73 protein-coding genes and 3 pseudogenes (1 of these 76 only partly in view) are annotated in these 81,145 nt (G+C 70.1%); 45 read left to right on the forward strand and 31 right to left on the reverse strand.

Annotation, left to right across the window (positions count from 1 at the left end; translation table 11 throughout):
• On the reverse strand, positions 1-1,080 hold the 5' portion of the coding sequence (locus DP939_RS35480; RefSeq protein WP_113985215.1) for a trypsin-like serine peptidase. 408 nt of this gene lie to the left of the window's left edge; 1,080 of the gene's 1,488 nt are visible here — the first part of the coding sequence; the start codon lies at positions 1,078-1,080; its stop codon lies off the left edge, out of view.
• Between the two features lie 320 nt (positions 1,081-1,400).
• On the opposite strand from DP939_RS35480, the gene DP939_RS35485 reads away from it, so the two are divergent.
• The 3 genes from DP939_RS35485 (at position 1,401) to DP939_RS35495 (ending at position 3,380) form a co-directional block, all read left to right on the forward strand.
• Entirely contained in the window at positions 1,401-1,898 is a 498-nt protein-coding gene (locus DP939_RS35485; RefSeq protein WP_113985216.1) for an SSI family serine proteinase inhibitor, read from the forward strand.
• Between the two features lie 70 nt (positions 1,899-1,968).
• Positions 1,969-3,012, forward strand: a complete 1,044-nt coding sequence (locus DP939_RS35490) for a DUF2293 domain-containing protein (protein ID WP_113985217.1) — start codon at positions 1,969-1,971, stop codon at positions 3,010-3,012.
• Positions 3,009-3,380 carry a VOC family protein gene (locus DP939_RS35495; protein WP_113985218.1) on the forward strand — a complete coding sequence of 124 codons (372 nt, stop codon included), beginning with the start codon at positions 3,009-3,011 and terminating at the stop codon, positions 3,378-3,380. Before DP939_RS35490 ends, DP939_RS35495 begins: the two co-directional genes overlap by 4 nt.
• Before the next feature lie 630 nt (positions 3,381-4,010).
• On the opposite strand, the gene DP939_RS45635 is transcribed toward DP939_RS35495, so the two are convergent.
• From DP939_RS45635 to DP939_RS49165, 3 genes and pseudogenes are all read right to left on the reverse strand, one after another.
• On the reverse strand, positions 4,011-4,628 hold the full coding sequence (locus DP939_RS45635) for an SMI1/KNR4 family protein (RefSeq protein ID WP_147268254.1): 618 nt from the start codon (positions 4,626-4,628) through the stop codon (positions 4,011-4,013).
• A 5-nt stretch (positions 4,629-4,633) separates the two neighbouring features.
• On the reverse strand, positions 4,634-7,456 hold the full coding sequence (locus DP939_RS46450) for an RHS repeat-associated core domain-containing protein (protein ID WP_158578884.1): 2,823 nt from the start codon (positions 7,454-7,456) through the stop codon (positions 4,634-4,636).
• 29 nt (positions 7,457-7,485) lie between these two features.
• A pseudogene (locus DP939_RS49165) lies at positions 7,486-7,709 on the reverse strand (hypothetical protein); the annotation flags it as partial.
• Between the two features lie 118 nt (positions 7,710-7,827).
• Here DP939_RS49165 and DP939_RS49445 point away from each other — a divergent pair.
• Positions 7,828-8,007, forward strand: coding sequence for a VOC family protein (locus DP939_RS49445; protein ID WP_199565637.1), 180 nt, complete (start codon positions 7,828-7,830; stop codon positions 8,005-8,007).
• Positions 8,008-8,029: 22 nt separating this feature from the next.
• Here DP939_RS49445 and DP939_RS35535 read toward each other — a convergent pair whose 3' ends face one another.
• Positions 8,030-8,434, reverse strand: a complete 405-nt coding sequence (locus DP939_RS35535) for a hypothetical protein (RefSeq protein ID WP_147268255.1) — start codon at positions 8,432-8,434, stop codon at positions 8,030-8,032.
• Positions 8,435-9,430: 996 nt separating this feature from the next.
• Here DP939_RS35535 and DP939_RS35545 point away from each other — a divergent pair.
• The 5 genes from DP939_RS35545 to DP939_RS35570 all read left to right on the forward strand — a co-directional run bounded on the left by DP939_RS35545 (position 9,431) and on the right by DP939_RS35570 (position 13,741).
• Positions 9,431-9,832 carry a hypothetical protein gene (locus DP939_RS35545; RefSeq protein ID WP_147268256.1) on the forward strand — a complete coding sequence of 134 codons (402 nt, stop codon included), beginning with the start codon at positions 9,431-9,433 and terminating at the stop codon, positions 9,830-9,832.
• 131 nt (positions 9,833-9,963) lie between these two features.
• Complete coding sequence (locus DP939_RS35550; RefSeq protein WP_113985224.1) at positions 9,964-10,785, forward strand: phosphotransferase family protein; 822 nt, start codon at positions 9,964-9,966, stop codon at positions 10,783-10,785.
• Between the two features lie 1,286 nt (positions 10,786-12,071).
• Positions 12,072-12,368, forward strand: coding sequence for a ribbon-helix-helix protein, CopG family (locus DP939_RS35560; protein ID WP_147268257.1), 297 nt, complete (start codon positions 12,072-12,074; stop codon positions 12,366-12,368).
• The gene (locus DP939_RS35565; protein WP_113985226.1) at positions 12,355-12,783 is read left to right on the forward strand and encodes a type II toxin-antitoxin system VapC family toxin; all 429 of its coding nucleotides are present in this window, start codon (positions 12,355-12,357) and stop codon (positions 12,781-12,783) included. The genes DP939_RS35560 and DP939_RS35565 overlap by 14 nt, the downstream gene beginning before the upstream one ends.
• A 64-nt stretch (positions 12,784-12,847) precedes the next feature.
• Positions 12,848-13,741, forward strand: coding sequence for a hypothetical protein (locus DP939_RS35570; protein WP_113985227.1), 894 nt, complete (start codon positions 12,848-12,850; stop codon positions 13,739-13,741).
• Positions 13,742-14,108: 367 nt separating this feature from the next.
• On the opposite strand, the gene DP939_RS35575 is transcribed toward DP939_RS35570, so the two are convergent.
• Positions 14,109-14,489 (reverse strand): hypothetical protein, encoded by a 381-nt coding sequence (locus DP939_RS35575; protein WP_113985228.1) that lies wholly within the window; start codon positions 14,487-14,489, stop codon positions 14,109-14,111.
• A gap of 672 nt (positions 14,490-15,161) precedes the next feature.
• Between DP939_RS35575 and DP939_RS35580 the strand changes: the two genes are divergently transcribed.
• Positions 15,162-16,118, forward strand: a complete 957-nt coding sequence (locus tag DP939_RS35580; protein WP_113985229.1) for a zinc-binding dehydrogenase — start codon at positions 15,162-15,164, stop codon at positions 16,116-16,118.
• A gap of 645 nt (positions 16,119-16,763) precedes the next feature.
• Positions 16,764-17,012: pseudogene (locus tag DP939_RS35585) on the forward strand (transposase); the annotation flags it as partial.
• Between the two features lie 516 nt (positions 17,013-17,528).
• Here DP939_RS35585 and DP939_RS35590 read toward each other — a convergent pair.
• The 3 genes from DP939_RS35590 to DP939_RS35600 all read right to left on the reverse strand — a co-directional run bounded on the left by DP939_RS35590 (position 17,529) and on the right by DP939_RS35600 (position 19,560).
• Positions 17,529-18,314 (reverse strand): PadR family transcriptional regulator, encoded by a 786-nt coding sequence (locus tag DP939_RS35590; protein ID WP_113985230.1) that lies wholly within the window; start codon positions 18,312-18,314, stop codon positions 17,529-17,531.
• Complete coding sequence (locus DP939_RS35595; RefSeq protein WP_199565631.1) at positions 18,311-19,255, reverse strand: DUF4097 family beta strand repeat-containing protein; 945 nt, start codon at positions 19,253-19,255, stop codon at positions 18,311-18,313. Before DP939_RS35595 ends, DP939_RS35590 begins: the two co-directional genes overlap by 4 nt.
• A gap of 125 nt (positions 19,256-19,380) precedes the next feature.
• Positions 19,381-19,560 (reverse strand): DUF6104 family protein, encoded by a 180-nt coding sequence (locus DP939_RS35600; protein WP_111171859.1) that lies wholly within the window; start codon positions 19,558-19,560, stop codon positions 19,381-19,383.
• Positions 19,561-19,775: 215 nt separating this feature from the next.
• Between DP939_RS35600 and DP939_RS35605 the strand changes: the two genes are divergently transcribed.
• From DP939_RS35605 to DP939_RS35615, 4 genes are all read left to right on the forward strand, one after another.
• Positions 19,776-20,000: a hypothetical protein gene (locus DP939_RS35605; protein ID WP_113985231.1), complete on the forward strand. Its 225-nt coding sequence runs from the start codon at positions 19,776-19,778 to the stop codon at positions 19,998-20,000.
• A gap of 175 nt (positions 20,001-20,175) precedes the next feature.
• Positions 20,176-20,352: a hypothetical protein gene (locus DP939_RS46460; protein ID WP_158578886.1), complete on the forward strand. Its 177-nt coding sequence runs from the start codon at positions 20,176-20,178 to the stop codon at positions 20,350-20,352.
• Positions 20,353-20,361: 9 nt separating this feature from the next.
• Complete coding sequence (locus DP939_RS35610) at positions 20,362-20,991, forward strand: TIGR00645 family protein (RefSeq protein ID WP_113985232.1); 630 nt, start codon at positions 20,362-20,364, stop codon at positions 20,989-20,991.
• A 14-nt stretch (positions 20,992-21,005) separates the two neighbouring features.
• Entirely contained in the window at positions 21,006-21,425 is a 420-nt protein-coding gene (locus DP939_RS35615; RefSeq protein WP_113985233.1) for a hypothetical protein, read from the forward strand.
• Positions 21,426-22,365: 940 nt separating this feature from the next.
• Here DP939_RS35615 and DP939_RS35625 read toward each other — a convergent pair.
• Both DP939_RS35625 and DP939_RS35630 read right to left on the reverse strand, forming a co-directional pair.
• Entirely contained in the window at positions 22,366-26,061 is a 3,696-nt protein-coding gene (locus DP939_RS35625) for a multifunctional oxoglutarate decarboxylase/oxoglutarate dehydrogenase thiamine pyrophosphate-binding subunit/dihydrolipoyllysine-residue succinyltransferase subunit (RefSeq protein WP_113985284.1), read from the reverse strand.
• A gap of 202 nt (positions 26,062-26,263) precedes the next feature.
• Positions 26,264-26,932 (reverse strand): B3/B4 domain-containing protein, encoded by a 669-nt coding sequence (locus DP939_RS35630; RefSeq protein ID WP_225878695.1) that lies wholly within the window; start codon positions 26,930-26,932, stop codon positions 26,264-26,266.
• Positions 26,933-27,101: 169 nt separating this feature from the next.
• Here DP939_RS35630 and DP939_RS35635 point away from each other — a divergent pair, with 169 nt between their 5' ends.
• The 4 genes from DP939_RS35635 (at position 27,102) to DP939_RS35650 (ending at position 30,715) form a co-directional block, all read left to right on the forward strand.
• On the forward strand, positions 27,102-27,695 hold the full coding sequence (locus tag DP939_RS35635) for a winged helix-turn-helix domain-containing protein (protein WP_113985234.1): 594 nt from the start codon (positions 27,102-27,104) through the stop codon (positions 27,693-27,695).
• Positions 27,692-28,948, forward strand: a complete 1,257-nt coding sequence (locus DP939_RS35640) for an MFS transporter (RefSeq protein WP_113985235.1) — start codon at positions 27,692-27,694, stop codon at positions 28,946-28,948. The genes DP939_RS35635 and DP939_RS35640 overlap by 4 nt, the downstream gene beginning before the upstream one ends.
• A 40-nt stretch (positions 28,949-28,988) precedes the next feature.
• Positions 28,989-30,041, forward strand: coding sequence for an MBL fold metallo-hydrolase (locus DP939_RS35645; RefSeq protein ID WP_225878696.1), 1,053 nt, complete (start codon positions 28,989-28,991; stop codon positions 30,039-30,041).
• A gap of 152 nt (positions 30,042-30,193) precedes the next feature.
• Positions 30,194-30,715, forward strand: coding sequence for an NADPH-dependent FMN reductase (locus tag DP939_RS35650; RefSeq protein WP_113985237.1), 522 nt, complete (start codon positions 30,194-30,196; stop codon positions 30,713-30,715).
• 40 nt (positions 30,716-30,755) lie between these two features.
• Here DP939_RS35650 and DP939_RS35655 read toward each other — a convergent pair whose 3' ends face one another.
• Positions 30,756-31,814 (reverse strand): NAD(P)H-dependent amine dehydrogenase family protein, encoded by a 1,059-nt coding sequence (locus tag DP939_RS35655; RefSeq protein ID WP_113985238.1) that lies wholly within the window; start codon positions 31,812-31,814, stop codon positions 30,756-30,758.
• Positions 31,815-32,149: 335 nt separating this feature from the next.
• Here DP939_RS35655 and DP939_RS35660 point away from each other — a divergent pair, with 335 nt between their 5' ends.
• From DP939_RS35660 to DP939_RS35690, 7 genes are all read left to right on the forward strand, one after another.
• Positions 32,150-33,346, forward strand: coding sequence for an ROK family transcriptional regulator (locus DP939_RS35660; protein WP_113985239.1), 1,197 nt, complete (start codon positions 32,150-32,152; stop codon positions 33,344-33,346).
• Positions 33,343-34,866 carry a sugar ABC transporter ATP-binding protein gene (locus tag DP939_RS35665; protein ID WP_113985240.1) on the forward strand — a complete coding sequence of 508 codons (1,524 nt, stop codon included), beginning with the start codon at positions 33,343-33,345 and terminating at the stop codon, positions 34,864-34,866. Before DP939_RS35660 ends, DP939_RS35665 begins: the two co-directional genes overlap by 4 nt.
• Entirely contained in the window at positions 34,859-35,869 is a 1,011-nt protein-coding gene (locus DP939_RS35670; protein WP_113985241.1) for an ABC transporter permease, read from the forward strand. The genes DP939_RS35665 and DP939_RS35670 overlap by 8 nt, the downstream gene beginning before the upstream one ends.
• Positions 35,870-35,878: 9 nt before the next feature.
• Positions 35,879-36,928: an ABC transporter substrate-binding protein gene (locus DP939_RS35675; RefSeq protein WP_113985242.1), complete on the forward strand. Its 1,050-nt coding sequence runs from the start codon at positions 35,879-35,881 to the stop codon at positions 36,926-36,928.
• 31 nt (positions 36,929-36,959) lie between these two features.
• Positions 36,960-38,105, forward strand: coding sequence for a Gfo/Idh/MocA family protein (locus DP939_RS35680; RefSeq protein ID WP_225878697.1), 1,146 nt, complete (start codon positions 36,960-36,962; stop codon positions 38,103-38,105).
• A gap of 15 nt (positions 38,106-38,120) precedes the next feature.
• A complete protein-coding gene (locus DP939_RS35685; protein WP_113985243.1) occupies positions 38,121-39,128 on the forward strand; it encodes a sugar phosphate isomerase/epimerase family protein in 1,008 nt (335 codons plus the stop codon).
• 80 nt (positions 39,129-39,208) lie between these two features.
• A complete protein-coding gene (locus DP939_RS35690; protein ID WP_113985244.1) occupies positions 39,209-39,547 on the forward strand; it encodes a HEAT repeat domain-containing protein in 339 nt (112 codons plus the stop codon).
• A gap of 5 nt (positions 39,548-39,552) precedes the next feature.
• Here DP939_RS35690 and DP939_RS35695 read toward each other — a convergent pair whose 3' ends face one another.
• The 3 genes from DP939_RS35695 to DP939_RS35705 form a co-directional block, all read right to left on the reverse strand.
• The gene (locus DP939_RS35695; protein WP_113985245.1) at positions 39,553-40,572 is read right to left on the reverse strand and encodes a sigma-70 family RNA polymerase sigma factor; all 1,020 of its coding nucleotides are present in this window, start codon (positions 40,570-40,572) and stop codon (positions 39,553-39,555) included.
• A 60-nt stretch (positions 40,573-40,632) separates the two neighbouring features.
• Positions 40,633-41,421: a hypothetical protein gene (locus tag DP939_RS35700; protein WP_113985246.1), complete on the reverse strand. Its 789-nt coding sequence runs from the start codon at positions 41,419-41,421 to the stop codon at positions 40,633-40,635.
• A gap of 78 nt (positions 41,422-41,499) precedes the next feature.
• Positions 41,500-41,904, reverse strand: a complete 405-nt coding sequence (locus DP939_RS35705) for a hypothetical protein (protein WP_147268258.1) — start codon at positions 41,902-41,904, stop codon at positions 41,500-41,502.
• 637 nt (positions 41,905-42,541) lie between these two features.
• Here DP939_RS35705 and DP939_RS35710 point away from each other — a divergent pair.
• Positions 42,542-43,657 carry a S1 family peptidase gene (locus tag DP939_RS35710; RefSeq protein ID WP_158578888.1) on the forward strand — a complete coding sequence of 372 codons (1,116 nt, stop codon included), beginning with the start codon at positions 42,542-42,544 and terminating at the stop codon, positions 43,655-43,657.
• Positions 43,658-43,664: 7 nt separating this feature from the next.
• Here DP939_RS35710 and DP939_RS35715 read toward each other — a convergent pair whose 3' ends face one another.
• The 3 genes from DP939_RS35715 to DP939_RS35725 all read right to left on the reverse strand — a co-directional run bounded on the left by DP939_RS35715 (position 43,665) and on the right by DP939_RS35725 (position 46,473).
• Complete coding sequence (locus DP939_RS35715; protein WP_113985249.1) at positions 43,665-45,107, reverse strand: AAA family ATPase; 1,443 nt, start codon at positions 45,105-45,107, stop codon at positions 43,665-43,667.
• A gap of 63 nt (positions 45,108-45,170) precedes the next feature.
• Entirely contained in the window at positions 45,171-46,259 is a 1,089-nt protein-coding gene (locus DP939_RS35720; RefSeq protein ID WP_113985250.1) for a Zn-dependent alcohol dehydrogenase, read from the reverse strand.
• 22 nt (positions 46,260-46,281) lie between these two features.
• On the reverse strand, positions 46,282-46,473 hold the full coding sequence (locus tag DP939_RS35725) for a ferredoxin (protein ID WP_113985251.1): 192 nt from the start codon (positions 46,471-46,473) through the stop codon (positions 46,282-46,284).
• Between the two features lie 70 nt (positions 46,474-46,543).
• Here DP939_RS35725 and DP939_RS35730 point away from each other — a divergent pair, with 70 nt between their 5' ends.
• Positions 46,544-47,188, forward strand: coding sequence for a class I SAM-dependent methyltransferase (locus tag DP939_RS35730; RefSeq protein WP_225878698.1), 645 nt, complete (start codon positions 46,544-46,546; stop codon positions 47,186-47,188).
• 5 nt (positions 47,189-47,193) lie between these two features.
• Here DP939_RS35730 and DP939_RS35735 read toward each other — a convergent pair whose 3' ends face one another.
• From DP939_RS35735 to DP939_RS35750, 4 genes are all read right to left on the reverse strand, one after another.
• Positions 47,194-49,560 (reverse strand): type I polyketide synthase, encoded by a 2,367-nt coding sequence (locus DP939_RS35735; protein ID WP_113985252.1) that lies wholly within the window; start codon positions 49,558-49,560, stop codon positions 47,194-47,196.
• A 118-nt stretch (positions 49,561-49,678) separates the two neighbouring features.
• Entirely contained in the window at positions 49,679-50,749 is a 1,071-nt protein-coding gene (locus DP939_RS35740; protein ID WP_225878699.1) for a prenyltransferase/squalene oxidase repeat-containing protein, read from the reverse strand.
• Complete coding sequence (locus DP939_RS35745; protein WP_199565632.1) at positions 50,746-51,459, reverse strand: class I SAM-dependent methyltransferase; 714 nt, start codon at positions 51,457-51,459, stop codon at positions 50,746-50,748. The genes DP939_RS35740 and DP939_RS35745 overlap by 4 nt, the downstream gene beginning before the upstream one ends.
• A gap of 25 nt (positions 51,460-51,484) precedes the next feature.
• Positions 51,485-52,759 carry a glycosyltransferase family 4 protein gene (locus DP939_RS35750; RefSeq protein WP_113985253.1) on the reverse strand — a complete coding sequence of 425 codons (1,275 nt, stop codon included), beginning with the start codon at positions 52,757-52,759 and terminating at the stop codon, positions 51,485-51,487.
• A 277-nt stretch (positions 52,760-53,036) separates the two neighbouring features.
• On the opposite strand from DP939_RS35750, the gene DP939_RS35755 reads away from it, so the two are divergent.
• Entirely contained in the window at positions 53,037-54,065 is a 1,029-nt protein-coding gene (locus tag DP939_RS35755) for a GDP-mannose 4,6-dehydratase (protein WP_113985254.1), read from the forward strand.
• A 125-nt stretch (positions 54,066-54,190) separates the two neighbouring features.
• Positions 54,191-54,925, forward strand: a complete 735-nt coding sequence (locus tag DP939_RS35760; RefSeq protein WP_147268259.1) for a DUF1707 SHOCT-like domain-containing protein — start codon at positions 54,191-54,193, stop codon at positions 54,923-54,925.
• Here the strand turns inward: DP939_RS35760 and DP939_RS35765 are convergent.
• On the reverse strand, positions 54,907-56,130 hold the full coding sequence (locus DP939_RS35765; protein WP_113985256.1) for a cytochrome P450: 1,224 nt from the start codon (positions 56,128-56,130) through the stop codon (positions 54,907-54,909). The genes DP939_RS35760 and DP939_RS35765 overlap by 19 nt on opposite strands.
• 78 nt (positions 56,131-56,208) lie before the next feature.
• Positions 56,209-56,691, reverse strand: coding sequence for a nuclear transport factor 2 family protein (locus DP939_RS35770; protein ID WP_113985257.1), 483 nt, complete (start codon positions 56,689-56,691; stop codon positions 56,209-56,211).
• A gap of 246 nt (positions 56,692-56,937) precedes the next feature.
• Here DP939_RS35770 and DP939_RS35775 point away from each other — a divergent pair, with 246 nt between their 5' ends.
• The 8 genes from DP939_RS35775 (at position 56,938) to DP939_RS35810 (ending at position 65,881) form a co-directional block, all read left to right on the forward strand.
• Positions 56,938-58,014, forward strand: coding sequence for a hypothetical protein (locus tag DP939_RS35775; RefSeq protein WP_113985258.1), 1,077 nt, complete (start codon positions 56,938-56,940; stop codon positions 58,012-58,014).
• A 553-nt stretch (positions 58,015-58,567) separates the two neighbouring features.
• Entirely contained in the window at positions 58,568-59,023 is a 456-nt protein-coding gene (locus DP939_RS35780; protein WP_225878704.1) for a (2Fe-2S)-binding protein, read from the forward strand.
• Positions 59,023-60,003, forward strand: coding sequence for an FAD binding domain-containing protein (locus DP939_RS35785; RefSeq protein ID WP_113985260.1), 981 nt, complete (start codon positions 59,023-59,025; stop codon positions 60,001-60,003). Before DP939_RS35780 ends, DP939_RS35785 begins: the two co-directional genes overlap by 1 nt.
• Positions 60,000-62,198, forward strand: coding sequence for a xanthine dehydrogenase family protein molybdopterin-binding subunit (locus tag DP939_RS35790; protein ID WP_113985261.1), 2,199 nt, complete (start codon positions 60,000-60,002; stop codon positions 62,196-62,198). The genes DP939_RS35785 and DP939_RS35790 overlap by 4 nt, the downstream gene beginning before the upstream one ends.
• Before the next feature lie 87 nt (positions 62,199-62,285).
• Positions 62,286-62,624, forward strand: coding sequence for a PadR family transcriptional regulator (locus DP939_RS35795; protein ID WP_113985289.1), 339 nt, complete (start codon positions 62,286-62,288; stop codon positions 62,622-62,624).
• The gene (locus DP939_RS35800; protein WP_113985262.1) at positions 62,621-63,580 is read left to right on the forward strand and encodes a permease prefix domain 1-containing protein; all 960 of its coding nucleotides are present in this window, start codon (positions 62,621-62,623) and stop codon (positions 63,578-63,580) included. The genes DP939_RS35795 and DP939_RS35800 overlap by 4 nt, the downstream gene beginning before the upstream one ends.
• 13 nt (positions 63,581-63,593) lie before the next feature.
• Positions 63,594-64,559, forward strand: a complete 966-nt coding sequence (locus DP939_RS35805; RefSeq protein WP_113985263.1) for an NAD(P)-dependent alcohol dehydrogenase — start codon at positions 63,594-63,596, stop codon at positions 64,557-64,559.
• A 218-nt stretch (positions 64,560-64,777) separates the two neighbouring features.
• A complete protein-coding gene (locus tag DP939_RS35810; protein ID WP_158578890.1) occupies positions 64,778-65,881 on the forward strand; it encodes a sensor histidine kinase in 1,104 nt (367 codons plus the stop codon).
• Between the two features lie 5 nt (positions 65,882-65,886).
• On the opposite strand, the gene DP939_RS35815 is transcribed toward DP939_RS35810, so the two are convergent.
• The gene (locus DP939_RS35815; protein ID WP_113985265.1) at positions 65,887-66,621 is read right to left on the reverse strand and encodes a polyprenol monophosphomannose synthase; all 735 of its coding nucleotides are present in this window, start codon (positions 66,619-66,621) and stop codon (positions 65,887-65,889) included.
• A 114-nt stretch (positions 66,622-66,735) separates the two neighbouring features.
• Between DP939_RS35815 and DP939_RS35820 the strand changes: the two genes are divergently transcribed.
• Both DP939_RS35820 and DP939_RS35825 read left to right on the forward strand, forming a co-directional pair.
• Entirely contained in the window at positions 66,736-67,308 is a 573-nt protein-coding gene (locus tag DP939_RS35820) for a TetR/AcrR family transcriptional regulator (RefSeq protein ID WP_113985266.1), read from the forward strand.
• An 81-nt stretch (positions 67,309-67,389) separates the two neighbouring features.
• Complete coding sequence (locus DP939_RS35825; protein WP_113985267.1) at positions 67,390-68,589, forward strand: Cmx/CmrA family chloramphenicol efflux MFS transporter; 1,200 nt, start codon at positions 67,390-67,392, stop codon at positions 68,587-68,589.
• 436 nt (positions 68,590-69,025) lie between these two features.
• On the opposite strand, the gene DP939_RS35830 is transcribed toward DP939_RS35825, so the two are convergent.
• Both DP939_RS35830 and DP939_RS35835 read right to left on the reverse strand, forming a co-directional pair.
• Entirely contained in the window at positions 69,026-69,700 is a 675-nt protein-coding gene (locus DP939_RS35830) for a FadR/GntR family transcriptional regulator (RefSeq protein ID WP_113985268.1), read from the reverse strand.
• A 125-nt stretch (positions 69,701-69,825) separates the two neighbouring features.
• Positions 69,826-70,428 (reverse strand): TetR family transcriptional regulator, encoded by a 603-nt coding sequence (locus tag DP939_RS35835; RefSeq protein WP_113985290.1) that lies wholly within the window; start codon positions 70,426-70,428, stop codon positions 69,826-69,828.
• Between the two features lie 494 nt (positions 70,429-70,922).
• On the opposite strand from DP939_RS35835, the gene DP939_RS48220 reads away from it, so the two are divergent.
• Positions 70,923-71,300, forward strand: coding sequence for a hotdog family protein (locus tag DP939_RS48220; protein WP_225878705.1), 378 nt, complete (start codon positions 70,923-70,925; stop codon positions 71,298-71,300).
• A 114-nt stretch (positions 71,301-71,414) separates the two neighbouring features.
• Here DP939_RS48220 and DP939_RS48225 read toward each other — a convergent pair.
• The 4 genes and pseudogenes from DP939_RS48225 to DP939_RS35855 form a co-directional block, all read right to left on the reverse strand.
• Positions 71,415-71,729 (reverse strand): annotated as a pseudogene (locus DP939_RS48225) (DoxX family protein); the annotation flags it as partial.
• A 150-nt stretch (positions 71,730-71,879) separates the two neighbouring features.
• Positions 71,880-73,046 carry an FAD-dependent monooxygenase gene (locus tag DP939_RS35845; RefSeq protein WP_113985270.1) on the reverse strand — a complete coding sequence of 389 codons (1,167 nt, stop codon included), beginning with the start codon at positions 73,044-73,046 and terminating at the stop codon, positions 71,880-71,882.
• A gap of 31 nt (positions 73,047-73,077) precedes the next feature.
• Entirely contained in the window at positions 73,078-76,407 is a 3,330-nt protein-coding gene (locus DP939_RS35850; protein ID WP_113985271.1) for an ATP-binding protein, read from the reverse strand.
• 35 nt (positions 76,408-76,442) lie between these two features.
• Complete coding sequence (locus DP939_RS35855; RefSeq protein WP_113985272.1) at positions 76,443-77,714, reverse strand: hypothetical protein; 1,272 nt, start codon at positions 77,712-77,714, stop codon at positions 76,443-76,445.
• 334 nt (positions 77,715-78,048) lie between these two features.
• Between DP939_RS35855 and DP939_RS35860 the strand changes: the two genes are divergently transcribed.
• The 4 genes from DP939_RS35860 to DP939_RS35875 form a co-directional block, all read left to right on the forward strand.
• Entirely contained in the window at positions 78,049-79,185 is a 1,137-nt protein-coding gene (locus tag DP939_RS35860; protein ID WP_113985273.1) for an ABC transporter ATP-binding protein, read from the forward strand.
• The gene (locus tag DP939_RS35865; RefSeq protein ID WP_113985274.1) at positions 79,178-79,849 is read left to right on the forward strand and encodes an ABC transporter permease; all 672 of its coding nucleotides are present in this window, start codon (positions 79,178-79,180) and stop codon (positions 79,847-79,849) included. The genes DP939_RS35860 and DP939_RS35865 overlap by 8 nt, the downstream gene beginning before the upstream one ends.
• Complete coding sequence (locus tag DP939_RS35870; RefSeq protein ID WP_113985275.1) at positions 79,822-80,517, forward strand: ABC transporter permease; 696 nt, start codon at positions 79,822-79,824, stop codon at positions 80,515-80,517. The genes DP939_RS35865 and DP939_RS35870 overlap by 28 nt, the downstream gene beginning before the upstream one ends.
• A gap of 67 nt (positions 80,518-80,584) precedes the next feature.
• On the forward strand, positions 80,585-81,145 hold a 561-nt coding region (locus DP939_RS35875; RefSeq protein ID WP_199565634.1), incomplete at its 3' end, for a helix-turn-helix domain-containing protein.

Consider the following 81,145-nt stretch of genomic DNA (forward strand, 5'->3'; position numbering starts at 1 on the left):
ACCGAGGCGGCCGGCGTCCTCGATGATGTTGATCCAGAAGGTCTCACGGTAGAACTTCTTGGCCGTGCCCGGCTTGTACCACCGCTGCACGTAGAAGTGGGTGATCGTGTAGTTGCCGGACTTGTCGATCTTCTTGGTGCCCGGGCCCTTGTACGCGTCGTACTCGGACTTGGTCACGCTCTCGACGAAGGGCTCGCCGTACTTGTTGCCGTTGCCCTTGCCGACCTTGGCCTTCTTGTAGGTCTCCTCGTTGACCTCTTCCTTCTTCAGGACGGCGCCCGGGTAGTCGGGGCCGACCACGTCATCGGGCGTGTCCTTGCCCTCCGCGAAGCAGGAGCCGAGGTTGAGCACGCACTTGCGGTACTCCTCGCGAGTGATCTCCTCGCGCTTGGTCTCCTTGCTGCCCTTCCACTTGTCGTACTCGTTCTTGCTGACCTGCTTCTGGCGGACCTGCTTGATGCCGTTGTAGACGTTGACGAAGGCGTAGTCCTTGTCGTAGTCCTCGTAGACATCGAAGTCGTAGTGCGTGTGCACCTTCGCGCCGACGTAGACACCGAACGGGGCCTTGCCCTGGTGGTAGGCCGGGATGAACACGAAGTTCGAGACCGGCTTGTTCTTGTCGGTGTCGTAGACACAGTGGCCCGCGGTCGCGACCAGGTTGCGGTACTTCGACTGGATCGAGCTACCGGAGCACCAGTACGGCTTGCCGTCCACCTCGAAGAACACCTTGCCGACCGTGGTCGGCAGGTTGAGGTTCTTGGACTTGCCGACGGACCGGCTGCTACGGCTGGTCGGCGCGATGAGGCCGGCCTTGCCGTCGGGGGACGCCTTCCGCGCGCCGGTCGTGGAGAGCTTCTTGGAGTGCTGGGTCGAGTCCTCCAGGTAGCTCTTCGCCGCCTTCAGCTTGCTGGGCGTCCAGGTGCCGGCGATGGCCTTGGCGTCGGCGAAGGACGAAGAAAGACTGCGGCTCTTTCTGTCGGGAGCGGCCTCTGCCGTGCTTGACAGCGACGCGCCGACCACCGAGGTGACGATGACCGCGCCACCGAGCGGGAGAACCAGGCGCTTGGCTCGGGTGTTCATCTAGCTCCTTCTCAGTTCGTCGTACGGCGGCGCCTGAGGGTGTCTGTGGCGCGCCGTACGTCGTTGGTCATGGCCTTGACAAGGCAAGCCCATGGCCGCGTAAAGAGACAGGAGAAGACCGTAGTCCCCTGATCTTGCCCGAACGACCCTAAATCGGTACAAAGGAGGGGACCGTTACTGTTTCGTTACCGAAGTCGTGGAACCGGATGGGCGGCCAGTGCGTCGGATTTAGCCAATTCCTGGGGTGTCGGTCACGCCGTGACCAGGGCGGATAGGGGAGTCTGAGCGCGCACTCGACGTGAGCCGACAACGGGGGATCGATGCGAAGCCTTATCCGCCTGGCCGCCATGGGCCCGGCCGTACTCCTCGGGGCGGCGCTCGCCGCCGCGCCCGCGACAACCGCCAACGCCGCCACGCCGGCGGACGGCGACCCGTCCGCCCGCTACATTCTGGCCGATGACCTGGACGGACCCTGGCCGGAGCCGCCGATCTACAGCACCGGAGGCAGGTCGCTGGTCCTCACCATCAACGACGGTTACTCCAGCTCTCCCTACGGACGCCAGGTCTACCTGGTCTGCTCGCCGGTCCAGAGCAGCACCCACCCGTACGCCTGGAGCGCCTGCAACCAGCTCTCCCGAGCCCGCGGTGACGTCGAGGAGGTCCGCGCGTTCACACCGTGGTTCGGATGCAGCCGCCTCTACCGCCCGGTGACGGTCACGGCCAACGGATGGTGGGACGGCGACTACATCCGCTACCAGAGGACCTTCGACAACACCTGCTCGCTCCGCGAGCGCACCGGATCCGTCTTCCGGTTCTGACCTGACCGAAACTGGGAGGGGCTTGGGCGAACATCGCTCAGGCCCCTTGATCGTTTGGCAGGCTGGTGGGGTGAGCCGGCCGAGCCTGGCGCGCAGGGTCGCGGACGCGGCCGAAGGCGCGCTCAACCGTCAGAAGTACGTGTCCCTGATCGACGTCCTGGGCGGACTGCGCTGGTTGCGCTCCCGAGACATCGACGTGTGGAGGCAGGGGCGAGCGCCATCGCTGGAAGAGCTGACCCCGGTCGACGGCGCCCGGCTGCGCTCCGCCCTGGATCTGCTGCACCGCTGGGCAGAACAGAAAGGGCTCGCGTCCGTCGAGACCTCCTACATCGCGGCCAGCCGTGACCGCCGAGAGCTTCGTTTCCTGTCCTCCGGCGAGGCGGAGGTAGAACGCGCCTGCCGTACCCACTGGGCGTCCCCTGACCTCAGCGACCGGCGACGTAACAGTATGACCAAAATTCCCGACCTGGTGGTCGTCGAACCCCTTGAGCCATGGGCCTGCGCCCAGTGCGGCGACACCGGCCCCTTCCTGATCATGGAGGACTCCGCGCCGCACTGCCTGACCTGCGCGGACATGGACCACCTGGTCTTCCTGCCCTCCGGCAACGCCGCACTGAGCCGCCGGGCCAAGAAAGAGAGCGGCCTCGCGGCCGTCGTGGTCCAGTACAACCGCCGTCGCAAGCTCTACCAGCGGCGGGGCGTCCTGGTCGAGGAGGCCGCCCTGGCCCGCGCCGAAGACCAATGCCTGGCCGATGAGGAGGTACGGCAACGCCGCCGCGAACGCGACCGCATCCGGCGATCGGAAGAAGACGTCGAGTTCGTGGGCCGCATGTCCGCCGAAATCCAGCGTCTCTTCCCGGGTTGCCCGCCTGCACGCGCTTCGGAGATCGCCACGCACGCCGCTCTACGAGGAAGCGGCCGCGTCGGCCGCACGGCGGCGGCCCGCGCTCTCGGCGCAGAAGCGATCACGCTGGCGGTCATCGCGTCCATCCGGCACCTGGACACCGACTATGACAAGTTGCTGATGTCGGGGACCCCACGGATGACGGCCCGCGAGATCATCCGCCCGGTCCTCGACCGGAAACTCGCCGATTTCAGAGGAGAAACCTCGTGACGGGGACCGTGCAATGTGTCGTTCTCGACTGCGCCGACGTACGCGAGCTGGCCGAGTTCTACCGCCACCTACTCGGCGGCGAGATCAACAAGCCCGACCCCCGCTGGTCCCTTGACGACGACTGGGCCACCCTCCACCTCCCCAGCGGCCTGGTCCTGTGCTTCCAACGCATCCCCGACCACCGCCCCCCCATCTGGGGCGACCCCACCCGCCCCCAGCAGTTCCACCTCGACATCGGCGTCCCCGACCTGGACCAGGCCGCCCGCGCGGCCGAGTCCGCCGGCGCGACCCTCCTGGACGACACCCACCCCTGGCGCATCTACGCTGACCCCGCCGGCCACCCCTTCTGCCTGCTGCACGAAAAGTAGGGCCTATGGCATCGGTCATACGCTGAGTTCGATCGTCCTTCGCGCTGTCACTAAGACGTATACCCTCTGCCCTTCATGTCCTTTGCTAAGATGGCCTCCCCTGCCTCGGCAGAGCCGATGCCGTACCAGGTGCCCTCCTCCTGGGTAAGGGGCTTCCATCGGTGTGCCTTCATCGTGTCGACCACTTCTTTCAGGTCCACGTCGGCGGCCAGCCTCATGTGCAGCGTGGATAGTTCGGGCGGGTCGGATGAGTACGAACCGGACGGCTCGCACCCGGCGCCCTCGTGTCGCTCTGTGGCCACCCATTCCTTTGGCAATGAGCCGCTCATTGCGCCTGCGATCACGGCGAGCTGCTTTTTCTCAGTGAAGTCGCAGAAGGCGTATATTACCCCTGCCGTGAAATACAGGAGGGCCAGTACGAGAGCCCCGATGACGGCTGCGAGAAGCGATGCCAGCCTCAGGCCGTCCCTATGCGCCTGGCGCGACTCTTTGCTCCGCTGAAGCGCGCTATGCTGGTCCGACCTAATCTTATTCGGCTCATCGGCGCGCTGCCGGCCTCAGAGGTCGCCTACCCCATTTTCGGGCGCTCTTATAAGGTGGTGGCTTGATGGATACGCACTGGGATATTCTTTAGCTAGACTGCGGCCCTACTCTAAGGCGGATCTGTGCACCGTCTGGAAGCTCTTTAACCTGGTGGTAGATGTCAGCTCTGAAGCGCATCAGCTCCAGTGACTCCTTTGGGCGCATTGCCTGGGCATTAAAGGCCCCGCCCAGAAAGAATGGGATGGCTGGAGCAAGCCTATGACCCTCTGGAATGGCGCCGTTTTCTAGCTGCCATTCGTGCATGATGGGAAACCCGGTTTGCGTCTCATAGTCATCCAGAATAAGGGTAGCCCAGTCCTCGATGCTAGATGCGAGGGTATCGCGCTCGGCTGTTTCGGGGTCAAATGAAGCAACTTTACCCTCTTCGATCGCGAACCGAAACCCGAAGGCATCTTCTGCAAAAAATGTTAGGCGTGCAGCAACATCTCCATATTCGTGCAGCCAGGCATCTTGATCACTACGGGCTCCCATACTGCCTCGAGCCCCTTCCCAAGGGAATATGTGCAAGGCGGACTCGAAGGCATAGAAGCCATTCTTTAGCGCGACGAGTGGCCTGAGAATCTCGGGAACCCTGTCCTTCCTGTGAAGGCTAGCGCCAAGTGGTGGCGAGCCTAGTGCTGCAAGGCGGTCGAGTGAGCTCTTCATTGTTCCTACCATTTAACTTTTATTTTTACGCGAGTTCCATCCGGGTATGACCTAAGCTTGTTCCCTATTGTGGCGCCGGCTCCGCCGTTATCCGAAGGAGTGATCGGCCGCACGCTTGCCCCTGCACCCCCTTCAACGAACATTGCCATCGGATACTCGTCGCGCTCCTTTCCTGAAACTGGCGGATGTCCTCGCAGCGACCTTGCTCGGTTCTTCCTCGCGCCAGATCGCTGGATTGTGAGGATATCAGGGTGCCCAGCATTCTGTGCGTCCTCGATATGCTGTGCTGACTCTGGGTACTTTTGGCCATCGACCTCAATTTCACAATCCCAGCCCGGATGGGTGTTATGGGCGAGTATAGCCTGGTCGGCTACACCGACATAATAGGTGCTTACATCATCGACTGTCAGGTTGTGGACGCGTTGGTTGGCGGTGCGGCGTTCGAGTGCGGTGATCTGGACGTAGGTGCCGGCTGAGGTTTGCAGCCACATGCCGGGCTGAAGGCGGCCTGCGCTTACCCACTCGTCCAGGGCCGGGACCCAGAAGGGGTGTTCGTCTGTGGCGGTGATCTTGTCGATGGCGTTGCTGCGGGTGCCGTCGATGTCGATTGTGATCTCGACGAGGTTCTTCACGCCGTCACCCGTGATCGCCGTGGTGACTGGCCTGGCCGTGCTGTAGCCGGCTTCTGGATCAGTGGCGAGGACGTAGTCGCCGACCTTCACATCCTCGATCGGCTTGGTGGAGCCGTCGGCCATGAGAACCGGCGTGCCGGGGACGAAGCTGTTGGGACGAAGATGGCAGCCCTGCGATCCGTCACCAGGAGTGTCAATGGGCGGCAGGTCGGGTGCGACTTCATCGATGATGTCGTCCACCAGTTGGTCGGTGGTGTTGTCTACCAGGTTCTCGACCAGGTCTTTCGCGCAACCACGCAGGCTAACGCAGTCCATGTCCAGGTCGATGCCGAAAGGTTCGAGTCCCGTCGGGCCACCAGTGGTCTCACCGACCCACATGTCAATGCCGTCGGAGATCATCTCGATCTTGTCGTCGTTCGTGCTCTTCTTCTTGCTCTTGGAAGAGGACTTCGACTTGGTCTTGGTCTGGCTCTTGCTCTTGGAGGACGACTTCGACTTGGTCTTCTGGTTGGAAGCCTTCTTCTTGACCTTGTCTTGGGCCTTCTGCTTAGCCTTCTTTTTGACGTTCTGCTTGACCTTCTCCTTGATTTTCTGCTTTATTTTCTTATTTGCTTGCTCCCTTATCTTCTGTTTGATCTGCTTCCGGATTTTTTTCTCGATGGCCTTTGTGGCCTTCTTTGCGGCCTTCTTGACGGATCTCTGCAGCGCCTTCTTCAATGCGTTCTGAGCCGTCTTTGTGGCTTGCTGCGCGGCATTCTTCTGGGCCTTCGTCATCGCGCGCGCCCCCGTGCGTTTCGCCGCCTGCCCAGTCTTGGAGAGGAGCCGCTTGCCCACCTGGGTGGCACCTCGCTGGGCCAGGCGGCGGAGCAGGAGCTGGCCTCCGACTCGCCCCGCGGCGAACAGCAGTGGGATGCAGATCGGGCAGTTACCCGAAGGGTCGGTGTACGCAAGGGGGTCACCCATCGCGTACGTGTACCGGTTCAAGTTCGCTGACGGATACGGGCTTAGAGTCACGTCATCGCGCGAGGCAAAGCCGCCGGTACCCGGGATGTACCAGCGAGCGAGCATGTTCACTTTGCCGGTCTGCGGGTCGGTGTACTCACCCTGGAAGCCGAGCCTGCGCCGCGCGCCGTTCTGCGCGACGACCTCGCCGAACGGGTCGTAAGCCGTCGAGTCCACCAGCGCCGTGCCCGAGAACGTGGCCACCACGTCGTCGTGCTGGTCGGACATGACCCCAACCGCCGGCCCGGCGCCTTCCTGAAGGCTCAGCAGGTCGCCCGACGGGTCGCGGCCGTACGTCGCCTGTACGGTTCCTGCCCCGTCTGTGACCGAGACGATGTCGTTATCAATCCCCGAGTACTGGAAGCGCTCCGTGTTCCCGCCCTGTGATCGGGATTCCAGCCGCCCCATCGCGTCATACGTATAGGTGGCGTCGCCATCCGCGACCATTCGGTCGAACGCGTCGAACGTCAGGTTTTTGGTAACGCCGTTCGTGGTCTCGCTGGCCAGCGTGCCACGCGGGGTGTACATGTAGTCTGCCCCGTCGCCGCTGAGCAGCCGGTTTCGGTCGTCGTAGGTGAATATCGCATCGCCGGCCTTGGTCCGATTGCCTGATGCGTCCCACTCGTACGACGTCACGTTGCCGCCGGGCGCGGTCCATGAGGTAAGCCGCCCCGACTTGTCGTAGCTGTAGGTGTTGGTCCCCGCGCCTGCCGTACCGGTGGTGACCTTTGAGATGAGTTGGTCGTCCTTGTCCCAGGCGTAGGTGACCTTAGCCAGTTCCGCGTTCGAATTGCCCTTGAGCGTGTGACTGGTCACCCGATCCATCGCGTCGTAACCGAAGGACTGCGCGGTGACCGGGTTGGTGGAAGCCAGCGAAGTGATCCGGTCGGCGGCATCGTAACCGTAGGTGAGCTGCCGCCCGGAGACGGGATCGGTAGCTGTCTTCAGACGGTCGTCACTGTCCCAGCCGAACGTCGCCGCCCCTGCGGTGTCGGTGCGCTGTGTGACGTTGCCGAGGTCGTCGTAGCCAAAGGCCGCCGTCTGGCTGGTGCCCTTGGAAACCTTGGTCAGCAGGCCCCGGTCGTTGTACTCAAGGCTGTAGTCGCCGACCTTGCTCTCGCGTCCGGCCAGGTCGTAGCCGTACATCCGCACAGGCGTCGCCACCTGTGCGCCCGCCCCGGTCTCCTTGATCACCCGTCCGAGCTGGTCGAACTCGCGATCCGGTGGATCACCTCGTGGACGGGGCCCTCATCGGCTGCACGGGGCAGGCGATCACCGGGAGCGTGTTGCGGGCTGCGGATGCCAAGAGCATCATCGCCCGCCGGTACCGCACCGAACTGGTGCTGCCCCGCCGGACGATGCGCTGCAGTTTCTGTCCTTCGTGGTCCATCAGCCTGCGCACTGTGACCGGCCCTGCCGCCGCGCCTCCACCACGCCGCTCGTACATGAGGTGTCTCATCCAACCGGCCCCGGCAGCTATACGCAAACCTGTTGATCTTTTCCGGTCACAGCACTAGCTAGCGGCCTGGTCCTGTGCTTGCGGCGAGTGCCCGACCACCGCCCGCCTGCCTGAGGCGATCCCACCCGCCCCCCAGCAGTTCCACCTCGACATCAGCGTCCCCGACTTGGAACAGGCCGCCCGCGCGGCCGAATCTGCAGGCGCAACCCTCTTGGACGACACTCACCCATGGCGCATCTACCCCGACCCCGCCGGCCACCACTTCTGTCTGCCGCACGAAGAGTAGGCCGGATGGCCGGTGGCATCAGTCATACGCTGAGCTCGATCGTCTTTCGCGCTGTCAGTAACGCGTATACTCTTTGCCCGTTCATGTCCTTTACCAGAATGGTTCCCCCTGTACCGGCAGAGTCGATGCCGTACCAGTCCGCCTCCTCTCGGGTAGTGGGCATCCATTGGTGTGCTTTCATCGTATCGACCACTTCTTGCAGGTCCACCTTGGCGACCAGCCTCATGTGAAGCGTAGATAATTCGGGCTGGTCGGATGAGCCGGAATCGGGCGGCTCGCAGCCGGCGCCCTCGTATCGCTCTACGGTCACCCACTTCTTTGGTAATGAGTCGTTCATTGCGCCTGCGATCACGGCGAGCTGCTTTTTCTCATTGAAGTCACAAAAGGCGGATACGCCCCCGGCCGTGAAATACAGGAGGGTCAGCACGAGAGCTCCGATTACGGCTGCGAGAAGCGATGCCAGCCCAAGGCTGGTCGCTATGCGCCTGGCGCGACTTTTTTCTCCGCTGAAACGTGCCATGGTCGTCAGGCCCAATCTCATTCGATATCATCGGCGCGCTGCCGGCCTCAGGGCTGCCGGCCGCCTCCAATGACGGCTGCTCATTGCGGGGAACCGTCGAAGTCGGGTCAGTGGTTTCTGGCCCAAGCATAGCCGCGTTGATCATTCTCGTGTTCCGCTGTGCGCAATGCTCCGCACCTGATTGCCGAGCTTGTCATGGCCTGGTGTGAACCCGCTGTGATTGCGCCGCCACTGGGCGGCGCCGCCAGGCCGAAATCCAGTTGTGGTGGTGGCTGTGGCGGAGTTTCCATGGAAGTGCGAGGCAGGTGATGCCATAAGGAACGGGTGGTCAGGTGGCGGTGGGGAAGCGGTTGAAGCTCTGGCGGCAGGTCGTGCGGGCCGATGGGCGAGACTTCACCGTGCTGACGTTGCGGCCTGGGACGGACGTGCGGGGAGTGCCGCTGGCCGGACGGCTGCTGTGGGGGTTGTCGTATCAGCGGAGGGCCGGGACGGTGGTCGTCATCGATCGGCCGCACTTCGACACCAACCTGTTCGACGCTGAGCAGGGGGCGGCCAGGTGGCGGACGCGGAGGCTTGGTCGGCCAGAGGAGGCCGCCGAAGGGTCGGCTTGGAGAGCGGATGACGGCAGGGCCGCCGTGGAGTGGGCGCGGGCCGTTCATTCGCTTGGCGCGTGCATGCACCGCGGCAGTGAGTATGTTTTCCTCGATCCTTCTGATGGTCTGGACTGTTGCCGGCAGGGGGCCGAGGGGGAGATGCAGGTCTTCGCCCACTACCGGCATGGGGTGCCGGTCTGTCGGGATATGGGTTCGATGGGTCCGGGCGGGCTTCGGCCGCTGATCTGGGGCAGGGTGGACGCGGTTCGTGTGCGTGCAGCCCACTCCGCCTGAAGAATGAATGCACTATATGAAATGGTTCACGCCCGCTTTCGCGGGTGAGATGGATCTAGCTGAATGCCGGCGTGTCGTCGAGGAGTACCAGGTTCATCTGGCCGCCATGCTGCGCTGTGCGCCGCGGGAGATTCGCGAGTTCGCCAACGCGGCGAGCCTCCATGACGGGCTGGTACGGAGATTCAGCACCAGTATCGATGCCGTGGAAATGAGCGTACGGGTCGAAAGCCATCTGCTGGACATGGAGTTCAGGAACGCCCGTGCCATCCCGGCCGCACTGCACGGTGATACGGGGATTCTTTTTGAGGAACTGGACCGGATCGCGGACGCTTACGAGATTCGGTTCCTGATGGGTGACCTCAGCGAAATGTCGATCATTTTCGATTCGTTGCGCTGGATGCTGCGGCCAGAGGCATGACGCCATAGGCCCGCCTCCGGCCATGCCGGTGGTCGTACCGGCCGTCGTTGGGGTGCGACTCTCCAGCCGGCTTGGGCTGCCGGCAGGAGTCGCCGCAGGTCGAGCCTTGCTCGGAAAGCTAGCATGCGAGGGTGATCGAGGAAATCAAGACGCTGGTCGGGCGGCATCTGCCGGGGTACGCGGTCCGGACGTTGGTGAAACTGGGGGAAGGGCTCGACAACCTCGCCTACGAGGTCAACGGGAATCTGATCGTACGGAGTAGCAAGGAAGTCGACCCCGAAATGACCCGGCGCGAGGTCGAAGTGCTGCGGGCCATTGTGGAATGCGGCACGTTGCCGGTTCCGGAAGTCGTGTTCGCCGATGCCGAGGCGGGGGTCATCGCGTACGCCAAGCTCCCCGGAACACCTCTTCAGACCGCACTGACCACTGACGTCAGCAAGCTGGCCGCCCCCTTGGGGGAGTTCCTGGGAAGCGTTCATCGGGCGGTGACGTCGGTGCCCGAAGACGTGGCTCCACTGGCGGAATGGCTGGCCGAGGCGACGGAGAACTACGAGGTGGCCGCCGGTCACATACCGGCGACCGCCCGCCGTACCGTCGAGCGTTTTCTGAACGTCACGCCGCCCGCCGAGCCGGAGAAGCTGGTGCTCTGCCACAACGACCTGGGCAGTGAGCACATCCTCGTCAACGGCGACACGATCACAGGGGTGATCGACTGGACGGACGCGGCGGTCACCGACCCGGCCGTGGACTTCGCCCTGATATTCCGGGACCTGGGGCCGGAGGTGTTCGAGCTGAGCCTGGCGCATTATCCGGGCGAGATCGTCAGGGAGCGGGCCGTGTTCTACGCGCGCTGCGCGCTGCTTGAGGACCTGGCCTACGGGATACGCAACCCTTCGGCTCGGCGCTACGAGGAGCTTGGCCTCCGCCACCTGGAGTGGACCTTCGCCCGTTGATTGGGATACAGTCCGGCCGAATTTCGGTAAGGCTGGTCACTACGGCGGAAAGAATGATCGTTCCGACGCTGTTCCCGCCGCCGGACTACGCCCATGCCGCTGTGGTCGAAGCAGGGCGGCGGCTGGCGTTCATGGCGGAGGGCCATGCCACTGGACGCAGATGGAAAGCTCGTGGGAGAAGGGATGTCGTAGCTCAGACCCGGCAGGTCATCGCCAATATGGAGACGGCATTGGCGGAGGTGGGGGAGGGGGTGCCCGATGTGGTGGCCTCGACGGTGTACGTCGTATCGCCCGAGCCGGGGGCCGTTGAGCGACGTATGGGAGATCGTGTGCGCATCCGGGCTGGAGCGCGGCCCGCACACGTCCACCCTGCTGAGGTGGCCTCCCTTGGCTACCCTGGCAGCTCGTCGAGATCGCCATAGTCGCCGCTTTGCCCGACAAGTAAAGCGGACCACTGACCCGGCATTCGACAGAAGGCGGATGAGGGTCTTCGGAGAAAGCGGTATCGAAGAGGCCATGGTGGCGTTACCGCAGCGGACAGCAGGGACCGCTGAGGGCGCCTTTTCGGCGAGGCAAGGTCTTATGAGGGGAGCCTGGCGCGCCCGCGCATTAAGTAGGGCAAATGCGTATTTGTCAGGCCGAAATCGGTAAGTGCGATTATGTGTACGGCGGGCGGCCTCTACACCGTCCGCCGACGGCATGTGGACACATCACGACGATGTCGGCCGGTGAGCAGTGAGCAGACCGAGCGCCATGGGCTCGGTCTGCAGCCAACCCCACGACCTTTATATCCTCCCCGGCGCCGATGCTTCGGTAGGCACTCGGGATGGCATAGATCTTCGCTGGTAGGGACTCTGGCCGGTGCTGGCATGCCCACCGCCTGGTACCGGGTCTACGGGCAACGCCTCTAACGACAGTAGCCGGGCGTTCGGCGCTTTTGTTCGGGATCGTCGAGATAGGGGCGGTTTCTGCATAGGCCGGCTTGGCTGCAACTGCGCGCAGGGACGTTCCCGCTCGTACGTGCCGAGGCCCTGTCGGCCCGCAGCAGGCTGATTTTGCATGACGGCTGGCGAGGGGACGGTGCGGACATAAGGGGTCGGGTGTCTCGGTGCCCCCAGGGCGGGCGCGTTGTTGTACTGCCGGGCGGCCCGTTGCTGCTGCTCGGGTGATGTGCATGGATCACCGTGCCCTCGTCGACGGCGTTCCTTTACACTTGCACCACCTTGTGTGGTCGAGCCATTACGTTCCGTGTTGACATCATGATGTCGTACTGGCATGCTGGCTCCATGCGAAGGACAACCTTCCGTCTCGATGACTCGCTTTTGGAGGAAGCGAAGGCATACGCGGCGGAGCACGGACGCAGCCTCAACTCGGTGATGGAGGACGCCTTACGACAACTGCTCAACCGCGCGGCTCACGACGATGAGCGCCTTCGGGTGGTGCTGCCGCTTTCGCATGCTGTGCCCGGGCATCAGCCGTGGCTGTCCGCCCGGCTGGCCGCCGGTGAAGGCTGGGGCCAGGTCATGGACTCCCTGGAGACGGACACGACCATCGAAGGGGTGACCAGCGATGCGTCTCGCTGATACCGAGGTGCTGGTCAACGCCTTCCGGCCGGAGGCCGAGCGCCACACCGAGTTCCGTGCGTTCGTTGAGGAGATGGTTAATGGGGAGGAGACCTATGCGGTCAGTGATCTGGTGGTCAACAGCTTCGTGAGGATCGTCACCGACCAGCGGATCTATAAGGATCCCGATCCGGTCGGCGACGCGCTGAAGTTCGCAGCCGTGGTGCGCAATCAGCCGCGTGCGGTGGTGGTTGCGCCCGGGCGGCGGCACTGGGAGATATTCGAGCGGCTGTGTGCGGAGGCGGACGCGTCGGGCAAGGCGGTTCCGGGCGCCTACCTTGCCGCGCTCGCCATCGAGCATGGTTGTGAATTCGTGACCTGCGATGCAGATTTCGCCCAGTTCAAGGGGTTGCGTATGCGGCACCCGCTGAACTGAACTTACGTTACGGGCACCCGCCACCCAGGCGTGTGCCGTACCTGTGACGAGGTGGCCGAGGCACGTGGTCGGCGGCGGCCGGAATGACATCATCGAGGCGGGATCGCGCTCGCGTTGGGGCGGCCTGATCGTCGCCGGGGCGCTCCTCGTCTTGGTGGGTATTCCGGTGGTCGGAGTCATCAAAAGCCGGGGCGAAGCCAAGCCGTCACTTCCGCAAACGACGTTGACATCACCCACGTTGGTCGGCCCCACAAGGGAACAGCGGCCCAACTACCTGCTCCCCGATCCGAAGACCGACGACGGGCGCAAGGTGGTCGAAGTCACCTTCCCCGACGGCACCCGGGCCCGGCTCAGCTATCCCGCCGGCCTCGACTTGGCCGAGTTCGGTATCAGACCGGTGATCGGTGTACGTGCGGAAAAGGGCGGGAAGCTGTACCGGCTGGTCGCCCCGCTTCCCGGCGAAAGCGAGGCAGAGCCCGGGCAGGACATGCTGCGCAGCCTCACCTCGAACGTGAGCTTATGGGCCAAGAGCCCGGTCCGGGGCCGGGGCTACATCATGATGTTCGACTTCGGATCGTGGTCGATGGCGCTCAGCGACCCTATCCGCGACGGGCCGACGTTCGATCAGCGGATGGATCTCGCCAAGCGCATTCGCGGAAAGGTGGATAAGAAGGGATTTCTGGTTCTGCATGCCAGCGAGCCGGTCGAGCTGGCCCGGCCCGGCGACCTGCTGGGGAGCATCACCCTGGGCCCACAACTCTGGTTCGGCGGCGGCACACGCCCATTGGTCGTCCTCGCACCGGTCCCGAAGTGCGGCCCAGGCCTACCGGTTCCGCCATCGGTGGGCGCACGCCGCTACAACGCGATCGACTGCAAGGGCGGCGTCATGGTGGCTATCGCGGCCAGCGAGGGCTACACCGACCGCCTGCTACGCGGCTTGCACGTCGAACTCCTATGAGCGGTGTACGAGGCGGGGCACCCATGAGCACTTCGCGGGCACGCCCACCTTCTACAGGAAATGTGGCCCAGTGACTGAATGAGCGGCCATTGATCATCGTGACCGCCTTCGGCCGCCCGGGCCGCCGGACCCGGGCGCTGGCCGCTGGGCGGCTAGGGGTCGTTGTGAAGGGTGTCCTTGTAGTCAAGTTGGTGGACGCCGTACCTCGGGTCATGAGCGGCGAGCGCGCCATCGAGCCAAGCTCGCCGTCGCTGCACAGTGGGTGGTCCCGACCCGCGTGGGGGAGACGTGCTGCGGGAGGCGGAGGGTGGGCGATGGTGGTCGATATCGCGCGCAGGCTGTTCACGACTGAGAACAGGGTACGCAACTACCTGTTGGCGGTGACCGAGAAGGGCTGCACCAGTGTTCTCTCTGCAGCTTTCGGGTGGTCGAGCCCGCGGTGGGCGATTGGGCTAGTGTCACGTCTCCGAACTTTGCTTGGGTTATTGATTTCGATGAGTGAGCGCGCCAGCCCTTGCCCGGAGAAGGTCTGGGTCTGGGAGGTGGTCGTGGTACGCACGCCCGAGGTGTTCGTCAGCGCCTGATCCATGAAGGAAGGCCGGTGCCTGCAGAAGATCACCCGAACGGCCAAGGATCTGGTGAAGCTGTGGCGGGCGATCGTCGTGCTGATGTCCGCGCAAGGCTGCCCAGCTTCGGCGATCAAGACGCTGAACAGGTCAGCGAAGACTATGTGCGCCAGGTCGTGCACGCGTTCAACGAGCGGGGGTTTGAGGCCCGTGACCCAAAATGGAGCGGGGGCCGTCCGAAGAGGATCAGTGAGTGGGGGTGGCAGTGCATCTGCCTGATTGCCCAGACGACCTCGCCGAGTGAGGCATCACCGCGTTCTCCACCTGGAGCCTGTCCAAGCTCGCCGACGCCTGCGGTGGGTTGGCGGCCGTGGCGGTGGGGTTGCCTGTGCGGCGAGGTTTGTGCTGTGGCTTTCCGTGGTCGGCTTTGCGGTGGGCGGTTGGGGCCAGTTCGCCCGGTTGCCGTTTGTGGGGCAGGTCGGAGTGCGGCTCGTGATCGTCCGGGCGATGTCGCTCGCTGACGCTCCGGCGGGTTCGTGGCTGTGGTGGTGGGTTACCTGCTCGGCAAGGTCGTGTAGTGGCTTTCCGCGGTCGGGGTCCGCGATGGGCGATCTGGGGCCGGTTCGCGGGGTTGGCCGTTTGTGGGGCAGGTCGGAGTGCGGCTGGTGATCACTGACGTTCGTGGCGGGTTCGTGGCCGTGGCGGCAGGTGCTGTTCGGCGGATCTGTTCGCCGTATTCGGTGCGCGTAACTGCGGGGAGGTGGTGATGGGGTGCCGAGTTCGCGGATGGGGTGTGATCTCTGCTGTCGGGGGTGGGGCCGAGGGATGGGGGATGGCGTGGGTAGGGTGCGGCCATGTTCGCCGTTACAGCCACGCAGACCGATCCCGACAATCCGCTCGCTGGGCTGACGCTCGGCGAGCATCCGGACCCCGAGACCCCGGACGGGTGGACGACGGTCACCGTCAAGGCGGCCTCGCTGAATCACCATGATCTCTGGACGCTGAAGGGGGTGGGGATCAGCCAGGACCGCCTGCCGATCGTGCTCGGTTGCGATGCGGCCGGCCTGGACGAGGACGGTAACGAGGTCATCGTGCACGCGGTGATCGGCTCCGGGTCGGACGAGACGCTCGACCCGAAGCGGTCGCTGCTCTCCGAAGTACACGATGGGACGTTCGCCGAGCGGGTCGCGGTGCCCCGGCGGAACCTCGTGCCCAAGCCGGCCGCCCTCTCCTTCGCCGAGGCGGCGTGCCTGCCGACGGCGTGGCTGACCGCCTACCGGATGCTGTTCGCCAAGTCGGGCCTCGAACCTGGCTCGACCGTGCTGGTGCAGGGCGCGGGTGGAGGCGTCGCCACGGCGCTGATCGCGCTCGGCCGGGCGGGCGGCTATCGGGTGTGGGCCACGAGCAGGGCGCCGGAGAAGCGGGAACGTGCCCTCCAGCTCGGCGCGGAGCAGGCGTTCGAGACCGGAGCCAGGCTCCCGGAACGCGTGGACGCCGTCATGGAGACCGTCGGTCAGGCCACCTGGTCGCACTCGCTGAAGTCGCTGCGGCCGGGGGGCCGGATCGTCGTCTCCGGCGCGACCAGCGGTTATGCCCCGTCTGCCGAGCTGAACCGGGTGTTCTTCCTGCAGCTTTCGGTGGTCGGGTCCACGATGGGCGACCGGGACCAGCTCGCCCGGCTGGCCACGTTCCTGGAGCAGACCGGAGTACGGCCGGTGATCGACCGGACGATGCCGCTTGCCGACGCCCGTGACGGGTTCGCGGCAATGGCGGCGGGTGACCTGTTCGGCAAGGTCGTGTTCACCGTGTGAGGCATGGGCTGGGCTGATCGGACATATCCGGCCAGGTTCTGAAGGGCCCGCCGTGGGTCATATCCGGGCTTGGCCGGTTGCCGATATGGCCATATGGCGGGGTGGGACTCGGGGTGCCGGGCTTGCGGCGGCTAGAAGGACGTCGTACGCCTGGCAGCCGGTTCGGCAAGATCGTGTCACCGTGTGGGGCGAGCGCCGGCCAGACTTTAAGGGTTGGGTCGTGCTTGGGCTCGGCTGGTTGTCGTTGGCTATACGGCCGGGTGGGACTCGCAGTGGCCGGGCTGCGGTTGCTGGGGTGGGCGGCGTGCTTGTTGATTGTTTGGCGGCCGGTTCGGGGAATCGTGTTCGTTGTGTGAGGTGCGGGTGGGGCTGGGCGGGCAGGTCGTGAAGGGCTCGCCGTGTGAATCATGTCCGGGTTTGGGTGGTTGTCGTTGGGTGTACGGCGGGTGGGACTCGCGGGCCCCGGCTTTGGTGCTGAGCATGCGGCTGCTGGGATGGATGTCGTATTCGTTGTTCGCGGCGCTTGAACAGCCGGTTCGGCGAGATCGTGTTCAACGTATGGGGCGAGCTTCGGCTAGATCCGGCCAGGTCCCAGAGGGCGGGGCATCCCTGGGACGGCGTACGTCGCGCGCCATCTGCGTGAGGCAGATCTGGTCGAATAATCCTCAAGAGCGGCTGAACAAGGAGATCCGCCGCCGCGCCGATGTGGTCGGCATCTTCCCGGATCGCGCGGCGATCATCCGCCTGGTCGGCGCCGTTTGGGCCGAGCAGACCGATGAGTGGGTGGAAGGGCGTTGTTACATGGGTCTGGACGTGCTGGCCAAAGCCCGGCTCCGGGTGATCGACGGCGACACACCGGCACAAGACCCGTTGCCGCGGACACTTACCGCTTAACCTGGCCGAACAGGATCACGCGCAGGCTGTTTCATACACCACCTCCGTGGACGTGACCCTGGACACGGGCGGGGGCCGGGATGGGCGGTTGTGGTGTTGAGCTGGCGGCTGGCGGAATGAATGTTGCACTCGCTGGTGGTTTGGTACCCGTGCTGTGGCGTACGCATCCGCGTACGGCTGGAACGGGCGTGGCCCGTGGCCTGGGGGGCTTCAGCTTGCCGGGCTTGTAGCGCGTCGAGAGCCCGTGTCCGCGGCTGAGGTCGTGCTGTGCCTGGGGGGCACGGTTGATGCCGGGCTTGTGCAGAGCCGCCGGCTCATGTCTGTGGTCGGGCTGTTGCCGTGCGGGTGTTTTGGGGCTCCCGTTGGGCTCGTGCTGTGCCGGTGGCTCTCGCCTTCGGGTGGCGTCGGGTCGTGGTTGTGGCGCTTGGCTGGCGCCGGGCTCGTACCGCTGTGCTTGGGGCGGGGTGGGGGGGAAGGCGGAGCCGAGGATGGGGAGGCGGAGGCTTCCGAAGGTCATCATCGGAGGACGTCGCGGATTCGGGTGCCCGCCTCGGTGAGGATGGCGCGGCACTGTTCGATCGCCGCCTCTGTCAGGGGGGTGTCGGAGGCGTCCTGGCGGACGCGGGCGACGAAGTCGGCGAGGGCGTCGCCCAGTTCGATGTCGAGGTCGGCCTGGTGGCCCGGGTCCTGGACTCCGCCGAAGGTGGTCCACACGTCGCTCCAGACGCGGCGCCACTCGCCGGTCCAGCGTTCGCTCTCGTCGCGGAGGTTGCGTGCCTGCCTGCGCCACTGCTCGCTGTGCTCCTTGGCCAGCCGCTGCCACTCGCGCTGCTGTTCGTGCTGCAGGCGCTTCCACTCGGCCTTCTGCTTGGCGGCCCGCCCGCGGCCGTCGTCCATTCCCGCGGTGGTCTCGCGGCGTACGTCGCGCGCCATCTGCGTGAGCTCCTCACGCAGCGACTTGACCGTGTCGCGGACGTCTTCCTTGACCTCCCTGGCGATGTCGCGCACCGAGCGGGAGATCTCGACCTCCAGGTCGGCGATCTCGTCCATGCGGGCGGCGAGTTCGGCCCGGCCCTTGTCGGTCAGCGAGAAGACCTTCTTGCCCTCGATGACCTCGTGGGTGACCAGGCCCTCGTCCTCCAGGCGGGCCAGACGCGGGTAGATCGTGCCGGGGGAGGGGGAGTAGACGCCGAGGAAGCGGTCCTGGAGCAGCCGGATCACCTCATAGCCGTGGCGCGGGCTCTCCTCGAGGAGCTTCAGCAGGTAGAGCCGGAGCCTGCCGTGGCCGAAGACGGGACTCATCGTGCGTCCGCCTCGCCTTCCGTGTTCTTGGTGGTGCGCGGATCGGTGGTGGTGTCGTGCAGGTCATCGAGATCGTCGACGTCGTCGAGGAGGTCGCCGGTCAGGAAGTCCCCTCGGATGAAGTCGTCGGCGTCGGACTTGTCGCGCGCCAGCAGGGCGACGTCACCCGACACCGTGGTGGCCGACAGCGACGCCATGCCGCCGCCGAGCCTGCCCCGCAACGCCTTGGGTATCGGCGCCGGGAAGTCGCTCTGGATCTTGCGCAGCTCCGGGAAGCCGCTGTCCAGGCGGCCGGAGGTGGTACGCAGGGTCACGTCGGTGTCGACGTCGCGCGGGACCCGTACGACGATCGGGGCCGAGATGCTGTTCAGGGTGACGTGGCCGGTGGGCGTGAGGTCGAGGTCGGCGGTGATCCGGCCGCTGACCGTCTTGGCCCGCAGCCGGCGCGGACGCCCGTCGGCGACGGTCAGCTCGCCGGAGACGCTGGTGAACGACAGGTCGCCGGTGAGGCCGCGGCTCTCCACGTCGCCGGAGACCGTCTCCGCGTGGATGTCGCCGCTCACCCCGTCGAGCACGATCTCGCCCGAGACGCTCTTCACGCTGGTGCGCTGCTCGAAACCGGCCACCAGCGCCGAGGCCGAGACGACCCCGGCCTGTACCGGGCAGTCGCGCGGCGCGGTGATCGTCAACTGGGCGACCCGCCGCTTCGACCGCAGCCAGCCGAGCAGGCCGTCCCAGGTGAGGTCCTTGTAGGCGATGGTGAGCGTGCCGTCGTCGTCGAGGGTGACGGTCAACGGCGGATCACCCACCTGGCTCACTTCCAGGCTGGGCGGGCCCTCGCTGGCCAGCACCGACAACCGACCGGCCACGATCCATACGTTCACCTTGCTGACGGGGCCGAAGGTCAGTTGCTCCGGCCCATCGATGGTCCACTTTGGCATGGCCCGCTTCACCCTTCTCGCGTCACATCGCCTTGTAACAGACACGATATGTCGCGTCTGCCAAAAGTCAAGATGTATCGCGTCTTCGGTCCGAAGGGGCCGTCTGCCGCCGGCCGTGCGGCGGGTTACTCGTCCTCGTCGTCGTCCAGCCGTGCCAGCCAGGTCGCCAGGCGCTCGACCGGGATCTCGAAGTCGGGATTGAGGTCGACGAACTCCCGCAGCCGCTCGGCCAGCCAGGTCACGCTGACCTCTTCCTCGCCGCGGCGCTCCACGAGCTCCTCGATGCCCCGATCGGTGAAGTACATCGCCCTCCTCGCCGTTCGTGCCGTGTGCCCGATCCGGGGGCGACGGCCCGTTAATCAGCACCAAAAGTAGCAGTTGACGGCTCTGTCGAGATAAATGGGTTTGCCCGGTACGGGGGGAGAATCGGATCGTACCAAATCTAGGACGCAGCGTTATCGAGAGCATACTCTGGGTAATGCAAGTAGAGGCGCTCATTCCATGATCCAGGAGGTTCGACATGCGCCCCATTGCCCGAATATTCACTATCGCTGCCTTCACCGGCGGCCTGCTCGCCGCCGCCTCGGCCGCTTCGGTCGCGTCCGCGGCCATCAATCCCTCTGACCTGCTCAACTGCGCGCTGACCGGCGCCACCGAGCTCTCGACCGTGGCGGGCGATCCCGCCGCCCTGACCGGCGCGCCGGCGGAAGCGCCGCTGGTGAATTGTCTGGCCCCCGCCCCCTGAGCCGAATTCACGACAACGGGCCGCCGGGTGGCGACACCCGGCGGCCTTTCCTGCCGTGATATTCCGGGCTGCTTTTCGTAGAAGAAGATTCAGTCATTTACTCAAGGTTTCGGGCGGCACTTTGCCGGATACCTAGCGTGACAGCCCCTTCCCGTTACGTAATCCAAGGAGTCGCGTGAACATTCGAGCAGTGATCGTCGGTGCCGCGGCCACGGCGACCCTCGCCGTCGCCGCGATCGCCCCGGCTCCCGCCGCCCACGCCCAGTCCGGGATAAGTGACCCGGTCGGCTGGTTGATCTTCGACGTGCTCGTCGAGCAGCCCACCATCTACGTCATCCCACCACCGAAGTAGGGGTCCGCGGTGCCCGCCCTCCACCCGGTGCCGAGCGCACCGAACGCACAGGAAACGCCGACGAGCCGGCTGGGTTACTTCATGTTCCTCAGCCGATGGATTCAGGCCCCGCTCTACCTTGGACTCATCGTCGCCCAGGTGGTCTACGTCTGGCGCTTCATGGTGGAGCTCAAACACCTGATCGTGCTGGGGTTCGGCGGCAAGGCCGCGGAGACCACCATCATGCTGATCGTTCTCGCCCTGGTCGATGTCGTGATGATCTCGAATCTGCTGATCATGGTGATCATCGGCGGCTACGAGACCTTCGTCTCCCGGCTGCGCATCGAGGGACATCCGGACCAGCCGCAATGGCTGTCCCACGTCAACGCCAACGTGCTCAAGGTCAAACTGGCCATGGCGATCATCGGCATCTCATCCATTCACCTGTTGCAGATATTCATCAACGCCGGCCGTCCGGCCGTCACCGACAGGGAACTTCTATGGAAGACACTCATCCACCTGACATTCATTCTTTCGGCGGTCGCGCTGGCCCTGATCGACCGGTTCATGCAGGGCGGACGTCCCCAGCATGCGGGCAACCGCGCGATGGGCAACGTCGCGGACCAGCCGAACACCGGTCAAGACCGGCGTATCGCCTGATCCGGCTGGGGGCGGTGGCCTGCGGGCTCGCCTTCGCGGGGGTACTGGCCGCGGCGATACCGGCGTCGGCCGGTGCGTACCAGGCCCAGGTCCCAAAGGCCCAGGTCCCAAAGGCCCGGGTCCTCGCGCTCACGCCCCCACCTGCGGCGCAGGCCCCGGCGGGGCCCGCTTCCGTCCCGGGGGCCGGTACGACGGGGACCACCCCGGCGGCCGAAGCGCCCGAGGCGGCAGAGCCCGCGGAGGCGCCGGAGGCCGCGCAGGCCGCACCGGCGGCTCCGCGCCCGTCGCTCATCGGCGACGTGGTGATCTTCAATGACGAGATCGTGGAACCGGTGTCGCTGCCGGTCACCACGTGTGGAGGAGTCGTGGCGCTGCTCAGTCGCCAGAAGCAGTCCTGCGACGGCGCATCCCGCGTCTCCGACGACGACGCCTGAGACCGCGCCGGCCGGCCCCGTGCGATGACAGCCCCCGCCCCGCGCGGGGCCGGCCCGGCGCCCCAGCGGTCCCACGACCGCAACAGCCCCTTGCCTCGACGGTCCGCCGAACGTCGTGGCAGGGGGCTGCCGCGTCTCTGCCCGGTCCGGCCGTGGCGGGGCAGTTCGTCTTGGAGGGCTGTCGCAAGTGGACGATCGCGAGGTCCGCGCCCGCTTCGGCGAACGCCTGTGCGATGGCGGCCGTTGTGGTGTATCGAGCAGGAGATCCGAATGCCGGACGTATCCCGCCGCCTCGGCGCGGTGCCGGTGTGCAGCACGTCGCGCGCGGCGGAATCCCGCAATGGGGCCGATGCCCATGGGCGGAGGGGAGCGGTCCCGGTACGCATGCGCACCATGCAGCGTGGCGGACTCCTCATATCGGCTCCAGGCGTCCGCTGGAGACGACGTCGAGGGTGGCGGCCATGTTGGCCAGTACGGCTGGACGCCGGTCGTGCACGCGTGCCCAGGCGGATGCGCCGGGTCGTCTGAGCGAGGGCGGCCAAGGTGATCCGGCTTTCGCGGCGGGGCGTGGCCGGGTTGGCACCAAGAAGTGGCCGGGTTGGCCGCCAAGAAGTGGTCAAAGGTCCTGACGGGCTCGACAGATCCGGCTATGTCGCGTTCTGCGGCAAAGTCTTGATCGCGAAGCGCATCTCGTAAAAGTGACCCGATGGGTGGAGCTCAGTAGCGGCGGCATCGGCGGCTGGAGGCCATTGATCGGGGCGTAGGCCGACGCCGGCGGTGCCGGGCAGTGGTGAGGATGTCTGATGCCGACGGGATGACCGGCGCTCGCGGGGCACCGGGGGCGGTCGAACGTTGATGGTGCGGTGCCTGCGGGCGATGGATGGCCGGTGAGGAGGGGAAAAAGGAAAAGGCCCCCCGGAGGGGGCCTTTTCCCTTGGGGTCAGGAGTAGATGGAGTCGAGGATGGTTTCGAGTTCGTGGTCGTGGGCGGCGTGGGAGCCGGTGGCCGGGGAGGAGTTGGGCTTGCGGGAGACCCGGTGGATCGGGCGGCCGCCCAAGGTGTCCGGGTTTTCGGCGAGCTTGAGGGTCAGGTACGGCCACGGGCCCATGTTGACCGGCTCGTCCTGGGCCCAGACCAGCTCCGCGTCGGCCGGGTAGCGGGACAGCTCCGCTTGGAGCTCGTCCGTCGGGAACGGGTACAGCCGCTCCAGGCGGACCAGCGCGACATCTTCGCTGCCGCGCTTGTCGCGGGCCGCCGCGAGGTCGTAGTAGACCCGGCCGGAGCTGAGCACGACCTTGCGGACCGCCCCCGCGTCCACCTTCGCGTCGCCGATGACCGGCTGGAAGGAGCCGGAGGTGAACTCGGCGGTGGGCGAACTGGCCGCCTTCGTCCGCAGCAGTGACTTCGGAGTGAAGATCACCAGCGGGCGACGGCGGTTGGACAGCACCTGCCAGCGCAGCAGGTGGAAGTAGTTCGCCGGGGTGGAGGGCTGCGCGACCGTCATGTTGTCCTGGGCGCAGAGCTGCAGGAACCGCTCGATCCTGGCGGAGGAGTGGTCAGGGCCCTGGCCCTCGTAGCCGTGCGGGAGCAGCAGCACCACGGAGGAGCGCTGACCCCACTTCTGCTCACCGGCCGCGATGAACTCGTCGATGATCGTCTGCGCGCCGTTGACGAAGTCGCCGAACTGCGCCTCCCAGGCGACCAGCGCGTCCGGCCGGACGACGCTGTAGCCGTACTCGAAGCCCATCGCGGCGAACTCGCTCAGCAGCGAGTCGTAGACGTAGAACTTCGTGATGCCCTGGTTGAACGTCTTGAGCGGGGTGTGCTCCTCGCCGGTGACCCGGTCGACCAGCACCGCGTGCCGCTGGCCGAACGTGCCGCGCCGGGAGTCCTGGCCGACCAGGCGCACCGGGTGGCCGTCGATCAGCAGCGACCCGAACGCCAGCGTCTCGCCCATCGCCCAGTCGATGGTCTCCTCGGCCACCATCTTGCCGCGGCGCTGGATGACCGGCGCCAGGCGCGGGTGGACGGTGAAGCCCTCCGGGAGGTTGAGCTGGGTCTCCACGACCCGCTTGACGGTCTCCTCGGTGATCGCCGTGCCGGTGTCGCCGTGCGACCACGGCACCACCTCCGGGTCGCTCGGCCGCGGGAACTCGCCGGTGTGCTCCTTGGCCGCCTCGCGGGTCTCGGTGAACGCCTGCTCCAGCCGCGCCTGGTAGTCGCGCAGCGCCTGCTCGGCCTCCTCCACCGTGATGTCGCCGCGGCCGATCAGCGCCTCGGTGTAGAGCTTCCTGGTGGACCGCTTGGCGTCGATCAGGTCGTACATCAGCGGCTGGGTGAAGCTCGGGTTGTCGGTCTCGTTGTGGCCGCGCCGGCGGTAGCAGACCAGGTCGATCACCACGTCCTTGCGGAACGCCTGGCGGTACTCGTAGGCCAGCCGCCCGACGCGCACGACCGCCTCCGGGTCGTCGCCGTTGACGTGGAAGATCGGCGCCTGGATCATCCGGGCGACGTCGGTGGCGTACACCGACGAGCGGGACGAGGCGGGCGAGGTGGTGAAGCCCACCTGGTTGTTGACCACGACGTGGACGGTGCCGCCGGTGCGGTAGCCGCGAAGCTGCGACAGGTGCAGCGTCTCGGCCACGACGCCCTGACCGGCGAACGCCGCGTCACCGTGGACCAGCAGCGGCAGCACGGTGAAGCCCTCTTCGCCGCGCTCCAGGATGTCCTGCTTGGCGCGGACGACGCCCTCCAGCACGGGGTCGACCGCCTCCAGGTGGGAGGGGTTGGCGACCACGGAGGTGACGATCTTCTGGCCGTCGGGGGACACGAAGTCGCCCGAGGAGCCCAGGTGGTACTTCACGTCGCCGGATCCGTGCGCGCTGCGCGGGTCGAGGTTGCCCTCGAACTCGCCGAAGATCTGCCCGTAGGACTTGCCGACGATGTTGGCCAGCACGTTGAGCCGCCCGCGGTGGGCCATGCCGATGACGACCTCGTCGAGGCCGTCGCCCGCCGCTTCGGAGATCACCGAGTCGAGCAGCGGGATCAGCGACTCGCCGCCCTCCAGCGAGAACCGCTTCTGGCCGACGAACTTGGTCTGCAGGAAGGTCTCGAACGCCTCGGCGGTGTTGAGCCTGCGCAGGATGTGGAGCTGCTCCTCGCGGTCGGGCTTGGCGTGCGGCTTTTCCACCCGCTCCTGGATCCAGGCTCGTTCCTCGGGGTTTTGGATGTGCATGTACTCGATGCCGGCGGTGCGGCAGTACGAGTCGCGCAGCACGCCCAGGATCTCGCGCAGCTTCATCAGCGGCCTGCCGCCGAACCCGCCGGTGGCGAACTCCCGCTCCAGGTCCCACAGCGTGAGCCCGTGCGACTGGATGTCCAGGTCGGGGTGCTTGCGCTGCATGTACTCAAGCGGGTCGGTCTCGGCCATCAGGTGACCGCGGACCCGGTAGGCGTGGATCAGCTCAAGGACCCTGGCCGACTTGGCCACGTCGTCGTCGTGGGTGGCCGAGATGTCGGGCACCCAGCGGACCGGCTCGTACGGGATGCGCAGGGCCTCGAAGATCTCGTCGTAGAACCCGTTGCCGCCGAGCAGCAGCGTGTGGATCCGGCGCAGGAACTCGCCGGACTGCGCGCCCTGGATGATCCGGTGGTCGTAGGTGCTGGTCAGCGTGATGACCTTGCTGACCGCCAGCCGGGCCAGCGTCTCGGTGGAGGCCCCCTGGTACTCGGCGGGGTACTCCATCGCGCCGACGCCGATGATCGTGCCCTGGCCGGGCATCAGCCGCGGCACCGAGTGGACGGTGCCGATGGTGCCCGGGTTGGTCAGGCTGATCGTGGTGCCCGCGAAGTCGTCGATGGCCAGCTTGCCGTTGCGGGCCTTGCGGACGATCTCCTCGTACGCCATCCAGAACTGCCGGAAGTCCATGCCCTCGGCGGACTTGATGGACGGCACCAGAAGCTGACGGGTGCCGTCGGACTTCTGGACGTCGATGGCCAGGCCCAGCCCGACGTGCTCCGGCTTGACCAGCACCGGCTTGCCGTCGACCTCGGCGTAGGAGTGGTTCATGTCGGGCATCTCGGCGAGCGCCTTGACGACCGCGAAGCCGATCAGGTGGGTGAAGGAGACCTTCCCGCCGCGACCGCGCGACAGGTGGTTGTTGATCACGATCCGGTTGTCGACGAGCAACTTGGCCGGGACCGCCCGCACGCTGGTGGCGGTCGGGACGGCCAGGGAGGACTCCATGTTGGTGACCGTGCGCGCGGCGGCGCCGCGCAGACGGATCTCCTCGGCGCCTTCGGGCACCGGGGCGGACTGCTTGCCCGCGGGCTCCTTGGGGGCCACCTTCGCGGGTGCTTCCTTCGCTTGCGCTGGGGACTTCGCCGGTGCGGGAGCGGGCGCCGCCGGAGCGGCAGGTTGTGCGGACGGAGCCGTGGTGGCCCCGTTCGCGGTGGTGGGGGCCGCCGGGGTCGCCCGGCTCGGCCCGTAGTCAGGGTTGTAGTCAGCGAAGAAGTTCCACCAGGCGCGGTCCACTGACTCGGGGTCCTGGAGATACTTCTGGTACAGCTCGTCGACAAGCCACTCGTTTTGCCCGAAGCTTGCCAGCGGGTTAGACCGCGACGACTCAGACGACACGGCGGAAATCGCCCTCTTCCGCAGATCGGCGTTGATGTAGTTGATGAAAGAGATCCTGTTCAAGGTTACTCGCCCATAACGGCGGAAGATGCAGCCCCGAGACAGCTCACAGGGCCGATCCTCCCAGGACGCCCCGAAGTCGTCACACGAAGGTAGTCAGTCCGGGCGGTACCCACCTGGTCACCCGCTCGTTAGAGGGATGTCACCCCATGGTAAGCAACCGCGTTTCGGTGCGCGCATCCGGGGCGATCTGGTCCAGCAGCGAGGTCAGCTCGCGCCCGGCGGCCTCCAGCTCGTCGAGCCGCATCGGGGCGAGCCGTTCCAGGATGAACAGCGCGTCGGTGGTCTCCTCGGTGATCCGGGTGCGCACGCACTGCCGCCAGTTCCAGCGGCGGCAGGTGACGCCCTGGTCGTCGCGCCAGACGACCTCGCCGATCTCGGGGTGGTCGGTGACCTCCTCGCCCGCGGCCGTGGTGTCGAACGGCTCGTCGCCCTGCGCCCTGACCAGCCGCGCGGGGCCGATGTAGTGGGAGATGTCCTCACCGCCGATGGGCAGCGCGTGCGCGACGCTGATCGCGTTGTAGGCGTCGACCACGAGGTTGATCTCCGGAAGCTGGACCCGCCTGATCAGCGCGTCCACCGAGGGGCGGGTGCGCTGCGGCTTGGCGCCGAAGGCGCGGTACGCCGACCGCCACGCCTCGATCCGCTCGTGCTCGGGGCCCACCGCGCGGCCGGCGGCGTCGGTCAGCCAGGCCCGCGATCGGTCATCGGACGGGCCGTTGCGCAGGCCGCGCACGGTCATCAGTAGTACGGCGAAGTCCGGCCGCAGCTCGCGTACGGCGTCGTCGATCCACACGTCCTCAATTCGCACCCGCCTCACTCTAGCGACGGCGCAACCGATCTGAACCGTTCGCGCTCCGCGCGCGTACTCACGTACGGGCCCGTCGGCCGCCGATCAGGGGACGGCCGACGGGCGGGGCACCCGCGAAAGACCGCAAATGAAGCTTTGCAAAGCTTCATTTGCGGTCTACGCTCCTGCCATGCGAGACTCCTTCCGGGTCACCGATCCGCGCACCCTCAAGGCCGTCGCCCACCCACTGCGCCTGCGCTTGCTCAGCCTGCTGCGCACCGACGGCCCCGCCACCGCCTCCGAGCTGGCCCGCAGGGTCGCGGAAAGCTCCGGCCTCACCAGCTACCACCTGCGCGAACTCGCCAAGTACGACTTCATAGAAGAAGACCCCGACCAGCGCGACGCCCGCGAGCGACGCTGGCGGGCCGTGCATCGCTACCTCTCCTGGGACAACGCCGAGATGGCCGCCACCGAGGAGGGGCGGGCGGCGGTGGCTGCCATCCGGCAGCGTCAGATCGAGCTGCTGATCCGGTCCAACGAGGAGTTCGAGGCGCAGGCGGCGACCTGGAGCGCTGCGTGGATCGAGGCCGCGGGGATCAGCGACGACGTCGTCCGGCTGACCCCGGCCACGCTCACCGAGCTGTACCGGCGGTGGGAGGACGTCCTGCGCGAACTCGCGGCCCGCGACGCCGCCGACCCCGCGGCCGAACAGGTCGTGATCCACTACTCCGCCTTCCCGAGACGGCCCGCCCCGGCCGAAGAGCTGGAAGGCCCGGCCGAGTGAACCCCGTTTCCGCGCGCCGCCGCTACGCGCTGGTGAGCGCGCTGACCTGGTTACCCCCCGGCCTGATGATGGCCCCGCTGGTACTGCTGATGGCGGGCCGCGGGCTCGGCGTCGCGCAGATCGGCGCCGTAATGGGCCTTTACGGCCTCACCGTCGTGGTCCTGGAGCTGCCCACCGGCGGACTGTCCGACGTCATCGGCAGGCGTACGGTGCTGGCCGCCTCAGGGGCGTTCAGCGCCGCCGCCTACACGGTGCTGGTGCTGGCCCATTCGCTGCCGATGTTCATGCTGGGCTGCGCGCTGAAGGGCGTCGCCAGGGCGCTGTCCAGCGGTCCGGCGCAGGCGTGGTACGTCGACACGCTGCACGCCGCCGAGGGCCGGGACGCCGACCTGAAGCCCGGCCTGGCCCGTGGTGAGGCGATGGGCTCGATCGCGCTGTGCGCGGGGGTGGTGACCGGGGGACTGCTGCCGCTCGGCCTGTCCTCGGTGGTCGCCGAGCCGCTGGCCGCGCCCCTGGTTCTGGCCGGGGTGGCGTCCGTGCTGCTGCTGACGGTGGTGCTGGTCGCGCTGCCCGAGCCGCCGCGCGAACGGCTGGGCCTGGGCGAGGTGCTGCGCGGGGTGCCGCTGTCGATCCGCACGGGCGTCGGGGTGGCGGTCAGAGACGGCGTGCTGGCCCGGATGCTCGGCGTCAGCGCGGCGGCGGGCATCGCGCTGTGCTCGATCGAACTGCTGACGCCGATCCGGCTCGGCGAACTGACGGGAGGCGCGGGCAGCACCGCCTACGGCATGGTCGCGGCGGTGGGCTTCGCGGCGAGCGCGGCGGGCAACGCGCTGGCCCCGGCCTTCGCGCGGATCGCGGGCGGTTCGATCCGCGGGGCGAGGGCCGGTGCGGTGGTCACGGTACTGGCGCTCGGCGGCCTCGCCGCCTCCACGGCGCTGCCCGGTCCGGCCGGCGTGGCCGCCACGGCGGGCGCGTACCTGGTCATGTTCGTCGGGCTGTCGGCGGCCACGCTGCTGCACGTCGAGATCATGCACGGCCGGGTGGAGTCCGCCCAGCGGGCCACGCTGCTGTCGGTGGACTCGCTGGCCCTCCAGCTCGGCGGCTTCCTGGCGAACGTCGGCCTCGGCTGGCTGGCCGGGCGGGTGGGCATCGGCGCGGCCTGGGCGGTGGCGAGCGGGCTGATGCTGCTGTCCACGCTGCTGTATCCGCGCACCCGCGCGGTTCTCGCCGTCGCCCCGGGCCGCGCGCCCTGATAGAACTTTGTTCTAGGCGGTCGGCCGAGAGGAGCCCCGAATGCGAATGGTCACGCCGGTGAACGCGGCGCAGCGCGAGGCGTGGCGCGGGGGCGGGTTACCGGAGGTCGAGCGGGTACGGCCGGGCCTGTGGTCGATCCCGGTCCCGCTGCCCCTGGACTCGCTGCGCTATGTCCTGGTCTATGCGCTCGAACTCCCGGACGGCGTGGCGATCATCGACGCCGGATGGGACACCGAGGACGCCTACCAGGGCCTGGCGGGCGGCCTGGCGACCGCCGGGTACGCGATCACGGACGTGCGTGCCGTACTGGTCACGCACGTCCACCTCGACCACTACGGGCTGGCGGGCCGGGTGCGCGAGGAGTCCGGGGCGTGGATCGGCCTGCACCCGGCGGACGCCCGGCTCCTGGAAGGCCATGACGGGACGATCGACGGGCTGATCGCGGGCGAGCAGGCACTCCTGGCCCGCTGCGGAGCGCCGCCGATGACGTCCGAGTCGACGGCCGGCGTCGCCGCGATGATCAGGCGGTTCGTCGCGCAACCGGCCCCGGACCGGCTGATCGAGGACGGCGAGCCGATCGGCCTGCCCGGCTGGGACCTGCGGGCGCGCTGGACCCCCGGCCACTCGCCCGGCCACCTGTGCTTCGTGGACGGCGAGCGGCGGCTGCTCTTCTCCGGCGACCACGTACTGGCCAAGATCACCCCGATCGTGGCGGTACGTCCTCAGGCGCCCGCCAACCCGCTCGCCGACTACCTGGACTCCCTGGCCGAGGTACGCGGATGGGACGTGGAGGAGGTGCTGCCCGCGCACGAGTACCGGTTCAGGGAGCTGGCCGACCGGGTGGAGGACGTCATGGCCCACCACGGCGAACGGCTCGGCGAGATCGAGGCGGTGCTCGCGGGCGCGGACGGGATGAGCTGCTGGAAGGCGGCGACCCGGCTGACCTGGTCGCGGCCCTGGGAGTCCATCCCGGAGTTCATGCGGCGGGGCGCCAACAACGAGACGCTGGCGCACCTGGTCTGGCTGGAGGCCAGGGGACGGGCCCGGCGGGTCCCAGGGGAGCCCGATCTGTGGTTCCCGGTTTCCCGATAAAGCCAGTAGGAAATATTGACTTTCCCGGGTGTGCTGCGTAACTTGTCCGGTATGGACCAGACGGGCACGCCCGAGCAGTCGGTGTACGAAGGCGACCGCCACTGGTACGACCTTCCCGAAGACGACCTCGAACTCGAGGCGGAGGTGGTGGCATGACGGTGGTCGCCCTGGTGGGCAACCCCCGGGCCGGGTCGCGCACGCACGGGGTCGCGGTGGCGGCGGCCGAAGCCGTGCGTGCTCGGCTCGGCCGCGCGGACCCCCCCGAGGTGGTGGATCTGTCCGCGCTCACCTCCGTGGTGCTCTCCCCCGAACCGTCCGCGGGTCTGGAGATCGCTCTGGAACTGGTCACGAGCGCCGATGCGCTGGTGGTGGTCAGCCCGACGTACAAGGCGACCTACACCGGGCTGCTCAAGGCGTTCCTGGACCGGCTCCCCGGCGGCGCGCTGCGCGGCAAGGCCGCGCTCCCGCTGCTGGTGATGGGCGATCCGCGGCACGCGCTCGCGGTGGAACTGCACCTTCGTCCGCTGCTGCTCGAACTCGGCGCGTTCGTGCCCACACCGGGGCTCGCCGTGCTGGAATCACGTCTGCCGGATCTCGGCGACGTGATCGGCGACTGGGCCGACAAGGTGGCGCCTCAGGTGGAGGCGGTGACGCGCGGGGTCGTGGCCACCTGAGGCCGCCACCTGACCTGGTACGGCCGGCTGCGCCGCACCGCTAGGCCAGCCGTACGGTTCCCCTGCCGGTGATGAGAGGGAGGTCCAGGACGGTGCGGATGCCGGGCGGGGCGGCGCACACGGCGGCGATCGAGTTGACCGCGTGGGCCGCCGCGCCCGCCAGACCGTGCGAGACCTCCTCGATGGTGACCATCATCTGCGGCACGCCCTCGATGTGCACCGTGAAGCCCGGGTCCGGCCAGCGCGGGGCCTGACGGGCGTCGGCCTTGTAGACGCACTCCACCGTCATGAACGGCATGCCGCGCACCAGCCCGGAGAAGACCCAGCGCGACGCGCTGACCGTGCCCGCGCCGACGACCCCGGCGGCGATCTCGAACTCCTCGGTGGCGAGTTCGAACTCGTCGCTCTCCTCCACCTCGTCCAGGACCACGCCCAGCGCGTCGGCCACGAGCTGGACGCTCTCGGCGAACAGCGCCCGCTGGAAGGCCCGGAACGGGCGGACCGCCGCCGCGTACTCCTTCGGCCCGCGGGTGAACCCGATGAGGTCCACCACCACCTGGCGGGACGGATGCCCGGCGAAGTCGGACGTCTCGCGCACGTAGATGTGATCGACCCGGCTGGACAGCCCGGTCATGGTGAGCGGCAGCAGGTCGCTCATGAAGCCCGGGTTGATGCCGGTGCCGTGCAGGGTGGTGCCGCCCTCGCGGCAGGCCGCGGTGAGCCGGTCGAGCACGCCCGTGCCGTACGCCTTGGGGTAGACGTAACCCGTGGTGGTGATGACGTTCTTGCCCGAGGCGAGCAGATCGGAGATCGTCTCGGTGTCGCCCGCGTGGTCGCCGTGGAAGAACGACGACGGCAGCGGCATGTGCAGCACGCAGTCGGCGTCGAGGGCCATGATCTGGTCGACGTCGTCGGTGCACTTGATCCCGCAGGGGGAGAGGCCGACCAGCTCGGCCGCGTCGGCGCCGACCTTGTCGTGGTCGTAGACCAGGACGCCGGTCAGCTCAAGGTCGGGTCTTCTGATGAGGTCGCGTAAGGAATACCGTCCAACTGCGCCCGTGGCCCATTGGACCACTCGGAGGGGCGGCCGTACGGGCATGCATGGCCTCCAGCCCGGTGTCAGGTGACGGGCCGCGGTGAAGGCGGACACCGTCCCCGCGCCCCTACGGGAGTGGAAAACTCTAGCAGAAATTTAACCGTCCGATCACTATCTGCGACGTTGCAGCGCGGTGACCCTTGTTGAGCTGGGCATTTGCGTATACTACGCGCTTTTCCGGCGTTATGGGACATCCCCCTCATCGCGGAAGTCGGCGTAAGTCCCCGCATTTAGCACGCGCCTTTGTTCGACGATCAACATAAGTCGGCAATGTTTCAGTATTATCACGGGCGACTAAGCCCTTGAAATTGCGATAAGTGGCTATTTATCGTCTCGGCATGACGTTCGGTTCCGCCGACGAGCGAACGGTCGCCGGGTCGCCCGGCGACGTCCTCACCCTGATCGGCACCGGTTCCGCGACCACCCGCGCCGACCTCGCCAAGGTCACCGGCCTGGCCAGATCCACCGTCTCGCAGCGGGTCGACGCGCTGATCGAACACGGGCTCGTCGAGGAGACGGAAAACGGCGAGTCCACCGGCGGGCGCCCGCCGCGCCGCCTGCGCCTGCACACCGCCGGGCACGTCGTCGCGGGGGTGGACCTCGGCGCGACGCACTGCCGTACCGTCCTGCTGGACATCGGCGGCACGGTCCTCGCCACCCGCGAGGACACCATCCCGATCGCCGAGGGGCCCGAGACCGTGCTGGCCCACGCCGACGAGCGGATCAAGGGTCTGCTGGCCGAGGCGGGACGCGCGCCCGCCACGCTCAAGGCCATCGGCATCGGCGTGCCCGGCCCGGTCGAGCACGCCACCGGACGCCCCAACAACCCGCCGATAATGCCGGGCTGGAACGAATATCCCGTCCCCGAGTTCTTCGCCGGACGCTACGACGCCGCCGTACTGGTCGACAACGACGTCAACGTGATGGCGCTCGGCGAGCACCGCAACGCCTTCCCGGGCACCGGCTACCTGCTGTTCGTCAAGGTCGGCACCGGGATCGGCTGCGGCGTGGTGGCCGGGGGACGGCTGCACCGCGGCGCGCAGGGCTCGGCGGGCGACATCGGGCACATCCGGGTGAGCGGCCACGACGACGCGGGCTGCCGCTGCGGCAACAGCGCCTGCCTGGAGGCCGTCGCGGGCGGGGCCGCGCTCGCCAGGCGGCTCACCGAACTCGGCCACCCCGCCGAGACCGGCGCCGACGTGGTCGCGCTCGTGCAGAGCGGCAACACCCAGGCGCTGCGGCTGGTCAGGGAGGCGGGCCGGCTCATCGGCGAGGTGCTGGCCGGGCTGGTCAACTTCTTCAACCCCGAGGTCATCGTGATCGGCGGGGCGCTGGCCAGGGTCCACGACCACCTGCTGGCGGGGATCAGGGAGACGATCTACCGCAGGTCCCTGCCGCTGGCCACGCACCACCTGGTGATCACGCCCACCCGTACCGGGGTGGACGCGGCGGCGCTCGGGGCCGGGCTGCTGGCGATCGAGCACTACCTCGCCCCGGACAACATCAACCGGATCATGGAGGCCCGGCCGTCATGAGCGAACTGCTGGTCATGCGGGGGATCGTCAAGCGCTTCCCCGGCGTGCGGGCGCTCTCCGGCGTGGACTTCTCGGTACGCGCGGGCGAGGTCCACTGCCTGCTCGGCCAGAACGGCGCGGGCAAGTCGACGCTCATCAAGATCCTCGCGGGCGCGCACCGGCCTGACGAGGGCACCGTCACCCTGGGCGGCGAGCAGGTGCGGATGGCCGGGCCGCCCGACGCCATCCGGCTCGGCGTCGCAACCATCTACCAGGAACTCGACCTGGTGGACGGCCTCAGCGTGGCCGAGAACGTGTTCCTGGGCCACGAGCACGCGACCTTCGGCTTCACCCGCCGCCGCGCCGCGAACCGGGCCGCCGCCGCGCTGCTGGCCCGGCTCGGCCACCCGGAGATCTCTCCGGCCATGGAGGTCGGCCGGCTGGCCCCCGCGGGCAAGCAGGTGGTCAGCATGGCCAGGGCGCTGTCCCACGACGCCCGGGTGATCGTGATGGACGAGCCGTCCGCGGCGCTCGCCCACGACGAGGTGCGCGGCCTGTTCCGGGTCATCCGCGAACTGACCGCGCAGGGCGTCGCCGTCGTCTACATCTCCCACCGGCTGGAGGAGATCCGCGAGATCGGCGACCGGGTCACCGTGCTCAAGGACGGCCGGACCGCCGCCGCCGGGCTGCCCGCCCGCGACACCCCGACCGGGCGGATCGTGTCGCTGATGACCGGGCGCAAGGTGGAGTACGTGTTCCCGCCCCGGCGCGTGGCGGCGTTCGGCGCGGAGGTGCTGCGGGTGGAGGACCTGACCGTGCCCGGGGTGTGCTCCGGCGTGTCGTTCTCGGTGCGGGCCGGGGAGATCGTCGGGCTGGCCGGGCTGGTCGGCTCGGGCCGCACCGAGATCGCCGAGGCCGTCTACGGGGCGCGCGGGTCCACCGGGCGGGTGTACGTGGACGGGCGTCCGGTACGGCGGGGCGGCGTCAAGCGCGCTGTGAAGCTGGGCATGGGCCTGGCCCCCGAGGAGCGCAAGGCCCAGGCCCTCCTGCTGGAGGAGAGCCTGGCCCGCAACATCACCCTGGGCAGCCTGCCCCGCTACTCCCGCCTGGGCTGGCTGGACCGGCGGCGCGAGCGCGCCGACGCCGCCGGCCAGATCAAGGCCCTGGACATCCGCCCGCCCGACCCGGACCGGCCGGTCCGGACGCTGTCCGGCGGCAACCAGCAGAAGGCGGTGCTGGCCCGCTGGCTGATCAACGGCCGCCGGCTGCTGCTCCTGGACGAACCGACCCGCGGCGTGGACGTCGGCGCGCGGGCCGAGCTGTACGCGGTGATCCGCGGGCTCACCGACGCGGGGATCGGCGTGCTGCTGATCTCCAGCGAGGTGCCCGAGGTACTTGGCCTGGCCGATCGGGTGCTGGTGATCAGGGAGGGCGCGGTCGTTCACCAGGCCGACGCCGCTGACCTGGACGAACACCGGGTGCTCGACCTGGTGATGGCCGCGCAGGACGGCACTCCGCACAAGGAGGAACCGGGTGACTAACCACTCGATCCGGCGGCCCGGCAGGCCGTATACAGGGGCCGGCCTGCTCGGCGCCGTCGGACGGGCACGGCACCTCGGGCTGGTGGCCGCGCTCGCGCTGCTGGCGGTCGTCGGGCTGGTGACCGTGCCGGAGACCTTCGCCACGACCTCCAACCTGGTCACCGTGCTGGCGCTGGCCGCCACCATCGGCGTGATCACGGTCGGCATGACCTTCGTCATCATCGGCGGCGGCATCGACCTGTCGGTGGGCGCGGTGATGGCGCTCGCCTCGGTGTGGGCGACCACGCTGGCCACGCAGTCCTACGGGCCGGTGGTGATGGTGATCTGCGCCGTACTGGTCGGCACCGGGGCCGGGCTGCTGTCCGGGTTCCTCATCTCCTACGGGCGGATGGTGCCGTTCATCGCCACCCTGGCCATGCTGGTGGCCGCGCGTGGCCTGGCCGAGCGCATGTCGGACCGGCGCACTCAGCTCCTCCAGCCGGGCAACTCCGCGCTGGTGGACCTGTCCAGCGGGCGGGTGCTCGGCCTGCCGCCGATCGTGTTCGTGTTCGCCGCCGTGGTGGTCGCCGGATGGGTGGTACTGAACCGTACGACCTTCGGGCGGCGCACCTACGCCGTCGGCGGCAACCCCGAGGCCGCCAAGCTGGCCGGCATCGACGTACGCAAGCACACCATGCTGCTTTACGGGCTGTCCGGCCTGTGCTGCGGGATCGCCGCCGTGATCATCATGGCCCGGACCACCACCGGCTCCTCCACCCACGGCGACCTGTACGAGCTGGACGCCATCGCCGCCGTGATCATCGGCGGCACCCTGCTGACCGGCGGCCGGGGCACGATCGGCGGTTCCATCCTCGGCCTGCTGATCTTCACGCTGATCACCAACCTGTTCATCCTCAACGGCCTCAACACCAGCGATCAGCTCATCGCCAAGGGGCTGATCATCGTCATCGCCGTGCTGCTGCAACGGCGGAGCCTCCGATCCCGGACCCAGCGCGACCCGTAGGAGAGAGCAATGACCGAGAACGTCGCCCGGCGGGGCTTCCTGCTCGGCGGAGCCGTCGTCGGCGCCGGGGCGCTCGTCACCGCCTGTACCGGCAACGAACCCCAGGCCGCCGTCTCCTCCCCGGCGCCCGCCGCCACCGAGGGCAACGACGTACCGGGCGAGAAGGTGGTGATCGGCTTCTCCGCCCCGGCCGCCGACCACGGCTGGATCGCGGCCATCGCCAAGAACGCCGAGGCCACCGCGAAGCGGTACGGCGACGTGGAGTTCAGGCCGGTCCAGCCGACCAACGACGTCAACCAGCAGATCTCCGCCGTCGAGTCGCTGATCGCGGCCAAGGTGAACGCGCTGGTGATCCTGCCCAACGACGGGCAGCAGCTCAACCAGATCGCCCGCAGGGCCAGTGACGCGGGCATCCCGGTCGTCAACCTGGACCGGGTCTTCCCCGACAAGCTCTCCTACCGGACCTGGATCGGCGGCGACAACTACGGCATGGGCGTGGCCGCCGGACACTACATCGGCGCGGCCCTGAAAGAGAAGAACGTCGCCGACCCGGTGATCGTCGAGATCCAGGGCATCGCCACGCTGCCGCTCACCCAGGACCGCAGCAAGGGCTTCGCCGACGCGCTCAAGACCTACGGCTTCCGCGTCACCGCCCAGCAGGACGCGCAGTTCACCGTCGAGACCGGCACCTCGGTGGCGAGCAACCTGCTCCAGGCGCACAAGAAGATCGACGCGCTGTGGAACCACGACGACGACCAGGGCGTCGGCGTGCTCGCCGCGATCAACGAGGCCGGGCGGAACGAGTTCGTGATGGTCGGCGGCGCGGGGTCGGCCAACGCGATGCGCGAGATCCAGAAACCGGACTCCGTGCTGAAGGCGACCGTCACCTACAGCCCCAGCATGGCCTCGTCCGCCGTCAAGCTGGCCAGGCTGATCGCGCAGGGCAAGGGCATGGGCGACCTCGTGGAGAACCAGGTGCCGCAGTCGATCACGCTCGCGTCCGAGACCATCACCAGGGAGAACGTCGAGCGGTACCTACCGCTCGGATTCGAGTCCTGATTCCTGATTCCTGATCGGGGGAGGAGATCACGTGCAGGACCGCAGACCGGCGCTGGGCGTCGGCTTGGTGGGCTACGCCTTCATGGGCAGGGTCCACTCCCAGGCGTGGCGCAGCGTCGGCGCGTTCTACGACCTGCCGGTACGGCCCGCGCTGGCGGCGCTGGCGGGCAGGTCCAGGGATCATGCCGTGGCGGCGGCGCGGCGCTTCGGCTGGGCGGCGGTGGAAAGCGACTGGAAGGACCTCATCGACCGCGACGACGTGGCGATCGTGGACGTCTGCACGCCCGGCGACTCGCACGCCGAGATCGCGATTGCCGCGCTGACCGCGGGCAAACACGTACTGTGCGAGAAACCGCTGGCCAACACGGTCGCCGAGGCCGAGGCCATGGCCGCCGCGGCGCGGTCGGCGGCGGCCAGGGGCGTGCGTTCCATGGTCGCCTTCAACTACCGGCGGGTACCGGCCGTCGCGCTGGCCCGACGCCTGGTCGCGGACGGCAGGCTCGGCGAGATCCGCCACGTCAGGGCGATCTACCTCCAGGACTGGCTGGTCGATCCGGAACACCCGCTGGTGTGGCGGCTGCGCAGGGACAAGGCCGGGTCGGGGGCGCTCGGCGACATCGGCGCGCACGTCGTGGACACGGTGGCGTTCGTCACCGGGCAGCAGGTGACCGGGGTGTCGGCGCTGACCGAGACGTTCGTCAACGAACGCCCGCTGCCCGACGCCCCCGGCACGGGCGCGGTGACCGTGGACGACGCGGCGCTGTTCATCGGCAGGCTGACCGGCGGGGCGCTGGCGTCCTTCGAGGCCACCAGGTACGCCACCGGGCGCAAGAACTCGCTGCGGCTGGAGATCAACGGATCGCTCGGCAGCCTGTCCTTCGACTTCGAGGCGATGAACGAGCTGTGGTTCCACGACGCCACCCTGCCGGGCGCGGAGGGCGGCTTCCGGAAGATCATCGTGACCGACCCCGGCCACCCGTACCTGGACGCCTGGTGGCCGCCCGGGCACGGGCTCGGGTACGAGCACACCTTCACCCACGAGGTCAGGGACTTCCTCGCCGCCATCGCCGCGGAGGAGGACCCCACGCCGTCCTTCGAGGACGGCCTGCGGGTGCAGCAGGTGCTGGCCGCCGTGGAGCGCAGCGCCGCCGAGGAGAGCCGGTGGACGGCCGTATGAGGGGAAGTGCGTGAGATGACCAGACCCATCACGTTGTTCACGGGTCAGTGGGCCGACCTGCCGTTCGAGGAGGTCTGCCGGCTCGCCGCGGGCTGGGGGTACGACGGCCTGGAGATCGCCTGCTGGGGCGACCACTTCGAGGTGGACAAGGCCCTCGCCGACGATTCCTACGTCCCGCGCAGGCTGGAGATCCTGGAGGCGCACGGCCTGGAGGTGTGGGCGATCTCCAACCACCTGGTCGGCCAGGCCGTCAGCGACCACCTCATCGACGAGCGGCACCGGGCGATCCTGCCCGCCCGGATCTGGGGGGACGGCGAGCCGGAAGGCGTGCGGCGGCGGGCCGCCGGGGAGATCGCCGACACCGCGCGGGCCGCCGCCCGGCTCGGCGTCGGCACCGTGGTGGGCTTCACCGGCTCGCCCATCTGGCACACCGTGGCGATGTTCCCGCCGGTCCCGGCGTCGGTGATCGAGGACGGGTACGCCGGCTTCGCCGCCCGCTGGAACCCGATCCTCGACGTCTTCGACGAGGTGGGGGTGCGGTTCGCGCTTGAGGTGCACCCGAGCGAGATCGCCTACGACCACCACACGACCGTGGCGACCCTCGCGGCGGTCGGGCGCCGCCCGGCGTTCGGGCTCAACTGGGACCCCTCGCACATGCTGTGGCAGCAGCTCGACCCGGCGGACTTCATCCTCGACTTCGCCGACCGGATATACCACGTGGACTGCAAGGACACCAGGATCCGCTGCGGCGACGGGCGGCGTGGCCGGCTCTCCTCCCACCTGCCGTGGGGCGACCCGCGGCGCGGCTGGGACTTCGTCTCCACCGGCCGCGGCGACGTGCCGTGGGAGGACTGCTTCCGCGCGCTGAACGCGATCGGCTACGACGGGCCGATCTCCGTCGAGTGGGAGGACGCGGGGATGGACCGGCTGATGGGGGCGCCGGAGGCGCTGGCGTACGTCCGCGGGCTGAACGCCATCACCCCGCCGGGGGCCGCGTTCGACGCGGTCTTCGGGACACCGTGAGCCGCGCGCTCATCGGTGGGGTTACCTATTCATGGCCGAGTATGAAGGCTAATTCGCATTTCCCGGCTAGCCTTTACCGAATGACGCAGCGGTTTACCGAGGCCATGCGACTCATGCGGTGCAGCGATCCGCAGCAGCGCGAGGACGGCTTCTTCCTGTTGTGGCCGCACGCCGGCGAGCACGTGGGCGAACTGATCGCCGAGTTCCGCGATGAGGACGAGGACGACGACCACGGGTTTCGCTGCCGGTTGCTGGAGTTGATCGTCGAGGCGAGGTCGCTGTCGGCGTTGCCGCTGCTGACCGAACTGGCCGAGGGCGAGGACGAGGCGTTCCGGTACTGGGCGCTGCGCGGGTTGCGGCGGCTGCCCGGGCAGGAGGCGCGGCAGGTGCTGTGGCGGGCCAGGCCCGAGGAGACCTGACGCTCTCAGCGCAGTACGGCGGGCAGCCCGAAGCGCGCGAAGTGCTCGCCGCCGAGGAAGGACGTGATCTCGCCGATCCGGTCGCCGCGCACCGTCAGCACGTTGATCGACCAGGCGCGATACTCGTCCGTGCCGTCACTCCGCAGGTAGCAGGCCACGGCGGGCTGGCCGTTCGCGCCGACGTACCGATGCCGCCAGGACCCGCAGGAGGTCAGCGGCACCCGCACCGCGAAGTCGGTGACCGCCTCGATGCCGTGGTACCAGTGCGGCATCGGCGGCATCGACCAGGTGACGTCCTCGGTCAGCAGCGCGACCAGCGCGTCCGCGTCGCCGCGCTCCAGCGCCGTGGAGTAGCCCGTGACGATCTCCCGCAGCCGCGCGTCGCCGATCGTGCGAAGCGCGCGCTGCTGGCTGGGGCCGGGGATCTTGGCGTGCACGATCGCGCGGGCCCGTTGCAGGGCGCTGTTGACCGACGCGACCGAGGTGTCCATCACCCCGGCGATCTCGGCGGCGGAGAACCCGAGCACCTCGAACAGCAGCAGCGCCGCCCGCTGGTTGCCGGGCAGGTGCTGGAGGGTGGCGACGAAGGCCAGTTCGACGGCCTCGCGCTGCTCGTAGCGCGCGTCGGGGCGGGCGGCGGCCTCGGGCAGTTCCGCGTCGGGGTAGGGGCCGAGCCAGGCGATCTCGGTGCGCATCGGGCTGGTGGTGACCGCCCGCTCGCTCGCCGGGCCGAGGTCCATCGGCAGCGCCCGCCTGCCGCGCGCCTCGATGACGTCCAGGCAGGTCCGGGTGGCCACGGTGTAGAGCCAGGACCGCACCGAACCGCGGCCCTCGAACCGGGCGAGCCCGCGCCAGGCCCGCAGCAGCGTGTCCTGAAGCGCGTCATCGGCGTCGTGCGCCGAACCGAGCATCCGGTAGCAGTGCGCGTGCAACTCCCCGCGCAGCGGCGCCACCAGCCTGCCGAAGGCGGCGTCATCTCCCGCCTGCGCGCCTGCCAGATCAGGGAGTTCGGGCACTTCGCTCACAAGAGATGATTCTGCCTCATCGCGAAGCCGGCCCGACCGCTCTCACCTGGAAGATCTTCCCTAGCCCGCCTGCGGCTCGATCGCCGGGACCTCGATGTCGGGCCGGGCGCCCCAGGCGGTCAGCCACGCGTCGGACACGTTGGTGTAGAGGAGCCGGCCCTTCTCGGACACGCCGTCCCATGCCGCCCACGCCCGGCGTACCAGACGGTCCTCGCCGATCCACATGCGCCAGGACACCTTCGCCTCCGCCGTCGCGCCCCGCGGCGCCGTCGGGTCGAGGTCGTCGCACGGCTGCGGGCGGGCCCGGTGGAGCGCACCCAGCGTGATGACGCCCTCGTGCAGCACGGTGGGCGTGCCGTCGTAGACGCCCGCCCGGCTCCTGCTCGTGGTGGTGGCCAGCACCGCCGCGAGCATGGCCGGGTCGGCGAGCAGTGTCCAGGTGGCGTCCAGGCAGGGGCGCACGGCAGCGTCGCCGTTCTCCTGCCACCCCTTGGACACCTGCGCCGTGTCGTCCTTGATGTACCGGTGGCCCTGGACGGTGACGGCTCGCGGGCTCGCCCCCGTGAACGCGGAGAACACCCCGGCCGGCATGGCGGCGGTGAGGTCTGTGGCGGTGATCCCCCGCGGGCCGAAGTCGGCCGCTCCGGAGCTGCCCAGCTCGATCGTCTCGCCCTTCTTGGTGACGGTGAGCTTCGTGGTCACCATGACGCCCCGGCCGGCGGCGAACTGACGCTTGAGCGCGTCGACTGGATCGGCGGGGGCGGCTTCGAGGCTTCCCGAGCCGTCCGCCGCGGTGATCGCCACCATGGCGATCACGATGAGAACCGCCCTGAGGATTCGATCGAGCATCCGCGACACCCCTTCCCTCTGAACCCATCCTCGCCGGGGCGGATCGCGACATGATCACGCTTGTGGCACAGATGGCGGTCAGGGCAGAGCGACCTCCACCTGGCGGCACCACAGGGCGGGCGGTGACCAGCCCTCGGCGGGAGCGAACCCGAGAAGCAGCCGGTCGGCCGTACCCGGGACCGCCCCACCCAGATCCCGAACGCCGTGCGTGGCCTCCCCTCCCCCGGAGGCGAAGGCACCGCTGTCGTTCCCGGCGTACTCGGTCCCGGCGTCGTCACTGGCGGACAGCGTCCAGTACCAGAAGAACAGGCCCTTGCTCTGCTCCTCCTCATGATCGATCCCTGGGACGAACTCGTAGTGCAACATGGCCCCCTCGGCCGCCAGCTCCAGGCCACGGGCCACGACACGATGCCCCGGCACCAACTCGCCGAGGTCGATGTCGAGCACGACATCCAGTCGCCGCGGAGTCCCCGCGGCCGCCATGTTCGCGAAGTATGCGTCAGTCGCCGTACGAGGCGGAATCTCGGACACCCAGCCAACATGCGCCACTCCCCGGCCACTTGCCAACCGGTTTTCCCCCGGCCTCTGCACCCGATATCAGAGTCGCTGCGTTTCCGAAATGGACGACCCGGTGAGCTCGATGATCATTCCAGTGCCGCCAGTGGGACCGGATCACCTTCCTGGTCGAGATCAATCCATAACGCCCATATATCAGTCCGTACCGTTATAGATCCCAGCGTCCATATTTCATTTCCCGGCGAGAACCAATGCGGCCACTGCCGGCCCTCGCCCTGGTCCGTGTGGGGGCGAACGCGCGTACCAGCCAGTCGGGCAACCGCTCTCGCCAGGTGTCCTCGCCGATGGGCTCGCGCGGAGGTGTGCGCGATAGAAGCCGCGACACGGCAACCAGCGCGCCCGCCTGCGCCTCCATGGCAGAGTCGAAATGGACGACGACTCGGCCTTTCATGGCGCTCCTTTGGTCTGTTCTCGCGCAGCCACTCGAACAATTCGGCAGGGGATGGCCTTTGGCCATATACCACGGTGGGATGACATTACTGGTAGCTCCTGGCCGGGGTGTCGCGCCGTACCGTTGCGGCACCGCCACCGGGAGGAGTCCGCCGTGGACAGACGCCGCTGGAAGACCGTGGGCCTGGCGCTTGCCGCAGGCGTGCTCGTACTGACCGCCACCCCCGCTCAGGCGGTCCCGGCCGCGTCGCCGGGGCCCTTGCAGGGGGTGGCCGCTGCCGAGAGGCGGGCGGCGGCGATCGAGCCCGGGCTGCGGGCCGGGCTGGGGGAGCGGTTCGGGGGGTCGTGGATCGATGACGCGGGCGCGCTGGTGGTGGCCACCACGGACGCGGGCGATGTCGCCCGGCTGACCGCGGCGGGGGCGCGGGCCGCGGTCGTGGCGCGGTCGCAGGCGAGCCTCGACGCGCTCCTGGACAGGCTGAACCGGACCCGGCCGGTCGATCAGGCGGTCCGCGTCTGGTACGTGGAGCCGCGGACGAACAGCGTGGTGGTGCTCGCCGCCGACGTCGCGAAGGGCGAGGCGTTCGTACGCGCGGCCGGAGTCGACCGCGCCGCCGTCCGGGTCGAGCCGACCACCGAGCGGCTTCTGCCGCGCAGCGACGACGTACGCGGCGGCGACCCGATCGTCTTCAACGGCAGCGCGCGCTGCGCGGTCGGGTTCACGGTGCGGCGCGGGACGGAACAGGGCTTCATCACCGCAGGTCACTGCGGCCGGGCGGGAGCCGCTGTGTCCGACGCGCGGACCACGCCGCCCCGCCCCCTCGGCACGGTGGCGGGTTCCGTCTTCCCCACCAACGACTTCGCCTATGTGAGGCTGGTGGCCGGCAGACCGGGATCGGGCCTGATCGGCCGGGCGCCGCACCAGGAGGTCCTCATCCAGGGTCACGGAGTGGTGCCGATCGGCAGCACGATCTGCTCCTACAGCCTGGCCCGAAACTGGCAGTGCGGAAAGATCCAGCAGCTCAACGCCACCGTGAACCTCGCGAACGGCTCGCTCTACGGCCTGACCCGCACGAACATCGGCCTCTATCCCGGTGATTCCGGCCAGCCGTATGTCGCCGTCGACTGGACCAAGAAGACCGGTCAGGCCCTGGGGACCGCGTCGATCGGCTCAGACCCCTCCCAGGGCAATCTGATCAGCTTCTTCCAGCCGATCGCCAGGCCGCTGGCCACCTACGGCGTCACCCTGATCACCACCCCCGCCCCCTAGCCCGGCCTCACCCCCAGGCCCTGACCACGTCCTCCGGCCCCCACACGAGCGCGAGATCGTCCGCCGGAACGTCGGGCGCGAGCCCGGACAGCGAGACGGCGGCCAGCGCGGTGCCCGCGGTGAACCCGGGCACCGCGAGCGCGTCCCGGCGCAGGGCGGCCAGGTCGTGCCGGTCGAACGGGCCGGACAGCCACTTGATCGAGCCGGTGAACACGATGGTCCGTGCCACCGGCGACCGGTCCGCGCCGACCAGATCGATCTCGGGGTCGAAGCGGCGGTTCCACCAGCCGCCGACGGCCTCCACACCCGGCCAGGGCAGCTCGCCTGCCAGGGCGGCCAGGGTCAGCGCCTCGCGGATCAACGGCTCGACGGCACGGCCGCGCAGGGACGGCCAGCGCCGCCCGATCACCCGGAAGGCCGCCTCCGGACGGCCTCTGCGGGACTGTTCCGCGGCGGTGCGCAGCATGCCGAGGTAGAGCCGCAGGTTGTGATCGGCGATGCGGTAGAGCGCGGGCTTGCCCGGCTGTGTGGACAGCGGTTGCTCGGCGGCGATGATCCGCTTGTCCTGGACCAGGCGGGCGAGGAGCGGGGACAGCGAGCCGGACTTGAGCGGCCCGGCCCTGCCTCCGGCCGTGGCGGCGATGGCGGCCTGCGTACGGGCGCCCGCGCCGATCGCCTCGAGCACCCGCTGTGACTGGTCCGGCGCGGGGAATTCGGCGAGCAGCACCGACTCGGGGACCCCGAACAGCGGCGAGAAGGGGTCGGCGCACTCGGTCTCGACGAAGTCGAGCGCGGGAGTGCCGGACGGCCAGGCGCGCAGGATGCCCGGCAGGCCGCCGGTCAGCAGATAGGCGTCGATGGCGTCGGCACCGGCCAGGCCCAGCGCGCCGCCGATCTCGGCCGGGTCGAGCGGACCGAGGACCATGGCGTCGGCCCTGCCGAAGAACGGCCGTTCGTAGGAGGTCAGCCGTTCCATCATGTGCAGGTCGCTGCCGAGCAGCAGGAGCAGCACCGGCCGGGTGGACAGCAGCCGGTCCCACGCGGTCTGGAGCGCCCCGTCGAAGACCTCGTCCTGTTCGGCGAGCCAGGGCAGCTCGTCTATGACCACGATCGAGGGCCGCGACGGCAGCGCGCCGGCCAGCACGCGGAGGGCGTCGGTCCAGTTTCCCGACGTCACGGTGGGGACCTGCTCGGGGTCGGCGGGCAACTTGGAGTCGCGCAGGTCCGTGGAGAAGCGCTCGGCGGACTCGACGGGCGACATGCCCTTGGTGGCGGTGAAGTAGAAGTACGGCACGCCGGAGCGGTCGCAGAACTCCTGTACCAGCCGCGACTTGCCGATCTGCCGCCGCCCGCGCAGCGTCACCGCCACGCCGGTCGCCGTGGCGGTGACACGGTCGAGCCGCTTGCGCAGCATGGCCAGCTCCGTCCGGCGGCCGACGAATCCGCTCATGGGCGACCCTTTGGTAGATGCCATCTAGGTAGACTCTATCTATGTAGATGGCATCTACCAAGCTCAGTCGAGTACGACCATCTGGCGCAGGGCCTCGCCGCCCTGGAGGGCGGTGACGGCCTCGTTCAGGTCGGGGAGTTCGATCCGGGTGCTGATCAGGCTCTCCAGGTCGAGGCGGCCGGCCTTCCAGAGGCGGGTGAGGTAGGGGAAGTCGCGGCGGACGTCGGCGCCGCCGTAGACGGAGCTGAGCAGGTTCTTGCCCTCGAACAGCAGGTTGAAGGCCGACAGGGAGAACATGTCGTCGGCCGCGCCCGCGCCGACCACGATGACATCGCCGCCGCGGCGGGCGGCCTTCCAGGCGGCGCGGATGGTGGCGGAGGTGCCGACGACCTCGAAGGCGTGGTCGACGCCGATGCCGCCGGTGACGGTGGCGATGGTCTCCTTCAGGTCGCCGGGGGCGCAGACGTCGGTGGCGCCGAGCCGGACGGCGAGGTCGCGCTTGGCGGGCAGCGGATCGACGGCCAGGATCGTCGTCGCCCCGGACAGGCGGGCGCCCTGGACGACCGACAGGCCGACGCCGCCGCAGCCGATCACCGCGACCGTCGCCCCCGGGCGGACCTTGGCGGTGTTCAGGACCGCGCCCACGCCCGTGGTGACGGCGCAGCCGATCAGCGCGGCCACCTCGTACGGCACATCCGGATCGATCTTGATCGCGCCCTGCCAGGGCACCACGATCTCCTCCGCCCAGGTGCCGCACCCGGCCATGCCGTACGCCGGGGCGGCGTCGCCGCCGAACCGGAACCGCGGGGTGGAGAAGACCTTGCCCATGAAGGTCACGCAGAGGTACGGCTGGCCGCCCAGGCACATGGCGCACCCGCCGCACGGCGGAGTCCAGCTGATGATCACCCGGTCGCCCGGCCGCAGGCCAGTTACGTGGTCGCCGGCCTCCACCACCTCGCCCGCGCCCTCGTGCCCCGGGATGATCGGCATCGGCTGCGGCAGCACCCCGGACATCACCGACAGATCGGAGTGGCACACACCGGTGGCCCGCATCCGGACCCGGACGTCGTCCGGCCCGATCGGCGCGAGGGTGACGTCGTCGCGGATGTCGAGCACGCCGCCGCCGACGGCGTGCACCAACGCGGCTCGCATCTCAAATCCTCCTGTTGGGGGGTCACTCGCTCAGGGTGAGGGCGGCCTTGGGACAGGACCGCACCGCGTGCCGTACCCGGTCGGCCAGCGCCTGGGGCGGCTCGGGCAGCAGGATGCGCAGCTCATCGTCGTCGTCCAATTCGAAGACCTCGGGAGCCAGGCCCGTACAGACCGCATTGGCCTCGCAGATCATCGGATCGACCTCGACCTTCACCTGTTCACCTCCGGAAAAGCGCGTTGTGCGCACTTTCGATGATGTCACCGGCGCCGGGTACTCTGCCCTGATGATCCATCCCACGCCGGTGCCCGCGATGCCCGCCGAGCTGCGTGCGGCCGCCGGGCGCGCCAAGGGGTTCATGCCCGCGGACGAGGGGCTGGCGCTGTACGAGACCGGCTGCGCGTACGGCGCCCACGGCCCGATCTTCGAGATCGGCAGCTACTGCGGCAAGTCGGCCATCTACCTCGGCGCCGCCGCCCGGCAGGCCGGCTCGGTCGTGGTGACCGTGGACCACCACCGCGGTTCGGAGGAGATCCAGCCCGGCTGGGAGCACCACGACCCCGAGCTGGTCGACCCGGCCACCGGCCGGATGGACTCGCTGCCGTTCTTCCGCGCGGCCATCGCCGCCGCCGGGCTGGAGGACGAGGTGATCGCCGTCGTCGGCGCCTCCGCGCGGGTGGCCGCGCTGTGGACCACCCCGCTGGCCATGCTGTTCATCGACGGCGGCCACGCCGACGCCCTGGCCGCCGCCGACTACGAGGACTGGTCGCCGCACGTCATGCCGGGCGGCGCGCTGGCGATCCACGACGTGTTCGAACGCCCGGAGGACGGCGGCCAGGGCCCCTACCGGATCTTCCGCAGGGCGGTCGGGTCGGGCGCGTTCAAGCAGGTACGCCGGACCGGCTCGCTCCGCGTCCTGGAGAGGATCTGAAGGATCTAGAGGAACACGCGGTCGCGCCAGATGTCCATCGGCCGGCGCGGCCGGTCGCCGTACAGCGCGGCCAGGTCGGGCAGCCCGCCGCAGGCCCACAGCGCGGCGATGGTCTCCGCCGCGGGCACGCCGTCCGGGCCGTAGGTGTCGGTACCGACCGCCGGTACGCCCGTCGGGGCCACCAGCGAGGCCAGCCCGCGCCCCGGACCGGCCTCACAGAACAGGTCCGTGACCGCCGCGACCCGCCCGACCGCGTCCCAGAACCGCACCGGGGCGAGCAACTGCGCGCGCAGCAGCATGGCCAGGTCGTCGTGGCGGCCTACCGGATGCCCGGTGACCGTCGAGATCAGCGTGCGCTCCGGAGCCGCGAACGACACGTCCCGCAGGCACTCGTCGAACGGTTCGACGCAGGCCGCCACATGCGGCGAGTGGAACGCCCGGGACACCGGCAGCACGATCGCCTCGATGCCCTCGTCGGCGGCCCGTTTGGCGATGGCGGCCACCTCCGGGTCGCGCCCGGACAGTACGTGGACGTTCGGGCCGTTCTGCGCGGCGATCACCACGCCGGTCCCGGCGACCAGGAGTTCGGCCTGCTCCCTGGAGGCGGCCACGCTGACCATGCCGGTGCCGGGCGCGCCGAGTTCGCTCATGATCTGGCCGCGCCGCCGTACCAGCCTGCGGGCCTGGCGGACCGACATGCAGCCCGCCCACACCAGGCCGGTGATCTCGCCGATGCTGTGCCCGATGGCCGCGCCCGCGTTGAGCCCGAGCCGGTCAAGTTCGCCCAGCGCGACCAGGGACGCGTCCATGATCGCGGGCTGTGCGACGGCGGTGTCGGCCACCCGCGCGCCGCACAGGGCCGCCGCCGGGCCGCGTCCGGCGTCCTCGGGGCGGCGCACCGGCGCGCCCTGGCCGGGGAACAGCAGCGTGACCCGCCCCCGCACGGCCAGGCCGATGAAGAGCCCCGGCTGGGCGAGCAGGCGGCCCACGGCCAGGTCGGTGCGTTCGGCGGCGCGGCAGGCGCGTTCGGCGAGCTGTTCGGCGGTGCCCGCGATGATCGCCACCCGCAGCGGTCCCTGCGGCGGCTGCCCGGCCAGGTCGCAGGCCAGGTCGTGCAGTTCGCCCTCGGACCAGCGATGAGCCTGGTCGGCGATGCGTTCGAGCACCGGGCGCACGGCCCGCATGTCGGCCCCGGACACGGCGAAGACGAGCGGTTCGGCGGCGGAGGGCGGCGGCCAGGTCCTGGCCCTCGGATGGGACGTCCGGCGCGGGGCCTGGCCGTTCAGCGGGGCGCTCGGCGTGGTCCGGTCCCTGATGACCAGGTGGGCGTGGACCCCGTCGGGGCCCATCGCGCTCACTCCCGCGTAGCGCGAGCCCTCCGGCCACGGCTCGCGTCCGGCGAGCAGGCGTACCGGGGCTCCGTGCCCGGCCAGCAGCTCGTGCCTGCGTCCGGCGCCGGTGGACGGCGGCAGTACGCCGTGCGCGATCCCCAGCGCCGCCTTGATCAGCCCGGCCACGCCGGACGCGGCCCCGGTGTGGCCGATGTTGGCCTTCACCGAGCCCACCACCGGACGCCCCCGGCTGCGTCCGTACGGCTTCCCGCCGGTCAGCAGCTCGATCAGCGGGGCCAGGTCGGCCGCGTCGCCCGCCGCGCCGCTGTGGCCCTCGAACAGCGCGACCTCCTCCGGAGGCGCGTCCGCGTGGGCGTAGGCCCGGCGCAGGGCCAGCAGTTGCGCCTCGGCGGGGGTCCGCGCGATCGGGCCCTCGCCGCCCGAGGACGCCACGCCCCACCCGGCGATCTCGGCGTGGACGCGGATGCCCCGCTCGGCGGCGTCGCGGGCGCGCATCAGCGCGACCACCCCGCAGCCCTGGCCCGGCCAGTGGTGGTCGGGCCGGGTGAGTTCGAGATCGACGCCGCCCGCCAGTACCAGGTCGGCACCCTCGTCGCGGAGCGAACGGCACGCGGTGATCACCGCCAGCAGCGACCCGGCGCACCCCGCCTCAAGATCGTGGGCGCCGCCCAGGAACCCGAACTTCTCGCACACCGCCCCCGCCACCGGATCGCCCGGCCCGCCGAGCAGCGCGCCGATCGGGTCGCCCGGCACGCCCATCACGACCTTCACCCGCCGCCGGTCGATGCGCCCGGTGGAAAGGCCGCTCGCGTCCGCGATGGCCCGCGTGGCGGCCCGTACCGCCAGGAACGGCGCCGGGTCCGCGTCCTGCGGCGGTTCCAGGCCCTCGACCCGGGCCTCCCGTTCGGTGCCCCGGCCGGGCAGGAACGCCCGCCGCCGCCACAGCACGTTCTCCCACAGCGCTTCGGCGTCGGGCGCGTCGGGAAAGATCCCGGCCATACCGATGATCGCGACGTTCATGGCGGCCCCCGTTCGTTGCCAGACGTCCCCGGGCGGCCCTCGCCCCTCCCCGCCCACCGCCGCCTATCGCCCGAAAGTAACGATCCCCCAGGATGCGCCTCAAGCACGGCACTCCCCGTCAGGGCAAAGAAACGTCCCCGAATCTGTGACAGGCGGGGGTCGCGCAGGGGGCCGCGGGGATCGGGCCGGGCGCGGCGGCCTCGCGGAAGATCGCGCCGGCCGGGGAGTCGGCGGCCAGCGCCTCGGCGGCCAGGACGACCGCCGCCGCGGTGTAGGAGGAACGCTCGTGCGGGAACCACGCCTCGTTCGCGTACTGCCAGCCGGTCCAGTAGGAGCCGTCGTCGTGGCGCAGCCGCTGCATGTCGGCGAACACGGCGAGCGCCCGGTCGCGGTCTCCGGTGGCGTCCAGGGAGAGCACCAGCTCACAGGACTCCGCGCCGGTCACCCACGGCTGGTCGGAGACGCACCGCACGCCGAGGCCGGGCACCACGAAGGTGTCCCAGCCGGCGGCCAGGCGCTCGGTCGCGGCGGGGCCGCGCAGCGCGCCGCCGAGCACGGGGTAGTACCAGTCCATCGAAAAGCGGCTCTTGTCGGCGAACGCCTCGGGGTGCGCGGCGATCACATGGGCCAGCCGGTCGGCCGCGAGTTCCCATTCGGGCTGCGGGTCGCCCAGCCGCTCGGCCAGCCGTCCGGCGCAGCGCAGGCTCTGGTGGATCGAGGAGCAGCCGGTGAGCAGCGCGTGCGAGCCGGGGGTGCCGTCCGCGGCCCGCTCCCAGACGATCTCGCCGCGCGCGGTCTGCAGGTCGAGGGTGAAGTCGAGCGCCCGGCGCACGACGGGCCACAGCTCCTTGGCGTACGCCTCGTCGCCGGTCACCAGCAGGTCGTGCCACACGCCCACGGCGATGTACGCCGCGTGGTTGGACTCCCCGCCGTGCTCGACCGCCACGCCGCCGCAGACCTTCATCGGCCACGAGCCGTCGGCGCGCTGGTGGCGGATCAGCCAGTCGTAGCCCGCCCTGGCCTGCGCGAGGAGCCCGGCCGAGGTCATGGCCATCAGGCACTCGACGTGGTTCCAGGCGTCGACGTGGCCGTCCGGCCAGGGCACGCCGCCGTCGTCGTCCTGGGCGGCGGCGATGCTGCGCGCGGTCCGCACGACCTGCTCATGGGTCAGCACGCCGGGGACGTTCATGCCGGCTTCCGCGCGTAGAGGACCACGCTCTTGCCGATCACCGGGTTGAGCACGGCCTCCGCCAGGCGGGTCACCAGCGGGCGTTCCATGATGTCCCAGACCAGCAGGTCGTGGTACGCCTTGGCGAGGGGGTGGTCGTCGTTGTTCACCCCCACCGCGCACTTGAGCCACCAGTACGGCGTGTGCAGCCCGTGGGCGTAGTGGTGGCCGCCGACCTCAAGTCCTGCGGACTTCAGCTTGGCCGCCAGCTCCGCCAACGTATATATCCGGACATGTCCGCCGGGCGCGGTGTGGTAGTCCTCATCCAGCGCCCAGCACACCCGCTCCGGCAGGAAGCTCGGCACCGTGACCGCGAGCCGTCCGCCCGGCTTGAGCACCCGGACGATCTCGGCGATGGCCGTCACGTCGTCGGGGATGTGCTCCAGCACCTCGGCGGCGATCACCCGGTCGAAGCGGCCGTCCTCGAACGGCATGGCCAGCGCGTCGCCCACCAGCGTCTCGCCGGTCGCGCCCACCGGGATCTCACCGGCCTTGTCCATCGCCGCGATCATCCCGGCGACCTTCTCCAGCTCCTCGGCGTCCTGGTCGAAGGCCACCACGTCGGCGCCGCGGCGCAGCACCTCGAAGGCGTGCCGGCCGCCGCCGCAGCCCAGGTCGAGCACCCGGTCGCCGGGGCCGACCGGCAGCCGCCCGAAGTCCACCGTCAGCACGGGAGCCTCCCCCCGGGCCGCGCGGTCACCACGCCCGCCGCCGTGTCCGCCGGCGAAGGCCCTTGGACTGGACCGCGATGGCCTCGCGGTACGCCTCCGCCGTGCGCATCGCGACCACCCGCCAGGTGTACCGCTCCATCGCCCGGTCATAGCCGGCCCTGCCGACCCGCTCGCGTTCGGCCGGTGAGTCGTGCAGCCTGCGCAGCGCCGCGGCCAGCTCGTCCGGCTCGCCCGGCGCGACCATCACCGCCGCGTCGCCGACCACCTCGGGCAGCGCCCCGGTACGGCTGGCCACCAGCGGCGTGCCGGACGCCATGTGCTCCACCGCGGGCAGCGAGAAGCCCTCGTACAGCGAGGGCACCACGGATATCTCCGACGTCGCGATCAGCTCGCCCAGTTCCTCGTCGGAGATGCCGTGCACGAACCGCACCCGGTCGCCCAGGCTCAGCTCCGCCACCAGCTTCTCGGTCGGGCCGCCCGGGGTGGGCTTGCTCACCACGGTGAGATTCACGTCGCGCTCGGTGGCCAGCTTGGCGACCGCGCGCAGCAGCGTCGCCACGCCCTTCATCGGGGAGTCGGCGCTGGCCACGGCGACGATCGACCCCGGCCGCTTGGGCAGGTGCGGGCGCGGGTGGAAGACGCGGGTGTCCACGCCGAGCGGGATGAGCCGCATGTTGGCCTGCGGCACGTTGAAGTCACGGTGGATGTCGGCCAGCGAGGACTCGCTGACCGTCAGGATCGGGTTCAGCCGCGGCGCGACGTGGCTCTGCATCCGCACGAACCCGTACCAGCGGCGCAGTGACACCTTGCGCTGTCCCTCCGCCTCGGCCAGCTCGATCCGCCGGTCCACGCTGATCGGGTGGTGGATGGTGCCCACGACCGGGAACAGCTTCTGGATGCCGAGCAGGCCGTACCCGAGGATCTGGTTGTCCTGGACCACGTCGAAGTCGCCCACCCGGGCGCGCAGCTCCCGCAGCGCGCGCAGGCTGAACGTCAGCGGCTCGGGGAAGCCGCCCGACCACATCGTGCCGACCTCCAGCAGGTCGATCCAGTCGCGGTACTCGTACAGCTTCGGCGTGCGGAACGGATCTTCGTCGCGGTAGAGGTCCAGGCTGGGGACCTTGGTCAGGATGACGCCCTCGTCCAGCTCCGGGTACGGCTGGCCGGAGAAGACCTCGACCCGGTGTCCGAGGCCGACCAGCTCGCGGCTGAGGTGGCGGAGATACACCCCCTGGCCACCACAGGTCGGTTTGCTGCGATAGGAGAGCAATGCGACCCGCAGCGCCTCCGCACCTGCCACGGGACCTCCTTCCACGCCCGTCAGCGGCCCCTGGCAGGGGCGGGGTACACATGTACCTTGAAGATGACCTTAGTCGCGAACCTTACCATCCGGTATTTCGGGTGACGCCGAGGTGGAATTGTGTACCACCTCACTACGCGCCGGGGCTGAACTGCGACGTTGGGTCGACCGAACGCGGCTCGGTGTAACGGGTTCTAGCTAGGGCGGGCGGGAATCCCGAGTCACCGGCATGGGGGTACATTCGCGTCACGACACGACGTGTAGTGATGGAGGACCGTTGGCCAGGCGCGCGCTCATCACCGGCATCACCGGGCAGGACGGTTCCTACCTCGCCGAGCACCTGCTCGCCGCGGGATACGAGGTCTGGGGGCTGGTACGCGGCCAGGCCAACCCGCGCGTGTCGCGGCTGCGCAAGCTGCTCGGTGAGGTACGGCTGGTCCGGGGCGACCTGCTGGACCAGGGCTCGCTCATCTCGGCGGTGGAACGCGTACGCCCGGACGAGGTCTACAACCTGGGCGCGATCTCGTTCGTGCCGATGTCGTGGGAGCAGGCCGAACTGACCGCGGAGGTCACCGGGATGGGCGTGCTGCGGATGCTGGAGGCCATCCGCGTGTGCTCGGGGGTGTCGTCGTCGCGGACGGCCGACTCATCCGGGCAGATCCGCTTTTATCAGGCTTCGTCGTCGGAGATGTTCGGGCAGGTACGCGAGACGCCGCAGAACGAGCGCACGCCGTTCCACCCGCGCTCGCCGTACGGCGTGGCCAAGACCTACGGCCACTTCCTCACCCAGAACTACCGCGAGTCCTACGGCATGTTCGCCGTCTCCGGCATCCTGTTCAACCACGAGTCGCCGCGCCGCGGCGCGGAGTTCGTCACCCGCAAGGTGTCGCTCGGCGTGGCGCGGATCAAGCTCGGCCTGGCCGGTGAGCTGCGGCTGGGCAACCTGGAAGCGCGCCGCGACTGGGGCTACGCGGGCGACTACGTGCGCGCGATGCGCCTGATGCTCGCCGCCGGCACCCCCGAGGACTACGTGATCGGCACCGGCCGCACCCACACCGTGCGCGAACTCGTCGAGGCCGCCTTCTCCGCCGCGGGGCTCGACTGGGAGCGCCATGTGGTGCGCGATCCGAGCCTGCACCGCCCGGCCGAGGTCGATCTGCTGTGCGCCGACCCCAAGAAGGCCAGGAGCCACCTCGGGTGGGAGCCGTCGGTCTCGTTCGAGGAACTGGTCGCGCAGATGGTCGAGTCGGACATCCGGCTTCTTTCCGACGGCGGCGACCCCGACCAGGAGTCCTCCTGGCCGTGACCTGGTGGTGATCTGGCGGTGATCGCTGAATATCGACGGGATCGCCCACGGCAGCGGTACCTCAGGTAGCTTTGCAACACGGGGATTCGCGTTCGTGGAGGGTGGTCGTGCTACCTCATATCCGGGTGTCTGACGTCGAACGGGACCGTGCCAGCGAGATCCTTCGCGAGCATTTCGCGGTGGGCAGGCTGCGCGACGATGAGCTGATGGCCCGCCTGGACGCGGCGCAGACCGCCCGCAACTGGGGCGATCTTCAACGCCTCCTCGCCGACCTGCCGCCCATCCCCGGCATGGCCCTCCAGCCGGTGCCCCCGCCGTACCAGGGGCCGCCCAAACCCCCGCGCAAGCCCGGCGCCCCGTACAGCACGGCGGCCTGGGTGTGCTTCGGGCTCGGGTTCGTGACCTGCGGTGTGGGGTGGATCCCGGCCATCGTGTTCGCCCTCATGGCGACCTCGGCCAACAAGGAGACCGACCCTGAGGGGTCCCGGCTGACCCGCAACCCCGGAGCGCACATCGGCGGCGTGATCGCCGGTGTGCTGGCCTCGCTGGTCGCCATCGGCGTGGTGGTCGACACCGCCCAGCCGGTCCACGAGATCACCATGCAGGTCATAGGCGAGGGCGGCGCCGAGGTGCGCACCGTCGTCGACGGCGACTCCGAGTCCACATCGACCGACCTCCCGTACTCCGACAGCCAGAGCGTCAAGGGCTCCTTCGGTGAGCTGAGCATCCGGGCCCAGGTGCCCGACGACGCCAAGGACTCCGACCAGGAACTGACCTGTGTGATCAAGGTGGACGGGGTCGAGGAGCGGACGTCGTCGGGCAAGGGCGGCTGCTCGGCCGACTACGAGGCAGACGACTGACGCAGGTCCACCGGCAGGGTCTTGATGCCGTTGATGAAGTTGGAGCGCAGCCTGCGGGCCTCGCCGGTCTGCGTGATCCGCGGGAAGCGCCTGGCCAGCGTCTCGAACAGCACCCGGAGCTCCAGCTTGGCCAGGTGGTTGCCGAGGCAGAAGTGCGCGCCCCCGCCGCCGAAGCCGATGTGCGGGTTGGGGTCGCGGGCGATGTCGAAGACCTCGGGTGAGGCGAACACCGACTCGTCGCGGTTGGCCGAGGGGTAGAAGACCACCACCTTGTCGCCCTCGCTGATCTGCTTGCCGCCGAGGACGGTGTCGGCCGTCGCCGTACGCCGGAACATGTTCACCGGCGACACCCAGCGCACGATCTCGTCGGCGGCCGTGGCCGCGAGCCCGGCCGGATCGGCCACCAGGCGGTCCCACTCGGCGGGGTTGTCGAAGAAGGCGAGCATCCCGCCGGAGGCCGCGTTGCGGGTGGTCTCGTTGCCGGCCACCACGAGCAGCAGCACGAACAGGTTGAACTCCTCGTCCGACAGCGTCTCGCCGTTCTCGTCGGGGCGGAGCAGGCGGCCGGCGATGTCGTCGCGCGGGCTTTCCCGGCGCTCGGCGGCCAGGCGGGTGGCGTAGGAGTAGATCTCGGTCGCGGCGTCCGCGTTGTCCTGGGGAGTGGTCGCGTAGTCCGGGTCATCGGTGCCGATCATGCGGTTGGACCAGTTGAACAGCTTGTCGCGGTCCTCCACGGGCGCGCCCAGCAGCTCGCAGATCACGTAGAGGGGGAGCGGCGCGGCGACGTCCCGGACGAAGTCGACCTCGTCACGGCCTTCGACGTCGTCGAGGAGCATCTCGCAGATCTCCTGGATGTGCTTCTCCAGCCTGGCGATCACGCGGGGGGTGAAGCCCCGGTTGACGAGGGCGCGGCGGCGGGTGTGGTCGGGAGGGTCCTGGTTGATCATCATCAACCGCTGGATTTCGCGCTCGGCCTCGGGCAACTCGTCGAAGAGCGCGAGCCTGCGGTGGGAGGAGAACAACCCGGGGTTGCGGGAGACCTGGACGACGTGCTCGTGCCTGGTGACGGCCCAGAAGTCGGGCCAGTCATTCGCGAGATCGCCAGGGTGCCGGAAGACGGGCTCATTGTCGCGCAACCAGCGGAACTGTCCGTGCGGGGGGCCGCTCTTGGCATGGCCGTCCGGATCCACCAGGTTGATGATCATCAAATCCCCTCGCCGGGCGCTCGTGTCGGCTGATGTGCCCTCAAATCTAGCCCGGCCACCCGGCCGGTGGTCTTTCTGTCACTCCTGCGGGAGATAGTGCTCCCTGATGGCGTCCAGCACCCCGCCGAGCCGGCCACGGGCCCGCGCGGAATTCAAATGGTGGAGATAATCCCGGGACTCGATGATCCTCCCGTCGCGGACGCGCATCACGAAGACGCCGGGGATGGTGAACGGCTCACCGGTCTCCACCACCGTTCCCTCGTACCGGAACTCGGCCACGATGACCTCGGGATCGGAGGTCTCGTGAACCGTGATCCCGGCCGGTCGGCGACGCAGGGTGCGGCGTGGCTCGGATTCCGTGGCGCTGCCGATCCCGAAATGTGCCCGCAATTCTTCCAGGGAGGTCATCGGTGGTGGCTCGAACGGATGAAACGGGTGCGTGACGTGGGTGGATTCGGCGTACAGGGCCAGTGCGTCCTCCCAGCGCTCGTCACAGACGGCGTGGACGAGCTTCAGGAAGACCTCGCGCGGAGTGGGGGGTGGAGTGGGGGGTACGGTCAAGGCTCGCTCCCGTCGATGATGCCGGCGACGACCGCCGCATCGGATTTCGCGCTGAACCTTTTTCAACCGGTCGCCTGGACCAGGTCAGGGGCGCCTCCACCGGACTCGGCTCGGGCACGGTAGCCCGGCAGGACGCCTCGTCGAACTTGAGGTTCAAAAAGGTTCACCATAGACAATCATGTCCGCGCCCCCCGGTCGCTCGAAATTCGAATGCCCAATCGTGCCCTCCGCTGCCACGATGTCCCGATGGAATCGATCGTGCGTGCCGCCGCCGGGTTGTTGGACACCGAGTTGTCCGAGCCGATCGACCTGGGTGGCAGCAGGCGTAGCACGGTGCTGCGCTGCCGGTCCGCCGACGGCCGCAGTGTGATCGTCAAGGCGTACGCCGACGAGCCCGACGGGCTGCGCGCCTTCGCCGCCGAGGCGGCGGGGCTGTCGCTGGGCCTGGCCGGTCCCGAGCTGCTGGCGGTGGACACCGCGGTGCCGCTGCTCGTCATGGAAGACCTGGGGACGGCCCCCACGCTGGCGGACATGCTGCTCGGCGACGACCCCGGCGCGGCCACCGAGGCCCTGCTGACCTGGTCCCGCGGGCTCGGCCGGCTGGCCGCCGGATCGACGCGCAGGCACGCCGACCTGCTGCGCCTCCGGGCCCGTTACGACAAGGGCGTGCCGTCCCGGGAGGACGAGGCATGGGTCGCCGAACGCGCGACGGGACTGCTCGCCCTGCTCGACGCGGCCGAGCTGCCGGTACCTGCGGGCCTGCCCGCCGAACTGAAGGGCATCGCATCGGCGATCGGCGCGGATCCCCTGGGATTCACACCCGGCGACACCTGCCCGGACAACAACCTGCTCACCCCGGACGGCCTGCGGCTGATCGACTTCGAGAGCGCCTGTTTCCAGTCGGTGTTCCTGACGGCCGCGTACTGCCGGATGCCGTTCTCCACCTGCTGGTGCGTCTTCCGGCTCCCGCCCGGAATGGCCGAGCGGATCGAGAACGCCTTTCGCGCCGAGGTCGCGACCGTATATCCGGCGCTGGCCGACGACTCGATTTGGCACGCGGGCATTCGCCGGGCGATCGTGGCGTGGACCGTGGACATGACGGTGGCACTGCTGGCTCGCACCTCGGCGGAGGACGGACCCTCGCACCGGACCCGCCGCCCGGTCCCGACGCTGCGGCAACTCCTGACCTACCGCTGGGAGACGGCCCGGACGCTCGCGGAGTTCCCCGCGTTCGCCGAGACGATGCGGCTGCTGCTCCGCGAGGTCGCGGCCGGATGGGCGGTCCCGCCGATGCCGGGATATCCCGCCTTCACGCGAGCATAAGGGCGATTAATCGGCCGCCCGTATATCCGATTAAGGGTGCAAGGTCCCGCCACTGCCACGATCTGGCGTCACCCCCTGTTCTCTCGCCGCCTGAACCCGGCAGAACACGACATGCGTGCCACTCGATGTCTTGCCCGTCCCTTCGGTCACGCCCAAAATGAGCAAGGAATGACCTGGCGGGTGGTCAGTCTCGGAGTAAAGACTGGCTGCGAACAGAGCCTGGCGATTCGAGAGGTCATGAAAGTCACTCCCCCGCGTTCGTGCGTTGTCCCCACAGGCCATGCCGAGCCCGCCCCGGCGCGCTCGACGTCCTGGACGAGCCCTTTCTTTCCCGAGTCCTCCCCGAGGTGAGCTGAACGGTATGTCAACTGAAGAAATCAGTACTGCGGAAATCGGTGCTGAAGAAGCCGGTCCGGAATCGACGGCCAGCAGACGTACCGTCCTTCGGGCAGGTGTCGCCGCCGCCGCGGTGGGCGCGGCCCCATTGGCGACCGGCCGGAATGAGGCCGTCGCCGAAGCCGGACCGGCCGATACGCGGACCGGCCCGGCACGGGTGGCACTGAAGATCAACGGCAAGGTTCATGAGCCCGAACTGGAACCCCGGGTGACGCTGCTCGACGCGTTGCGCGAGCGGATCGGGCTGACCGGCACCAAGAAGGGCTGCGACCGCGGCGAGTGCGGGGCCTGCACGGTGCTGGTGGACGGGCGGCGGATCAAATCCTGCCTGACCCTGGCGGTGATGCAGCAGGGCCGGGAGATCACCACCGTGGAGGGCCTGGCCCACGGGGAGCGGCTGCATCCGGTGCAGGCGGCGTTCGTCGGCAACGACGCCCTCCAGTGCGGGTTCTGCACCCCCGGCCAGATGATGTCCGCGATCGGCTGCATCGACGAGGGCCACACCGGCTCGGACGCGGAGATCCGGGAGTGGATGAGCGGGAACCTGTGCCGCTGTAGCTGTTATCCGAACATCGTGGCCGCCGTCCGGCAGGCCGCCAGGGAGCTGCGCTGATGGACGACTTCGCCTACACCCGGCCTGATCGGCCGCAGGCCGCGGTGGCACTGGCCGCCCGGCCGGGGGCCCGGTTCGTCGCCGGCGGCACCGACCTGCTCAACCTGATGAAGGACGGCGCGGAACACCATGACCACCTGATCGACATCAACGCGCTGCCGCTGTCCGGCGTGCGCGAGGTGGAAGGCCGGATCGAGATCGGCGCGCTGAGCCGGATGAGCGACGTGGCGGTCCATCCAGCGGTCCGCGAAGGTCTCCCCGTACTGGCGCAGGCGCTGTTGGCGGGGGCCTCGCCGCAAATCCGGAACATGGCCTCGATGGGCGGCAACCTGCTCCAGCGCACCCGCTGCTGGTACTTCCGCGACGCGGCGCTGCCCTGCAACAAACGCTCGCCCGGCAGCGGCTGCCCGGCGATCAAGGGCGAGAACCGCCGGCACGCGATCGTGGGCGGCAGCGAGCACTGCATCGCGGTCCATCCCTCCGACCTGGCCGTGGCGCTGACCGCGCTCGGGGCCACGGTCCACACGCTGAGCCCGCGCGGCGCGCGGTCGATCCCGATGGCCGGGTTCTACCTGCCGCCGGGCGACACCCCGCACCGGGAGACCGTGCTGGGCCAGGGGGAGCTGATCACCCGGATCGAGGTGCCGGTGACCCCGCTGGCGCGCGGTTCCCGGTACTTGAAGCTGCGCGACCGGGCCACGTTCGAGTTCGCGCTGGTCTCGGTCGCGGCGCTGGTCCGCACGGAGGGCGGCGTGGTACGCGAGGCGGGCCTGGCGTTCGGCGGGATCGCGCCCCGGCCCTGGCGGCCCGCGGCCGTGGAGAAGGCGCTGGTGGGACGCCCGCTGGACGCGGCGGCGATCAAGGCGGCGGGTGCCGCGCTGGTGCGCGACGCGGTGCCGCGGGAGCACAACGCGTTCAAGGTCGCGCTGGTCCAGCGGGCCCTGGCCGAGGTGCTGGGCGAGTTCGGGGGGTCGCGATGAGCGCGCCCGCGGTCGGCCGGGCGGTCTCCCGGGTGGAGGCGCTGGCCAAGGTCACCGGGACGGCCCGGTACGCGGCGGACACCGAGGTCGCCGGAGTGACGCACGCCGTACTGGTGAAGAGCACGATCGCCCGCGGCCGGATCACCGGCATCGACACCGCCAAGGCGACCGGCGCGCCGGGCGTCCTCGGCGTCTTCACCCACCAGAACATGCCGCGCCTGACCGTCCCCGGGCCGGAGGCCACGTTCCTCAAGGGCTTCCTGCCCGTGCAGGACGACGTGGTCCGCTACTCCGGGCAGCCCGTCGCGATCGTCGTGGCGGGCACGCTTGAGCAGGCCCGGTACGCGGCCACCCTGGTCAAAGCGGCCTACGACGCCGAGACGCCGCAGGTGTCGCCGGCCGCCAACATGGACCTGGCCTACCTGCCCGAGCCGCATCCCCTGTTCGGCCCGCCGGTCTACACGCGCGGCGATGTGGCCGCCGGGCTCGAATCCGCCGACGTCAAGGTGGCGGCCGAGTACGCGACGCCGCTCCAGCACCACAACGCGATGGAGCCCACGGCCATGGTCGCGGCCTGGGACGGCGACCGGCTGACCGCGCACGTGTCCACCCAGGGCGTCGGCGACGTCCAGCGGTCGCTGATGGCGGCGTTCAAGCTGCCCGCGGAGGGCGTACGGGTGATCTGCCCGTACCTCGGCGGCGGGTTCGGCGGCAAGGCGATGTCGTGGCCGGAGCCCATCCTGGTCGCGGCCGTCGCCCGGCAGGTCCGTCGCCCGGTCAAACTGGTGCTCACCCGGGCCGACACCTACACCGCCAGCGGCCACCGCGCCGAGACCCGGCACAGCCTGCGGATCGGCGCGACCAAGGACGGGCGGCTCACCGCCATCGACCACACCCTCACCCAGCAGGTGTCGCGCAGCGACGAGCTGATGTTCAACAACCCGGGCCAGACCCGGGTCATCTACGCCTGCCCGAACGTGCGCACCACGCAGCGCGCGGTCCGGCTGGACCTGCCGATCGCCAACTTCACCCGCTCCCCGGAGGCGTCGGGCGGACACGCCCTGGAGTCCGCGCTCGACGAACTCGCCTACGCGCTGAACATCGACCCGGTCGAGCTGCGGCTGCGCAACTGGTCGGCCACCAACCAGGAGACCGGCCATCCGCACGGCAGCAACCACCTGCGCGAGTGCTACCGGCGCGGGGCGCAGCGGTTCGGCTGGGCCCGGCGCGACCCTCGGCCCGGCTCGATGCGGGACCGGGACGGGCTGGTCGGCTGGGGCATGGCCACCGCCGCGCACGCCTCCGGCGGCGTACCCGGCGCGGGCGCCGACCTGGTGATCAGGCAGGACGGCACCGCCCGCATCCGCTCGGCCACCCAGGACGTCGGCACCGGCACCTACACGGTGATGACGCAGATCGGCGCGGACGGGCTCGGCCTGCCGCTGCGCGGCGTCGAATTCGCCCTCGGCGACTCCACCTTCCCCCGGTCGGTGGTCGCCGCGGCCTCGACGACCGTGCCGAGCGTGGGCGAGGCCGTCGCCCGGGTGGCGGCGCAGGGCCGCGACCGGCTGATCGCGCTGGCCGTGGCCGACCCGAAGAGCCCGCTGCACGGCCTGGACCCCGGACGGGTCACCGCCAGGGACGGTCACCTGTTCGACTCCGAACGGCCCTCCCGGCGGATCGCGCACCGCGAGGTGATGCGCCGGCACGGCAGGCCGATCGAGATCACCGCGGCCCCGGCGGCGTTCACGCCGCGGCGCTACTCGGTCGGCGCGTACTTCGCGGAGGTCCACGTCGATCCCGGCGTGGGCCGGATCCGGCTGCGCCGGGTCGTCGGCGTCTTCGACCCCGGCCGGGTGATCAACCCGAAGACCGCCCGCAGCCAGGTCATCGGCGGGGCGATCTGGTGCGCGGGCATCGCGCTCACCGAGCACACGCTGGTCGATCCGCACCTGGGCCGCGTCCTCACACCGAACCTGTCGGGCTACCTGCTTCCCGTCAACGCCGATATCCCGGACATCGAGGTCGATTTCATCGACCGGCCCGACCCCTCCAGCCCGGCGTTGGGCGCGCGGGGGTTCGGCGAGGTGCCTTCGACCGGGCTCACCGCGGCCATCGGCAACGCGGTGTACCACGCCACGGGCGTCCGCGTCCGTGACCTGCCGATCACCCCAGAGAAGATCATCAAGGCCTGATCTCCCGAAGCGGCCCGCCCCGGCCGACGCCGGGGCGGGCCGCTTCCGGCGTTGCGCATACTGTGTGGCACACACTATAGTGTGACCATGCTTGAGGATGAGCTGCTCGCCACCCACCTGCAAGAGCTGCGACGGGGCACCGTCGTGCTGGCCTGCCTGCTCATCCTGCGCAAACCCGACTACGGTTACGCCCTGCTCGACCGGCTCGACCGCCAGGGCTTCGCCGTGGACGCCAACACCCTCTATCCGCTGCTGCGCCGCCTGGAGAAACAGGGCCTGCTGAGCAGCGACTGGAACACCGAGGAGTCCCGGCCGCGCAAGTTCTACCGCACCAGCGACAAGGGCGCCGCGCTCGCGGACGCTCTCAGCCGCGACTGGGAAAGCCTCGCCGCCGCGTTCGGCCACCTGAAAGGCGAGCAGTCATGACCTCCGCCCCGAGCGGTTCACTCACCGACCGTTACATCAACGCCGTGCTGACCGGCCTGCCCGCGCGGCAGCGCCCCGAGATCGAACGGGAGCTGCGCGCCTCGATCGCCGACGCCATGGAGGACGCCGCCGACTCCGGCGAACCGGCGGCCGACGCCGAGGCGGCCGTGCTCACCAGGCTCGGCGACCCGGCGCGGCTGGCCGCCGGCTACGCCGACGGCCCCCGGCACCTCATCGGTCCCGCGCTCTACTCCGGCTACACCCGCCTGCTGACCGCGCTGCTGGTCACGGTCGTCCCCGCGGTGACCGTGGCGGTGGCCGGGGCGCGGGCGGTCCAGGGCGCGACCCTCTCCGGCGTGCTCGGCGAGGCACTGAGCGCGGGGCTCACCACCGGCGTCCACATCGCGTTATGGACGACGGCCCTGTTCGCGGCGATCGAGCGCGTCGCCGTACCCGGCCGCGAGGCGCGTGAGCGGTCCTGGACCCCCGCCGCGCTGCCCGAACCGCCCAGCCGCCGCCTCCGGTACGGCGAGCTGATCAGCGAGACCGTGGCGACCGTCCTGCTGTGCGCGCTCATCCTGCTCTCCCCGATGCTCACCACCGAGCGGACCCCGGGCGGCGACCCCATCGGCCTGCTGTCCCCGTGGCTGTGGGAGACCGGCGTGGTGTACGTGTTCGTCGCCCTCGTCGTCGCCGACCTCGGATTCTCCTTCGCGAAGTACCACGCCCGCTGGAGCGTTCCGCTGGCCGTCGCCGGGACGCTCGCCGACGTCGCCCCGCCCGTCACGATGATCTGGCTCGCCGTCAACGGCAGGGCGATCAATCCCGCGTTCGTCCAGGCGGCGGGCTGGTCGCCGGACGTGCCGCGCTGGGTCGCCATCGGCCTCATCGCGATGTCCGTCATCACCATCCTGAACGCCGTCGTGGGCGGGATCGCCCGCGCCCGGCGCCGCTGAGGGGAGCCCTGCCATGAAGGCGATCGTCTACGACAGGTACGGCCCGCCCGAGGTGCTGCGGTACGCCGAGACCGCCACACCCGCCATCGGCGACCACGACGTGCTCGTCCGGCAGCACGCCACAGCGCTCAACCACGCTGACCGGGTGCTGATGCGCGGCCTGCCCGGCATCGTGCGCCTGGTGTCGGGGCCGCGCAGGCCGAAGCGGCCCGTGCTCGGGCGGGCCGTGGCCGGCACCGTGGCGGCGGCCGGGGCGAAGGTCACCCGCTTCGCCGCCGGGGACGCGGTGCTCGGCGAGTCGGACGGCGGCGCGTTCGCCGAGTACGTGGCGGTGCCCGAGTCCCGGCTGGTCGCCAAACCGGCCGGGCTGACGTTCGAGCGGGCCGCGACCCTGCCGGTGGCGGCGACCACCGCCCTCGCCGCGCTGCGGCTCGCCGGGGCCGGGCCCGGGCGTACGGTCCTGCTCAACGGGGCCTCCGGGGGCGTCGGCACCTTCGCGGTGCAGCTCGCCCGCGCGCTCGGCGCGGAGGTCACCGGCGTGTGCAGCACCCGCAACACCGAGCTCGTCGGCTCGATCGGCGCCCACCACGTCCTCGACTACACCCGGGAGGGCCTGTTCGGCGGCCCGCGCGGCTTCGACATCGTGATCGACTTCGCGGGCGGCCACCGGGTGGGGGAGATGCGCCGCCTGCTCGCGCCGCGCGGCGTGTACATCGCCTCCACCGCCGACGGCGGGCGGTTGCTCGGCCCGCTGCCCCGGCTGCTGGCGATGGCCGTCACCGGGCCCTTCACCCGGCACGACCTGCGCAACCTGGTCGCGAAGCCCGATGCCGAGAGCCTGGCGCACCTCGCCGGCCTGACCGCCGCCGGGGAGATCGTCCCGGTCATCGAGGAGACGTTCGCCCTGGACGCGACGCCCGAGGCCATGCGCCTGCTGGAGACCCGGCACGCCCGCGGCAAGTTCGTGATCACTCCCTGATCGTCCGGCGCTCTTACGACCCGCTTACCGGTCGTCCGCGAGCATGTGACAAAGCAGAGGAAAGCGCGGAAAAGCGATCTCGCCCGGTGGGACAGGGGTAATCCGGCCGGCTTCGCCGCGCGTGTCGCCGAGTCGCGCACCAGGGGGTAATGCGAATGCGGGAGGGCGAACCGGCACGGCGTCAGCCCGTTTCCCCAAGCGTGCCGCTGCTCGCCCGGATGAACATCAGATGGCGGCTCACGCTCACCTACAGCGCGCTGTACTTCGCGGTGGGCGTGCTGCTGCTGATCGTCATGTACCCGGTGATCGGCCAGACCGTCGCGCCGTTCTACCGGCGGACCGTGCTGCTCCCCGGCGCCACGCGCGAGCAGGCCGAGGCGGTCGTCCAGGAGTACCGGCGGCAGTGGCAGGCGGCGGTGGGCGCGGGGGAGTCGACCTTCCTGACCCTGTCGCTGCCGGTCCTGATCGGGGTGGGCCTGGCCGCGATGATCGCGGGGTACCTGGTCGCGGACCGGGCGCTGCGGCCGGTGCGCAAGATGACCGAGATCGCCCGCAAGCTGTCCGAGAACACCCTGGCCCACCAGCGGATCGCGCTCGGCGGGCCCAAGGACGAACTGCAGGAACTGGCCGACACCTTCGACACCATGCTGACCCGGCTCAACGACGCGTACGATGGCGGGCGCAGGTTCGTGGCCAACGCCTCCCACGAACTGCGGACGCCCGTCACCATCAACCGGACCGTGATCGAGGTGGCGCTGTCACTGCCGGGCGGGCCCGCGGACCTGCGTACCCTCGGGCACGTCCTGCTGGAGGTGAACGCGCGCACCGAGCGGCTGATCGAGGGGCTGCTGGCGCTGGCCCGCAGCGAGCGCGAACCGGCCACCCGCGAGTCGGTGGACATGCGCGAGATCCTTGCGACGGCGCTGCGCGACGCCGCCGCGCCGGGCGTGGAGATCTCCGCCGATCTGCGTCCGGCGTGGACCACCGGCAACCGGGCACTGCTCGAACGCTGCGCCGCCGAACTCGCCGCCAACGCCTTCGGGCACAACCTCGCGGAGAACGGGCGGGTCAGGGCGCTGGTGCGGGTGCTCGGCGGCTCGGTGTCGATCGAACTTACGAACACCGGGCCGCACGTGCCGCGGTACGCGGTGGACGATCTGTTCGAGCCGTTCCAGCGGCTCTACCCCGACCGTCCGGGGGCGGGGCTCGGGCTGGCCATCGTGCGCGCGATCGTGCGGACGCACGGCGGCACGGTGACCGCGACCCCGCGCGACGGCGGCGGCCTGACGGTGGCCGTGCGACTGCCCCGGGCCGTGGGGTAGGACGTTCAGCGCTTGAAGCGCAGCCGCCAGGGCATCAGGGCCGACTCCAGTTGCACCCGCAGGCTCATCTTGGAGGTCCCGGCGCGGCGGTCGGAGAAGTGGATGGGGATCTCGATGATGGTCATGCCCGCCCTGGTCGCCCGGTAGTGCATCTCCACCTGGAAGCTGTAGCCGCCGGAGGCGATGCCGGCCAGGTCGAGCGCGGCCAGGCCGTCGGCCCGCCAGATCTTGAAACCGGCGGTGACATCGCGCAGCCTGATGCGCAGGATCGTGCGGACGTAGAAGTTCGCCCACGCCGACAGGGCCCGCCGGCCGCGGCTCCACTCGGCGGCGAGGGTGCCGCCCGGGACGTACCGGCTGCCGATCACGCAGGCCGCGCCGGTCGCCTCGGCGGTGCCGAGCAGCCGCGGCACCGCGTCCACCGGATGGGAGAAGTCGGCGTCCATCTGCACGACGAAGTCGGCCCCGGCCTCCAGTGCGGCGGTGAGCCCCTGGACGTAGGCGCGGCCCAGCCCCTCCCGGCCCGGCCGGTGGATCACCGAGACCCGGCCCGGGTGCGCGGCGGCCAGCTCGTCGGCGGCCTTGCCGGTGCCGTCGGGGGAGTCGTCGTCCACGACCAGCACGCGCAGGCCGTCGATCGGCAGCGCGAGCAGCGCCCGCGTGATCAGCGGCAGGTTGTCCACCTCGTTGTACGTCGGGATCACGACGGTCACGGTGGCGGTCTCGGTATCGGTGGCCATGGACGTCTCATGCTAGAGGCTCGCGCCCCCGCGCGGGACTGCTTGGCGTGGTCTGGCCAGGCGTTTGCCCGATTTTGTACAGATTGGTCCATAATCCGTGTTACGGTGGGGCGCATGGCACGACCACGGCAGTTCGCGGAAGAGCAGGCGATCGAAGCGGCGATGCTGGCGTTCTGGGACGGCGGTTACGAGGGCACCTCCACCCAGGACCTCTGTACGGCCACCGGGCTCGGGCGGAGCAGCATCTACAACACGTTCAAGAGCAAGCGCGACCTGTTCGAGAAGTCGTTGCGGCACTACATGGCCGACAGGAACGGCCCGATCGTCGAGCTGATGGAGGGCGACCTGCCCGCCAGGGAGAAGATTCGGACCCTGTTCCAGCGGGCGGTGGACGCCCTTCCCGGCGAGCCGAGCGGCTGCATGGTGGTCAACGCGATGGTCGAGGTGGCCCCGCACGACGCCGAGGTGGCCGGCCTGCTCCGGCACGACTACGGCGTACGGCTGACGGCCGTGCGCGCGGCGATCGAGGAAGGCCAGCGGGCCGGGGAGATCGACCCGGCCAAGGACGCCGAGGCGCTGGCCCACTACGTCATCTCCACGGTGAGCGGGCTGCGCGTCGCCGGTCGCGGCGGCGCCGACCGGTCCACCCTTGAGTCCATCGCGGCCACCGCCCTCACCGCTCTCTGAGCACCCCATCCTCTGCGCATGTGCCGGTCTGCCATGCCCTGGTTTTGGACTGAACGATACAAAATAAAGGAGATCCCTCCGATGCCGTTGGCCATCTACATCCTGGGCTTGGCGATCTTCGCCCAGGGCACTTCGGAGCTGATGCTCGCGGGCCTGCTCCCCGGCATGGCCGCCGACCTGGGCGTGTCGGTCCCCGACGTGGGGTTGCTGATCTCCGCGTTCGCCGTCGGCATGCTCGTCGGCGCGCCCGTGCTGGCCGTGGTCACGTTGCGCTGGCCGCGCCGTACGGCGTTGCTCGCCTTCCTCGGTGTCTTCGTCGTCTCGCACATCGTCGGCGCGCTGACCACCGACTACACCATTCTTCTGATCTCCCGGGCCGTGGGCGCGTTCGTCTACGCCGGGTTCTGGGCGGTGTCGGCGGTCGCCGTCATCGGCATGGTGCCCGCGAACGCCCGTGGCCGGGCGCTGGGGGTCGTCACCAGCGGCCTCACGGTCGCCACGGTCGTCGGCCTGCCCGCGGGCACGCTGATCGGGCAGCATCTCGGCTGGCAGGGGGCGTTCTGGGCGGTGGCCGCGATGTCGGCGCTCAGCGCGATCGGCGTGGCCGTCACGATCCCCGGCGGACGCCCGCCGGCCGCCGAAGCGCCCCGGCTCGGGGCCGAACTGCGGGCCATGGTGAACCTGCGGCTGTGGTTCGCGTACGGCACGACCGCGCTGACCCTCGCCGCGCTGATGGTCACCTTCAGCTACCTCGCGCCCCTGCTGACCGAGACCGCCGGACTACCGGAGGCGTGGGTGCCCGCGGTGCTCGGCCTGTACGGCGTGGGCGCGTTCATCGGCATCACGCTCGGCGGCCGGGCGACGGACGCGCGCCCGTTCACCGTCCTGTACACCGGGGCGGCCGGAATGATCGTCACCACGGCGGGCCTCGCCGTGTTCGCCGGCCAGGCCGTGCCGGCCGTCATCCTGAGCTTCTTCCTCGGCGCGTTCGGCTTCGCCATCAACCCGGCGCTCAGCGCCCGCGTGTTCACGCTGGCCGGGGCGGCTCCGACGCTCGCCGCAGGCGCCAACGTCTCCTCCTTCAACATCGGCATCACCATCGGCCCCTGGCTCGGCGGCCTGGCCATCGGCGCGGGCCTCGGCTACCCGTCGATCACCTGGATCGGGATCGCGCTCGGTATCGGCGCGCTCGCCTTGGTCGCGGTCTCGGCCGCGCTGAACCGCAGGGCCGAGCGAGTGGAGGTGTCCGAAACCCCGGTGGCCGACACCGTGTCGGCTTGAACGAGGGCCTTCGATCGCAATTGCGCACGATCCACAGCTCGCCCGACCAGGATGCGAATCTAGAGGCCCGCTGGCACAATTGCCCGATACCACGGCAGAGATCATGAGGCCGAATCACATTCGGTTACTTGGCCCTTATCTGTGAGTTGAATCCGAATCTCATTCTGATCGACCGATTCCTGTTTTTAGGGCATGGTCATGGATGAGTCGATCATGTTATGGTCACCACGAATACCGGATATGGCGGGAAGGTCCATCTGGTCCTCCCGAGGACGGACGCCTGGTCAGTCGCCGGGGTACGGGCCACTGGACTGACGGGGGCGCAGTGCCGCCGGAGGAGTCTCTCCGGCGGCACTCCGACGTTTCGGGCAATGCCGATATGGCCGGAACGGATGTCCTAAGACACCCGATGTATGGCCGTGATCGCAATGGGTGATCAGGTGAGCGTGCGGCGCAGCCAGTCCTCGACGCCCGCGACGTGGACCGTCGCCCAGGACCTCGCCACCTCCGGGCGGCGGCCCGCGATGGCGTCGCAGATGGCCTGGTGCTGCTCGACGGTCTTCTCCAGCGCCCGCTCCTCGGTGAGCCCGCGCCAGATCCGGGCGCGGGTGATGGGCCCGGCCAGGTTGTCCAGCAGCGAGGCGAGCACCGGGTTGCCGGAACCGGCCGCGATCCGCTGGTGGAAGCGCACGTCGTTGGCGACCAGCTCTTCCACGGTCGGGCGGGGCGGCAGGTCGGCCAGGATCGCGCGCAGCGCGGCGATGTCGTCGCCGTTCATGCGGAGCGCGGCCAGCTCGGTGGCGGCCGGTTCGAGAATGCGCCTGACCTCGAAGAAGTGCAGCACGGTGTCGTCGCGGTGGAAGTCGGCGACGAACGACACCGCGTCCAGCAGCAGCCGGGGCTCCAGGCTGGTCACGTAGGTGCCGTCGCCCTGGCGTACGTCCAGCACGTTGATCAGCGCCAGGGCGCGGACCGCCTCGCGCAGCGAGTTGCGGGACAGGCCGAGCCGGTCGGCGAGGTCGGCCTCCTTGGGCAACCGGTCGCCGGGGGCCAGCTGACCGGACACGATCATCTGCTTGATCTTGTCGATCGCCGCGTCGGTGACCGCCATCGCGCACCGTCCCTCCTGTAGTGCGGCCCGGCCGCCTGGGGAGACCTCCGATGTCTTTCAGTGTACGATGCGGCCCTGCCCTGGTCTTCGCATTTCGCGACGCCCGCGGGGCCCGGCGGGGCCGCTCAGAAGTCGCGGAGCAGCCGGTCGGCGGCGATCTCGATGCGCTGCTGGATCTGCTCGTAGGTGCGCCGTCCGCGCAGCATCTCCAGCAGCTCGTGCATCCACACCCCGGCCAGCGACCCGGCCAGCGCGAACCGCTCGCCGTCAGGGTGATCGTCCCCGCCGCCCGCGACCCGCAGCAACAGCCCGGCCAGGCGGTCGCCGAAGGGGGCGTCGACCTCGGCGATGATCAGCGACCGGATCAGCGCGTCGGCCAGCTCCGGCTCGCGCATCAGCCCCCGGGTGGCCCGCATCAGCACGTCGGCCGCGCGCCCCGCCGGGGTGGCCGCGTGCGGAGGGCGGCGCTCGATGCTGCTCTCCAGCAGCTCGATCTCCTCGCCGACCACCGCGGCGACCAGCTCCATCTTGGAGGGGAAGTAGCGGTAGAGGGTGCCGAGGGCGACGCCCGCCCGCTCGGCGACCGTGCGCATCTGCATGGCCTCGACGCCGCCGCGCGAGGCGAGCGCCGCGGCGGCCGAGATGATCCGCTTGCGGCGCTGGTGCTGCCCGCGGGAGCGGGCGGCGGGGCGGCCCTCGCCGAGGGGCGCGCGCTGCTGCGGGGGCATCGGCGCGGGGCTCGTGAGTGGACCGGCAAGGGGGCTCGCCGTGGCGACCGTCGCCTCGGCGCCACCGGGAGCGGGGGCGCCGGAGCCGTGCAACGGCGCGCCGGCGCTCGCCTGCGGGGTGCGCATGAGAACACGTTATCTGAAAGCGCTCCGGCACGCGGCGTTACTTGTGAGTACCACGTCCCGCCCTTTACTCCGCGCATTCGCGTACCCCGTTATGTCGGACTGTGTCCCGGCTGGCCGTGGAAAATCAGAATGGAATACGTTCTAACCGACCGAACCGGCTTTTATGGAGGTCGCATTTCCAGGGTGGGTGCGGAACTTTCGCCCCGGGGAGGGGAAAAATCCGCCCGGGATACGCAAGCCGTACCCCGGCCTGCGGCTTTCCCGGCGCGGGCGCGCCATTGTCTGCGACAGTGAGGAGGTGACCACGCTCCGCATTCGGCGGGCCGGGTGTGGAGGGGATGCGGATGTCGGTTGCCACGGGAGTCGTGATGCGGACGCCAGCCCACGATCGGATCGGCGGTCAGATCGGCGATCCGATCTCCATCGGGGCGGTTCTCCCGGAAAGGTCGGTCGCCGTCCCGCCGCCGCAGCCCGCCTCGTCAGGGGCCACCGTGCCGCGCGACCCCTTCCTCGCGATGCTCCTCACCATGAGCATGGTGGAACGCTATGTGACGGACTGGAGCGGGCCGCACACCGTGATCAGGGGCATCAACGTCAAGCTGGAGGCCCCCGCGCATCCGGGCGACACGATCACCTTCACCGGCGCGGTGACCGCCGTGACCCATCGTGACCTGACGGTCGAGGTGCACGGGCACCTCCCAGCGGCCGCGCACGCCACTGCCACGGTCAGGCTCAGCCTCTGTTAGCCGCCACGACCCCGCCTCGCGCCCGCGGCCCCGTGGGCGCTTTTCGCGATGGGTGAGCCGAGTCCACAGGCGTGCCGTGCTCCCACGGCGGCCCCAGGCGACGAGCGCCGAGACCGCGAGCAGGGCCAGGGGCGTGGCCGCGCCGCCGTCCACCACGATGACCTTGGCGAATGCCGCACCCGCCGTCAGTCCGGTGAACGCCAGCCCGGCCAAACCCGTCAGGCTCGGGACGAGCAACGCCGCCGCCCCGGCGACTTCGATACCGCCCACGAAGTAGCGGAACCAGTCGCCGAGACCGATCGCCGCGAAGGTGGAAGGCGCGGGTTCCACACCGGCGAACTTTCTGAGGGCCGCAAGCAGAAAGCCGCCCGCCGCGACCGCCTGGAGTCCCCACAGCGCGGTGTTCCAGGTGCGATTGGCGACGCTCATCGTTTCCTGCCTCTCCACGGGGGACGCCGTCACGACGTCGTCCCGAGCCCGGCGGCCGCCGATCCACACTCGTACGTGTCTCGGTACGGCCCGCTGCCAAGCATGCCCCCGCCCAGGTGGCGACGACGTTGCAGCGTTGCCCTCGCACACTCACTTATGCCGGGCGATTTCGGAGGGATAGTCCGGAAGGTCGATGTCGGTGGCGAACTTGTCGGTCATTCGCATCATCAACCCGAACAGAAACCCGGACTTGAAGAGCAGGTTGCGCGCCCGGATGCCGCGCCGGGAGGACGGGGCCAGGAATCTGCCCCCGTTGCCTTTTCTGGCGACGCCCGCGTACCCGCGGAACCGCTCCTCGTACCGCCGCAGCGCCCTGCCGTGATCGCCGTCCGCCACCGCGAGTTCGCCCGCCAGCACGTACGCGCCGACCATGGCCAGCCCCGTGCCGAACCCGCCCAGCGTGTTGCCGTAGGCGGCGTCGCCGAGCAGCGCCACCCGGCCCTGGGCGTAGCGGTCGGCCACCACCCGGCTGATGGAGTCGAAGTAGAAGCCCGTGCTGTCCGGCAGCGCGCGGATCACCTCACGGGCGCGCCAGCCCATCCCCTCGAACGCCTCGGTCACGATCCGCTGCTGCGCCGTGGTGTCGTGGCGGTCGTAGCGGAGTTCGGCCGAGGCGAACACCAGCAGCGCGTTCCCGCCCGCGCCGCCGACCGAGACGTGCCTGCCCGGCTCGTTGTAGATCAGCGGGTCGGGGCCGAAGTCGCCGGCGATCTCGGCGAGCGCGTAGTGGTACCCGAGATAACGGACATAGCGGGATTCCGGGCCGAAGGCCAGCCTGCGCACGTTGGAGTGGATGCCGTCCGCGCCCACCACCAGGTCGAAGGTGCGCGGGGCGGCCCGCTCGAAGGTCACGTGGACGCCGCCCGCGGTCTCGGTGATCGAGGTGATGGAGTCGCCGAAGACGTACTCGCAGGTGTCCCGGGTGCGCTCGTAGAGGAGGGCGGACAGGTCGCCGCGGCGGATCTCGACGTCGCCGCCGGTGAAGGCGGCGGGCATGGCGGCCAGCCGGCGGCCGTTCGCGTCCACGATGTACTGGTCGCGCGGGTGGGTGCGGCGGCGGTGGATCTCCTCGCGCACGCCCATGCGGTCCAGCACGGTGTGGTGGGTGCGGCCCTTGAAGTCCACGGCCTGGCCGCCGGGGCGCAGCGCGGGGGCGCGTTCCACGACGGTGACCCGGAAGCCGTACCCGCTGAGCCAGTGCGCCAGGGCGGGCCCGGCGACGCTCGCGCCGGAGATGAGTACGTGGGTGTTCGGCATACCGGCGACGATGGCCGGGCGCGCTGACCGGCTACCGACGTTCCGCTGACGGATCGGCGGGCGGGCGGCCGAGCGCCGTCAGCGCCTCCTCATGGGACATCGCCGCGCCCCTGGCGAAGGCGGCGGCGAACCTGCGCGGGCCGATGCGCGCCCTGGCCGCGCCCGCCGTACCGGCCACGTCGCGGTCACCGGCGACGGCCAGGCCGCGCAGCGCCACCGCGGCCCCCAGCAGCAGCGCCGCCCGCTCGCCCGCCGCTTCGGCCTCGCCGGTGAGCAGCGCGCGGGCGGCCTGGGCCTCGGGCACCGCCGCCAGCAGCGACGTCAGCGGCTCGCCCGGAACGGTCTCGGCCGCCAGGTCGTACCGGCGCACGGCCTCGCCGACGTCGCCCGCGGCCTGCGCCACTCGCCCGAGCGCGATGTGCACGTCCGGGACCTGCCCGCGCGCCTCTTCCAGGGCCGCCGTAAGCAGCTCGCGGGCCTCGCCCAGATCGCCGCGGAAGCGGGCGATCTCCGCCTGGCGCAGCCGGACCAGGGACAGCAGGCCGGTGTCGGCGATCTGGCGGGCGAGCCCGGCCGCGCGGCGGCAGTCGGCGGCGGCGGCGTCGAGATCGCCCCTGCGGGTCAGCGCCTCCGCCCGCCGGCACAGTACGTCGGTCTCCTCCTCGGCGCTGCCCAGCCGGACGAACAGGGCCAGCGCCTCGGCCCACAGGGCGTCGGCGCGCTCCCAGTCGCCGCGCAGGCTCGCGATCAGCGCCAGCCAGTCCAGCGCCTGCGCCATGCCCCAGCGCTCGCCGAGCGCCCGGAAGCCCGCGAGCACCGCCGCGAGGGAGTGCTCGGCGGCGGCCACCTCGCCCCGGCGCAGCAGCGTCAGCAGCGCCTCGCCGAGCGCGCCCACCGCGTGCGCCCAAGGGTCCGGCCCGAGCAGCCGCCGACGCAGCACGGCGTTGTCCGCCCCGAACGGCGGGCCGATGATCATGCCCCACAGCGGCGCGGCGAAGGGGTGCCGCAGCGGCCTGCCCAGGTTCAGCAGGGTCGCCTCGACGCGTTCGCGATGTGCGGGGGTGACGTTCGGCACGGCGTGCACCACGCACATGCCGTACTCCTCCACCAGGTCCTCCCGCTCCACCCAGCCGGACGGAAGCGCGTCCACCGTCCGCAACAGCCTCGTGGCCAGTGGGACCACCTCGCTGCGCCGCCCGGTGAACCACAGGTAGGCCGCCCCCGCCGCGACCAGCCTCAACGCCGTCGCGGGGTCGGCGTCCACCGCCCAGCGCAGCGCGGCCATCAGGTTGGCGTGCTCGGCGCTCAGCAGGGCCAGCCAGTCCAGTTGCGCGGCCCGCAGCAGATGCGGCCCGGCCCGGCGGGCGAGGTCCAGGTAGTAGGCGGCGTGCGCCGCCTCCGCCGTGGGCGGCGTCTCGGCGGCCGCCCGCCGTTCGGCGCAGAACAGCCGGATCGTGGACAGCATCCGGTAACGGTCGCCGTCGGTCTCCACCAGCGACTTGTCCACCAGGTCGGCGAGCAGCCCGGCGGTGTCGCCGCCGCCGCACACGCGCTCGGCCGCCTCCAGCGTCGCGCCGCCGCTGAACACCGAGAACCGCCCGGCCAGCGCCCGCTCCTCGGGGCCGAGCAGGTCCCAGCTCCACTCGACCACCGCGCGCAGGGTCTGGTGCCTGGCCGCCGCCGTACGGTCGCCGCGCGACAGCAGCCGGAACCGGCCGTGCTCGGCCAGCCGGTCGGCGATCTCCGCGACGGTGAACGTGCGCAGCCGCGCCGCCGCCAGTTCCAGCGCCAGCGGCAGCCCGTCCAGGGCGGCGCAGATGCGGGTGACGGCGGCGGCGTTGCCGTCGGACAGCGCGAAGCCGTGCCGCGCCGCCGCCGCGCGCTCGGCGAACAGCCGTACCGCCGGGTAGCCCGCGGCCTCCCGCGCCGCCGCGCCGTCCGGCGGGCAGGCCAGCGGCGCGAGCCTGACCAGCGTCTCCCCGGTGATCGCGAGCGGTTCGCGGCCGGTGGCCAGGACCGTCAGCTCGGGGCAGGAGTCCAGCAGCCGCCGCGCCAGCGCCGCGGTGGCCGCGATCACATGCTCACAGTTGTCCAGGATCAGCAGCAACGGCCCGCGTTCGCGCAGAGCGGTCACCAGCCGGTCGCCGGGGTCGGCGGGCTCCGGCGGCACGGCCAGGCCACGCGGGTCGCGCAACCCCAGTGCCCCCAGTACGGCCCGCGCGACCTGCTCGCCACCATCGGTGTCGACAGATGGAAGGAGGTACGTCGCACCCGGCCGGCGGCGGGCTTGTGTGTCGGGGTACGCCTTGCCCAGGTCTCGGAGCGCTGATTCGGTGGCCTGTGGGGGCGAGGACATCGTGCCCGGGTGGACGTGGGTCGTCTCGGCGGTGTGCGGGATCTGCTCGGTGGCGTTGATGTCGGCCAGGGAGACCAGGCATACCGCGCCCGGGTGGCGGCGGGCCGCCTCGATGGCCAGGCGGGTCTTGCCGGTGCCGCCCGGGCCGGTGATCGTGACCAGGCGGGTGGCCGTGCCCGGGGCGAGCACTCCGGCGAGCAGGTCGAGTTCGGTCTCCCTGCCGACGAATCCGGTCAGCGGCACCGGCAGCACGCTCGGCCGGGCGGGCGGCGGGTCGCCCGCCCGCAGGATCGCCAGGTGGGCGGCGGCCAGCTCGGGGGAGGGGTCGGCGCCCAGCTCATCGGCCAGGCGGCGGCGTACCCGCTCGTAGACCTCCAGCGCCTCGGCCTGCCTGCCCTCGGCGTGCAGGGCGCGCATGAGCAGCACCGCGAGCCGTTCGCGCAGCGGGTGGGCGGCCAGCAGCGGCCGTAGTTCCGCGGCGGCGCCACTGCCCACGGCGTCGGCGAGTTCGGCCTCGACGCGGTCCTCGGTGGCGGTCAGGCGTAGTTCCTCCAGCCGGGTCCGCTGGGCCGCCACCAGCGGTACGTCGGTGGCGTCGGCCAGCGCGGGCCCCCGCCACAGGCCGAGCGCTTCGCGCAGCACGGCGGCGGCCGGTCCGGCCCGCCCCGCGGCGAGCAGGTCGCGGCCCTGGCGGGCGAGGAGCTGGAAGCGGTGCGCGTCCACGTCGGCGGGGTCGATCGCGAGCCGGTACCCCGCCCCGCCGTACTCCAGCAGGCCCGGCGGCAGCCTGCGGCGCAGCCGGGAGACCTGGGCCTGGAGCGCGCCGGTGGCATCGGCGGGCGGGCGCTCACCGTACTGGCCGGAGACCAGCCGGTCCACCCCGACGGTACGGCCGGGGGCGAGCAGCAGCAGGGCGAGCAGCGTGCGCGAACGCGGGCCGCCGACGGGGACCGGGTCGCCGCCGGACGTCCATGCCTCGATCGGACCGAGGATGCCGAACCGCACCTGACCGATTGTCCCTGTTGTCCGGCCTGAACCGGCTACCAGGTGACGATGGTGGGCACCGCGAAGAACACGATCATCGCGATGGCGATGCAGACCGCCAGCCCGATGACCTCCCAGACCCAGTCGTGGTGACGGTCGCGGGTCTTGGCGGACCTGGCCGGGGCGCGGCGGCGGCGCGAGGGCCGGGGCGGCGCGAGGGTCACCGGCGCCGGGGGAGCGGGCTCCTCCGGCGCGGGCGCTTCGAGGTCGAGTACGTCGAAGACGTCGGTGGACTCGGCCGCGCTCTCCTCCTCGTCGGCCCCGGCCGGCAGCGGCATGAGGTACACCGGCTCAGCCGGGCGCTCCAGGCGTTCCGGGCGTTCCGGGCGTTCCGGACGGGACGGCGGGACGAACAGGCTGCCCGGCGGCTCCTCCTCGGCCTCCTCCCGCAGAGCCGGCGGGGCCTCTTCGAGGTCGGCCGGGACCGGCGCGGACAGCATCGGCACCAGCGCCGGGGGCGGCGAGTGCAGCTTGGGGATCGGCTCGGTGCTCGCCTCGTGCGGCGAGATCCGGTCGGCGGCGGGCGGGGTGATCTCCACCTCGTACAGGCCCGCGTTGGTGCGCTCGTCGGTCGGCGCGAGCGGCACCGGCCAGGCGGGCGCGGTCGGCCACAGCGCCTTGTACGGCGCGAGCGCGCCCAGCCGGGAGACCGGTCCGGACGCGAGCGGCGGCTCGCCCAGCGCGGCCAGGATGCGGGCCCGCAGCAGCGCGGGCGGCGGACGCCAGGGCAGCCGGGCCAGTACGTCCCTGGTCGGGGCGACCGCCAGCGCGCCGTAGACCTCACCGAGCCGCCTCGGGACCTGCTCGCCGACGCAGGCCAGCGCGAGCCCGAGCGCCTGGGTGAACCGCTGGTCGGCGGCGGCGGCGAGGTCGGCCGCGGTGTCGGCGGCCACGTCGAGCACCCAGGCCAGCTCGTCGATGGTCAGCCCGCACACCACGGCCAGCAGCAGCACCTCGCGCTGGTGCGGGCGCAGCTCGCGGACCACCCGCTCGACCAGCGCGGTGGCGGGGTCGGCGACCGGATCGACGCGGGCGTCGGCGTAGACGACGTCACGCCGGTAGATCTCCCGGCGGGCCAGGGCGTAGAGGGCGGCGCGGGGCGGCTCCACCGCGGGCACGCCGGACATCACGGACATCAGGGCCTCGGCTGCGGCCCCGTCGTCACCGAGCTGGTCGTGGCAGTAGGCGAACAGCCCGACGGCGTGACGGTCGTAGAGCTCGGCGACCAGTTCGCTGCGCGAGCGCCGGTCGGTGAGCGGGTGGGTCACGGGCCGGTCCTTCAGAATCTGTCGGGGTGTCCTGGTAATCATGTCAAGTCATGGGGGCCGCCGCACCGGGGGATACGCATTTGATAGAAATCACCATGCTCACGCCGTGCATTTCGGTGTACTCCGGGTAAAGCCGAGAGGTCATCCGAGGGGGGACACGGGCAGGACACAAGGAGGACACGGGCGTGGAGCGGGGCGGCGACACGCGGTCATCACCGCCGTACGCTGTCCGAAGGAGATCGCCGGACGGTCGTGGCGGCGCACGCGGGAGGTGCGGGGGAAGCGGTCACGGCCGTCAGCACACCCAATACCGCCGGAGAACACGAGGACACGTGTGATCACATTTGACGGTGTCACAAAACGATACGCCGACGGGACCGTGGCCGTGGACGACCTCCACCTGGAGGCGCCCACCGGCGAGATCACCGTGTTCGTCGGCCCGTCCGGATGCGGCAAGACCACGTCGCTCCGGATGATCAACCGGATGATCGACGCGACCCACGGCACGATCGGGCTCGACGGCGTCGACGTCCGCACCATCGACCCGCCCACCCTGCGGCGCGGCATCGGCTACGTCATCCAGCAGGCCGGTCTGTTCCCGCACCGCACCATCGTGGACAACATCGCCACGGTCCCCTACCTGCTCGGCTGGTCCCGCAAGAAGGCCCGCGCGCACGCGCTGGAGCTGCTCGACCGGGTCGGGCTCGCCCCCGAGCTGGCCGGTCGCTACCCGTTCCAGCTCTCCGGCGGCCAGCAGCAGCGGGTGGGCGTGGCCCGCGCGCTCGCCGCCGACCCGCCGGTGCTGCTGATGGACGAGCCGTTCAGCGCGGTCGACCCCGTGGTGCGGACCAGCCTGCAAGACGAGCTGCTGCGGCTCCAGGCCGAGCTGAACAAGACCATCGTCTTCGTCACGCACGACATCGACGAGGCCATCAAGCTCGGCGACCGGGTCGCGGTGCTGCGGGTCGGCGGGCGGCTCGCCCAGGTGGCCGCCCCGGCGGCGCTGCTGTCGGCCCCGGCCGACGAGTTCGTGGCCGAGTTCCTGGGGCGCGACCGGGGTATCCGCCGCCTGTCGTTCGTGAGCGACGCGAGCCTGCGGCTGCGTCCCGACCTCACCGTCCCGGTCTCCTCGCCGGTCTCGGAGGCGGCGGGGCGGGCGGCGTCCGCGCAGAGCCCGTGGCTCGCCGTGGTGGACGCCGGTGACCGGCCGCTGGGCTGGGTCAACCCGGCGGAGCTGCCGCGCGACGGCACGCTGGAGGGCGTACGCCTGCTGCCGTACGGCACGTTCGTGCACGGGCGCGACTCGCTGCGCACCGCGCTGGACGCGGCGCTGCTGTCGCCGTCCGGCTGCGCCATCGCGGTCGCCGAGAACGGCGGCGCGGTGGTGGGCGTGGCCACCCGCGAGTCCCTGGACGAGGCCCTGGCGCTGGCCGCCTCCGACGTCGGGAACGGTGATCCGGCGAATGGGTGAAGGGCCGAGCCTTTGGGAGTACTTCACCAGAAACTGGAGCACCGGGCAGCCGGGGAGCATCGACACCCTGCTCGGTGACCACATCGTCATGGCGCTGCTGCCGATCGTCGCGGCCCTGGTGCTCGCGGTCCCGATCGGCCTGGCCTGTGTGCGCTGGCGGCTGCTCTACCAGCCGATCGCGGGCCTGGTCAACGTCATGTACGCGCTGCCGTCGCTGGCGCTGTTCGGCGTCTTCCTCGCGGTCACCGGCCTGTCGCAGGCCACGGTGATCATCCCGCTGACCTTCTACGCGGTCGCCGTGCTCGTCCCCGCCGTGGTGGACGGCCTGCGCTCGGTGCCCGAGCACGTCAGGCAGTCGGCGGTGGCCATGGGCTTCACGCCGCTGCGCCGCCTGACCAGGGTGGAGCTGCCGCTGGCCGCGCCCGTGGTGCTCGCCGGGCTGCGGGTGGCCGCCGTGTCCAGCATCAGCCTGGTCAGCGTGGGCGCGCTGGTCGGCATGGGCGGGCTCGGCTACCTCTTCATCAGGGCCTGGCAGATCGACTACTTCGCGCCGGCGATCGTAGGGATCGTGGGGATCGTCCTGCTCGCCCTGGTCGTGGACGGAATCCTGGTCGTCTCCCAGCGGTTGCTGACTCCATGGGTGCGGGCGAGGAGGAGCGGGTGAACTGGCTGATCGAGTTCTTCGGCGACCCCGCCAACTGGTCCGGATCCGACGGCATCCCGGCCCGGCTGCTGGAGCACCTGCTGTTCTCCGTCGCGGCGCTGGCGCTGGCCGCGCTGATCGCGATCCCGCTGGGCCTGTGGATCGGGCACACCGGGCGCGGCTCGCTGCTCATCGTGATCGCGGCCAACCTGGCGCGGGCGCTGCCGACGCTCGGCCTGGTGGTGCTGATCGTGATGCTGCTGGGCACGGCCTCGGTGTGGCCGGTGCTGATCCCGCTGGTCGCGCTGGCCGTACCGGCCATCCTGGTGAACACCTTCGAGGGCATCAGGGGCGTGGACCCCGAGCTGCGCGACGCGGCGTACGGCATGGGCCTGGCCGGGCGGCAGGTGCTCGGCCGGGTGCTGGTGCCGGTCGCGCTGCCGCTGATCCTGCTCGGCCTGCGGCTGGCCGCGATCCAGATCGTGGCGACCGCCGCCGTGGCCGCCTACACCGGCCTGGGCGGCCTCGGCCGCTACATCATCGACGGCCTGGCCATCCGGGACTACCCGACCGTGCTGGGCGGTTCGGTGCTCATCGTGTTGTTCGCGCTGGCCGCGCAGTTCCTGTTCGTGATGGCGGAACGGATCGCGGTGTCCCCGGGGGTGAGCCGGCGCGTCAAGGTCCGATAATGTCTGCAAAACCCCCCGCTAGTGTCATGCGCCTGAAATTCGTCGCATAAATATATATGCTCGTTGTGTGTCGACTTCAGGTCCATCCGCAGTGGAGATCCGGCTGACCGATGCCGAACGTGCCCGGCTGATGGCCGTGGCCGCCGACCCGTCGAGGCTGGCGATCAGAGCACGGATCGTGCTGGCGTGCGCGCAGCCGGGCGCCAGTAACGCGCAGGTGTCGCGCGACCTCGGGGTGTCGGTGCATACCGTGCGCAAGTGGCGTTCGATATTCGCGCGGGGCGGGGTGCAGTCCTTGGTCGATGAGCCCCGGCCGGGGCGGCCCAAGGCAGGGCTGACGCTGAGCGACGCCGAGCGGGAGACCTTGCGGCGGTGGGCACGGCGGGCCAAGTCGTCGCAGATCCTGGCGACCCGCTCGAAGATCGTGCTGGCCTGCGCGGACGGCAAGGACAACAAGCAGGTCGCCGCCGAGTTGCGGGTGGATCCGGCCACGGTGTCCAAGTGGCGGTCGCGGTTCCTGCGGCTGCGGCTGGACGGCCTGATCGACGAGGCCCGGCCCGGCCGTCCGCCGTCGATCACCGTGGACCAGGTCGAGCAGGTGGTGGTGGCGACACTGGAGCAGACGCCG

Source organism: Spongiactinospora rosea (genome assembly GCF_003315795.1).
Taxonomy (GTDB): domain Bacteria; phylum Actinomycetota; class Actinomycetes; order Streptosporangiales; family Streptosporangiaceae; genus Spongiactinospora; species Spongiactinospora rosea.

Coding starts and splice junctions, on each gene's coding strand:
- DP939_RS35485 (WP_113985216.1), top strand. CDS start 1,401: ATGCGAAGCCTTATCCGCCTGGCCGCCATGGGCCCGGCCGTACTCCTC.
- DP939_RS45635 (WP_147268254.1), bottom strand. CDS start 4,628: ATGAAGAGCTCACTCGACCGCCTTGCAGCACTAGGCTCGCCACCACTT.
- DP939_RS35545 (WP_147268256.1), top strand. CDS start 9,431: ATGAAATGGTTCACGCCCGCTTTCGCGGGTGAGATGGATCTAGCTGAA.
- DP939_RS35560 (WP_147268257.1), top strand. CDS start 12,072: ATGCGAAGGACAACCTTCCGTCTCGATGACTCGCTTTTGGAGGAAGCG.
- DP939_RS35565 (WP_113985226.1), top strand. CDS start 12,355: ATGCGTCTCGCTGATACCGAGGTGCTGGTCAACGCCTTCCGGCCGGAG.
- DP939_RS35580 (WP_113985229.1), top strand. CDS start 15,162: ATGTTCGCCGTTACAGCCACGCAGACCGATCCCGACAATCCGCTCGCT.
- DP939_RS35590 (WP_113985230.1), bottom strand. CDS start 18,314: ATGAGTCCCGTCTTCGGCCACGGCAGGCTCCGGCTCTACCTGCTGAAG.
- DP939_RS35595 (WP_199565631.1), bottom strand. CDS start 19,255: ATGCCAAAGTGGACCATCGATGGGCCGGAGCAACTGACCTTCGGCCCC.
- DP939_RS35600 (WP_111171859.1), bottom strand. CDS start 19,560: ATGTACTTCACCGATCGGGGCATCGAGGAGCTCGTGGAGCGCCGCGGC.
- DP939_RS35605 (WP_113985231.1), top strand. CDS start 19,776: ATGCGCCCCATTGCCCGAATATTCACTATCGCTGCCTTCACCGGCGGC.
- DP939_RS35635 (WP_113985234.1), top strand. CDS start 27,102: ATGCGAGACTCCTTCCGGGTCACCGATCCGCGCACCCTCAAGGCCGTC.
- DP939_RS35645 (WP_225878696.1), top strand. CDS start 28,989: ATGCGAATGGTCACGCCGGTGAACGCGGCGCAGCGCGAGGCGTGGCGC.
- DP939_RS35650 (WP_113985237.1), top strand. CDS start 30,194: ATGACGGTGGTCGCCCTGGTGGGCAACCCCCGGGCCGGGTCGCGCACG.
- DP939_RS35655 (WP_113985238.1), bottom strand. CDS start 31,814: ATGCCCGTACGGCCGCCCCTCCGAGTGGTCCAATGGGCCACGGGCGCA.
- DP939_RS35660 (WP_113985239.1), top strand. CDS start 32,150: ATGACGTTCGGTTCCGCCGACGAGCGAACGGTCGCCGGGTCGCCCGGC.
- DP939_RS35665 (WP_113985240.1), top strand. CDS start 33,343: ATGAGCGAACTGCTGGTCATGCGGGGGATCGTCAAGCGCTTCCCCGGC.
- DP939_RS35675 (WP_113985242.1), top strand. CDS start 35,879: ATGACCGAGAACGTCGCCCGGCGGGGCTTCCTGCTCGGCGGAGCCGTC.
- DP939_RS35685 (WP_113985243.1), top strand. CDS start 38,121: ATGACCAGACCCATCACGTTGTTCACGGGTCAGTGGGCCGACCTGCCG.
- DP939_RS35690 (WP_113985244.1), top strand. CDS start 39,209: ATGACGCAGCGGTTTACCGAGGCCATGCGACTCATGCGGTGCAGCGAT.
- DP939_RS35700 (WP_113985246.1), bottom strand. CDS start 41,421: ATGCTCGATCGAATCCTCAGGGCGGTTCTCATCGTGATCGCCATGGTG.
- DP939_RS35705 (WP_147268258.1), bottom strand. CDS start 41,904: ATGGCGGCCGCGGGGACTCCGCGGCGACTGGATGTCGTGCTCGACATC.
- DP939_RS35715 (WP_113985249.1), bottom strand. CDS start 45,107: ATGAGCGGATTCGTCGGCCGCCGGACGGAGCTGGCCATGCTGCGCAAG.
- DP939_RS35720 (WP_113985250.1), bottom strand. CDS start 46,259: ATGCGAGCCGCGTTGGTGCACGCCGTCGGCGGCGGCGTGCTCGACATC.
- DP939_RS35730 (WP_225878698.1), top strand. CDS start 46,544: ATGATCCATCCCACGCCGGTGCCCGCGATGCCCGCCGAGCTGCGTGCG.
- DP939_RS35735 (WP_113985252.1), bottom strand. CDS start 49,560: ATGAACGTCGCGATCATCGGTATGGCCGGGATCTTTCCCGACGCGCCC.
- DP939_RS35740 (WP_225878699.1), bottom strand. CDS start 50,749: ATGAACGTCCCCGGCGTGCTGACCCATGAGCAGGTCGTGCGGACCGCG.
- DP939_RS35765 (WP_113985256.1), bottom strand. CDS start 56,130: ATGATCATCAACCTGGTGGATCCGGACGGCCATGCCAAGAGCGGCCCC.
- DP939_RS35775 (WP_113985258.1), top strand. CDS start 56,938: ATGGAATCGATCGTGCGTGCCGCCGCCGGGTTGTTGGACACCGAGTTG.
- DP939_RS35785 (WP_113985260.1), top strand. CDS start 59,023: ATGGACGACTTCGCCTACACCCGGCCTGATCGGCCGCAGGCCGCGGTG.
- DP939_RS35790 (WP_113985261.1), top strand. CDS start 60,000: ATGAGCGCGCCCGCGGTCGGCCGGGCGGTCTCCCGGGTGGAGGCGCTG.
- DP939_RS35795 (WP_113985289.1), top strand. CDS start 62,286: ATGCTTGAGGATGAGCTGCTCGCCACCCACCTGCAAGAGCTGCGACGG.
- DP939_RS35800 (WP_113985262.1), top strand. CDS start 62,621: ATGACCTCCGCCCCGAGCGGTTCACTCACCGACCGTTACATCAACGCC.
- DP939_RS35805 (WP_113985263.1), top strand. CDS start 63,594: ATGAAGGCGATCGTCTACGACAGGTACGGCCCGCCCGAGGTGCTGCGG.
- DP939_RS35810 (WP_158578890.1), top strand. CDS start 64,778: ATGAACATCAGATGGCGGCTCACGCTCACCTACAGCGCGCTGTACTTC.
- DP939_RS35815 (WP_113985265.1), bottom strand. CDS start 66,621: ATGGCCACCGATACCGAGACCGCCACCGTGACCGTCGTGATCCCGACG.
- DP939_RS35820 (WP_113985266.1), top strand. CDS start 66,736: ATGGCACGACCACGGCAGTTCGCGGAAGAGCAGGCGATCGAAGCGGCG.
- DP939_RS35825 (WP_113985267.1), top strand. CDS start 67,390: ATGCCGTTGGCCATCTACATCCTGGGCTTGGCGATCTTCGCCCAGGGC.
- DP939_RS35830 (WP_113985268.1), bottom strand. CDS start 69,700: ATGGCGGTCACCGACGCGGCGATCGACAAGATCAAGCAGATGATCGTG.
- DP939_RS35835 (WP_113985290.1), bottom strand. CDS start 70,428: ATGCCCCCGCAGCAGCGCGCGCCCCTCGGCGAGGGCCGCCCCGCCGCC.
- DP939_RS48220 (WP_225878705.1), top strand. CDS start 70,923: ATGCGGACGCCAGCCCACGATCGGATCGGCGGTCAGATCGGCGATCCG.
- DP939_RS35845 (WP_113985270.1), bottom strand. CDS start 73,046: ATGCCGAACACCCACGTACTCATCTCCGGCGCGAGCGTCGCCGGGCCC.
- DP939_RS35865 (WP_113985274.1), top strand. CDS start 79,178: ATGGGTGAAGGGCCGAGCCTTTGGGAGTACTTCACCAGAAACTGGAGC.
- DP939_RS35870 (WP_113985275.1), top strand. CDS start 79,822: ATGGGTGCGGGCGAGGAGGAGCGGGTGAACTGGCTGATCGAGTTCTTC.